This is a genomic window from Salinibacillus aidingensis (assembly GCF_039522525.1).
GTDB classification, from domain to species: Bacteria; Bacillota; Bacilli; order Bacillales; family Alkalibacillaceae; genus Salinibacillus; species Salinibacillus aidingensis.
The window spans coordinates 230,686-330,496 of the sequence record NZ_BAAADO010000001.1 but is presented as its reverse complement, the minus strand read 5'-3'; the positions used below and the strand labels follow the sequence as shown (position 1 = coordinate 330,496).

Genomic DNA, 99,811 nt, shown 5'->3' with positions numbered 1-99,811 from the left:
CCCTCCATGGCCAAAATACGGCCACTCCGGATATTCTGCTTATGCCGTCGGGCCTAAACGGTCGCCTCCGCTTTTCTATGTCCAGCTGCGGCTCCCAGGCCCAAGCGGTCATAAGCAGAATACCCTCCATGGCCAAAATACGGCCACTCCGGATATTCTGCTTATGCCGTCGGGCCTAAACGGTCGCCTCCGCTTTTCTATGTCCAGCTGCGGCTCCCAGGTCTGTGTGGACATAAGCCAAACCCATTCCGTGGCAAAAAAGCAAGCCACTCCATGTCTTCGTCTTATCCCGCCAGACCTAAGCGGTCGCCTTCGCTTTTCTTCCTCCATTGGAAATGTTCTCTTTTATTTCTGTAGATTACACTGTTTAAAACGAGTCTGTTACGGTCAAATTATAGATACAGACATTTTGGTATGGGTTAGAAGCGAGGAGTGTGACAAAGTTGAAAAAGAGAGAAATCATGCGCATCATGATAGGCTTGATCCTCCTTGTTTCGTTCCTGTCTATTCCATTTATATCTCCTGTGAAACAATATATTTCCATCCCTAATGAAATAACATTATTTGAAAATCAGGAAGGTTATGCTTTACCAGCCCTTGCAGGAAGTACACCCTCTCTTAAATCAGAGAACAACGTCACCCAGGCATTTTCAAATCAATTGGTTGCTGAGAAACCAGGTAAGAGCAGTTTGATTTATGAATATGCAGGATTGCCAATGAAAAAAGTCAATGTCGAGGTACTCGAGGATTTAAGAGTGGTACCAGGCGGGCAATCCATTGGTGTTCGTTTACACACGTTAGGCGTACTCGTGGTTGGACATCACTTAATTCAGACTGAACAGGGAAAAGTATCACCAGGAGAAAAGTCAGGGATTAAAGTTGGAGATATTTTATTGGAAATTAACGGGAAGGAACTAAAAAAAGTCGAACAAGTTGCTTCGATTTTGGAAGACGAAGAAGGAAATGAGCTAAAAGTTAAGGTGAAACGAAATGAAAAGACATTTACTACGACACTGAGTCCTCAATATGATCAACAGGATGATAAATATCGCCTGGGATTATATATCAGGGATTCCGCAGCTGGTATCGGTACAATGACCTTTTACCATCCTGAAACAAAACGTTACGGGGCATTAGGTCATGTCATTTCTGATATGGATACAAGAAAACCCATTGAGATTCATGACGGAAAGCTTGTAAAGTCGAATGTAACTTCCATTGATAAAGGTAAAAATGGAATGCCGGGAGAGAAAAATGCAGAGTTTTCTGTAGAAGACGAGAGTATTGGAAATATTACTCGTAATAGCCCGTTTGGTATATTTGGAAAGCTTCATGAAAATGTACAGAATCATGTCATGGATCAACCAATGCCAATTGCCTTATCGAATCAGGTAAAAGAAGGACAGGCACAAATATTAACGGTATTGGAAGGCCAAAAAGTTGAAAAATTTGATGTTGAAATCGTCAGCTCCACTCCCCAGAAGCATCCATCCACAAAAGGAATGATTATAAAAATTACGGATGACAGGCTTTTGGAGGAAACAGGAGGAATCGTTCAGGGAATGAGTGGAAGTCCGATTATTCAGGACGGAAAAATGGTAGGGGCGATTACCCATGTTTTCGTTAACGATTCGACAAGTGGTTATGGAGTTCATATTGAATGGATGCTCCAGGAAGCAGGCGTAGACATTTATAAAAATGATGGCGAACAAAAAGCGAGCTAAAAAGCTCGCTTTTTTTAAGGATGTTATATGGAATAATATGTTAGTAAATAAAGATTATTCGACACGAATAATCGAAATTTGTAGAAATTAAAGGTATGGTAAAGAAAATTAAAGAATAATCAATATAAATACAACTTTTTAAAACTTTTTCGCAAATAAAAAGGGATTTTAAAGGTTGTGTCGAATAAGTTATAGGTGGAAGGGACAATTGAAGTAATTTTTATAGAGGAGGAAGAATTGTGGAGAAGGTTAATGTTTGTTTAGCAGATGACAACAGAGAGCTTGTTCAATTATTAGAGGATTATTTCAGCGACCAGACTGAAATTGATGTGATAGGAACAGCTTTTAACGGTAAAGAATGCCTGGAAGTGATTGAGGATAAGGAGCCGGATGTACTTATATTAGATATTATTATGCCCCATGTTGATGGTTTAGCTGTTCTGACTAAAATGCGGGAGCTTAACAACGAAAAGTTGCCAAAAGTGATTATGCTTACCGCTTTTGGACAGGAAGAGGTAACAAAGAAAGCCGTAGATTTGGGAGCATCTTATTTTATTCTGAAACCTTTCGATCTGGAACATTTGAAGGAGCAGGTTTTACAAGTGGCTGGCCGACCTGCTGTTGTTAAAAATACTCACCAGGCTATGTCACAGACGACACAAACTGTTAATAACAGGGTAGATCTGGATTCCAGCATTACGAATATTATTCATGAAATTGGCGTACCTGCACATATTAAAGGCTATATGTATTTACGTACAGCTATTTCAATGGTCTACCATGATATCGAATTATTAGGCTCCATTACAAAAGTTCTTTATCCTGATATAGCCAAGCAGTTTAATACAACAGCTTCCCGTGTGGAAAGGGCTATTCGTCATGCGATCGAAGTTGCATGGAACCGTGGAAATGTTGATTCCATTTCGAAACTGTTCGGTTACACGGTGAACATGTCCAAAGCAAAGCCTACCAACAGCGAATTTATTGCAATGGTAGCCGATCGCCTGCGCTTAGAGCATAAAGTTTCCTGATTAATAAAACACAATAACTCTTCATATAAAAAACCATCTTCCATGATGGTTTTTTTATGTTTCACGGAATTTTGCCGATTAGTGAATATGAATAAAAAATCAGGAGAGCATCGTTGATTGATAAAAATGGATACACCACAAAAGATATAAAGTGGCAAAAGACCTAACGTTTTATGATAAAATGAAGAAAAAAATGGAAGGGATGAATGGATAATGCATCATGGAGATGAAGTTTTTATAACAAAGTCAGGAAAGTATTATCACTATTTTGATGATGATTGCCCAACCACATCAAGTATTCTTAAAGGAAAGAAACAGGCAAAAAGGGTAAAAGAAGAAGATGCAAAAGCGATGGGACTTACGCTTTGCAAGCATTGTGCAAAGGAATATGCTGAGGATAAGAGGGAGAGGCAGGGCTGTGGAGCAGCTGTTCTATTTTTAGCAGCAATAGGGGGCACTTCTCTGGCTTCATTTCTTCAATGGTTTGTTTAACCAGGGAAGTGTAAGAACAAAATGTCTGCGAAAAATTTATAAACGGATCACACTTACTTAAAGACTTTTCGTATAACCTTTCCTGCAAGTTTTCTGCTCGTGCGTCTCTCCAGTCCTTTGCCGGCCTTACCTTTTCTGACTGAGTCTACAAAGTTCCAGATTCTTATCAACTTGTACACCTTGGATTTAATCCCCATGTTAAAAATCTCCATATTGCGAACCTCATCTTTTATTTTATAAGAATTCACATTAAGTGTACAATGTTCGTCGTGATAAGGGGGGAATCAACCTATACAAATAGGGATAGCATTTATTGGATAAAGATTATTTAATATTCCTAAAGACGTTTATATGGGGTGGTAATTTATGAAGGTTGTTAAAGACAAGGACTTATGCAGCATTAAAATTCCTGTACATCCTTTCTTTCGGAAAATGTCCGTCTACTGTTATTTTGTGGATGGTTTATTAATTGACACAGGACCGAAAATTCAAAAGCGTAAACTATCCCGTTTATATCGGTCATTGGATATTCAGACAGTCGCTCTCACCCATCATCATGATGATCACGCGGGTATGGTATCCTGGCTGGATGAACAACTGTCTCCGAGAATATTTGCCCACGAAAGAACGAATCTGTCCGTGGATACAGAGATCTATACTGGGGAGATTCAAACCCCCAATCACAAATTCATTCCGATATCCACACCTGCTCATACACATGATCATGTCTGTATGCTTGAGCCTGACCGTGGTTGGCTCTTTTCGGGTGATATGTACATTACTCCTTATCCGAAAGTGTTTTTAAAGAATGAATCGGTTTCCTCTTATATATGTTCATTAAAGGAACTAAAGAAGCTTGATTTTACTTCTTTATATGGAGGACATGAAGGTTTGATTCCTAATGGCCGGGAAATGATTGCAGAAAAATTGAATTATCTGGAAAGCACCAGGAAGGAAGTCGTCCGTTTGCATCAGTTAGGTTATAAAGACCGTGAAATAGTAAAAAGGATCTTCCCTCGTAAAGTACGACTGGAGCTTATGACATTCGGTTTATTTTCAAGACTTAATTTTATCAGGTCCTGTTACTCTGATTAATGAAGATTAGACCTGGTGGTTCAGGTCTGATGAGGGTACGCACAATTATTCTGACATACATTATTCGGGTTATTTTGTTTTTAAGAGTTAAAACAACCTATTATTTTCGGAATATTTTAACGGTTATGAAAGCGTTATTATGAATATAGGTTCAGATAAGAATTTTAGGGAGGAATGACTAAATGTCAGAAGTAAAAGGAATATTTGAGGAAATTAACACGGCTTTAAAAGAGGACCCAAGCTATGTAGAAGGAGTCAATGCCGTTTATCAATTTGACCTCGAGGGTGAGGAACCTTATCAACTCGTTTTACGTGGGGATGACAGCTATGCAAAACAGGGAACGGGTGAAGAGGCTGATTGTACTCTGAAAATGAATACGGATGATTTTAAAGCGCTGTCTGAAGGAAATTTAAATGGCACACAGGCCTTTATGAGTGGAAGGCTGAAAATTAAAGGAAATATGGGGCTAGCCTTGAAACTTCAGGATATTCTATCGTCCTATAAAGCAGCATCTAAATAATAAATCTATGCCAGTGAGGCTGTTCTTCCTCACTGGTAAAAAAGGCTCTGAAACTTAAAGGAGGAACAGACGTGATTTCATTTCGTCCTAATGAAGATGAAGAATCATTCGTGGATGTGGCTCGAGGACTTGCTAAGGAAAAAATCCGTCCAGTTGCCAGAGAGATTGAGCATAACGGTAAGGTGAATCAGAAATTAATTCAGGAAATACGGGAACTGGGACTTTTATCGCTTGAATTTACTGAAAATTGGGAAGATTTAGAGTTACCATTGATTTCTCAGGTGCAAATTTGGCAGGCACTGGCATATGGAGATCTGGATACTGTTCAAGGTCTGTCGGACGCAGGAGATGCAGCTTCATTTATCCGTTTAATACCGGATCACCCCGTTCTTCAATCCTTTAAAAAGACAATTGTCGAGGATGGTGCTGCCGTTTCATTTTTAGATCTTGAACATCAATTATTCTCAAATTTAAATGTAAGCAATGAAGGAACAGAGTATCTTCTTAATGGAACGACCGAGCCGGTGCGATCAGCAAAATTTGCTGATTATGTACTGATAGGTGCCAGAGATTCAGGAGGAGAATCTGTTCTTTTATGGTTGGATAAACAGGAATACCCATGGACGGCAGAGGAAGGGGACTATCGGTTAGGTCTGCTTGCCTCCGGGCTTGCTAAAATGACCTTTCAGAATGTTCGTGTTTCTCAAAGCCATGTACTGGCAAAAGGAGAAGAAGCAGAAAAGCTAATAAAAGCGGGACGAACAAGAATTCGGATTTTACAGGCAGCTAAAGAAGTGGGGCTCATGGAGGCGGCTCTCGATTATGCAACAGAATATACAGCGGGCAGAAAAGCATTCGGAAAGGAAATTGCCAAGTTCCAGGGGGTCTCATTCCGAGTAGCTGAAATGGCGATGGAGACTAGAGCTGCCAATCATCTCGTGTGGGAAGCCGCATTAAAAGCAGATGAAGAGGACGAGAGTGCTGACGGCTACAGTTTACGTGCGCTATATCGGGCTCACAGATCCCTTCGTTTTGTGACCGATTCGGCTGTTCAACTGCTGGGAGGACATGGATATGTTCAGGAATATCCGGTGGAAAAATGGATGCGTGATGCCCAGGCACAAGTGGCCCTTTACGGTCGGGAAAAACAAATGCTTACCAAGCGGGGCGAACAATTAATAAAGGGAGTAAAGGAGGCAGCCATGTCGTGATTTCATTTGAACTATCAGAACAGCAAAAACAAATTAAAGAGATGACTCACTGGTTTGCAAAAAATGAAATTCGTCCAATTGCCATGGAGGCGGATAAATTAGGCAAGGTTCCGGATGAGTGGCTGGATAATGTAAACAAAATGGGCATACACCTGAATACCTCTTCATTTGGTGGTGGAGGAAAGTCCGAGAGAAAGGAAAAGAAGGAACGGGAAGGCAATCGTATGGGGGTTCTTGCTACCGAGGAGATGGCCTGGGGAGATCCTGCCATCACGTTATCTTTACCAGGAGCAGGGCTTGGCGGGCCTCCAGTACAAAGCAGCGGGACTCCGGAACAGCAGGAACGCTTCTTATCGATTTTTACAAAGGATAAACCACGCTGGGGGGCCTATGCATTAACAGAGCCTGAGGCAGGTTCGGATGCATCAGGGGTAAAAACAACGGCGAAAAAGGTTGAGGGTGGATATATTCTTAACGGACAAAAAATATTTATTACAAACGGCGGCCGCGCTTCCTGGGTAGTGGTGTTTGCTACAGTAGATCCTTCACTAGGTCGTGCTGGTCAGCGTGCATTTGTCGTTGAAAAAGGCACACCGGGCTATAGCTGTACAAAACTTGTGAAAAAAATGGGTCTGCGCGCTAATGAAACGGCTGAGCTTCTCTTTGAAGATTGCTTTGTCCCAGATGAAAATCTTCTTGGAGGCGAAGAGCTCTATGAAGCCAGTGGCAGCAAACCGTCCGGATTCCAGGTGGCGATGAAAACGTTTGACAGCACACGGCCTATTGTTGCTTCCATGGCAATTGGGATTGCGCGTGCAGCCTATGAATATACTCTTGATTTTGTAAGGCGGGAATATCCAAAAAGCGGAGAGATGTTCCGTATAGCCTCTGACACATTGGCGGAAGCAGAGCAGGATATTGCGGCAGCCCGGCTTCTGACATGGGAAGCTGCCTGGAAAGCGGATCAGGGATTACCGAATGCGAAGGAAGCAGCGATGTGCAAAGCTTATTCGGGACAAATTTCATTGGACGTATGCTCTAAGTGTCTGGAGATCTTAGGCCCAACAGGATTAAATCATCATCTGGTTGAAAAACTTTACCGGGATGTAAAGATTTTCGACATTTTTGAAGGAACAAACCAGATTCAGCATTTAGTTGTCGCCCGCAGACAATATGCACCATATGAAATTCGAGTTTAATTAAAGTAGTTAAGGAGGAATTATGTGTCCTATCAAACCATTGAAATCGAAAAACGGGATAAAGGGGTGACATGGGTAACCATAGACAATCCCCCAGTAAATGCAATAGGTGAGGAGTTAATGCAGGATCTTGATGCAGCGGTGGAAGAGTTAACAAACGATGAGTCGGTTCGAGTGGTCGTCCTTACCTCCCGCCATGAAAAAATCTTTTTGGCTGGAGCAGATCTAAAAGGAATGATTCAAAATAGTGGTGATTTTGCTGAAGAGGAAAATGCGATAAAAAAGCAAAGTGCACGTATGCAGGCTTGCTTTCATCGTTTTGCTTCCATGCCAAAACCCGTGATTGCAGCCATTAATGGTCATGCATTGGGAGGTGGCTGTGAACTGGCCATGGCCTGTGATTTTCGAATGATGGGGAAAGGGAGAATTGGTTTAACAGAGGTTTCTTTGGGAATTATTCCTGGAGCCGGGGGAACTCAGCGAATGGTTCAGCTCCTGGGCCGGGCCAAGGCGACCGAGTTAATTTTTACTGCGAAACAATTAGAAGCAAAGGAAGCCGAGAAGGTTGGCCTTGTTACTCGTGCGGTGGATCCGGAAAAGCTGGAAGATCAAACACAAGCCTTTGCAGAAACACTTGCAGAAGGTGCTATCCATGCAATGGGGCTTGCTAAGCGGGCCATGAACGCTGCAGATGGACCGGTTGAAAAAGGCTTGGAGGTCGAAGCAAAAGCTTTCGCCGATACCTTTTTAACGGAAGAACCAGGGATAGGTCTTGCAGCATTTTTTCAAAAAGAAAAACCACAATTTGTTTAGGAGCCGCAGATGGACACAGAAGCGCAGACGACCGCTTAGGCTCAAAAAATCACATTAAATAGAGAAAGAAGAGGTGGAGGAATCATGTCATCATGGAATGAATTGTTAAAAGGGAAAGTAGCAGTCGTGACAGGAGCTTCACGCGGATTAGGGCGGGCAGATGCCCTTGCTCTCGCAGAAGCAGGAGCTGATGTCGTCATCACAGATATCCTGATTGAAACCGATGAAGAGAACGAGCAGGAGGCTGAGAAATATGGTCCAATTGCACAGGTAATGCAGAGTACTAAGGTCATGTATGCAGATAAAACGGCAAAGGAAATTCAGGAGATGGGTAGAAGATCTTTTGCCATCAAAATGGACGTTACAGATAAAGAACAGGTAAAGGAAGTATTTGAAAAGATTAAAGAAGAATTTGGCCGTATTGACATTTTAGTTAATAATGCGGGTACTTTGGACCATGTTTCCCAGATTGAGGATCAGAATGACGATTTCTGGGAGCGGGATTTAAGGGTGAACTTAACCGGGGCATATAATTGTACGAAGACGGTTTGGCCATATATGAAAGAACAGGGCGGTGGCAAAGTCATTAACATGTCCTCTGTTGCCGGTACTTTAGGAGGCTTTGGTCAGGCCAGCTATTCCGCCACAAAAGGAGGTCTTCTCAGCTTTACAAAATCAATGGCTCTGGAGGGAGCAAGGTTTGGTATTAACGTAAATGCGATCGTTCCGGGAATTATTGGTACAGAGGCTTTCCATATGGCGAATCCAAAAATGAATGAACGGATGATTACCCGTACGGCCTTTAAACGTCCAGGCGAACCGGAAGACATAGCGAATGCCATAACGTTTTTGGCTTCTGATAAAGCCAACTATATTACAGGAGTAGGTCTGAATGTGTCAGGAGGTATTGAGCTGTTTACCTTTTAATACTTTTCAGAAAGGAGGTTTCTGCAATGCGTGAAGCAGTAATTATTGATGCTGTCCGGACAGCAGCGGGCAGAAAAAATGGATCATTATCCCAAACCCATCCGGTTGATTTGCTGACTCCGGTATTAAAAGAATTGGTCAATCGCAATGGTGTGAATGCAGGAGATGTTGAAGATGTGGTTACAGGCTGTGTAACGATGACGGATGAACAGGGAGGGAATATTGGCCGGATGGCGGTGCTTGCTGCTGGTTTTCCGGTAGATGTACCAGCTTTTTCGCTGAACCGAATGTGTGGATCCAGTCAGCAGGCGATTCATAATGCCGCGCAATCCATATTGGCTGGTGATACGGATATAACCATAGCCTGTGGAGTGGAAAATATGTCACGGGTTCCCATGGGCAGTGATATGGGAGCATTCAGCGATGATCTGATTAATCAGTATAATGTGGTCCCTCAAGGTTTTTCTGCTGAAATGATTGCCCAGCAATGGCAGATTCCGAGAGAAGAACTGGATGAATTTTCGCTTCGCAGTCATGAAAAAGCTGCTAAAGCAACAGAGGAAGGAAAATTTGAACGGGAAATACTTTCATTAGAAGTGAAAACAGATAATGGAACGGAAACATTCGCCAGGGATGAGGGGATTCGGACCGATACGTCGATGGAAAAGCTGGCGGAATTAACACCGTCCTTCCAGCCGGATAACGGCGTTGTAACAGCGGGGAATTCCAGCCAGATAAGTGACGGAGCTTCAGGCGTTTTACTGATGTCACGGGAAAAAGCAGAGGAATTAGGCGTGAAGCCGCGAGCCAGGGTTCTTGCACGTGCTGTCGTTGGGGTTGATCCTGTTATAATGCTGACCGGCGTTATACCTGCAACGAAGAAAGTACTTAAGAAAGCCGCCTTAACCATTGATCAGATGGATGTTATTGAGATTAATGAGGCTTTTGCTTCTGTTGTGAAAGCTTGGGAAAGGGAACTTAAACCGGATATGAGCAAAGTCAATCCGCGCGGTGGTGCAATTGCACTCGGTCATCCTTTGGGAGCAAGTGGAGCCCGAATTGCTACAACGTTACTCCACTCACTTGAAGATTCAGGTGGAAAATATGGTCTTCAGGTGATGTGCATTGGGTTTGGTATGGCAACGGCCACCATCATTGAGCGTTTATAATTTATTTTAAATAAATTTCAGGGAGGAATTCAGAATGCCTAAAAATTATGTGAAACCAAGCATGCAGGAGGTTTTTCAGATTATCGATGCCGCAGTCAAAACAGATCCAGAGGTAACGAAAGGAAAAGAAGGTGTGTACCAATTTAATATTAAGGATGAAGACGAGGGGACCTATCAGCTGATTATTGATGAAAATGGTCCGCGAGCAGTAGAAGGTGCAGAGCAGGATCCTCAAGTTACCCTTAGATTAAAAGCTGATCATTTTCGGGAGCTTGTTGCTGGAAACTTAAACCCGACGGCGGCATTTATGGGAGGAAAGTTAAAGATTAAAGGAAATATGGGGCTGGCACTGAAACTGCAAACGGTACTTAATTCGTTTGAATTTTAAAAGAGGGGGCGTTTTTTGTGGCACATGAATCCTTTCAAACGGTTGATGGGGAATTAAATTGGAATTCCCCTATGTACAGACTTTATGAGAAAGCAAAAAAGAATGGGAAATGGAATCCGGCAGATATCGATTTCAGTCAGGACAAAGTCGATTTTGAAAGTATGACAGAGGATGAAAAAATAACATCTATGCCGCTTGTTGCTTCCTTTTCTGCAGGTGAGGAAGCCGTTACACTGGATATCCTCCCTATGGTATATGCCATGGCAAGACAGGGTCGACTGGAGGATACCATGTTTTTAACCACATTTATGTTTGATGAGGCCAAACATACCGAAATGTTTTCCAGATGGCAAAGCTATATTGGTGTAGGTGAGATGGAGCTGTCCGTTTTCCATAGTGACAGCTACAAACGAATTTTCTATGAAGCCCTCCCGGAATCTATGGAACGTCTGAACGTTGATGACTCACCTCAAGCCGTTATTCGTGCAGCAACGGTTTACAATATGGTTGTTGAAGGCATCTTAGCAGAGTCAGGATACCACTCCTTCCGTGAAATCTTCAAAAAAGCAGGATTACTGCCCGGGATTTTACAAGGAATAGATAATCTCAATCAGGATGAGGGACGCCATTTACAATTTGGAATTTATACGATTCAGCGGTTATGTGCCGGCAATGATGAAAATTTAAAAGTGTTTCATGATTTTATGGATGAATTGTGGCCGGATGCATATGGAGTTGTCGAATATCTCACATCGTTATATGATGTTCAAATGGCTCAGGATTGGACCAATTCATCGCTGGATTTTGACTCAGATGCGATGAGAAAGTATGCAAAGCGCCAATTTGACATACGGAAAAAGCAGGTTGATCGCGTGAAGAACTTTAATAATGCACAAGAGCTGGATGAACATCTGGTCAAGGCAGAGCCAGTCTGATGAGATTCATTCAGATTGTGGAAGAGGATTTAGGTTAGGAGAAATTCAGGAGGTTTTCTTATGAAACCAAATAATTTAGTGGAAATGCTGAAGAAAACCATGGAACGGTATGGGGAAAAAGATGCCATCATGTGGAAAGAGGATGGCGAATACCGCAGTATGACATATCATGAGTTTTGGCAGGAGATTCGCGATACCGCTTCAGGGTTAGCCAGGCTTGGGATTAAGGCAAATGATAAAGTCGCTATATTGTCCAATAGCAACCCGGCCTGGGGGATTACAGATTTTGCTGTAGCAAGTTTAGGTGCGATCAGTGTTCCAATCTATCCAACTCTGCCGGCGGAACAAGTGGAATTTATTTTGAATAACGCTGATGTTCGTGTAGCTGTAGTGGAGGACGATGAACAGCTGCAGAAGGTTGTCCATAGTGATTTAATTGAGTACAGCATTATTATTTATCCAAGTCGTGGAGATATCCTGCAGGACCGGGTGCTGTCATTTGCTGATCTTGAGGCCAGTGGACAGCAGCATATGCTCCCGTATTGGGAGGATGAATGGAAGCAAATCGACAGGGATCACCTGGCTACAATCATCCATACTTCCGGTACAACAGGTAAGCCTAAGGGAGTTATGCTTACCCATGGAAATTTTCTGGCGAATATTGAAGCGATTCAATTCTGGCTGATTGAACTTTTACCAGAGGATGTACAATTATCCTATCTCCCATTATCCCACGTCTTTGAACGGATGGCTGGCCACTATATGCAGTTTGCGGTCGGTACAACCGTTGCTTATGCAGAAAATATTGATACCATCCAGGAAAATCTTCAGGAAGTACGTCCAACTGTATTAACAAGTGTTCCCCGTTTGTTTGAAAAGGTTTATACAAAGGTCATCGATGAAATTGAAAGCGGTTCCCCTATTAAGAAAAAGGTGTTTAATTGGGCTGTAGGGGTGGGTTTGGAACGCTATGAACGTTATTTGAAAACTCCAGTTCAGGATATTATCATGCAGGAAGCGATGCCGGATGATTTCATGAAAAAATGGAAGCGGGCCGATCGCCTTGTTTATCAGAAGGTTAAAGAAAAGCTTGGAGGCAGACTGCGAGGTATGGTCTCCGGTGGCGGAACGTTAAATCCGGAAATTGCCAGATTCTTCTGGGCACTGGATTTGCCCATTCTGGAGGGCTACGGATTAACAGAAACAACACCGGTAGTAACAACGAATCCGATGCTAAGAGCAAAAGCGGGTACGGTTGGTAAGGTCCTGCCTAACTTAGAAGTGAAAATTGCAGACGACGGAGAAGTATTGGTTAGAGGCCCCAGTGTTATGAAAGGTTATTATAACAACCCGGAAGCTACAAAAGAGGCTTTTTATGGAGATTGGTTCCGAACCGGTGATATAGGTGAACTGGATGAGGAGGATTATTTAAAAATCATCGACCGTAAAAAACGTATTCTTGTATTATCTACAGGTAAAAACGTTGCACCACAGCCTATGGAGAGCTCAATCAATGAGAGTGCCTATATTGAACAATCCGTTATACTTGGGGACCAGCGGAAATTTATTATTACCCTTATCAATCCGGATTTTGAGACCTTGGAGCCCTGGGCAGAGGAACAGGGAATTCAGGCAAAATCCTTAAAAGAGCTTAGTAAGCATCCAAAGGTACAGGAGCTGATGGAGAAGGAAGTCCGGCGTTTAACATCATCCTTTGCCAATTTTGAACAGCCAAAGAAGGTTGTGGTCATAGGGGATGTATGGTCGGTTGATACGGGAGAGCTTACACCAAAGCTGTCTACCAGGGTTAAAGTAATAGAAAAGAAATATAGTGACATCATTGAGCGAGCCTACCAGGAGGCTGAGGCCAGTCGGAATGAAGCGGTGGCAACGGCTGAAAAATAATTAGGATAATTGTATTCTTTTCAAGTTATATTCGGATTATCCGAAGTAAAGAAGGTCCATTCGATGAATGAATGGACCTTTTATGGCCTCGGAACTATTTGATCATTCCTTCCCGCAGAGCTCTGGCTACGGCTTCTGTTCTGTTTCGGGCATTCATTTTCTGCATTATGGCAGAAACATAATCTCTTACGGTGTATTCACTTAAATTAAGTGTGGTTGCTGCTTCACTGGTCGAAGCACCTTCTGCCATTAATTTTAATACTTCCACCTCTCGAGGGGAGAAGTTAACCCGTTCCCCTTTATACGGTTCGATTTGATCATTGTAAAATTTACTTAACATTTCGCCCGCACTCTGTCCGAATTTTATCAATGCCGAGAACGTGTCTTCATTGATCTTAAAGGTTTTGTCTGGTCCCTGATCCAATATTGCTGCTCCTAACAGCTTACTCGTTGTTGACGTGAAGATGGGTGCTACAACTACGGTTTTTAATTCAAATTGCTTTACATACCGCTCTGGAAAACCTAAGGATGCGTCCTTTATATAAAACGGCTGCAAATAGTTCATATTTTGTCCGAACATCTGAAGGAATTGAAGGTTATCCTGGATAATTGGAAGGTTTTCGATATCCTCATTAATATTCTGGATGGCTTTGTTATCCAGGTGATGCCCATAAAGTCCAAATCCCATTTGCTCATTATAGGAATACGAGAATAAGGCACACCTTTCAAACGGTAAATATTCAACAAACCCTGCTGTAATGTTTTCTACTGCCTCATCAAAGGTTTGTGCACGCATAATGGCCTCATTAAACAAAATGACAGAATCCTTCCATTGATCCATTTGCTGTGATTCTTGAAACGAATTCTGTCCCTTTTTAAAAACCTGTAATGAATAGGTAATAAGCGGGATAATATCGGATGCTTTCTGATCCCGGGTGCATATTAATAGAGTTCCATTTTCATAGGGAATCGGAAGAACATTCTGATTCATTGATTCATCCATCTGCTGAAGCAATAATTCTGATAGTTCATAGATGGAATCTGCTTTTATGTCTAAATGGTCATGGAACCAATCCTTATTTTGATGAAACGATTTTTCCACTGTATACTTCTGGTTTTTAAACGTTACCATTGCTGCCCACTTTATAGGAATCTGCTTAGAAGAGACAATCTGCTGAAGAAAGTGCTCAATGGTAAAGTGTTCCTGGTACGGCTGGGTACGTATCCGCTCGCTAATCTTGGAAAATAAATATTTTACAGCCTGATGATCCTGATAAGTATATTCCTGCCCGGATTGAATCGCTTTATGAATTCCGTTTTCCAGTAATGTTAGGATATACTGATTGGACGAAACAGATTCAATGATTTGCGTATTCTCTCTATTCGTTGAACGTCTGGTCAGGACATCATCATCATTAACTTGAAATAAATAAGTTGAAAGGAAATGGGTAGTATCTTCTACACTCTTGTATGACTTTTTTCCAACCTTTTTCAGGTGCAGTAAAAGTTCTTCCCATTCATCTTTAATTGCAGTTTCATGCTTTTTTACAAGCTGAAGCCCCTTTGAATAAACATGATTCATTTTACTGTTAAAGGTTTTCATCATACCTTCTTCCCTTTCAATAGAAGATTAGAAATATCGGATAAAATATAAATCTTCATTTGCTTGTCTTTAATTAAAATAAACATATAAGACCATATGTGATGAATTTCGACGCGAAAGCAAGAATTCCTTCTTTTGTAATATTGATATGCAAAAATTGTGAATTAAATGAAAATTTGTTAAAATTAAGCTGAATATTGATTGTTAACATTTACCCGAGGTACAAATGTAGGGATGATTGGTGAACAAAAAACATTTTCCTATATTTATAGGAATTGGTAACATCGTATTTTTCCTTTAGTCTGTAGTTAAGTGCAGGGTATAAGGCAGATAAGGTCCTGCATTTTTGAAAGTGCTTACAAAGAGGAAATAAACCTATAATTCTAGGATTTGCAAACGAGTACTTCTGGATTACAATAAAGTAAGCCAACAATTATAGGAATTTTCTGAAAAGTTGGCAGGCTGAGAAGGGGGATCTCCCTTTACATGGATGAGAGGATAAACAGAATTGGTTTCATCATTAAGAAAAAGTTCCTGATTTCACTACTTATTGGATTTATGCTTCTTGGTACATTCATTGGATCTTTTGGTTTTACAAGTACCATGTTTGTTTTACCTATTGGAGGCATTGGGGATTTTTACGTGACCTTTGATAAGCTCGAAGGTAAGGGTTTTTCCATGAGTCCCCGCTTTGGGAGATCAGATGATTCAACAGATGATACATCAGATGATACTTTAATAAGGAGCAGCTTCCAATCGGTTACAATCTATGGTTTGCATTTATATAAGGATTTTAAACTTCCGACAGGGGAATGGATTAGAGTGAACATCCATGCCAACCAGCCAACCGAGATTGAAGGTTTAATTCAGGATGCTCGCTTTATTGAAGCAAATTTGCAATTGGATGGAATGGCAATGAATCAATCCTCTGAGGATACGGATGTACTAACCAACTGGATACAAAATGAACAAACCGTAACGATAACGAATGGGGAAATGGTTACAGATTATTTATTTCAGAATATGGTTACGTTAAATGGTGCAGAATTTTCCATCGAAATGCTTAGCGAGTCTCAAGCAAAAGAGCCATCAGCTTCCTGACCCAGCATATTTAGAAATACAACGAATGTAAAGGCTCAAATTAATAAGGAAATGGGAGGGGTGAAAAACAACTGATTTTTTCTGGGACATACTGGACTGCCTGGACTTAAGTTGGTGTGGTTACAATAATAATTTTCAGAATTTACTGTATTTATAAAATTTAAATGAGGTGAATGGAATGAAAGATTCAAGTGTAAGAGTCGGAAACACGATGAAAAAGAAATTCTTCATTGCCTTTTTGACAGGTTTCCTTTCATTAGGAGGAATTATTGGTGTCTTTGGACTTTCAGGTACAGCTTTTGCTATGCCTCTTGGTGGAATGGGAGAGTTCTTTGTTGAGTTCGATGAATTACATGGGGAGGATTTTGAGTTTATACCAAAAACAGGTGAAACAGGGGATTCGGACTCTGCGCCAATGGTACGAAATAAAATGTCCGTAGCAAATATTACAAACTTACACATTTATAAGGACTTGAAACTGCCTACAGGGAATTGGGTACGTGTTCATATTGAAGCTCCAAGTGCATCAATCAAAGGACTCATTCAGGATGCGAGATTCATCGATGCAAACCTGAGCTTTGAGGAGATGGCAATAAAGGAGCAAAATTCTGATGACATTTCTAAAAACTGGACACAAAATGCAACTAAAGTAACGATTGAAAATGCAAAGATTGCGACGAGTTACTTGTTCCAGTCAATGGTAAGTCTGGATGGAGCTGAAATTTCAATGGAAATGATTGATGGACCTGAAACGATAGAATAATAGCTTCTCATATTGGAAGGAGGATGATGAATGGGAAATAAAGAAAGCAGAGCAGCAAAAAAACTGGAAAAGAAGCAGGCGAAATTGCAAAAGAAATATGAGAGTCTCGAGGGAGGAGGAAAGTTTAAAAAATGGCGAAATGACCGCCCGTTTTGGGGGGCTACACTAACATTGCTGGCAGGATTAATGATTTTATATATTCCACTTCAATTATATGCTATTGCCTTTGTTCCTGGCAGTCTGGTGTTTGTCGGATTCCTGTTTGGTGGTCTGATCCTTATCGTTGGCGGTTGTGCCTACTTTTACCCTAAGCTTTCCACCCTCTTTGGCGTGATGACGATATTCTTATCCGTACTTTCAATTATGGGAGCTTTAGGCGGTTTCATTATTGGTACCATCATTGGCATCGTTGGCGGTGCTTTATGTATAGCGTGGCAGCAGGAAGAAGTCTCGATTGATACACCTTCTGAGAACAAACGTGTGAAAAGACGTCCAAAACATCAAAGACCTGTTGAAAACAACCAGTCCTTACAAGCCTAGATTGGGAAGGAGAATGAAAAAGAAGATGATTAGTGATTAATTTCGAGGAGAATTCACATGAAATACAGGCGAAACGTGAAAAAACTGTTTCATATTAGTCTGATGGTGGTCATTATTTTTGCTATATCCTTTCCGTATTTTAATCCTCAGCCTGCAGCTGCTTCTGAAGACAATCATAGCGGAGGCTTTGTGATTGAATCTGAAAAGGTGGATGGATATCTTGAGCTGATAGGCGCACTTATGGGTAAAGTTAAAATTTTTGAGGCAGAAATTCATGGTCTGACGATGACCAAAGTGCTTAACAATGCCGAGACGCCTATAGTAATAAAGATTGAATCGGAAGGTCCTGTCCATGTTAAAAATCTTGAAACAGAAACGATTGATGGACTTCCGCCTCACTTAGGTGGTTTATGCGTTCCCAGTAAAGTGGGAGGACTTTGTCTGGAAGATGTCTCCATGACCGTACCTTACCAGACCGTTGATGATATTACTCTGCCAAATGCAACGGTTAAGACTTGTTATGGGAACGAATGTGGGAGTATTCCCGAAACCCCTTCTATGACCACAGAAGAGGCTAAGAAAATGCTCGAGGGAATTGAAGAGGAACCTCCGTCATCTCTGGAGGAATTAAATGAGAAACTGCAGGAAAATCTGCAGGAATTTAGTACAATAAAAGATCTGACGGGTGAAGCAGAAAAGCTTTTGGATCAAATTAATCAGGGAAATCAGATTGAGTCCATTAAGCAGATTATACAGTCTGTCGATGGTCTGGATTCTGTTGATGATTTATTGGATCTTGATTTAGATTTAAAGAACAAATTAGAAACACTAAACAGTGAATATACATCCTTTGATAATACGACTTCAAAGTTATTTAATAATATTGAAAAGGCTTCATCCAACTTGGAAGAATTAAAAGAAAGCATTAGTCAGAATAAAGAAGCACTGGCAAAACTGGAAGAACAAGATCCAAATAAAGAAAATGAATTAAAGGAACAATCAAAAGTTTACCAGGAATTACAGCAAAAAATGAGTGAAGCAAATGATGAACAAATTGAGAATGATGAAGAACAGAAGCAGAATAGTGAGCAGAAAAATGAGGGGCAGGACCCATCATCCGAAGAAGCTTCAACAACGGATGAAAAACCTGATATTGAGAATTTAACTGAAGAGTGGAATACCCTTGAAGAAGATATCAAACCAGTTGAAGAACGGTTAGAAAAGGTAACGGCAGCAGTAGAAGAACTGGGATTAAAGGAGACGAAGGAAGAGCTCTCACGGCAAATGGATGATACCATAAAATCGTTGGAGCAATTAATCAAAAAACTTGGTCTTGCCAAGAAAGAAAAAGAGGAAAATTCTAAAGAAGAAGACGGACAGAAAAATGATCAAACAGATAACAATTCAAAGGAAGAAAATACGGATCCACCAGACGAGTCTGAAAAAGGGAATCAGGATTCCGCGCCTTCAGACGGATCAAATAACGACGGAAATGATGAATCCAGTCAAAAAGATGATACAGACAACAACCAGGAAGATTCCAGTAATGAAGATACAAATAACAACGATAACACAGATGGTGGTCAGGAAGATGGATCTAATAACGAAGGTACAAATGACAATTCACAAGAGGATTCCAATAGTGAAGAACCAAATGAAGATAATTCCTCAGACGATTCCGGTAATGAGGAAGAGTCACAGGAAGAGGATAGCGGCGATTTGTTAGACGGTCTGATTGATATTCTCTTTCCGTGGCGGCGGTAAACATATTCAGGAGAAATCGTTCCTTCTTAATGTAAGGAACGGTTTCTTTTTTTGGATAGTTATTCGTTAACGGAGCAAAATAAGAGGAAAAAGAAATTTATCTAAGTGACAAAGGTGGAGCCTATGCAATCAGAAAATCATGTGGAAAGATTTGAGATCGCATTTAACCAGATCCATTCGATATTAAAAGAGCGTTCCAAGGATATGAAAACCGATCGATTTGTAGATTTGTTACAGGAAAATCGTGAAAAATATGGTGTGCTGTATTCGAATTATTATAAACTAAAACAGTATGCAAAATTGAGAAATGCCATTGTACATGAACGGATTGACAAAGACTTTTATATAGCAGAGCCGCATGAGGACGTAGTAGGTGATATTGAAAGGATCAGTGATATACTGCAAAACCCACCTAAAGCGATGGACATAGCATCAAAGCCGGTTGAGTTTTTTAAAGCGGAAACTTCAATTAAAAAGATCCTGGCTGCGATTGAAAAGTATGGATACTCTCAATTCCCTATTTATGAGCAAGGTCATTTTAAAGGATTGTTAACAGAAGGGGGAATTGCGAAATGGGTATCACGAACGATTCAAAATGATTGTGTGAATCTGGATCAGGTAACCGCCAAGGACATTTTACAGGTTGAGAAACGAAGAAATGTTGCCTGTCTAAGCCGGGAGCAAACTGTTTACGATGTTGAGGATGCTTTTCAAATGCATTATGAAAAACGACAAAAGCTTGAGGCTATATTAATTTCAGAAGACGGTAATCAGGATTCCTCTCCTCTCGGTATTATCTCAGCCTGGGACTTAGTTAAGATTGAGCATTCAACCATATCGTTATTATCGAATTCCTAATGATTCGAAAGGGGATGGATCCAAAAATCTATAATAATTTCCCGCAACGGAATAAAACGCATGTACATTCATTATTCGATATATGAAGGTAACAACTATAATTAAAGCCAAATAAGTATGATTTTGGCAGGCATTTGCAAAATTTCGGCAGAATCCTTAATAACTGTTTATAATGTAAAAAAATTCATTAAAATTTACGGGCATACATGTTAGAATATATTAATATATAAATTCAGTAACCTAAAAAAATGTGTAGAGTGGTGAAATGATGAAAGTAGCAAAGTTTGGCGGAAGCTCTGTAGCAGATGCTTCCATGATCCAGAAAGTGGCTCAAATTATTTTGGATGATAAAGATCGGAAATTTATCATCGTATCTGCACCAGGTAAACGCAATGATTCCGATATTAAAGTAACCGATTTATTAGTCGAACTGGGAGAAAAGCACGCAGCAAATGAATCTGTCGATACCATAAAAGCAAAAATTGTGGAACGGTTTCAGACGATGATTCATAACCTGTCCCTGTCCTCTGCAATAGTAGATGATATTAGTGAATCGATTGATCAGGTATTAATGAATCCGTCTATAAAAGATCACCGGCTGGATTCTTTAAAGGCTATGGGAGAGGATTCTTTAGCAAAGATTTTGAGTGCCTATCTACAATCACTTGGAGAGGAAGCTACATATATTAACCCTCGGGATGCCGGCATTATTGTGAGTGATGAGCCTGGAAATGCGCAAGTTTTAGATGAAAGCTATGAGAAGATTTATAGATTAAGAGAACATAAGGGAATTATGATTATTCCGGGATTTTTTGGTTTTACGAAGGACCAGAAACTAATGACATTCCCGCGGGGCGGATCCGATATTACGGGGGCCATTATCGCTGCCGGGGTAAAGGCTGATTTATACGAAAACTTTACCGATGTGGATTCCGTTTACTGTGTAAACCCTAATATTGTGGAAAATCCTAAAGAAATCTCAGAATTAACTTACAAAGAGATGAGAGAGCTTTCCTATGCCGGATTTTCCGTTTTTCAGGATGAGGCTCTAATTCCAGCTTTTAAAGCAAAAATTCCGGTGTGCATTAAGAACACCCATAATCCTGACAAAGAAGGTACAATGATTGTATCTGAACGTACAGAACCGTCATCTGGCACAGTAGTTGGGATAGCGAGTGATCGAGGCTTCCTCAGTCTCTATGTAAGTAAATATTTAATGAACCGGGAGATCGGCTTTGGTAAGAATTTGCTGCAAATCCTGGTTGATGAAGGTATTTCTTTTGAACACGCACCGTCCGGTATTGATGACATGTCCGTTATCATACGAGAAGAGAACTTCCCAAAGGCCAAAGAAGAAAAGGTTATGAAACGTATACAGGAAGAATTAGAAGTTGATATGGTAACCGTTGAGCGGGATTTAGCTATGATTATGCTGGTCGGTGAAGGAATGAATAGTACTTACGGTGTGGCCAGTCAATCCACACAGGCGTTTGCTAATGCTGGTGTAAATATTGAAATGATCAACCAGGGTTCCTCCGAAGTTTCGGTTATGTTTGGAATTAAAGAGGAAAGACTTGAAGAATCCGTCCAGTCTCTTTATCAAGTATTCTTTGAAAAGTAAAGCAAATTTGAAAAGACAAGGCATAGAATTGTCTTGTCTTTTTTGATGGCTGTTTTCTAAAGGATTGTTGTTTTCAATAAAAGATATATGATGTGCAATAAATTCAGATCTTAAGGATGAGTGCTATCTCGTCGCTACGGGAATATACTTCGCTTTCACCCAAGGGCACAAGTGCGATATCTATTCAAACTCCCTAAGGTCGTTTTTCATAGTGTCTTCTTTGCCGTGGGCGGCTGGTGAGCCTCCTCGTGCTATCGCACTGCGGGGTCTCACCTATGCCTTCCTCCCACAGGAGTCTACGCATATTCCCACCGCTAAAACAGCGATTCAATCGTTTCTACATTGGATAATATATAGGTATGACCAGATTTCAATATACTTACAATCAGAAGAACCCATTTAGTGGAGGCAGAACATGTAGACTCCTGGTCGGTTAAACACGTCCTGTGCCAACACCGACACTAGAACGTCCTGTTCGTCGTGGGAACAGGACGTGGAGAAGACCCCCGCAGGAAGCGGTTTTGCTTCCAAGGAGGCTGAGGCCGGGCCCATGGAAAGCGAAGTGTTCTTCCGAAACGTATGCATACACTCATCTTGGATCAGAACAATTAAGCATTATTTAAAGGATTTTATCTGTGGCGCATGATCTATCAAAAATGACAGTTTAAAAAACAACAATCACTTCATATAGTTCTGTTATTGGTGATGTGTATAATCCCCATATTTAAATAGTAATAAACGAACAATCTCATAGAAAACTTAGGAAATTGTATTTATACACACAAAAATCCTTGTATTTTACTTTTTACGCTGGATTTTGTTCCGTTTTCGATCCCGGTGGACCATAAAGCCGCCGATGAAGGCCAAGCCTAATAAAAATATAATCAGTCCGGCAAAAAACTGTATAAACAAATGAAAGAAAATAGGATGGACGATATTAAATAAGGCGTCCCTCATGAGCTTTATTCCTATAACAGCAAAAATCCCAGGTATAAAAAGTGTGAGTAAGGCGATAATTCGCGACATAATTGTACTCCCCTTTTTTATCTCTTCTCCTTAATTATATCAAAGCGAGATTCATTAAAGAAAAAGTTATTAAAATTAATTTTATTTATCACGAAGTAACTGGCCGTAATCCCCCCATTGATGGAAGTTTCACTTTATCTAAAAATGCTCGCTCAACGTTCTTTAACCTTTAGGAACCCATGAATCATATTGCATAGGTTTCTGTTTTACTATATGATAATTATATGCAATTTTTTGCGAAAGCAGGGAGGTGCTTAGGTGAATAATGTACTGATTGTTGGTGCTGGAAAAGGAGGTTCAGCTATTTTGAAAATTCTGGCTGACTCCGATGTGCTAAAAGTGGCAGGTATTGTTGATATTCACCCGGATGCACCAGGATTGAAACTGGCAAAGGATAATCATATTAAGACCGGTAATGATTATCGTGTTTGGCTTCAAAAGGATATTGATATCATTATCGAGGCAACAGGAAATCAGAAGGTCTATGAGGATATTCTAGCCCAAAAGCCGCCTGAAATGGTTGTGGTTCCCGGGGCGGTTGCTTATGTGACATCTAAACTGGTAGATGAAAAAGAAGCGTTGGTAAGTGAGTTGAAAAGTCATACGAAAACCCGTGATTTTATTTTGGATGCGATTCATGACGGGATGATTGTTATGGATCAGCATTACCAGGTAAGTTTTGTTAATAAAAGTGCAGAACGAATTCTTGGATTTAAAAGGGCTGAGATGCTTCACAAGCCGATTGAAGAAATTATTCCCTCTACTCGACTGCCGCATGTGTTTAAAGTAGGGAGAAAAGAGGTCAATCAGAAACTTCAATTACATAATGGAAAAAAGGTTATTACGACAAGGATTCCTATTATTAATTCAGCAAATAAAGCTGAAGGTGCATTTGCCGTTTTCAAAGACATTACTGAGGTTGTTAATCTGGCAGAGGAAATTACAGATTTAAAGGAAATAAAGACGATGCTCGAGGCGATTATTCAGTCCTCAGAAGAAGCCATTACAGTTGTGGATGAAAAGGGTAATGGACTCATGATTAACCCGGCCTATACACGTATTACCGGACTGACGGAAAAGGATGTTATAGGAAAACCGGCTACAGCGGATATTTCAGAAGGCGAGAGTATGCATTTAAAGGTCCTGAAAACACGTAGACCAGTAAGAGGTGTTCATTTAAAAGTAGGGCCTGCAAATAAAGATGTCATTGTGAATGTTGCTCCTATGATTGTTGACGGCAAGCTTAAAGGAAGTGTAGGTGTCATTCATGACGTGTCTGAAATACAATCTCTCACCTCTGAATTAAAACGTGCCAGACAAATTATCCGAAACCTTGAAGCTAAATATACTTTTGATGATATTATCGCAGAATCTACAGAAATGAATATAGCTTTGGAGCAGGCCAAAGTTGGTGCCAAAACACCTGCGACAGTTTTGTTAAGAGGAGAATCAGGCACAGGGAAAGAGCTGTTTGCGCATGCCATTCATAATGAGAGTACACGCAGACATAACAAATTTATTCGTGTGAATTGTGCAGCTATTGCAGAATCATTATTGGAGAGTGAACTATTTGGTTATGAAGCAGGCGCATTCTCTGGAGCGAAGCAAAATGGGAAACGAGGTTTATTTGAAGAAGCACACAATGGCAGCATATTCCTGGATGAAATTGGTGAGTTGTCTCTCAACACACAGGCCAAGCTTTTGCGTGTGTTACAGGAGGGAGAAATTGTTCGGGTAGGGGGTACGAATCCAGTAACGATTGACACAAGGATTATTGCTGCGACAAATGTAAATCTGGAAAAAGCGATTATGCAGGGAGAATTTCGTGAGGATTTGTATTATCGTTTAAACCGATTACCGATTTATATCCCGCCCCTAAGAGAACGCCTGGATGATTTACCGGCACTGATTCATCACCTTATTCAGAAATTAAATCAGGATTATGGACGTCAGGTGAAAGCTATTAGTCAGGAGGCCATTCAGAGTTTAACCAATTATCATTTTCCGGGAAATGTTCGAGAGTTAGAGAATATTATTGGTCGTGCCATGATTTATATGAATCATACAGAAGATGAAATTATAGCAGAACACATTCCCAAATTTACAAGTCAGATAAAGTCTGAATCGACCGAGGAAAAGCTTCCTGCTCCTAACCTTAAGAACATGACTCTTCAGGATGCGCTGAACGAATATGAAAAACAGGTTTTAATTAGGGTGCTGGAAGAAAATCAATATAATAAAACAAAAACTGCAAGGCGATTGGGAATCTCTATTCGAAATCTTTATTACAAGCTGGACAAGCATAATATTGACAAAAGTAACATGCAAAATCATTCATGAATGCAAAAAGTTGCAGACAGTTTTCCACATAAAATGAAGCGTTTTCATAAAAAAGGGTTGGCATGGCTTTTGCATGTATTTATAATGGAGGCTGTTTCGCGATAGATACAGAGGTGAGGAACATGAAATTAACAGCGTTGCATGAAAAATTAACCCGGGATAAAGCAGAAAGAACCATTGCTTTAGCACAAGCAGCAGATCCGGAAGTACTAAAGGCTGTCAAGCATACACTTGAAATGAAGGTTGCTGGATTTAGATTATTTGGCGATATTGGACATATTCGAGCCTATGCTGAAGAGGTTGGTCTGGATTTAAATCAAGACAACATTGAAGTCTTCCATACAGAAAATTTTGGGGAAGCCGCTCAACGTGCAGTTCAGGATGTTCATCACAAAAAAGCAGACGTTTTAATGAAAGGTAACCTTTCGACAAAACAGCTCTTAAAACAGGTATTGAACAAGGAACATGGTTTAAGAACTTCACGTGTATTGAGCCATGTAGCTGTTTTTGAAATACCTGAACAGAATCGATTGATTTATCTGACAGATGCAGCTATGAATCTTACACCTGATTTAAAAACGAAAGCTGAAATCATTCAAAATGCCGTTGATGTTTACCGAAAAGTCGATCAGAACACACCTAAGGTAGCAGCTCTTGCGGCAGTGGAGGTTGTGAACCCTTCTATGCCGGCAACTGTAGATGCAGCTGCCTTATCACAAATGCAAAAAAGAGGGCAAATAAAGGATTGTATCGTGGATGGACCTCTGGCGTTTGATAATGCATTCTCTATGGAATCCGTTCATGAAAAAGGTATTAAGTCTGAGGTTGCAGGTCAGGCAGACATACTGGTGGTACCTGAATTAGAAACAGGGAATGCTTTATATAAGTCATTTATTTATTTTGCAGGAGCAAAGGTTGCATCTGTGATCAGTGGAGCCGCTGCACCAATCGTGCTTACCTCCCGTTCAGATACACATGAAAGTAAGCTCTATTCAATCATACTGGGGCTATTAACAGCCGATCACAACAAATAAGAGGGGGATATCTTTATGGAATTATTTAAGTATATGGAACATGATGAGTATGAACAGGTTCTGTTTTGTCAGGATCAGGCATCAGGTTTGAAAGCAATCATTGCCATCCATGATACATCACTGGGTCCGGCACTTGGGGGAACGAGAATGTGGACCTATGAATCAGAGGAAGATGCTTTGATTGATGCATTAAGACTGTCAAAGGGGATGACCTATAAGAATGCGGCTGCAGGACTGAATCTTGGCGGAGGTAAAACGGTCATTATAGGTGACCCTAAAAAGGATAAAAATGAAGCGATGTTTCGAGCATTCGGTCGTTATATTCAGGGGCTGGGTGGCCGTTATATCACAGCAGAAGACGTAGGGACGACGGTACACGATATGGATACTATATATCAGGAAACCAATTATGTAACAGGAATTTCCCCTGCCTTTGGTTCATCCGGAAATCCTTCTCCGGCAACTGCTTATGGTGTTTATCGGGGAATGAAGGCTGCAGCAAAGGAAGCCTTTGGAACAGACAGTCTTGAAGGAAGAGTTGTCGCCGTACAAGGAGTCGGTAATGTTGCTTATCAGCTCTGCAGGCATCTTCATGAAGAAGGAGCACAGCTGGTCGTTACAGATATTGATAAGAATGCCGTTCAGAGAGCTGTGGATGATTTTGAGGCAAAAGCTGTCGATCCAGATGATATATATGATGTGGACTGTGATATTTATGCTCCATGTGCTTTAGGCGCAACAATTAATGATGAAACCATACCCAGGTTGTCAGCTAAAGTAGTTGCTGGCTCAGCTAACAATCAATTAGCAGAGTCGAGACATGGAGATGTTTTATATGAAAAGGGAATTGTCTATGCACCTGATTATGTAATTAATGCTGGAGGGGTCATCAATGTTGCTGATGAGCTTTATGGATATAATCGGGAAAGGGCAATGAAAAAAATCGAGACCCTTTATGACAACATTACAAAAGTGTTTGAGATTTCCAAACGTGATCATATTCCAGCCAATGTTGCTGCTGACCGTATGGCAGAAGAAAGAATTTCAGGTCTGCACAAATCCAGAAGTACTTTTTTACAGGATGAACACCACGTGATATCCAGGAGATAACGAATGATGTATGTACGCATGTGAAATCATTGGAGGTTATTATGTTGCAGCAAAAGAACTTTCGAATTTTAGTGATCAACCCAGGCTCAACCTCTACAAAGATGGGTGTTTTTGATAATCATCAGTGTATATTTGAAAAAACCATCAGACATTCATCCGATGAAATAAATTCCTTTCCAAACCTGTTTGATCAATATGATTTCAGAAAGCAAATGATCTTAGAGCATCTGGATTATGAAGGGATAAATATTTCCAGGCTGGATGCCGTTTGCGGGCGAGGGGGACTTCTGCGCCCCATCAAAGGAGGAACTTATACTGTTAATAACCAGATGCTCAAGGATTTAAAGGAAGGCTATAATGGAAAGCATGCTTCTAACCTGGGAGGGATTATAGCCCATGAAATAGCTTTAGGCTTAAACATTCCGGCATTTATCGTAGACCCTGTTGTGGTTGATGAATTGGAAGACCTGGCGAGATATTCAGGTGTTCCGGAAATTCCACGTAAAAGTATTTTTCATGCATTGAATCAAAAAGCTGTGGCCCGTAAAGCTGCCGTAGATTTAAATAAGCGGTACGAGGAAACGAATCTTGTTGTCACACATATGGGTGGGGGTATTACAGTAGGTGCCCATAAAAAAGGCCGGGTTGTGGATGTGAATAATGGTCTCCATGGTGATGGACCGTTTTCACCAGAAAGAGCAGGTACAGTACCTGCCGGTGATTTAATTTCCTTAAGCTTCAGCGGGGAGTATTTTATAGACGAAATGATGAAAAAAATTGTTGGTCATGGTGGTCTGATGGGGTACCTGAAAACCAATGATGCCCGGGAAGTGGAAAAGCGAATCAAGCACGGTGATAAGGAAGCGGAAGAAGTTTATGAGGCTATGGCCTATCAGGTAGCTAAGGAAATCGGCAGTGCATCGGTGGTATTAGAAGGTAAAGTAGATGCAATTGTCCTTACAGGCGGACTCGCTTATGATGAATCCTTTGTAGATATGATTAAAAAACGGGTGAAATGGATTGCGGATATTTGGACGTACCCAGGAGAGGATGAACTGCTGGCGTTGGCTGAAGGGACCTTACGCGTTTTAAATGGGGAAGAGGACCCTAAGACTTATCCACAGTCTATATAGATAGAAAGGAGTGAAAGAAAATGGCAGAAGACTATGATTTAGTCATTCTTGGTGGTGGAACAGGGGGATATGTGGCTGCTATAAGGGCCAGTCAACTAGGATTAAAAACCGCTATCGTTGAGAAGGGCAACCTTGGAGGAACGTGTCTTCATAAAGGTTGTATTCCATCCAAGGCCTTATTGCGCAGTGCTGAGGTATTTCGTCAGGCTAAAGAGGCAGCCGAATACGGAATTGAACTAACATCCCCCAAAATAAATTTCGTTAAAGTTCAAGAACGAAAACAAAGAATTGTCGATCAATTACATACAGGTGTCCAGTCGCTGATGAAAAGAGGTAAAATCGATATTTTTGAAGGATTTGGCCGTATATTAGGTCCGAGTATTTTTTCACCAGTCCCTGGAACGATATCCGTTGAAATGAACAATGGCGAGGAAAATGCCATGCTCGTTCCTAAAAATGTACTCATTGCAACGGGATCCAGGCCGAATACACTTCCCGGTTTAGATATTGATGGAAAATTTGTCTTAACTTCAGATGAAGCATTGGAACTTGAGGAGCTTCCGGAATCAATGATTATTGTAGGTGGAGGCGTAATCGGCATCGAATGGGCATCTATGCTTGCCGACTTTGGTGTTGACGTGACGATTCTTGAATATGCAGACCGTATTCTCCCTGCTGAGGATCAGGATATATCTAAAGAAATGACCCGATTACTGAAGAAGAAAGGAATTAAAATTGAAACGGGTGCTAAAGTCCTTCCAGACACGCTAAAGAAGGAGAATGGTGTTCAAATTTCAGCAGAAAAGAAGGGGCAGAGAAAAGACTTTACTGCCAGTAAGCTGCTGGTGTCAGTCGGCCGTTCAGCCAATATCGAGAACATTGGTCTGGAAAATACTGATATTCAAGCTGAGCAGGGAGTTATACAAACGAATTCATACTATCAGACTAAAGAATCCCATATTTATGCCATTGGAGATGTGATTGGCGGCTTGCAGCTGGCCCATGTGGCATCACATGAAGGGAAGCTTGCTGTTGAGCATATGGCAAACGAAGAACCTTATCCATTGAAACAGGAGGAAATACCAACCTGTATTTACTCAAATCCTGAGGCAACCAGTGTTGGTCTGACAGAACAGGAAGCGAAAGATCAAGGGTATGAAGTTAAAATCGGGAAATTTCCTTTTAAAGCCATTGGGAAAGCCCTCGTTCAAGGTGAATCAGATGGTTTTGTAAAAATTGTAGCTGATAGAAACAGTGATGATCTGTTGGGCGTTCATATGATTGGTCCTCATGTGACAGACATGATTACGGAAGGGACGCTTGCCAAAGTGCTGGATGCCACACCATGGGAGTTATCCGAAACGATTCATCCTCATCCATCCTTAACAGAGGGGATGGGAGAAGCAGCTTTAGCCGTTGATGGAAAGCAGATACACGGATAATGATAAGCAGAAGTTATTAAAGGAGGGGTATTGATGACACAAAATCGCCACAAATCATTGGGATTGACAGATGAGCAGGTGCTGGATATCTATAGGCACATGCTTCTGGCCAGAAAAATAGATGAAAGAATGTGGCTGTTAAATCGGGCAGGAAAGATTCCGTTTGTTATCTCCTGTCAGGGACAGGAAGCCGCACAGGTGGGAGCATCCTTTGCATTGGATCGTGATCAGGATTATGTTGCTCCTTATTATCGTGATCTGGGAGTGGTATTGGCTTTTGGAATGACTGCAAAAGAATTAATGCTGTCAGGATTTGCGAAAGCTGAAGACCCTAATTCCGGCGGACGTCAGATGCCAGGTCATTTTGGTCAAAGGAAAAACCGGATTTTAACTGGATCATCGCCGGTAACCACCCAGGTTCCCCATGCTGTAGGAGTTGCTTTAGCAGCCAAGATGGAAAAGAAAGACATTGCTTCCTTTGTAACGTTAGGAGAGGGATCTTCTAACCAGGGCGATTTCCACGAAGGCTTAAATTTTGCTGGTGTCCACAAATTACCTGTGATTACTATGGTCGAAAATAATAAATATGCCATATCCGTCCCATTAGAAAAACAGCTTGGAAGTAAATCTGTCTCCGATCGAGCCCAGGGATACGGTATGCCGGGAGTAACCATAGATGGCAATGATCCATTAGCTGTTTATGAAGCTGTCCGGGATGCCAGACAACGTGCTGTGAATGGAGAGGGACCAACTTTAATTGAAACGGTATCCTACAGGTTTACTGCCCATTCAAGTGATGATGACGACCGGACCTACCGTGAAAAGGAAGAAGTGGAAGAAGCTAAAAAGAAGGATGCTTTAATTACATTTGGCGACTATTTAAAGCAAAATGGCATTTTAACCGATGACATCGAAAACGAGCTTCATTCAGAAATAGATAAAATGGTAAATGAAGCCACGGAATACGCAGAAAACGCACCGTATGCTGATTCGGAAAGCACCCTGCGTTATGTCTATGCAGAGTAAAGGAGGGGGATAACGATGCCTGTAATATCATATATTCAAGCTGTGACTCAAGCGATGCAGGAGGAAATGAGGCGAAACGAGAAGGTTTTTGTTTTAGGTGAGGACGTCGGGAAAAAAGGTGGCGTGTTCAGGGCCACTGACGGTCTCTATGACGAGTTTGGCGAAGAACGGGTGATCGATACACCTCTGGCAGAATCGGCTATTGCCGGAGTGGGGATTGGAGCAGCTATGTATGGCATGAGGCCTGTTGCCGAAATGCAATTTGCAGACTTTATTATGCCTGCTGTCAATCAGATTATATCCGAAGCAGCCAAAATTCGTTATCGTTCAAACAATGACTGGCATTGCCCGATTACTATTCGAGCTCCTTATGGCGGGGGCGTGCACGGTGCTTTATATCATTCCCAGTCAGTGGAATCGGTGTTTGCCAATCAGCCCGGCCTTAAAATCGTCATGCCATCCACCCCGTATGATGCAAAAGGACTACTTAAAGCAGCTATAAGGGATGAAGATCCTGTTTTATTTTTTGAACATAAGCGTGCCTATCGACTATTAAAAGGTGATGTACCTGAGGATGATTATGTATTGCCTATTGGAAAAGCCGATGTTAAACGAGAAGGAACAGATATTACCGTCATTACATATGGCCTCGGTGTTCATTTTGCTCTTCAGGCTTCTGAAAAGCTAGAGGAAGAGGGGATTTCCCCACACATTTTAGATTTGCGGACGGTTTATCCTCTCGATAAAGAAGCGATTATTGAGGCAGCGAGAAAAACGGGAAAAGTGCTGCTGGTCACTGAAGATAATAAAGAAGGCAGTATACTAAGTGAAGTTTCAGCAATCATTTCGGAAAACTGCTTGTTTGATTTAGATGCACCCGTACAACGACTCGCAGGACCAGATGTACCCGCGATGCCTTTTGCGCCTCCAATGGAAAAGTATTTTATGATCAACCCGGAAAAAACCGAAAAAGCCATGCGGGAACTAGCAGAATTTTAGGTAGAAAAGCGGAGGCGACCGGGAGCCGCAGCTGGACAAAGAAAAGCGAAGGCGACCGTTTAGTCTGAAAACAAAAGGAGGGATAAGATGGCAACGGAAAGAATACACATGCCTCAGCTTGGAGAGAGTGTAACTGAGGGAACAATCAGTACCTGGCTTGTGAGTGAAGGTGACCAGGTGAATAAATATGATCCGATAGCTGAGGTTATGACGGATAAAGTGAATGCGGAAGTACCATCATCCTTTACAGGAAAAATAACAGAGCTCGTTGCATCAGAAGGCGATACGATTTCTGTTGGGGACTTAATGTGTTATATAGAGACGGAAGGAAGTTCAGAAGCTACTGAAACGCAAGCGGAAGAAACTACAGCTGCACAAACAGAGGAAGCAGTGGATCATTTTGAGGAAAAGCCGATGAAAAAACGCTATTCACCAGCTGTACTTCGCTTAGCACAGGAGCATGATATTGATTTGAATCATGTTGAAGGGTCTGGTCGTGGAGGACGTATTACACGAAAAGATTTAGAAAAGATCATTCAAACAGGTGATATACCTAAACCAGCCTCTCAGCCAGGCTCGGGAAAATCAGACAGAGATGTCACAGAGCCTGTTAAGGATTCCGAAAAACAGACAGTATCTCCGACGGATTCTGTTACTTCAGGAGATGGAGATATCGAAATTCCTGTAACAGGAGTGCGTAAAGCCATTGCTCAAAACATGGTCCGGTCTAAGCAGGAGATTCCTCATGCATGGATGATGGTTGAGGCTGATGTAACAGACTTAGTAAAGGCAAGAGATGAACTGAAAAATGAGTTTAAACAGAAGGAAGGCTTCAGTCTTACTTACTTTGCCTTTTTTGTAAAAGCTGTTGCACAGGCGCTTAAGGAATATCCGCAATTAAACAGTACCTGGGCTGGAGATAAAATTATTCAGCGAAAGGACATTCATCTATCAATTGCTGTAGCAAAGGATCAGGAATTGTTTGTACCGGTTATTAAAAATGCGGATGAGAAGAGTATTAAAGGCATTGCTAAAGATATCCACAACCTTGCTTCTAAGGCCAGGAGCGGAAAACTGACTCAGGATGATATGCAAGGTGGAACATTTACAGTTAATAATACCGGTTCGTTTGGATCCGTACAGTCCATGGGGGTTATTAACCATCCTCAGGCAGCCATATTACAGGTTGAATCCATTGTTGAGAAGCCTGTGATTATCAATGGAATGTTTGCTGCCAGACATATGGTAAACCTTTGTTTATCCCTTGATCACCGTATTTTAGATGGTCTGGTCTGTGGAAACTTCTTGAAGCGGTTGAAAGAAATTCTGGAAAATATGTCATCGGATAGTACTTCCGTTTATTAACAAATGTTGTCATATAGCCTTCTATAAAACAACAGAAATTAACAAATTTATCTTCAAATGTTTTATCACTCACTGGGAATTCTAAATGGATGAAGGAGGTTGATAGGGATGGCCAATCAACAAAGAAGAAATTGGTTACCAATCCTTGCATCCGTTGGAATTGGTGCTGCTGCTTTTTACAGTATGCGTCAAGGTAATGGCGTGGGTAAAATGGCTCAGAAAATGACTGGAATGGGCGGCCAAAGTCAGAACCAGACACAAAACCATCAGACCAGCCAGTTATCTTAATGATTTAATTAGGGCAGATTCTTACTGAGGAATCTGCCCTTTTGTTTATATGGAATTGTAATTAAAAACAGCTTATTGTAGATAAGGAATCATGATAGGCCACGTCCGGCTCCACCGACTAGCGAGACTTCCTTCACCTCGTCCGATATGTCAACATCGACTCACGCTGTTCGCCGTGTTTCCTTTTCCGCGTGTTAACTGGCTGTAAGACCCCCTGTAAGAAATAAGTGGGGGTCAACAGCCAGTAAACACCCGATTTGTTCAACTAACAATCCGTGGGGGATGAACCCCCACTGATTGAAGTTTCACTTTATCTCCTCCGGCTCAGTCCAGTCTGTACGTCGCTAATAGAAAAGCGGAGGCGACTGTTCAGGTCATGCGGGATAAGACGAAGACATGGAGTGGCATGTTTTTGGCCACGTAATGTCTTTGTCTTATATCCGCCTTGACCTAGGAGCCGCAGCTGGACAAACGGGCGCTTCCGCCTTTGTTATACCTTCTATTTGAAAGTTTTATCCAATGTTGGTATGATATTGGTATACTTAGATCATCTGGAAGGAGATGAATACTTATGGATTTTAACCTATTTATGCAGGACATTGTAGATAAAGCCAGAGAAGAAGTAACTTCTGTGGGGTATGAAGAACTGAAGACTCCTGAAGAAGTTGACGCAGCAATGAAACAGAATGGTACAGCAATGGTTATGGTAAATTCAACATGTGGTTGTGCAGGAGGAGTAGCCCGTCCGGCAGCAGCAAACGCTGTTCATTATGATAAGCGTCCGGAGCACCTGTATACAGTATTTGCGGGACAGGACCGGGAAGCCACATCCAGAGCTCGAGAGTACTTTGAAGGATATGAACCATCTTCTCCATCCTTTGCATTACTTAAAGATGGAAAGATTTTAAAAATGGTCGAGCGTCATGAAATTGAATCTTCAGAGCCTCATGAAGTTGTCAACCAGCTGCAGAACCTGTTTGATGAATATTGTGAAGAAGTATAAAGGTGATGGTTAACAGCCATCCCTTTTTCTTTTGTTGAGGAGTAAACGGCTTATAGATACCAAATAATAGGTAAGAAAAAAATAAACAAAAGGGGTCAACTTTGCAGTGAAAATTGGCTACCGAACATTAAAAACAGCAATTGGTACACCGATTGCTATCTTCATCGCACAATTACTTCAATTGGAAAACTATATCTCTGCGGGTATATTGGTTATTTTATGTATTAAAGTGACGAGAAAACGCTCTGTGCTGGCTTCCTGGCATCGTTATGCAGCCTGTCTGTTAGCCATGGTATTCAGTTTTGCTGTCTTTGAACTACTTATTGGCTATCATCCAATTGCTATTGGAATTTTGCTGTTATTATTTATACCTGCCACAGTCAAATTAAAAATTACTGAAGGTATTGTAACGAGTTCAGTTATTATTTTGCATTTATATGGTTCTAATTCCATTACCTTAGATTTGATCTGGAATGAAGTTGTGTTAATTTCTGTCGGAATAGGAACGGCATTAATCCTGAATTTATATATGCCTTCCCTTGAGGATAATTTAAAGAATATGCAACAAAGAGTGGAAGAGAACTTTAGAATCATTTTAAAAGAAATTGCCAGGTTTTTAGAAACAGGCGATGAGAGCTGGACAGGAAAAGAGTTTAATGAAGCTGCCAATGATCTTGAAAAGGCGAGTGCTTTAGCCTACCAGGATGTTGAAAATCATTTATTACGAAGCCATCATACGTATCATTATTACTTTCGTATGCGTTCTAAGCAATTCGAGGTATTGGAAAGAATGCTCCCGCTGATTAGCCGGATTTCCAGTGTAAATGATCAGGCAAAAGAAATGGCTGGTTTTTTTGATGATTTGGCAGAGGGTATTCACCCTGGGAACACGGCGCATATTTATTTAGATAGATTGAAGAAATTACGTGAAACGTTCAGACATACAGAGCTGCCAAAAACAAGAGAAGAATTCGAAGTTCGTGCCAGTTTATTTACCTTGTTAAACGAAATTGAACAATACCTGATTATTAAAAAACATACAAAACACATTTTAAAATAAACAAAAGCCCTTATCGTTTTTAGTGAAAACGTTAAGGGCTTGTTTTTTTCCGGAGTACTTAGGTTAACCACATTCCTGCACCGGCAAGCAATGAGCTTAAAAGCATGGCAATAACCATTAAATATATAACGACTTTCATACGCTTTTCTCTTTTTGACTTTTTCGGTTTCGTTTGAACAGCTGTATTTTGATTATTCTTTTTCTTCTTCGCTTTTGCCATTCTTTTCGTCCCCCTTACATAATCCTTCTTATATTTTACAGTGAAACGGCAGAAAGGACAAGATGTGACTCTGAAAAATGGTCCTGCTTCAGGTATATAATTATTGAAAGGTGAGTTAATTTTTAGAAAATTAACTTGACAGTCAAAAAATGAATATATAGAATCGAATTAACTAAATTATTTGATTTTTCAGGGAAGTGAGCATGTTGTCATTACGTGAACGAAAAGCCGCAAAGAAAAAGAAAGAGATTATTCAGTCAGCCGTGAGCATCATTGGCGAAAGAGGCTTTCATGCGACAACAATGGAGGAGATTGCTTCAAAGCTGCTGATGACAAAAGGATCTGTATATTACTACTTTAAGGATAAGCAGGACCTTCTTTACCAGAGCCAAAAAATGCTTTTGGAGCAGAGCATACATAATATAGAAACCATCATAGAGGAAAAAAGTGAATTACAGGAAAAATTGCATAAAGTGTTAACGCTTCATGTTGAATATCTGCTGAAAGAGCGCACTGGTTTTGAAATTGGCGCCAAGCCTGAACAGTTGTTTTCCGGTGATCCGTTAAAAGAAATTCTGTCCCTGCGTGATCAATATAGTCGTTATATTGACCAGCTTATTCTGAAAGGTATTGAGGCAGGAGTCTTTCAAAATGTAAATGTAAAAATTGTTCGCAATCTTATTCTGGGGGCATTAAATTCGGTCATTGAGTGGTACTCCTTTGAGGGACAAAAAAGTAAAACAGAAATAGCTGATCTGATTAGTGATTATTTGCTTCGTATCCTGAAAAAGGGTTCTTCACAGCCATAACTATTCAGAAAAATGAAAGAGATTACAGAGAGAGGGGAGAATGCTTATGAGAGAAGCGGTGATTGTAGAAGCAGTAAGAACTCCTGTAGGTAAACGTAACGGACTATTAAGCGGGATTCGGGCAGATGAACTGGCTGCAAAACCGCTTAAGGAAGTGGTGAAAAGGGCTGGGATTTCAGCAGAACTGATAGATGACGTCATCTTAGGCTGTGTATCCCAGGTCGGCGAACAGGCGCTGGATATAGCCAGAATATCCGCGTTAATGGCTGACTATCCCATGGAGGTTCCAGGTACAACCATTGATCGTCAGTGCGGTTCCAGCCAGCAAGCTGTACATTTTGCTGCACAGGCTATTTTAAGTGGAGATATGGATATCGTCGTGGCAGGTGGTGTGGAAAGTATGTCACGGGTTCCTATAGGCTCGAATCGTCTGGATGCTGACTTTAGTGAGGAATTGACTTCTAAGTATGAAATGATCCATCAGGGCTTATCCGCTGACCGAATTGCAGAGAAATGGGAATTTAGCCGTAAGGAGCTCGATGAATTTTCTCTGGAAAGTCATCGAAAGGCCGTACAGGCGAGAAAAGAGGGACGGTTTGATAAGGAGATTATGCCATTAGAAGTAAACCTCCCAGATGGAACTTCTGCAGCTATGAAAGATGATGAAGGACCGAGAGAGAATACAAGTCTGGAGAAGCTGAGTTCTTTAAAGCCATCCTTTAAAGAAGAAGGGAATATTACAGCAGGGAATTCCAGTCAGATAAGTGACGGGGCAAATGCAATTCTTATGATGTCCAGAGAAAAAGCAGAGGAACTGGGATTAAAACCGCGGTTTCGTGTCGTTGCCAGATCCGTAACCGGTTCTGATCCGACCCTTATGTTAACAGGACCTATCCCCGCGACGGAAAAGGTATTGGAAAAAGCCGGGCTATCGATTCATGATATTGATTTATTTGAGGTGAATGAGGCCTTTGCTTCCGTTCCGTTGGCGTGGCTCAAGGAAACCGGAGCAGATCCGGATAAATTAAATGTGAGTGGAGGGGCCATTGCTTTAGGGCATCCATTAGGGGCCAGCGGAGGACGCTTGATGATTACGTTATTGCATGAACTGGAAAGAACAGGCGGTCGATATGGACTGCAGACGATGTGCGAAGGTCATGGAATGGCAAATGCAACCATTATAGAAAGACTGGATGAACAGTAAAGCGAAGACAATCCGGAAGACTTAGCAGGACAAAGAAATGCTTAGGTGTTCACACGGACATAGGAAATAAGAGTAAGGGGGACAGATAGTGCCATTAAAATCGATTCGTGTTCTCGACTTAACACGATTATTACCTGGTCCATACTGTACGATGCTGTTAGCCGACTTTGGCGCTGAAGTCATAAAGGTTGAGGATCCAATGATGGGGGATTATGCCAGAGCTTATGAGCCAAAAATTGATGAGAAAAGCGCCTTTTTTCATTCTCTGAACAGAAATAAAAAAAGCATCTGTTTAAATTTAAAAAGTCCTGAAGAAAAGCAATACTTTCTACGCTTAGTGGAAGAAACCGATATCGTTGTGGAGTCCTTTCGACCCGGTGTGATGGAAAAACTGGGTCTGGATTATCAAACCCTAAGGGATATTAACCCGGGATTAATTTACTGTTCCATTACAGGTTATGGGCAAACAGGTCCTTATAGGGATAAACCAGGTCATGATATTAATTATATAAGCTATGCCGGTTTATTAAATTTGATGGGGGAGCGAGATGGAAAGCCCGTCGTCCCTGCAGCTCAAATCGCGGATATTGGTGGAGGTGCACTGCCTGCAGCAATTGGCATATTACTTGCTTTAATTGAAAGAGGAAAGTCAGGAAGAGGGCAATTTGTTGATATCTCTATGCTAGATGGAGTTCTATCCTGGCTGCAAATACTGCTTCCTGGATACTTAACAAACCATATCGAGCCGGAAAGGGGCAAACAGACGTTAAGTGGTGCCCTTGCCTGCTATGAAGTTTATCAAACAAAGGATGATCGCTGGTTGTGTCAGTCCGGTTCATACCTTTAATGAAGTGATTGCCAGCCCGCAGGTTTCAGCCCGGCAAATGCTTCAGAATATTCCTCAGCAAACGAATTCCGTTCAGCACCCAGGTATACCGATAAAGCTATCTGAAACACCAGGTACAATTCGATCGCAAGCGCCTGAACATGGAGAGCATACAAAGCAAATTTTATGTCAATTCGGTGTGAAAAAGAAATAAACTTATAGAAAGGTGATTGAAATGGTTAATCAGACTGTAAAAGAATTGAGGGGTTCCGTAGATATTCCTGTAATGATTGCCCCTATGTTTTTAATTAATAATCCAAAAATGGTGATTAATGGTTGTGCATCAGGAGTTATTAGTACTTTTCCAGCCTTAAACGCTCGAACTGGTGAAATTTTAGAGGATTGGATGAAGGAAATTACCTCTGAACTTCAACAATTAAAAGAAGAAAACCCTCATCAGAAAATAGGACCTTGGGGAATCAACTTTATTGTACATAGGTCGAATAAACGTTATGTGGAAGATTTAAATTTAATCGAAAAGTATCAGCCGCCAGTCGTGATTACTTCTTTGGGAGATCCGGGACCTGTAGCTGAAATTGTTCATCAATACGGAGGAGTTGTGTTCTCGGATGTGATTAATATTAAGTATGCTGAGAAGGCGATAGAAAAAGGGGCAGATGGTCTTGTTCTTGTTGCCAGTGGTGCAGGCGGGCATGCCGGAACCTTTAATCCGATTTCGTTTGTGCATGAGGTTCGGGAATTTTTTGATGGTCCCATCGCTTTATCAGGCGGAATGACAAAAGGTGAAGATATTCTGGCAACGGAAGTGCTTGGTGCTGATTTTTCCTATATGGGAACCCGTTTTATTCCATCAGTGGAAAGCTCAGCTCAGGATGCTTATAAAGATATGATTGTTGATTCATCCATTGAGGACATTATCTATACAGACGCTTTTAGCGGTGTGAATGCCAATTACCTCGTACCAAGTATTGAAAAGGCAGGTATGGATCCTGCAAATCTTAAGAAAAAAGAAACCATAGATTTCTCGGAATTACGAAATAAGGACGTAAAAGCCTGGAAGGATATCTGGGGTGCAGGTCAAGGAGTGGGTGCCATTAATCGAACCCAGCCTGTTGCGGACATCGTAGAAGAATTAAAAACGGAATATAAAAGTGCTATTGAAAAAGTATCCCGGAAAAAAGAAGAGACCGTGTAATCCGCGTGATTTTGGAGTCCCTATCACCATCTTACTGAAGACAGGGGGGATTTTATGAAAAGACCATTTTTAAAAGAGGAACATGAGATTTTCAGAGAGTCCTTACAGAAGTTTCTGGCAAAAGAAGCCGCTCCTTTCTATCAACAATGGGAACAGGATAAACAGGTTCCGCGATCCTTTTGGAAAAAGGCAGGGGAGCAAGGCTTTTTATGTCCGCAAGTTGACGAAAAGTATGGAGGGTTAAACGCTGATTTCGGTTATTCCGTTGTCATATCTGAGGAATTTGAGAAAATCGGGACGGCTATGACAGGATTTGGCCTTCATAATGATATCGTCATTCCATATATTGAAACATACGGGAATGCGGAACAGAAAAATCGCTGGCTGCCCAAAGCAACAACGGGTGAAATGATTTCCGCAATCGCTATGACTGAACCAGGTGCGGGTTCGGATTTAGCAGCTGTCAAAACAACAGCCATCCGTGATGGTGATGACTACATCATTAATGGGGAAAAAACCTTTATTACAAACGGGCATTCTGCAGATTTAGCCGTAGTGGTATGCAAAACTGATCCTAAAGCATATCCGCCCCATAAAGGGATTAGTCTGATTGTTGTTGAAAGGGGTACGCCAGGTTTTAAACGAGGGAAAAAATTGAACAAAGTCGGTCAGCATGCCAATGATACCAGTGAACTCATTTTTGAAGATGCCCGTGTTCCCGCTGCAAATTTATTAGGTGAAGAAGGAAAAGGGTTCTATTATTTAATGAATCAATTACAGCAGGAACGTTTAATGGTGGCTATACAGACAGTAGCCGGAATTGAAAGAATGCTGGATCTGACGATTGATTATGTCAGAGAGCGGGAAGCCTTTGGCAGAAGGATCAGCAAATTTCAAAACACCCAATTTAAGCTGGCCGAACTGAACACCGAGCTTTCGATTGGAAGAACCTTTGTGGATCGATTAGTGGAAGAGCACATGGCCGGAGAGGAAATTGTTGATGAAGTATCGATGGCAAAATGGTGGACGACAGACCTGGCCCAGAAGGCAGCTGTTGAATGCATGCAGCTTTTTGGGGGCTTTGGGTATATGGAAGAATATGAGATCGCCCGCAGATATCGGGATGTTGCAGTCACTTCGATTTACGCCGGCACCAATGAAATCATGAAAAATATTATTGCGAAAAATATGGGGTTATAACGATATAAGGATGTGAATTTTTAAGGTGCCTCGTTTACATGACGCATTACACTCATGTGAAGAGGCACCTTGGTTTGGTTCAGTTATTTTAAACAAAATGATGCAAGCCCATTTTGACAAATAAAATAGAATAGATTTCCTCTAGTTAATAGGAATTTATGATTTTTTATCGAATTTATTAGGATTAGGACAACGTGAAGGAGGTTCCATGATGAATAAAGATCCTAAACAGGCTCAACAGGAATGGGAAAAAGCGGTTGAAAAGGCTACTCATCGTTTTCCCGAACGAAAAGACTCATTTCAAACCAGTTCTGACATCGAAGTAGAACGATTATACACACCGGAAAATAAAGATGAGAAATATGTAGAAAAATTGGGATTTCCTGGGCAATACCCGTACACAAGAGGGATACAGCCTACCATGTACCGGAGCAGGTTCTGGACCATGCGTCAATACGCCGGCTTTGGTTCTGCAAAGGAAACAAACGAGCGTTTTCGTTATTTGCTGGATCAGGGACAAACCGGCCTTTCTGTGGCATTTGATTTACCTACACAGATTGGTTATGACTCCGACGATCCGATGTCTGAGGGGGAAGTCGGAAAAGTGGGGGTTGCGATTGATACCCTTAAAGATATGGAGGATTTATTAGACAAAATTCCTTTGGATCAGGTCAGTACATCGATGACGATTAATGCACCGGCCTCTGTTTTATTGTGCATGTACATAGCTGTTGGGGAAAAACAGGGGGTTTCTAAGGAAGCATTAACCGGAACGATTCAAAATGACATTTTAAAGGAATATATAGCCAGAGGTACATATATTTTTCCGCCTAAGCCTTCTATGCGTTTGATTACGAATATTTTTGAGTATTGTCAGCAGTATGTGCCTAAGTTTAATACCATCAGCATTTCCGGCTATCATATCCGGGAAGCAGGCTCGACTGCTGTTCAAGAAGTCGCTTTTACACTGGCAAATGGTATGGCCTATGTGGACGCGGCTTTAAACAGTGGACTGGAAGTAGACCAGTTTGCCCCACGTTTAGCTTTCTTTTTCAATGCGCATAACAACTTTTTTGAAGAGGTGGCGAAATTTAGAGTGGCAAGAAGACTATGGGCAAAAATCATGAAGGAACGCTATGGAGCAGAAAACCCGAAAAGCTGGAAGCTCCGTTTTCATACACAGACAGGTGGCTCAACGCTTACAGCTCAGCAGCCGGATAATAACATTGTACGAGTAACTTTACAGGCACTATCAGCTGTGTTAGGCGGAACACAGAGCCTGCACACCAATTCCAGGGATGAAGCCTTGGCTTTACCGACTGAAGAGTCTGCTCGAATTGCGCTTCGTACCCAGCAGATTATTGCTCATGAAAGCGGTGTCGCTGATACTGTTGACCCACTGGCAGGTTCCTATTATGTCGAATCGTTGACAGATCAGATGGAAGAAGAAGTCGAAAAATATTTAGATAAAATTGAAGAGCTTGGTGGCGCTGTACAGGCAGTAGAAGAAGGCTACATGCAACGGGAAATTCATCAGGCTGCCTATGAAACCCAGAAAAACATAGAAAATGAAGAGGAAATTGTTGTTGGTTTGAACGAATTTCAAGTGGACGAAGAGGTTAATCCTGATTTACTTAAAGTGGATGATGAACTGGAGAGCAGTCAAATTCAAAGCCTGCAAAACGTTAAAGAAGAACGCAATCAGGTACACGTAAATCAAGCTTTAAATGACTTGGAAGAAGCAGCCCAAAACACAAATGAAAATCTAATTCCATATATTTTAAATGCCGTCAAAGCCTACGCTTCTGTCGGTGAAATTTGTAATGTTTTAAGACAAGAATTCGGTGAATACGTGGGCTAAACATTGAATAATCATGGATGGAGACAAAAGGGGAGATATACACATGACTAAAAAAATTCGCGCACTGATTGCAAAACCGGGCCTGGATGGACATGACCGGGGAGCACTGATTATTGCGCAGGTTTTACGTGACCATGGGATGGAAGTGATTTATACAGGACTGCGACAGTCACCTGCACAAATTGCACAGGCTGCTGTACAGGAGGATGCAGATGTTGTGGGTCTTTCCTCACTGTCAGGAGCCCACCGGTCGTTGTTTCCTAAAGTAGTCGAGCAATTAAAGGAAAGACAGGCTGAGGATATACCTGTCATTGGCGGTGGTGTTATTCCTGCAGAAGATATTCCTTTTTTAGAAGAAAAAGGGGTTCAAAAGGTATTTACCCCGGGAACACCGACGGAATATATTGCAAATTATATAAAGCAGCTGGTTACGCCGCAAGATATGAAGGGAACGGAGCCTCCTGAGAAGATCTCTCATATCGGAATTGCGGTAAAAAGCCTGGAGAAAACGATGCCCTTTTATGATCAGGTTTTAGGCTTGAAATTGCACGGTGTTGAGAAGGTTCCATCAGAAGGTGTAAAAGTTGCCTTTTTTAAAATCGGGGAAACCTCAATAGAACTATTGGAACCTTTATCGGATGCCTCTCCTATTCATTCATTTATTGAGAAAAAAGGGGAAGGTATTCATCATATAGCTCTTGAGGTAACTGATTTAAGTGAGCGTTTACAGCATTACCGTAATCAAAATATTCCTTTAATCAATGAGGAACCCAAAAAGGGAGCGAATGGAGCAGAGATTGCCTTTCTTCACCCGAAAGCAGCTAATGGCGTATTATACGAACTTTGCAATCACAAGGGGGACTCGTAATGGATATCTTTGATAAAATCAATGAACTCTATGATAAACGGCGATCAGTTGAGCTTGGCGGGGGTGATGAAAAAATTCAGAAACAGCGGGACAAGGGGAAATTGACAGCACGAGAACGGATTGATTACCTACTGGATGAGGGCTCATTTGTCGAGCTTAATCCTTTTATGGAACCACGTACAAGTGATTTCGGCATGAAAGATGCACCTGGTGAAGGCGTCGTAACTGGTTTTGGTAAAATCGACGGGCGTGATGTCTATTTATTTGCCCAGGATTTCACGGTATATGGCGGGGCTCTTGGAGAAATGCACGGGAAAAAGATTGCGGCTGTCATGGATTTAGCCGCTAAAAATGGAACCCCTTTTATAGGTCTGAATGATTCAGGTGGTGCCAGAATTCAGGAAGGCGTCGCATCCTTAGATGGATATGGTCATGTTTTTTACCGAAATTCTATATACTCCGGCGTCATTCCGCAGATTTCTGTCATTATGGGTCCTAGTGCGGGAGGAGCTGTTTATTCCCCGGCCATTACCGATTTTGTCATTATGGTGGAAAAAACCTCAAAAATGTTTATTACGGGACCAAAGGTAATTGAAACTGTAACAGGCGAACAAATCAGCTCCGAGGATTTAGGGGGAGCTAAGGTTCATAATACAAAGAGTGGAAATGCTCATTTAAAGGCTGAAAATGAAGAAGAGGCCCTCGATTGCGTTCGTAAGCTCATGAGTTACTTACCATCTAATTATCAGGAAAAACCTCCAGTTAAAGAAGTAGATGACCAGGAGGAAGATTTACCTGATCTTAATGAAAAAATTCCTTTTGATCCTGTACGTCCATATGATGTACGAACGATTGTAGAAGAAGTAGTGGATCAGGATTCCTTTTTTGAGATTCACCCGGAGTTTGCCAAAAATATTGTAGTAGGATTTGCAAGGGTGAAAGGAAAGCCTGTTGGTTTAGTTTGCAATCAACCTAAATTTATGGCTGGTGGTTTGGATATTGACTCAAGTGACAAAGCTTCAAGATTTATCCGGATGTGTGATGCCTTTAACATCCCTTTGATTACGTTTGAAGATGTCACCGGATTTTTCCCGGGAATTAAGCAGGAGCATGGAGGCATCATTCGACATGGGGCTAAAATTTTGTATGCGTATTCAGAGGCGACTGTACCAAAAATCACGATTATCACACGTAAAGCATATGGAGGGGCATATGTAGCTTTAAATAGTAAATCGATTGGTGCGGATTTAGTGTTTGCATGGCCGAACGCTGAGATTGCTGTTATGGGACCGGATGGCGCGGCTAACATTATTTTTGCCAAAGAAATAAAAGAGAGTGATGACCCTGAGGCGACACGACAGGCAAAAATTGCAGAATACAGGGCGAAATTTGCCAATCCTTATGTTGCAGCCGGGCTTGGTATGGTCGATGATGTCATTGAACCAAGAGAAACAAGACAAGCGCTGATTAAGTCATTGGACATGTTAAAGAATAAAACGGAGGAAAGACCGAAGAAAAAACATGGAAATATGCCATTATAAGTGGTATGAATTGACTTATTCGTTCATTTTATATATTCTTAATCACGCAAAGTAAAGAGTGATAAGGACTAAATTACAAATACTATTTAACAGGAATGGGATTACCTAAGGAGGAAAACAAAATGACAGCAGTCGATCAGGAACGGATTTTGAATGAGTTTTTGGAGCTTGTCCAAATCGACTCTGAGACTAAGCACGAAGAAGAGATTTCCAATATATTAAAAAAGAAATTTTCAGATTTAGGCCTGGAAATCACTGAAGATCAGGCAAAGGAAAAAACAGGTTTTGGTTCAAATAATTTAATATGTACATTAAAAGGTACCAAGCCTGAAGCGGAACCGATTTATTTCACTTCACATATGGATACTGTTGCCCCAGGTAAAGGCGTGAAACCTTCTGTCAAGGATGGGTATATCGTATCTGATGGAACCACTGTCCTGGGAGCGGATGATAAAACAGGGCTTGCAGTGATGTTTGAAGCCATTCGCAATATAAAAGAAAATAACATTGAACATGGAGATATCCAATTTGTCATTACAGTAGGAGAGGAATCGGGATTAGTGGGATCTAAAGCTTTGGATTCTTCACTAGTCAAAGCCAAATATGGGTACGCTCTTGACAGTGATGGTCAGGTAGGGGATGTTGTCATAGCTGCGCCGACCCAGGCGAAGGTTAATGCAGACATTATTGGCAAAAAGGCTCATGCTGGTGTGGCACCTGAAAAGGGAGTTTCGGCTATCACCATTGCTGCAAAGGCTATTGCCAAAATGCCTCTTGGCCGAATTGATGAGGAAACAACTGCTAATATTGGCCGATTTGAAGGCGGCGGGGCTACGAATGTTGTTGCAGACCATGTAGCTATTTCCGCAGAGGCTCGCTCTCTTCAAAAAGAAAAAATGGAAGAACAGGTCGAGAAAATGAAAACGGCTTTTGAAGAAACGGCAGAAAAAATGGGTGGAAAAGCAGAAGTCGAAGTAAAAGTCGCTTACCCGGGATTCAAGCATAAAGAAGACGATCAGATTGTTCAAGTGGTGAAAAGTGCTGCCGAAAAAATTGGTCGTTCAAGTACTCCCCGTAAAAGTGGCGGTGGAAGTGATGCCAATGTTATCTCAGGATATGGGATTCCTACAGTAAACCTTGCTGTTGGTTATGAAGAAATTCATACAACAGATGAACGCATGCCGGTCAGCGAATTGGTCAATGCTGCAGAACTGGTCGCGGCGATTATAGAAGAAGCTGCAAAATAATTGACTGTATAAAAAACAAGTATGTGACATTCTGGTCATGTACTTGTTTTTTGTGGTTTGACCAAATTAAACCTGAAAAAAAATATGTTATAATGAACAAAGAACAAATGTTTTGTAAGCAGGTGTTAGGATGTCAAATCGCTTCCCTACGAAGGGTCGAATTATTTTTCATGTGGATATGAACAGCTTTTATGCCTCAGTTGAAGCGGCTTACAATCCTGATCTTAAGGGAAAGCCTTTAGCGATAGCCGGTAACCCCGAGCATCGAAAAGGGATTATTGTAACCAGCAGTTATGAGGCAAGAGCAAAAGGAGTCAAAACAACAATGCCTTTATGGCAGGCAAAGGAATTATGCCCGGAATTAATTGTAAAAACACCGAACTTTGACCGCTACCGTGAAGCATCACGCAATATGTTTGCTATTTTGGCTGACATCACACCTTATATCCAGCCTGTATCCATTGATGAGGGTTACATGGATATTACGGAATGTGCTGATTTGGGAACACCTTTGGAAATTGCCGAACGGATACAAATGAAAATCAAAGATGAGCTGGATTTGCCCTGCAGTATTGGAATTGCTCCCAATAAGTTTCTCGCTAAAATGGCCTCCGATATGAAAAAGCCAATGGGAATAACCGTTCTCAGAAAACGGGAACTGGAAGAAAAATTATGGCCTTTACCGATTGAAGAGATGTATGGGGTAGGAAAGAAAACCGCTGTAAAGCTGCAAAATTTAAAGATTAATACGATTGGTGACTTGGCTGCCTATGATGTCTATCAGCTGAAAACATTATTAGGGGTCAATGGAGAAAGATTGAAAAATCGGGCCAATGGCTATGACCCAACTCCAGTTGATCCTGATGCAGTCAGTATTTTTAAAAGTATAGGAAATTCACAGACGCTTCCCCATGATACGACTGATGAACGGGAAATTGATCGTCTTTTATATTCCTTGTCTGAAAAAGTCTCTGAACGTATGCAGCGGAAATCTGTGGTTTCAGAAAATATACAGGTGATGATACGTTACCATGACAGGAAGACCATCACCCGCAGTCAACAGCTCCATGATTATGTTGAATTAAAGGATGAAATCTTTAGTATTTCCTCCGAGCTTTTTTATGCCAACTGGAATGGTTCACCTATTCGTTTGTTAGGAGTTACTGCCCAGCAGCTGACCGAGAAGGATGAAATCACAAAGCAGCTCGATTTATTTACCTATGAAAACGAGGCAAAAAATGAAAAGCTGTATCAGGTTGTGGACGATTTATCAGAGAAATATGGAAAAGATGTGTTTAAGAAAACCATGGCTAATGATAACAGGCAGTCTATTTCTACTAGCTTTCAGAAGGATTTTTTAGATGATTTTAAGCATAAGTAGAACCCCATGCTGGTTATAAACCATATACCAATTGGGGTTCTGTTTCGTTATTGATTCGATACTTGTTGTTTAAAGTCTTCTAACTTCTCGGTAACTTCTTCACTTAAGGATTTCATCTTCTCAATATCAGGATTTTCTTTTTGGGCCTCAGCCATTAATGGATATAGGCTTCTCTCGATGTTTGCATAAGCATCAGGATCCAGCTCTTCCACCTGTTTTTCAATCTCATCCCAATTTTTTTCGAGAACTTCTCCTTTTTCATTGATTGTCCTTACCTCATCTGGTGTTTCCTCAATGACTTTCTCTAACTCATCTACAGAAGTGAGCACCGTATCTAAATGAGTGACTAAGTTTCTTTCCTCTTCATTCGCTACCCCAACAGCTTCTGTGTCTTCTGTTTCCATCTGGTGATCACCCGTCTGACTTGGCTGCTCGTTCCCACTTGTGGAAAAGCCGACAAGGATAGCAGCAAGAAGCAGAAGTGTTCCTGTGATGTACAATACTTTATTCATAAATCCACCTCCTATTACCTTTATATCCAGTTTTTCCCCGATACCTATTTTTAAACAAAAAATGACAATTCTTATGTAAGAAGTCACCCTGTTGAATAGGAATATGAAGGTCTTTTTTACCCAATATTTTCTCAATCCTTATTGAAGTAAAGGAAGGTAGGTATTAACGTCTATTTTCTCAATAGTTCAAAAGGATTAATTTATTAAATAATCTTTACAATTTTCGTAATGTTCAAGTATAATACCTTCATTCAGTAAATTTTTATTAGTGATAATTATTAAAATTTACTGACTATTGATCAGTTTTGACAAACAGGGGGTAAAAAGACATGAAGAGAAAAAATTGGCTGCTGTTGCTTTTGCTTGGTCTATTTTTGAGTGTAGTCGCAGCTTGTTCTGACGAAAACACAGAGGAGGCTGGAACTACAGATTCTGAAAGTTCTTCTGATAGTGATGAGGGACAAGTACTTAATTTCACAACAAATGTAGCGATCGCTTCCATGGATCCATCGATTACTACAGATGAGGCCTCATTTAATAACTTATCGGCTACAATGGAAGGTTTGTATCGCTTAGGTGAAGATGGAGAAACCGAACCGGGAATTGCCAAGGAACACAAAGTAAGTAAAGATGGGAAGACCTGGACATTCACATTACGTGAGGATGCGAAATGGTCAAATGGAGATTCTGTAACCGCACATGATTTTGTTTTTTCATGGAGAAGAGCTGTTAATCCGGATACAGGTTCTGAGTATGGCCCGTATATGATGAATGGGGTTATTAAAAATGCAACCGCTGTAAGCAGTGGAGACCTCCCTGTAGAAGATCTTGGTGTTTCTGCAAAAGATGATTATACGCTCGTTGTTGAATTAGAAAATCCAACTCCATACTTTGAATCTTTAACAACATTCGGTACGTTTTTCCCTTTAAATCAATCCTTTGTTGAAGAACAGGGAGAAGATTTTGCATTAAGCGCAGATTCATTACTGTCCAATGGGCCATACAAGATGGCAAACTGGGAAAGCACAAGTACATCATGGGATCTTGTAAAAAATGAAAACTATTGGGATAAAGAAGCCGTTAAAATGGATAAGTTAACCTTTGAAGTCGTAAAGGATCCACAAACAGGTGTAAATTTATATGAACAGGGAAATGTTGACCGAATCGACTTAACTTCATCTCTGGTGGATCAATATCAATCTCATGACGATTATAAGGTGACGCCTGATACCTTTGTTTATTTTATTAAGTTCAATCAAAAAGCGAACGATGTGCTGGCCAATCGCAATATTCGTGCTGCGATGAGCAGAGCATTTAATAAACAGGCTTTGGTTGATGAAATTTTAAATAATGGGTCTATCGTTGCCAATGGCCTTGTTCCTGCTGATTTCACGCCACTTCCTGAAACAGGAGAAGATTTCCGTGCAGCAAATGGAGACCTTGTTACCTACGATGTGGAAAAAGCGAAAGAATTATGGAATCAAGGATTGGATGAACTAGGTAAAGAAGAAATTGAGCTGGAACTCCTGACTGATGATGATGAGACAACAAAATTAATGGTAGAGTACATTGCGAACCAGCTGGAAGAAAATCTGCCTGGACTTACCATTGATTTAAAACGTGTACCGAAAGAACAGCGTCTTGATCTTGATACGAATATGAATTATGAAGTTCAGGTATCCAGATGGGGACCGGATTTCCTTGATCCTTATACGTATATGAATCTATGGACAACAGAGAGTGGAAATAACAACATGGGTTACTCCAACCCTGAATATGACCAGTTGGTAAAAGAAACAGGCACCAAATATGCTCAGGATAATGTTGCCCGTTACGAAAACTTCCTGGAAGCAGAAAAGGTTCTATTTGAAGATGCTGCGATTGCACCTATTTATCAGGCATCAAGAGCACAGCTGGTTTCTCCAAGAGTAGAAGGAGTATACGTAAATCCATTTGGTGCTACGTATGAGTATAAGTATGCAAACGTTGGTTCAGCAGAGTAATCTAAATATATGATTTCAACTGATAAAAGGCTGTATCTCATTATGATGGGATACGGTCTTTTTGCTGTCCAGGAAGGTTTAAAGTAGCAGATTTGTGAATGAAAGAACAAGTATGGAGTATCCCAAATAGACAGCTTGTTTGTTGACTGATAAACTATAAAGAATAGGCAATAATGTTGAGATTGAATGGTATGAATGAGAGGAATGTTAATATGAGCAAAACAGTAGTTTTAGCGGAAAAACCTTCAGTAGGACGGGATATTGCAAGAGTTTTAAATTGTAAGAAAAAAGGAAACGGCTTCTTTGAAGGTACTAAATATATAGTAACCTGGGCACTGGGGCACTTGGTTACACTGGCAGATCCTGCTGTGTACGATGACAAGTATAAGGAGTGGAAAATGGAGGATCTTCCTATGCTTCCAAATCGTCTGAAGCTTGTGGTTATGAAAAAGACAGGAAAACAATTCAGTACAGTGAAACAGCAATTAAATCGTAAGGATGTAAATGATATTGTCATTGCAACGGATGCTGGCAGGGAAGGAGAACTGGTGGCCCGCTGGATTATTGAGAAGGCACGGGTAAAAAAGCCAATCAAACGGTTATGGATCTCATCAGTTACTGATAAAGCCATTCGTGATGGATTCAAAAATTTAAAAAACGGCAGACAATATGAAAATTTATATGCATCCGCTCAGGCCAGGGCAGAAGCAGATTGGTATGTAGGATTAAATGCGACACGTGCGTTAACAACAAAATTTAACGCCCAGCTATCCAGTGGACGTGTTCAGACGCCGACTTTAGCGATGATTGCCAAAAGGGAAGAGGAAATTAAGCAGTTTAAGCCCCGTACTTTCTATGGAATACAGGCTTCTTCACCTAAAGGAATAACATTTACATGGCAGGATCATAAATCTAATAACTCTCGCATTTTTTCAAGAGAGACAGCCGATAAATTGATGGAGAAAGTAGACCATCAGCCTGCCGACATCACAAACGTCGAAACAAAACAGAAGAAAAGCTTTGCTCCACAGCTGTATGATTTAACAGAGCTTCAAAGGGATGCGAACCGTATATTTGGATTTTCTGGTAAGGAAACCTTATCTGCCATGCAAAAGCTTTATGAGCAGCATAAAGTGTTAACTTATCCAAGAACCGATTCCAGGCACCTATCCACAGATATCGTTCCTACCTTAAAAGATCGAATTAAGGCATGCAGTGTGGATGAATATAAAACGATTGTCAATCAGCTTTTACAAAAGAATATTAAACCAAATAAGCACTTTGTGGATGATCGAAAGGTGTCCGATCACCATGCGATTATTCCTACCGAGCAGCGAGTGCATCTGAGTGATTTAAATTCTAACGAACGGAAAATCTATGACCTGGTTGTCAAAAGATTCTTAGCTGTTCTGTCCGATCCATTTGAATATGAACAGCGGACGATAACGGCGAAAATCGGAAATGAAACATTTGTGGCCAAAGGAAAGTCGATAAAAAAATCAGGTTGGAAGAACATTTATCAAAATCAGCAGGATGATCGTGATGAACAGTTCGAACAACACATCCCTGAGCTTAAACAAGGCGATCACATCAAAAACATTACGATTCATCAGACGACTGGTGAAACAAAGCCTCCTGAGCACTTTACAGAAGGAAGTCTGCTTCAGGCTATGGAAAATCCCGTGAAATTTATGGAGCAGAAGGACGAGAAATTAGCAAAGACCATGAATCAAACCGGCGGACTGGGAACAGTAGCCACCCGCGCGGACATTATTGAAAAGCTATTTAACAACTACTATATCGAGAAAAAAGGAAAATACATTACTTTAACAGCTAAAGGAAAGCAGCTATTAGATCTGGTTCCTTCTGATTTACGCTCTCCGGCATTAACCGCTGAGTGGGAACAGAAGCTGTCTGCAATTGAAAAAGGAAAACTTAATAAGCAGGAATTTATTAAAGATATGAAGGACTATGCGGCATCGGTTGTAAAGGAAATAAAAAACAGTGATGCCAAGTATAAGCACCACAATATAACAGGAACCAAGTGTCCTGATTGTGGTAAGCAAATGCTTGAAGTCAATACGAAAAAGGGTAGAATGCTCGTCTGCCAGGATCGTTCATGCGGTCATAAAAAAAATATTGCGAAACAGACCAATGCAAGATGCCCGAACTGTCATAAAAAACTGGAACTTCGTGGTGAAGGAGAAGGACAGATCTTTGTATGTAAATGCGGTCATCGTGAAAAGCTTTCAACGTTTAACGAGAGAAAGAGAAAAGAAAAGCAAAATAAAGCATCGAAAAAAGATGTACAGAAATATATGAAAAAACAGCAAAATGACGAATTTACCAATCCGGCATTAGCGGAAGCTTTAGCAAAACTGAAAAAAGAGTAGATGATAAAACACCTCTAAATTGCAAAGAAGCAATTTAGAGGTGTTTTATGTTTTAAATCTATTCGGCCAGTCTTCGTCTTATCCCGCGCATGACCTGAACAGTCGCCTCCGCTTTTCTGTTAAAAATGCAGGCCGCATTCGGTTTTGTTCAGGCCGGCCCATCTGCCTTCCCTGGAGTCTGCGCCATTTTTAGTTGGGGAGGTGCAATATGTACAGCCAATGCTTGGATAATTCTGATCATGCAGTTCATTGTAGGGGACGCCGTTGGATTTAATATAATCCCAGATTTCATCCCAGGTCCAATGGATAAGGGGACACAATTTAATGGATTGAAATTTATCGTCTTTATTCACAAAATTAGTATTTGCACGTAAAGGAGACTGATCCCTTCGTAATCCAGAGATCCATGCCCTGGTATTGGATAACACATCCTTTAGAGGATCAATTTTCCGAATTTGACAGCATAAATCCGGGTTCTTTTCCCAGAGTCTGTCCCCATGCTTCTCAGCTTGCTCTTCAGGTGTTAATCGAGGTTTTACGAATTCAATCGTCAGCTTTGGATATTTCTTTTTTACTTCATCTATTAATTGATAGGTTTCCTTAAAATGAAAGTCTGTATCTAAAAATACAAGCTTAGCATCAGGCTTTATCTGATAAATCATATCTATAAGAACCATAGATTCCGCACCAAAACTGCAGGAATAAATTAAGTCATCACCAAACATATCATAACCCCAACGAATAACCTCAGTCGCTGTTTTCCCGTTTAAGGAATTATGGAGCTGCTGATAGTCTGAATCTGTAAGTGAATCATAAGATAAATATTTAGACTGTAGCACATTTACACCTCTCATGAAAATAACGGTAGTATCCTTCTATAAAGAATATCTTTTCCTCTAATATTCTGTCAAATGAAGTAATCAGATTACAGGTCATAATCAATAATTAAATATATCATTCATGGTATAATCAGTTATTAGAAGATTAATGTCTGGAGTGATTCGTGATGGGAAAATGGTTTCCAACGTTTTATGATTTTGCCATGAAACCCCTGGAAAAAAGAAGATTTAAGAGGATAAGAAGAAATTTACTTTCCCAAGCAACAGGTAGAGTGTTGGAAATTGGTTTTGGGACCGGCGTAAATTTCCCTTATTATAAAAATGCTGACCGTGTTGATGCCATTGAACCGAACCCCCGCATGATTGAACGGTCACAAAAAAATCTGATGAAATCGAACGCAGCAATAACAACCTTTACATCCAGTGCAGAACAGCTTCCTTTTTCGGATAACAGCTTTGATACAGTTGTGGCAACCCTTGTATTTTGTACGATACCTGATCCTCACCAGGCAATGAAGGAAATCCTGAGGGTAAGTAAACCTGGAGCCGCGCTTCTGTTCTTGGAGCATGTAAAATTAGACCAGCCTGGCCTGGCAAAAGCTCAGGAGGTCCTTACCCCCATTTGGAAAAAGGTATGTGACGGTTGTCATCTGGACCGTGATACGTTAGGCATGATTAAAACGTATGACGTAACAATCAAAAACGTTCAGGAATATTATAAAGGGTTGTTTTTAACCATAACCTGCTTAAACGATAAATAAACAAAAGCACCTGGGTTAGACCAGGTGCTTTTCTTAGTGCATAGGGAAAAAGATTAATTGGATTAGGAAGAGAATGGCAAACAGATAAAGTATCCAGTGAACATTCTTTCCCTGACCCTTAACAAGCTTTAAAAGGGGGTAGGTAATAAACCCGACTGCAATTCCCGTTGCTATGCTGGATGTTAGAGGCATGGTTAAAATGATGGCGAACGTAGGAAATGCTTCTATAAAGTTCTTCCATTCTACTTGTGATAACCCCTGCATCATATAAAAGCCTACAATAATCAGTACAGGTGCAGTAATAGCTGATAGACTGGAAACGGCCTCGACAACAGGAGAGAAAAACATAGCCGCGAAAAATAATAGAGCGACAACCAGTGATGTTAATCCTGTTCGTCCACCAGCACCAACTCCTGAAGCCGATTCAACATAAGCCGTGGAAGGACTCGTACCAAATGTGGAGCCTACGGTTGTCGCAATCGCATCCGCCATAAAGGCAGATTTAGCCTTAGGGAGCTTTCCGTCCTTCATAAGCCCCGCTTGTTCTGTTACCCCAATAAGAGTGCCAGTCGTATCAAACAAGGTGATAAGAAGAAATACAAAAACCGTTGCATAAAGCCCTTGAGTAAAGACACCGGCAATATTTAAATCAAAAAATACCGGGGCAGGGGGCAAGGAAAAGAATCCATTTTGAAATTCCAGATGACCGGTAAAATAGCCGATAACTCCTGTGAAAATCATTCCGAAAAATAAAGCTCCTTTGATATCCAGTGCAATCAAAATTAATGTTACAAACAACCCTGCAATACTAAGGAGAGTGACAGGACTTGTTAAATCACCTAATGCTACAAGATTTGCGGGGTTTGCCACTACGATTCCTGACATTCGTAAACCGAGAAACGCAATAAATAAGCCGATTCCAGCTGTAATTCCGAACTTAAGAGAGGCAGGAATTGCTTCAATGAGCATTTCTCTTACTTTAGTTAAGCTTAATAGAATAAACAAAATACCTGCCAGAAAGACAGTGCCCAATATCGTTTGATAGGTGAGCCCCTGTACCCCGGCAACCGTTGCAAAGTACGCGTTTAACCCCATACCGGGCGCTATTGCGATTGGGAAATTGGCGAATAAAGCCATAATAAGTGTACCGATTCCTGCTGAGATAATCGTAGCCATAAAGACTTGATCAAACGGAATTCCGGCAGCCTGAAGTATACTAGGGTTGACAAAGATAATATAGACCATCGTCAGGAAGGTTGTGAACCCTGCTGTTATTTCGGTTCGTGTATTTGTTCCATTTTTTTCAAGATTAAATTGTAGATTCATAATATCACCAATCTCTTTTCCGTATAATTTAACCAACGATTCCTATAATATTCGTTTTCTATTAAAATTTCAAGGGTCAATTCTTTTGGATTACCAAAAAATCCGGAAAGCCAGTACCATTGGTAGTAGCTTCCCGGATTATCATATACGTATATAAAATTTCAATGAATTTTATTTTTTCTTCATCAAATTACGCAGTATTCGTAAGCCGAGCTTTGATCCCGGATAACGGAAGGCCAGATCAAAGGCTGTTGTCTGCTTCAGGACGCTTTTATGATGAGAAAATGTATCAAAGGATGCTTTGCCATGATAGCTCCCCATCCCGCTCGTGCCTACACCGCCAAACGGAAGATAAGGGTTGGCTAGATGCATCAGAGTGTCATTGATACAACCGCCGCCGTACGTAATGTTTTTAATCATCCACTCTTGATTGGTGGTATTCTCTGAGAAGTAGTACAAAGCAAGGGGTCTTGATGCATTCTTGACCTCTTCCTTCACTTCACGCAACTGATTAAACGTAAAAATAGGGAGGATAGGTCCGAAAATCTCCTCCTGCATAACCGGGTCATCCCATGTTTGATCTTCCAGTAATGTAGGACTGATCATGAGCTTGCTTTCATCTGTATCTCCACCAAACACGACATTCTGTTCATTCAGAAACCCCTTTAGGCGGTTAAAATGTCTATCGTTTACGATTCGGGTGTAATCTTGATTTTCAATAGGATTTTCCCCATACAATTTCTTTACTTCATTTTTAAATCGTTCGAGAAACGCATCCTTAACGTCTTCATGTACATATAAGTAATCTGGTGCGACACATGTCTGGCCTGCATTCGTAAATTTTCCCCAGGCAATTCGTTTTGCTGCAAGGTCAAGCTTTGCATCGCGGTCAACGATACAAGGGCTCTTTCCACCTAACTCCAACGTTACCGGTGTTAAATGCTTACTTGCTTTCTCCATCACAATTTTACCAACGGGTTCACTGCCGGTAAAAAAGATATAATCGAAACGTTCATTAAGAAGCTCTTCACTTACCTCTTTATCTCCTTCGATGACCGTTACAAAATTTGCATCAAATGTCTCTTTAATCATATGACGTATTAAGCTGGAAACGTTAGGAGTAAATTCAGATGGTTTAATGACAGCGCAATTCCCGGCAGCAATAGCCCCAATTAAAGGTGCCAGTGTTAAATGAACGGGATAGTTCCAGGGACCAATAATCAGGGAAACCCCATAAGGTTCTTTATAAATAAAGCTTTTGGAGCCCTTATGAGTGAGAGGAGTTTTCACCTTTTTCGGACGCATCCATTCACCAAAAAATTTCATCGTTTCGGTGAGCTCTGTAAACAGAAAGCCCATTTCTGTAACAAATACTTCATACTCTGATTTATTTAAATCCTGTTTTAAAGCATGGTAAATATCCTTTTCATACCGTTCCAGCATACGCTTCATTTTTTCAAGCTGATGTTTACGAAAGGTATAGGTGAAGGTTTTGCTGCCTTCGTACATTTCCCTTTGCTTTTGGACGATTTCGCTGATGTTCATAGTACCCCTCCTAAACGTTCACCTGGTCAAAGTCATTTACTATTGTCGTGTTCGGAAAAACATTTGCAGCTCCTTCCAATAGCTGAGGGATATCTTCCTCAAGATACCGTGATGAAATATGGGTCAGGAGCAACCTGCCGACTTTAGCTTCTGCTGCGAGCGTGGCTGCCTGTTTCGTTGAAGAATGATAATATTCATAGGCGAGCTGCTCATCTTCTGCTCCAAACGTAGCTTCATGTATAAGGACATCAGCATGTTCGACAAATTCAGCATAAGCTTTTGAATAGCGGGTATCCCCGAATATACAAACGGTTTTTCCTTTTTTTGGTGGCCCTGTAAATTCCTCCCGATGAATCATCCGTCCATCAGGAAGAGTAACTTTAGGGTTTTCTTTAATCTGCTTATACAGAGGTCCCGGTTCAATGCCTGCACTTTTTAATTTATCCGGCTGAAGCTCACCAATCTTATCCTTTTCTTCAATACGGTAACCATAGGATGATACTCCATGATCGAGCCTGCGGACTTTCACCCTGAATTGCTCATCTTCAAAAAGGATGCCTTCTTCATTTATCTCATGAAAATGAATGTTATATTTTAAGTGGGTTTGACTAATGGCCAGAGAGGTTTGAACAAATTCCTTAATTCCCGGTGGTCCGTATAGTTCAACCGTTGATTCACCACCTTGAAAGGAACGGCTCCCCAACAGGCCTGGTAAGCCAAAAATATGATCGCCGTGTAAGTGGGTTATAAAAATTTTTTCGATTTTACCTGGTTTTATATGGGTATGCAAAATTTGATGCTGGGTTGATTCTCCGCAATCAAACAGCCAGACAGAACCCCTTTCCTGGAGGAGCTTCAAAGCAATTGATGACACATTTCGTTGTTTGGAGGGTACGCCGGCACCTGTTCCAAGAAAAAATAATTCCATATAAAAAAACCTCCTCCATAAAGTGAAACTTCCATCAGTGGGGGGGCTCCATCCCCCTCTGATGGTTAGTTGAACTTATCAGGAATTTAAAATAATCAACGCCAGCCACGCTTATATTGTGCAGGTGCTTCGATCGTTTCTCCCAGCTCATCAGCTGCTTGTTTTGGCCAATAGGGATTGCGTAAAAAGGCCCGGGCAAGGAAAACGAGATCAGCACGTTCGTTTTGCAAGATTTCTTCTGCCTGTACTCCACGGGAAATGAGGCCAACTGCACCTGTCGGAATGTCCGCTCCTCTGCGGATCTCTTCTGCATATGTAACCTGATAACCCGGGTAGGAAGGGACCTTTACAGGAATCACCCCGCCGGAGCTGCAGTCAATCAAATCGATGCCCTGCTGCTTCATTTCCTTTGCAAAGTATATAAAATCTTCCTTTTGATTACCATTCTCATCATATTCATTAGCTGAAATTCTCACAAATAATGGAGCCTTCCAAACCTCTTTTACGGCATCAATAATCTCACGCAGGAAACGGTAGCGATTCTCCGTTGATCCCCCGTATTTATCCGTGCGCTTATTAGTTAATGGTGACAAAAACTGATTAATTAAATACCCATGGGCGCCATGAATTTCGATTATATCAAAACCGGCTTTCTTAGCCCGCATAGCTCCATTCCTGAAGGCTTTTACAGCGTCATCAATAGCGGCCTGGTCCATTTCCACAGGTGTTTGATAGTCATCGCTGAATGCCATAGGGGAGGATGAATAAATTTCTGATGGCAGACCTGCTTTACGTCCGGCATGCCCCAGTTGAATCGCAGCTTTTGCTCCATGTCGATGAACCGCTTCCGTAATCTGCAGCAGACCATCAATGTGTTCATCCTCCCAAATGCCTAAGTCATTCAGGGATATGCGGCCTTCAGGTTTAACCGCTGTAGACTCGACCATGATCAAGCCGGCCTGCCCAACTGCACGGCTTTCATAGTGCGTGATATGGAAGGGCTGAACTTTCCCATCCTGAGATACAACAGAGTACATACACATTGGTGACATAACAATGCGGTTCTTTAGTGTTACATCCCCGATGGTGAATGGTGTGAATAACTTGGCAGACATATGATAACCCCCTATATGTAATGGTAAATCTTTATGTTTTGGTTCTGTATATTCTGTTTTTGCCACTTGGATTGAAAGGTAGTGTGCAGGATGGTTTTATTTTACTGAAAAAATAACGAATATGAAAAGGACCTGCTTACCTTCTTCTTTGAAAAGGATGGATTCGTTTGGATGTCCGTTCGTTCGGAAGGCTGGACCGTTGCTTTAAGGCGAAATCTGGAACATCCGTGAACAGGCCTGCACATTTGAATTTATAACACCGGTCCATTTGTGCTGGTCGGTTAACCGTAAACACACGCAAGTCCAGTCCGGTTTTCCGGCACTCTTCTACTAATTGTGAGGAAAGGATTCGATATTTGATATGTAATCCATTACAGCCGATGGACCGGGTAAATTGAGTTAATCGCCGTATTTTACTTGTCGTGAGAAATGCGGTGTTGGCAGCTGGGTCAAGTTTGTACATCCGTTCCATACTTTTCGGATTGAAGCTGGAAAAAACGGTTCTCTCCAGCAGACCATAATCCTTAACCATGTTATATACAATACTCTCCAGATTTTTATAATCAATCACATTGTTTTTTAACTCCAAATTCAGTTTCAAAGATTTTGGAGAAATCCATTGTAAGAATTTTTCTAATGTTACAATAGATGTATTCGTGAAGGATGAAGAAAACCAGGAACCTGCATCCAGCTGAATGATTTCCTGTAATGTGTAATCCTGTACAAATCCAATTCCATTTGTTGTTCTCCTTACATTTTCATCATGGATAAGAACAGGGATATGATCTTTCGTCAATTGTACATCGGTTTCAATACCATCTGCATTCATTTCATATGCAAGTTCAAAAGCTGGCATTGTGTTCTCTGGAGCATATTGGGATGCGCCTCGATGTGCGAATATCCTGGTTTTCATTTTTTTCACCCTTTCCAAAATGTTTCAACAGTGGGGCGTAGGAAACTCTTTTTTGATTGTGGGAGATTTCAAAGGAAAAGTCAATATCATTTTTGAAGGGAGAGCCTGACATGAAGAAATGGCAGACCAAAGAGCAATTAACGGATCTGTTGTGTACACTTGTTGATTATCCAAGTATTACCGGTTCTGATGCTGAAATTGCGGTTGTGCAGTATATTCATCATTTATTATCCGAACGAACGTACTTTCAGGATCATCCTGAGCATTTATCTTTGGATCCCCTGGATGATGGCAGACAGCTATTATCCGCCTTGGTAAAAAAAGATTCAGGTACCCGGGATACCCTGGTATTCATCAGTCACATTGATGTGGTTGATGTGGAGGACTATGGGCCTTACGTAAATCTTGCTTTTCGGCCGAAAGAGTTAACGGCGGAACTTTATAAAAACCTGAATCAGTTACCTAAGGATGCTCAACAGGATATACAAACAGGAAACTGGCTGTTCGGACGGGGAACAATGGATATGAAAGCCGGCTTAACTCTACAACTGTCCATGTTGGAAAAAGCAATGAACGGACAGTTCACCGGTAACCTCCTTTTACTGGCCGTTCCGGACGAAGAGGCTAATTCATCAGGAATGCTTGCCGCTCTTCCTGTTTTAAAAAAATGGAAGGAAGCAGAAGGTCTTCGCTTTAAAGCTGGTTTGAATTGTGAGCCTGTATTTCGCAGGCATCCAGGCGATGAGGGGTATTACATTTATAAGGGTTCCATTGGAAAAGTGCTGCCTGGATTTTATTGCTATGGGAAGGAAACGCATGCAGGTGAACCTTTTAATGGCATTAATGCAAACCTCATGATTAGTTATTTAAATCAGGAACTTGAGCTTCAGGAGGACTTTATTGAAACAGCAGGCGATGAAACCACACCACCGCCTGTTAGTCTGATGAACCGGGACTTAAAGGAAAAATATTCGGTACAGACACCGTTATCTGCCATTTCGATGTATAACGTTTTATTTATGAAGCAAAGCATTCAGGATATGACCAATAAACTTCTTCAAGCAGCTAATCGGGCGAAGGAGCAGATCGAAAAGCATTATGAGCGTAAGGCTTCGGCTTTTTCCAACAGGTCCAGGAACCATTTTCATTCTGATCTGTACGTACGTGTTATGCTTTATGAAGGCTTATATAAAGAAGCAGTTGACAGACATGGGGAGCAGGAAGTATTAAGACGTCAAAACTTGCTCATGAATAATCGGGAGGAAGGTGATCGGGATTTTTCCACTCTCCTTGTGCAGGATTTGGCCTACTTATGTAAAGACCTGGCTCCGATGATGGTTTTGTTCTACAGTCCGCCATTTTATCCGTCTGTTTCTTCAAAGGGTCATCCGCTTATTGAGGATGTACTTGATTTCGTTCAGCAACTTTTCCATGAAAGACACCAAATGGCTGTTGAATCTATTGAATTTTTCCCGGGTCTTTCGGATTTAAGCTTTATCGGGCCAATGACGTCCGAACAAAAAACCAGACAATTAAAAATGAATATGCCTATTGATGAAAAGGGGTATACGTTTGACCACGACGCATTACATGAAATAACCATGCCTGTTTTAAATATAGGGCCTTTCGGGAAGGATCCCCATCAATGGACAGAAAGATTGGAACTCACTTACTCATTTGACGTATTGCCAGACGTATTAACTCATGGGATTGAACGCATTTTTTACCAAACAGGCAATATGAAAAATGACAAATCGGTAAAAGAGGAGTAAAATAAATAAATGAATACTCATTCAGTATAGTTTTTGCTTGGAGGTCAGGACATGATTAAAACAGAAAAAGTGTATCAAATAACCGTCCCAACACCGTTTCCAGTTGGCGATGTGCATATGTATTTATTAAAAGGAGAGACGTTGTCCTTAATTGATGCAGGAGTAAATACTGATGAAGCCTGGGAAGCTTTTCAGGATCAAATCAAACAGACCGGGTATTCGCTCAGGGATATTGAACAAATTATTTTAACCCACCATCATCCGGACCATACTGGGCTGGTCAGTCGTTTTGATCATGTTCAGAATGTTTATGCACACTCCCTTGTGCAAAAATGGCTTACAAAAGATCAGGATTATTTTGAGCGATATTTCCAGTTTTTTGAGGACTCCTATAAGACCTGGGGAGTGCCGGATCGTTTCCAGGCTGTACTTAAAGCCATAAAAAGCAATCAGCATTTAGCCGGTGAAGGACAACTAACCGGTTTTCTGAAGGATCAGGATCCATTGCCTGGTCATGAGGACTGGACTGTTCTGGAGACTCCAGGTCATGCACAAAGTCATTTATCCTTTTATAATCCGGCTACTCATGATCTGATGACCGGGGATCACACGTTATATCATATTTCTTCCAATCCATTACTGGAACCGCCGATAGAAAAGCATCAGCCCCGTCCAAAGCCTATGCTGCAATACCGGGAATCGATGGAAAAAATGCTTACTTATGAAGTGAATCAGGTTTACCCTGGACATGGTCCTATGTTTCAACAGGTAGATACCATAATAAGAGAACGCTTAAAAAGGCAGGAAAAAAGAGCCGAAAAAGTTTATTTCCTGCTAGAGGATGGTCCATTGACACCATTTGAAGTATGTCAGAGACTATTTCCAAAGAAGTTTGAGACCCAGTTCGAATTAACATTATCAGAAACAATGGCTCAATTGGATTACTTAGAATCGATTAACAAAGTAAAAATAGAACAACACGAAAATCAAATGACTTATAGAAAAGCGTAGGCGACTGTTTAGGTCATGCGGGATAAGACGAAGACATGGAGTGGCGCGGGTTTGGCCACGGAATGGCTTTGGCTTATATCCGCCTTGACCTAGGAGCCGTAGCTGGACAAAGAAAAGCGTAGGCGACTGTTTAGGCCCGGGAGCCGCAGATTGACAATGAGAAAGTAAGGGTTGATTGCATGATCAATGGAAAACGAATCGTCATCACAGGAGCATCGAGCGGAATTGGAAGCAGGATAGCGTGGCATGTAGCGGAGAATGGCGGCTTTCCTATTCTTGTAGCTCGTTCCCGTGATAAATTACAGAAAATAACAGAGGAGATCAGGCAGAATAATTCACTTGATGCGGATTATTACGTTTGCGACGTAGGGAACGGGGAGGAATGGCAGGGAACGATGAACCAGATTGTTGAGGACTTTGGACAAATCCATGTCCTCATTAATAATGCTGGCTTTGGTTTATTCCAGCCTGTTTCCGATATGAAATTGACCGAGTTTGAAAATATGTACCGAGTCAATGTGTATGCCCTTATCCAGGCCTCCCAATTTTTTGCTTCCCACATGGCTGAGTTTGGCGAAGGTCACATTATGAACATTGCGTCTCAGGCTGGTAAGATGGCCACGCCCAAAGCAGCGGGTTATGCAGCAACCAAGCATGCGGTCGTAGGCTTTACTCATGGTCTTCGGATGGAAGTGGAAAAGCAGGGAGTCTCGGTGACAGCTGTCAATTTAGGACCGGTAAAAACAAACTTTTTTGAAACAGCTGACCCCGGTGGAGGCTATGCAAAGTCCGTTGCCCGGTATATGCTGGATGCAGATAAAGTAGCTCAGAAAATTGTTCATAAAATATACAGGCCTGTAAGGGAAATCAATCTGCCCTTGTGGATGGAGCTTGGAAGCCGGATTCATAAACTGTTTCCCCACTTAGTAGAAAAAATGTTAAAGGGACAGTTCCGGAAAAAATAAAAAAACTACAAGAAAAGGGAGGAGGATAAAATGTCTCATCATAAGCCCTTTAATGATGCCATCGATCATATGCAGCGTGTAGAAGGGGCTCCAGTTGGCAGGGGAGGGCGCCTGCCAAAACCTATTAATTTCATAGGTTACTTTCTATTTGGCGGAATGTTCATCATGACCGTATTAATCATCTTTCTGCATTTTTTCCAAGGCTGAGGTACAGAACAGATGACAGAAGAATTAAGACAGCTTTTATAGTAGGACTAAAGGCACTAAAGCCGAATGTGTGAAAAAAAGGCTCTGAGCTTTGTTTAAAGCTCAGAGCCTTTTCTGATTTTATAGAATAAGTTCAGTGGATAAATGGGCCTTTCGTTTGGATGCTTAGATTCTGCGTAATTGAATCGTTTTAATGATATGATCATCTTCCTTACGCATAATAATATCTGCCCGGTTCTTGGTCGGTTTTATGTTTTTTTGCAGGTTTACACTGTTAATGTTGTTCCAGATTTCTGTAGCTACTCTGGTCGCTTCCTCATCAGACAGATTGGCATAACGATTGAAATAAGACTTTGGATCCCGAAACGCTGTTGAACGCAGCTTTTTAAACCGGTCAACATACCAGCGTAATAAATCGGCTTCACTGGCATCAACATAAAGGGATAAATCAAAAAAGTCCGAAACGAACACACTGTGCTTGGACGGTTTAGGTGTTTGCAGCACATTAATTCCTTCAACAATGACGATGTCCGGCTGTTCCAGGGTATTGTATTCACCCGGAATGATGTCATAGGTTAAATGTGAATAAATGGGAACCTTCACCTGTTGTGCTCCGGATTTCAGTTTAATTAAACAATCTACCAGTGCTCTTGTGTTATAGCTTTCCGGAAATCCTTTGCGATTCATAAGTCCTCTTTCTTCCAGGACTGCGTTCGGATAAAGATAACCATCCGTCGTAATGATTTCCACTTTTGGATGATTGGGCCATCGGGATAATAGGGCTCTGATAATACGGGCTGTTGTGCTTTTCCCAACCGCCACGCTTCCCGCAATTCCAATAATAAAGGGTACCTTGTTCGTTTGCTTGCCAAAGAACGTATCCGTAATGGAGTGGAGCTGCTGGGACCCGGTTATGTATAAATTAAATAAGCGGGTTAAAGGTAAATAAATATTTGAAACTTCCTCCATGGATAGCTGTTCATTGACGCCCTGCAATTCCTCAATTTCAGATTCCGTTAAGGTCATCGGTGTGTTAAATCGGAGCCTGGCCCACTCCTCTTTCGTAAATGTCATGTAAGGTGAGTAGTTTTCCATAAATATACCTCGTTTATCTATGTCATATTTTTGTCAAATTTTACGATACTTCTAATCTATCATAATACAAACTTTACAATTTCATCAACTACCAAAAATAGCGCTTTCATGGATTTGGAAAAAACTGCACTTGATAAACCGAACATATATTCGCATAATAAACATATAATGATTTACTAAGGAGCGGTTATTTATGGGCAATCCAGTCATTGATTATAGTGCTTTTCCAGAGCGAAAAATTTTATGTATCGATATGAAGAGCTTCTATGCCAGCTGTGCCGCTGTGGCCCGTGGTCTTGATCCAATGACCTGTCATCTTGCGGTTGTTGGAAATGTGGATCGTCCGGGCAGTGTGGTGCTGGCAGCGTCTCCTGCGTTAAAAAAGGATTTTGGAATTCGCACGGGGAATCGTTTGTTTGAAATTCCGGATGACCCGAAGATTGTTGTTGTCCCCGCACAGATGAAGATGTATCTGGAAATCTCTGTGGAAATCACCCGTCTGTTCCACCAGTTTGTACCGAAAGAATCCATTCATACCTATAGTGTTGACGAAAGCTTTCTTGATGTGACCGGGACGGAGAAAATGTGGGGTAGCGCACAGGAATTAGCCGGACGGATTAAACAGGAGCTGCTGGAGACCTTTCAAATTCCGTCAGCTGTAGGAATTGGACCCAACATGTTAATGGCAAAGCTGTGTCTGGATTTAGATGCCAAAAAAACCGGGATTGCTGAATGGACCTATGAGGATATTCCAGAGAGGCTTTGGCCGGTTTCTCCCTTAAGTCAAATGTGGGGAATTGGCTCAAGGCTGGAGCGAAGACTGAATCGAATGGGGATTACAAACGTCCGTCAGCTTGCTCATTATCCACTCGAAAAATTGGAGAAAACATTTGGAGTCATGGGGAATCAGCTGTTCTATCATGCCAATGGAGTGGATCTATCGGAATTAGGAGCACCCATTTTAGATGGACAGATCAGCTTCGGAAAAAGCCAGATTTTACTTCGCGATTATACTGATCCCGAGGAAGTGCGCTATGTCATTTTAGAAATGTGTGAGGAGGTGGCCAAACGTGCCCGGGAAAGTCATAAAATTGGCCGGACAGTAAGCCTTGGAATCGGTTATAGCAAAGATGAAGGGGGAGGAGGCTTTTATCGTTCAAGAACGATGGATGAACCGACGAATATCACTTCAGATATTTTCTCTGTTTGCATGCAGCTCTTTCAGCAATTCTATGAGCAGAAAACGGTCAGAAAAATTTCGATTGCACTTTCGAACATTATGGAGGATGATTACATTCAACTTAGTCTGTTTGATGAAGATCGGGATAAAAAACGGGCGTTAGCCTATACAGTGGATGATATTCGCAATAAATATGGAAGTGCGGCTTTGCTGCGGGCGGTTTCCTATACAAAAGCCGGCACTGCCGTTCATCGAAGCGGACTTGTTGGAGGACATTATGCAGGGGAAAACCATTAGTGGATCGATGATAATAGCTTGCAATTTCAACATAACATCACATTTTTTCTTAATAAAGGGAGTTTTCTATAAATTATAACAATTTCTATTCATCTTAATGAGTAAATTATGTTATGATGCTATACAAATATAAGAAAGGATGAAGCAGATGTCTCTTGAAAGTGTAAAAGCTCATTTCAAACAATGGGATCGTGAACAGGATGTGATGGAATTTGATACCTCGAGTGCAACCGTAGGAGAAGCTGCGGAAACAATAGGTGTTATCCCGGCTCGCATTGCAAAAACACTTTCTTTTCGCGGACAGGAGGAAAAGGCCATTCTCGTAGTTGCTGCAGGAGATGCGAAAATTGATAACAAAAAGTTTCGCAAAACCTTTGGCTATAAAGCACGAATGCTAAGTCCGGATGAGGTGCTGGAACAGACAGGACATGCTATCGGCGGTGTCTGTCCTTTTGGATTAAAACAGGAACTGGATGTTTATCTGGATGTCTCCATGAAACGATTTGATACGATATTCCCGGCGTGTGGAAGTACGAATTCAGCGATTGAACTGTCCACTTCCGAATTATTTGAGTACTCCTTCGCTAAAGAATGGGTGGATGTATGTAAAGGCTGGGAAGGGGCGGTTGAACAAGAAGCTGAACCTGTTCCTCATCGTTCCCAATAAGGCTCATTTAGATTTTGAAATGCTCACCTGTCATCATGGAGGGATAATATTTTGTTACTCGAACAATCATAAGGGCCACACCTTCACCTCTACTGGAAGGGATGGCCCTATAACTGCCCCTTGCCGCTTTATCACTTTAAAGTGGTGAGGGACAGTCCCGAGTTAACGGTGCTTATCATATTGAACAGGTCTTGTTAATTCCTGGAGCTGCTTATACATGTCGTTATTCCAGTTCGTCAATTCTGTATAAGTTAAGTTAGCGTTTAATTGATCAACTGAGCTTGCGCCAAATGTTGCGGTTGCTAACGCTGGATGGTGTAAAATATAAGAAAGGGCAAGGGCGTTTGGCGTAATTTCGTCATTTGCAAGCTCTAGAAACTTCGGTAAAATGTATTTAAGCTCTGCATAACTATAATCCAAATAGCCGTTCTGCGCCTTCTTTTCCACCTGCTCGATCCCTTTTTTCGTCAGCATCCCTTTAGCCATAGGTCCTCTGGCAATCACACTGACCTGGTTCTGATGCAGAAGGTCCAGCATTTCTTCTTCAGGTCGGCGGTCCAATAAACTGTATTGCATCATGACACTAACAATATTGGATTTTTTAATATACTCCCGAATGACGTTTGGACGTATGGAGGAAATTCCGTAATAACGAATGAGTCCTTCCTGCTTAAGCTCTTCAAATGCCTCAATGGTTTCATCAATAGGGTCCTCTATCGTACCCCCATGAAGCTGGTAGAGGTCGATATAATCGGTTTGTAAACGCCGTAAGCTTTCCTTCACTTCTTCCTTTATGTATCCCTTGGAAGGATCCCAGTACCAGCCTTCCTTACCTGGTTCAAAATGGTTACCTACCTTGGTTCCAATAATCACTTCATCACGTTTTCCTTTTACGGCTGCACCGACAATGGATTCATTTGCTCCGAAGTCATATAGATCTGCTGTATCTAAATAATTGATGCCTGAATCGAGGGCACGGTCAATAATCTCTGACGCTTTTTTCTCATCTGTACCCAGGGACATACATCCCAGCGAAATTTCCGATACATATAAATCCGAAGTCCCAATCTGCCGTTTTTCCATCAAATCTCCTCCTTCTTAACCTTATATATCCATTCTAAAAAGTTAAAGCAAGTATGACAAATCTTTTTGATATATACTAAAAATGATACAGTGGAAAAGGAAAACGAACGAGGAGATGGTAAGATGAAAAAATTTGAGGAAAAGACAATCGGCTCCAAAACGATTTTTGAAGGAAAAATCATCGATATTTTTCACGAGGATGTGAAACTGCCCAATGGAAAAACGTCAAAAAGGGAGATTGTAAAACATCCAGGAGCTGTCGCTGTCATTCCCATTACAAAGGAAAATAAATTGGTAATGGTCGAACAGTTTCGCAAGCCTCTCGAACGAAGCCTTGTAGAAATCCCGGCTGGAAAATTGGAAAAGGGTGAGGATCCTGAGAAGTCCGCCATACGCGAGCTGGAAGAGGAAACAGGTTACAGAACGCCTCAATTATCCCATGTGACTTCCTTCTATACTTCACCTGGATTTTCTGATGAACTGATCCATATTTATTTAGCAAGAGAGCTGGAAAAAGTAGAAAACCCTGCATCACCAGATGAGGACGAATTTGTGGAACTAATGGAATGTACTCTGGAGGAAGCGAACAGACTAGTAGAGGAACAAAGAATTTTTGATGCAAAAACCGCTTATGCCATTACTTATCTCAATGCACAAGGGATGGAATGAGGAATGACACTAAAGGATTACTTTGTTGACTTACATGTACATATTGGACGTACGATGTATGGAAGTCCTGTTAAAATTACCGCTTCCAATTCTTTAACACTAACCAATATTTTATATGAAGCATCTGAGCGCAAAGGTTTGGATATGATTGGAATCATCGATGGACATGTCCCGGAAGTTCAGGAAGAATTATTGAAGCTCATGGACCGCGGGGAAGCCAATCCCCTTGAAGGTGGGGGGATCAGATATGGGCAGGCAACACTGATTCTAGGGTCTGAAATTGAAGTTTATGATGAGAATTGCAAAGGCCCCATTCACGTACTGTGCTTTTTTGAAACACTGGAGAAAATGAACCAGTTTACCCAGTGGTATCAGAAGCGGGTTAAAAATTATACGCTCAGTTCACAACGAATTTATGAAAATGCCCATAACCTTCAGAGTAAAGTCAAAGAGCTTGATGGTTTGTTTATACCGGCTCATATCTTCACTCCATTTAAAAGTGTATACGGAAAAGGGGTAAAAGAAAGCATGACAGAAATTCTCAACCCGGAACAGATTGACGCTGTTGAGCTGGGACTAAGCTCTGATACGAGTATGGCTGATCAAATTTCGGAATTGCATACATTTCCCTTTTTAACGAATTCAGATGCCCATTCCTTGAAAAAAATGGCCAGGGAGTACCAGAAAATCAGAATGAAGGCACCTGTGTTTCATGAATTACGACGTGCTTTAGCTTTTGAGGACGAACGAACAATTGAAGCCAATTACGGGATGAATCCTTTGCTTGGAAAATACTATACAACAGTATGTGCAAATTGTTTGCAGCCATCATCTTTTGGTGAACCCTGCCCAAACTGTGGTCACTCTAAAGTCATTAAGGGTGTGTCGGAGCGTATCCGTGAGCTAGCTGATGCAAAAGATACTGCACCGGAACCGAAGAGACCTCCCTATATTCACCAGGTACCTTTAGAATATTTGCCAAAGCTTGGCCCCAAAACACTTGAAAAGATGCTTACAAACGTGGGTACCGAAATGTATATTCTGCATAAAGCCACCGACCGGGAGCTGCTTTCGGTTTGTTCAGAACATATCGTTCACATGATTAAAGAAATGAGAGAGGGAAACCTTTCCCTGCTGGCAGGTGGTGGAGGAAAATATGGAAGGGTAAGGACGGATTAATCTTAAAGAATTCCTCTATTCAATTGGTCTATTTTCAGAAATCATCTCATAGAGTAGAACTAGAAAAGGATTTGATAGAGATTTCAGACTTATTGAATGGAGGATAAGCATGGGGAAAAACAGGAAACGAATACGTAAAAACATTCAGATAAGTGAATATAGCAGTATTTATTTGTTTGTGTTTATCTTACTGTTAATCGGCATTGTGTTTGGTGCGATACTTGTAAATAGTATGAATTTTATTCAAAAGCAGGATCTATTCTTCTACCTCCATCAATTTTTGGAAGATATTCAGGGAGAGCGTCTCCTGCAAACGAAGGATTTATTTCAGTCAAGCTTTTTTTATCATTTTAAATATATACTGCTCATTTTTATTCTAGGGCTATCCATTATTGGCATTCCTGTCATTTGGATTTTTATATTTATGAAGGGAATTGTGATTGGTTTTTCAGTCGGTTTTTTAGTTAATCAGCTGGGCTGGTATGGGCTTTTAATGGCTACAGTATCCATTGCCCCGCAAAACTTGTTTATTATTCCGGCTTATATTATCGGGGGAAGCTTCGGAATGATTTTTTCTCTTCATTTAATAAGAAGACTTTTTTCTGCAAGAATACAAAAAACATCGATACGAAATTTATTCATGCAATATTCCACTGTTCTTCTCATTGTACTGGTCATTGCCTTTATGGGGGCTTTAATTGAAACCTTTATTTCCCCTTACACAATGAGGATGGTCTCTCAATGGGTGTTATGATAGAAGCCAAATGATAATGATTATTCCCTCCAGATTATAATAATTTTAATTTGACACTTTTTACATGTCTGCTTATAATAATAGTGGAGTTACGAGGGAGGGAGAATACATATGGAACATCGTCTTGAAAAAATAAAAAAACAGCTGCATTCCCAGAGCTATAAATTAACACCGCAAAGGGAAGCAACTGTACGTGTATTATTGGAAAATGAAGAGGATCATTTAAGTGCAGAAGACGTTTACCTCCTCGTAAAGGAAAAAGCTCCGGAAATCGGATTGGCTACGGTCTATCGTACGTTGGAACTGTTATTTGAATTGAAAGTTGTCGATAAAATTAATTTTGGTGATGGAGTATCCAGATATGATCTTCGTAAAGAAGGTGCCGAGCATTTTCATCATCATTTAGTCTGCATTGAGTGCGGCTCTGTAGAAGAAATAGAGGACGATTTACTCGACGATGTTGAACGGATTGTAGAAAGTGACTGGGGATTCAAAGTAAAGGATCACCGTTTAACCTTCCACGGAATTTGCCGGGCCTGCCAGTCTAAAGCAGAAGAGAAAGAAAAAGTATCCTCATAAATAGATTCATGCAAACCTGTTTCCTGTTATATGGAAAGAGGTTTTTCGTTTTCCGGGAAATTATAAAATCCAGACTATGTGGTAGTCGGGTTTCATCTATTTACAAATGAACCGTTTTCCGTTACGTTAGAATTGTGTGGAAATCTTAGAAAAATCGTATAAATCCTCTGGATATTGGCATATCTTGTACTAGGTTTCTTTTTACCAGACAGTAACTATAAAAGGAGATTTAGTGATGACAGGATGGTACCAATATTTCAAGGAGTTTTTAAAGGTTTTTCTGGTCTTTGTAATCTGTACTTTTTTCTTTTACTATGGCTTGAAATTGATGCATGAGGAATATGAGGATTTCCATCGCTACGACCAGCCAAAAGGGAATGCGGCTGAGGTTTTTCAGTTAGAGGATTCCCATTGGGTGGATCGGTTATCTATCTTTTTTCGATTAGGAGAATAGAATATGAGACATGAAACAAAGGATTTCTTACACTATTTGCAAGTTGAGCGGGGCCTATCAGAAAATACGCTTCGATCTTATGAAAGAGATTTACATCAATATACGACTTTTTTACAGGAAAAATGCGAGATTACAGACACAAAGGAAATCCAGCGTATTCATGTTTTACAATTTTTAAGCGACTTACATAATAAGGGTCGCACAGCTTCAACGACTGCAAGGATTCTTTCCACAATAAGAGCGTTTCATCAGTTTCTGATAAGGGAAACAGATATGGAGCATGATCCCAGTCTGCACATTGAAACGCCAAAGAAGGAGCGAAAGTTACCTAAAATCCTGTCCAGCAAAGAAGTTGAAGATCTGCTGGATTTACAGGGAAATGATGCATTAACCATTCGAAATCGAGCCATGCTGGAAATGTTATATGCAACCGGACTACGTGTAACAGAGCTATTAACGCTGACGTTAAATGATCTGCATTTAACGATGGGCTTTGTCCGGTGCTATGGGAAAGGATCCAAAGAACGGATTATTCCCCTGGGTTCTCATGCGGAAAAAGCCGTCGAACATTACTTGTATCATTCACGTTCCCTTTTATTAAAGGAAAAGAAAGAAGATGCACTGTTTTTGAATCATCGGGGAAAGGCGATGACCAGACAGGGATTTTGGAAGGTTTTAAAAGCGATTGCGAGAGAGAAGGGAATTCAAAAAGAAATTACTCCCCATACTCTCAGGCACTCCTTTGCAACCCACTTGCTTGAAAATGGCGCTGATTTAAGGGCGGTTCAGGAGATGCTTGGACATGCTGATATTTCAACCACGCAGGTGTATACACATGTAACGAAAGCAAGATTAAAAGATATTTATAAAAACTATCATCCAAGAGCATAGACCTTAATTTTTGTTTTTGGTTGTCTGACATCCTACAACCTTGCCTGAATTATATTCTTACTTGAATTAGGGAATGTCATAATATAGGAGGGATTATTGATGAAAACTTTTAAGCGAACTTTTTTAATTGTCATGGATTCGGTCGGAATCGGGGAAGCACCAGATGCACAACAATTTAATGATAAAGGTGCTGATACTTTAGGACATATTGCTGAGCGAATGAATGGACTGAATATGCCAAACATGGGAAAGCTCGGCTTAAGTAATATTCGCCAAATTCCTGGAATCGAACAAGCAAATCAGCCGGAAGCTCATTATACAATTATGCAGGAAGCTTCTAATGGTAAGGATACGATGACCGGTCACTGGGAGATTATGGGCTTATATATTGATAAGCCTTTTCGAACGTTTCCTGATGGATTCCCACCTGAACTGGTCAAGCAATTAGAGGAGAAAACCGGGCGTAAAGTTATCGGGAATAAACCAGCCTCAGGTACGGAAATCATTAAAGAACTTGGTCAGGAACATATGGAATCAGGAGCACTTATTGTCTATACGTCTGCTGATTCTGTTTTACAAATTGCTGCACATGAAGAAGTGGTTTCCCTTGATGAACTTTATGAAATTTGTGAAATTGCCCGAGAAATAACAAAAGATGAAAAATACATGGTTGGACGTGTTATTGCCCGTCCATTTGTTGGTGAACCAGGAGCATTTGAGCGTACTTCCAACCGTCACGATTATGCCTTAAAACCATTTGGAAGAACTGTTATGAATGACCTGAAGGATGAAGGGTATGATGTGATTGCACTCGGTAAAATTTCAGATATTTATGATGGGGAAGGTGTGACAAAAGCCATTCGCACAAAAGATAATATGGATGGTATGGATAAATTGGTTGAATCTATGGATGAAGATTTCCATGGCTTAAACTTTTTGAATTTAGTGGACTTTGATGCGAAGTATGGTCATCGCCGGGACCCGCAAGGATATGGAGAAGCACTGGAAGCTTATGATAGAAGGCTACCTGAAGTCTTAAATAAATTAAGGGATGATGACTTACTTATCATTACAGCCGATCATGGAAATGATCCTGTGCACCATGGAACGGATCATACCCGGGAAGTTGTTCCTCTTCTCGTCTACCATAATCAAATTGGAGAAGGGAAAGAGCTTTCTGTTCGAAAAACATTTGCTGATATCGGTGCAACCGTTGCCGAAAACTATCAGATTAAAATGCCGGAGCATGGAGAAAGTTTTCTAAAGGATATTGAGTAGGAGGAAAACACTGTGAGTCAAATGAAAGAAGCTGCAGCATTTATAACGAATAAGATTACAGGAAAGCAACCGGATACAGGCCTTATTTTGGGGTCTGGCCTCGGAGTGTTAGCTGATGAAATTGAAGATCCTATCGTTATTAATTATAAAGATATTCCTCATTTTCCACAATCCACAGTTGCAGGACATAAAGGTCAGCTTGTAATAGGAACACTTGAGGGAAAAGAAGTCATAGCCATGCAGGGACGTTTTCATTATTATGAAGGCTATGCCATGGAGCAGGTAACCTTTCCTGTAAGAGTCATGAAGGAATTGGGCGTTGAAAAATTGTTGGTAACCAATGCTGCTGGAGGAATTAATGAATCCTTCCAGCCCGGTGATTTAATGCTTATTCAGGATCATATAAATATGATGGGGGACAATCCGCTGATTGGTCCCAATGCAGATGAAATGGGTCCCCGTTTTCCGGATATGTCTCAGGCCTATGATCACGACCTTATCAAACTTGCAGAAGGCTGTGCCGATAAGCTTCATTTAAATATCCAAAAAGGAGTTTATGTCGGAAATACGGGTCCTTCTTATGAAACAGGTGCCGAAATTCGTATGCTGAGAACCCTTGGGGGAGATGCAGTAGGAATGTCTACAGTCCCGGAGGTTATCGTTGCCAATCATGCAGGACTTAAAGTGCTGGGCATTTCCTGTATTTCGAACATGGCAGCGGGGATTCTGGATCAGCCTTTATCCCATCAGGAAGTGATAGAAACGACGGAAAAAGTAAAACAGGACTTTTTATCCTTTGTAAAAGAAATTGTTCGTTCTTTACCTTAATAAACCCGCAATTTGAAAGGGTGACGGAATATGAGAATGTATGATGTGATTACAAAAAAACGAGATGGGAAAGCCCTGACGAAAGAGGAAATTGATTTTTTTATTGAGGAATATACACAAGGGAATATTCCCGATTATCAGGCCAGCGCTCTGTGTATGGCCATCTTCTTTCAGGACATGACAGAAGAAGAACGGGCGAATCTAACGATGGCGATGGTCAACTCCGGAGATACCATTGACCTGTCATCCATTGAAGGAATAAAAGTGGATAAACATTCTACAGGTGGTGTAGGAGATACAACAACCCTGGTTCTGGCTCCTCTGGTAGCATCTCTAGGTGTTCCGGTAGCCAAAATGAGCGGGCGGGGGTTAGGCCACACCGGTGGTACCATTGATAAATTGGAATCTGTATCAGGATTCCATGTTGAAATGGACAAGGATGAATTCATAGAACTAGTAAATCAGAATAAGGTTTCGGTGATTGGTCAATCAGGGAATCTTACACCTGCGGATAAAAAGCTTTATGGTCTGCGCGATGTAACGGCAACAGTAAATTCCATACCTTTAATAGCCAGCTCTATTATGAGTAAAAAAATTGCGGCTGGTGCCGATGCCATTGTTTTAGATGTGAAAACAGGTGCCGGGGCTTTTATGAAAACAGAAGATGAGTCGGAGGAATTAGCCAAAGCCATGGTATCTATCGGTAATCAGGTTGGACGCAGAACAATGGCGGTTATCAGTGACATGAATCAGCCGCTGGGTCATGCCATTGGAAATGCCTTAGAAGTTCAGGAAGCCATTGATACTCTGAAAGGAGAAGGACCTGATGATCTGACAGAACTATGTCTGACACTGGGCAGTCAGATGGCTGTTTTAGGAAACCAGGCTCAAACTCTGGATGAAGCAAGAAGCAAGCTTGAACAAAATATCCGTAATGGAAATGCTCTTGAAAAATTCCGTACCTTTTTAGAATCTCAGGGTGGAGATGGTCAAGTGGTTGAAAAACCTGAGTTACTGCCCCATGCCAAGTATAAAATTGAACTCCCTGCCCGGGAAAGCGGTTATGTGAGCGGAATGACCGCCGATGAGATTGGCAAAGCTGCGATGCATTTAGGTGCAGGCAGAGCAACGAAGGAATCTGAAATTGATTTAGCTGTAGGCTTAATGCTAAACAAAAAAATCGGTGACTACGCAGAAGCTGGTGAGTCGCTGGTAACCATTCATTCAAACCAGGAAAACATCGAAGAAATTAAAGAAACGCTTTATAAAAATATCCAGATTCAAAAAGACTCCGTAAACAAACCAAAACTCGTACGCAAAATTATTGAATAGTCTTCAAAAAGAAAATCCCGATTCAGTCGGGATTTTCTTTTTTATACTTATAAATTTAATCCATCATGGAAAAAATATGAAAGGAATCATGAAAGAGCTTGTCCATGTTCCAGTTTGAAAATGCAGGTCCTTTACTTGCATCAGAAAAATTCCTATGCAACAGGTATGGAGGGAAACTAATGAGAAAAATGGCAACAATGCTATCGATTTTTTGTTTACTCACATCAACTATGGTTTTACCCGTACAGGCAGAACAATCAGAAAAAACAGAAGTGGATTTGGCAGAAAATTCAAAGTCAGCTATTTTAATGGAAAAGGACACTGGTGAGATTCTGTATAAGAAAAATAGTGAAGAACGTCTCCCACCCGCCAGTATGACAAAGGTCATGACGATGATCCTCATTATGGAGGCCTTGGAAAGTGGGAAAATTAAGCGTGATGAAAAGGTACGGATCAGCGAGAATGCTGCATCTATGGGTGGCTCGCAAATCTTCCTTGAAGAAGGCGAGGAAATGACTGTAGATGACCTTTTAAAAGGGATTGCCGTTGCATCCGGAAATGATGCTTCCGTTGCTTTAGCTGAACGGATTGCCGGTTCGGAAAAAGCCTTTGTTGAACAAATGAATAAAAAGGCGAAGGAGTTAGGATTAGAAAATACAAAGTTTAAAAATACAACGGGACTGCCTGCAGAAGGTCACTACAGTACAGCGCAGGATATGGCTGTCATGGCGAAGGAACTTCTGAAGCATGAACAAATAACGGAATATACAAGCATTTATGATGATTATTTACGTAAAGGAACAGAGGATGAGTTCTGGTTAGTAAACACAAACAAGCTCGTAAAGTTTTATAAAGGAGTAGATGGATTAAAAACGGGGTATACAAGTGAGGCGAAATATTGTCTGACTGCGACCGCAAAAAGGGATGAAATGCGTGTCATTGCTGTAGTCATGGGTGCAGAAACGACCAAAAAGAGAAACAAGGATATTTCAGCTATGCTGGACTATGCATTTCAGCAATATAACACAAAACCGGTTTATGATCGGTTTGAGCAAGTGGATGAGATGAATCTGCTTAAAGCGGACAAGGCTAATGTTAAAGTTGTAACAGGTGATCAGGTTTCCATCTTAATGAAAAAGGGTGAAAAGGCTGAAAACCTTGAGCAGGTCATTGAATATAAAGAGGAGCTGTCGTTACCGCTTAAAAAGGGACAGGAAGTGGGCACCCTTAAATTAATGAATGATGAAGATGTTTTATCCGAGACCCCATTAATTGTGAATCAGGATATTCAGCAGGCCGGGATCTGGACCTTAATGAAGCGCACAATGAGTAATTTTTACAAACCGTTTTAAAATGTAAGTCATTTTGACGAAATTGCACTTCTTTTGTCAGCAAGCAGGAAATCAAAAGGACAAAGAAGAAAGACTCAAGGAGAAGTAAAGCAAGCAAAAAGGAGGCATTCAATCTTGAGTCTTTCTGTGCAATTTGAAAGTAAACATCAAGTATTGCTCGTAAGGTTAACGGGTGAATTAGACCACCATACGTCTGAAGATTTAAAACAGCAATGGCAGTCAGAAATGAAAAAGAGTGATATTCAGCATGTCGTTGTTAACTTAGAAGATCTGAGTTTTATGGATAGTTCAGGTTTGGGCGTTATGCTTGGCAGATATAAAGAGGTTCAGGAATTAGGTGGAGAAATGGTTGTATGTTCAATTTCTCCATCTGTTAAAAGGCTGTTTGAGCTGTCAGGTCTATTTAAAATTGTCCGACTGGAAGAAGATGAAGCTGAAGCGCTCAAAAATCTGGGGGTGGCATCATGAAAAATGAGATGCACCTCGAATTTTCAGCTATTAGTGAAAATGAGTCCTTTGCCAGGGTTACCATTGCATCTTTTATTGCCCAGGTAGATCCAACTATGGACGAGCTTACGGAAATTAAAACCGTTGTCTCTGAGGCGGTCACAAATGCGATTATCCATGGCTATGAAAAGGATGTAGACGGTAAAGTTTATATGGATTGTGTTCTGCATGATCAATTTGTGGAACTCACCATTCGGGATGAAGGAATAGGAATTGACGATTTAGATGAGGCCAAGCAGCCTTTGTATACATCAAAACCGGAACTTGAGCGATCCGGAATGGGTTTTACCATCATGGAGAACTTTATGGATGAAGTTGACATTCAATCTGAAAAAGGTAGAGGCACAACGGTTAAGCTGAGGAAACATTTTCAAAAAAGCGAAAACCTTGTGTGAATAAGGGGATATGTCTATGGATGTGGAACTGAAAACTTCCAATAGCGACAAGCCGTTGTCGGATGAAGAGGTGAAACAGCTAATTCATGAAAGTCAGCAAGGGGATCAGGATGCAAGAGATTTTCTGGTGGAAAAAAATACGCGACTTGTATGGTCAGTTGTACAGCGCTTTCTGAACCGGGGATATGATCCGGATGATTTGTTTCAAATCGGCAGTATAGGTCTGTTAAAGTCTATTGATAAGTTTGATCTTTCTTATGAAGTCAAATTTTCCACTTATGCAGTTCCTATGATTATTGGTGAGATTCAACGTTTCATTCGTGATGATGGAAGTGTCAAAGTTAGCCGCTCATTAAAGGAGACCGGTAACAAAATCAGGAAGAAACGGGATGAATTATCCAAGGAATACGGCCGCTCCCCAACCATACAGGAGTTAGCAGATGAAATGGATATTTCACCGGAAGATATTGTGTTCGCTCAGGAAGCATCAAAATCCCCTCATTCCATACATGAAACGGTTTATGAAAATGATGGAGACCCGATTACACTTTTGGATCAAATGTCCGATGAAGATTCGAAGTGGTTTGATAAAATCGCTCTGAAAGAAGTGATTCGAAATTTAGACGAAAGAGAGCGACTCATCATCTATTTGCGATACTATAAAGATCAAACACAGTCAGAAGTCGCTCATCGACTCGATATATCACAAGTGCAGGTATCAAGGCTTGAAAAGAAAATATTGGATCATATACGTGATCAAATGAAAACGTAAACTAAAAAATGTCAGCTGAAAAGCTGGCATTTTTTGTGGGTAATTATAAAATCTCGTGGAAAATAAATCAGGAGAGGCCACGTCCGGCTCCAGCGTCCAGCGACTAGCGAGACTTCCTTCACCTCCGTCCGATAAGTCAACATCGACTCAACAAAGTCTCGTCGTGTTTCCTTTTCCGCGTGTTAACTGGCTGTAAGACCCCCTGTTAATAAATAAATGGAGGTCAACAGCCAGTAAACACCCGATTTGTTCAACTAACAATCAGTTGGGGGACAACCCCCACTGATTGAAGTTTCACTTTATCTCCTCCGGCTCAGTCCAGTCCGTACGTCGCTAATAGAAAAGCGAAGGCGACCGTTTAGGCCCGACGGCATAAGCAGAATATCCGGAGTGGCCGCTTTTTGGCCATGGAGGCGAGGGGATTCTGCTTATGACCGCTTGGGCCTGGGAGCGCAGCTGGACAGAGAAAAGCGGAGGCGACTGTTCAGGTCATGCGGGATAAGACGAAGACATGGAGTGGCATGGTTTTGGCCACGAAATGGCTTTGGCTTATATCCGCGTTGACCTAGGAGCCGCAGCTGGACAGAGAAAAGCGGAGGCGACTGTTCAGGTCATGCGGGATAAGACGAAGACATGGAGTGGCATGGTTTTGGCCACGAAATGGCTTTGACTTATATCCGCCTTGACCTAGGAGCCGCAGCTGGACAAACGGGCGCTTCCGCCTTTGTTTTTCACCTGCTAACTTTTTGCATGAACAAACCGGCAGTTACACATAATAAACGTAAACTTCTCAACAAGAGAGGAGTGTTGTGCCATGGGGGAACAGGTTTATATACGATTACGTCATAAAATTAAAATACCTAAGGAAAAGAAGCTGCTGCTTAAGGATATAGCCTTTATAACCGCAAATGATCATTGGCGAAAGCTTCTGGAAAATACCTTTATCTATCAGGTGAAAAAGGACGATAAGAACATAGTGGTACTGGACATTTACTCGGTTATTCAACTTCTTGGAAATCAACACCCTAATTTGGAATTTCAATCGATTGGACCTAATCAGACCATTGCCTATATAGATGTTTCGCCAAAAAAGCCTCGTTTGTTCATCGTCGGTTTTATCTGGCTATTGTTATTTATTGGTTCCGGAATGGCTATTATGAACTTTCACTATGATGTGAGCATGCAGGAGGTCCAGCAGCATCTCCATTATTTGTTGACAGGCAAGAGCAATCCTTATCCTCTGTGGCTTCAAATCCCATATTCCATAGGCCTGGGGCTGGGCATGATCCTGTTTTTTAATCATGTCTTTAAGAAACGAATTAACGAAGAACCAAGTCCGTTGGAAGTAGAAATCCATAAATATCAGCAGGAATTGGATAATTACGTGATCCTACATGAAAACGAAATGAGTAAAAACGATGATCATGATTAAGCTGCTGGAAGTGATGATTGGACTTGCTTCCGGGCTAGCGGTAGGAGCGGGATTTGTCGCCTTTTTAACGGTTTTAGGAGTAATTCCCAGGCTGATCCAGCTAAGTAAAACACATGTCTTTACACAATATTATGAAACAAGCGTGATTGCAGGTGCACTATTTGGCACGTTCTTATCCTTCAGTTCTTTTGTTTTCAGCCTCCCCGTATTTATTGAAATGGTGTGGGGGTTATTTCATGGCATTTTTATCGGTATGCTGGCGGCTGCATTAACAGAAGTCCTTAATGTATTTCCTATCCTTGCCAAAAGAGTTGGTATGGATGGGTATATTTTGGGATTTTTAATGGCACTTGTTCTGGGAAAAGTTTTAGGGTCCCTATTCCAGTGGATGATTTTTGTGAAATGAGTTATTGGAGTGGTGATATGAGTAAAAAATTTGATAAGCAAAATTATAAAAATACGGTTAAATCTTATCAACCCAAACCAAATTTATTCCTTAATTGTGTTAAAGCCTTCATTATCGGTGGATTAATTTGTGTCGTTGGTCAAGCCTTAACCGACTTTTATATTGGCGTTTTTGGATACAGTGAAAAGGATGCAGCCAGTCCAACGGCTGCTACGCTGATTCTGATTTCATCTCTTCTGACCGGCTTTGGTGTATATGATAAGTTAGCCCAGTTTGCCGGTGCAGGTTCAGCTGTGCCTATCACTGGATTTGCCAATGCAATAACAAGTGCAGCTTTAGAGCATAAGAGTGAAGGCTTAGTTTTGGGTGTCGGTGGTAATATGTTTAAATTGGCTGGTTCTGTTATTGTTTATGGAACGGTTTCTGCTTATCTGGTTGGGATTATCCGGTACTTAATCATGCAATAAACAGGAGGATTTACATGGGTAAATTAGGGAAGCAGACATGGATATTTGAAAATCAAGTATACATTAATGAAACCGCAACTGTTGCAGGTCCCATGGAAGCACAGGGTCCTCTTAGCGAAACCTTTGATATCACTTTTGATGATTTACATTGTCATGAGGATAACTGGGAGAAGGCAGAACGAAAAATCCTCCAGCAGTCTATACAAACCTGTATTCAAAAGGCCAGATTACAAACAGATCAGATCGACTTAATGTTAAGTGGCGATTTGCTCAACCAAAATGTTACGTCAAATTATGCAGCAAGAACCTTGTCTATACCGATTTTAAATATGTTTGGGGCATGTTCCACCTCAATGGAAACGCTGGCTGTCGCTTCTGCACTAGTGGATGCCGGTTTTGTGAACAATGCGATTGCTGCCACCAGCAGTCACAATGCAACAGCAGAGAGACAATTCCGGTATCCCACAGAGTATGGCGGGCAAAAACCTGCTACAGCTACAACGACAATTACTGGCGGGGGGAGTGCATTAGTTTCTCAAAAGCCATCAACGATAAGAGTAGAAGCGGCCACAATAGGAAAGGTAATGGACTATCAGATGGGTGATCCATTTGATATGGGTTCCGCTATGGTTCCGGCAGCTTATGACACCATTAAAACCCATCTGGCTGATATGGGTCGTTCCCCGGATGACTATGACTTAATTGTCACTGGGGATTTGTCCTCTATTGGAAGTCCAATTCTTAAGGATATGATGAAAGAGGATGGAATTAATATTGATGACGTGCATAACGATTGTGGATTAATGATTTATAACAGTGATCAGCCTGTTTTCGCAGGTGGCAGTGGGACAGCCTGCTCAGCAGTTGTGACCTATGGACATATTGTATCCGAATTGCGAAAGGGCCGTTTGAATCGTGTGCTAATCGCAGCAACAGGCTCCCTTCACAGTCCGACAATGATCCAACAGAAAGAAACGATGCCATCAATAGCACATGGTGTAGTGCTGACGAGAGAGGAGTTGAGCTAATTGGACTATTTATGGGCTTTTCTCGTTGGAGGCGGAATATGCGTGATTGGACAAATTTTACTTGATGTAGCCAAGCTGACACCTGCTCATGTCTTATCTTCATTTGTTGTCACAGGTGCAGTTCTTGATGGGTTCAGTTTATATGATAAGTTAATTAAATTTGCCGGAGCTGGTGCTACCGTTCCTATTACAAGCTTTGGTCACTCCCTGTTACATGGAGCGATGAAACAGGCTGAGGATCATGGATTTATCGGAGTGGCCATTGGAATTTTTCAATTAACTTCAGCAGGTATAGCCTCGGCCATTTTATTCGGATTTCTCGTAGCAGTTTTCTTTAAACCAAAAGGATAATGGAAAGGGTAGATACGGCTTATGTCAAAGTCACAGAAGATTGCTGTATCCGAAAAGCTGACCGAAAATGAAAAGTACATGAAGGATCGTGTAGGTGTCGGAACATCCTTTGATCTCGGTTTCAGACAGATTAAGGTGTTAAAAAAGGATGTTGATATCTACTATCTGACAGGAATGTGCGATACAGCTTATATTATTGAAATCATAAAGAAATTGGTTGAAATCAATGATTTTGAATCTAATTATTCAAAGGTTAATGAAGTCATCCATAATCGACTGGTTCATCAGCAGGTAACAGAAGTCAAAACAATGGATGAAGCAGTTGATGAACTCCTCTCTGGTCTTATCGCTATTTTTGTTGATGGTGAAAAGCATGCGTTTATTGTTGATGTCCGTTCTTATCCGGGACGATCCCCTCAGGAGCCGGATACAGAAAAAGTGGTAAGAGGCTCAAGAGATGGTTATACGGAGAACATTATTGAAAATACGTCTCTTACACGCAGAAGGATTCGGGATGAACGTTTACGTGTGGAAATAACGAAGGTTGGTGAACGCTCCAAAACAGATGTCGTTTTTATGTACTTAAAAGATGTAGCAGATCAGGGGCTTGTGGACTTAATAAAAAATGAAATTGAAAATATAGAAGTTGATGGGATCTCAATGGCGGATAAAACGATTGAGGAATTTTTAGTGCATCAGGGGTTTAATCCATTCCCAATGGTCCGTTACACTGAGCGCCCGGATGTGGCTTCTTCACATTTGTTAGAAGGCCATGTCATTGTAATGGTTGATACGTCACCAAGTATGATTATTACACCTACAACTTATTTTCACCATGTACAGCATGCTGAAGAATTTCGTGAATCACCGGCAGCAGGTTCATTTGTAAGATGGATCCGCTTTTTAGGGATATTAGCGTCGATCTTTTTGCTGCCACTTTGGCTTTCATTCGTTTTAGATCCAACGTTGCTGCCTTCAGGATTGGAGTTTATAGGTCCTAAAGAAGAAGGGAACATCCCTGTTGTTATCCAGCTTATATTAGCTGATATAGGGATTGAGTTTTTACGGATGGCAGCAATTCACACACCAACACCACTGTCCACAGCGATGGGCCTAATTGCGGCTGTTCTAATTGGACAAATTGCTATTGATGTAGGCTTGTTTATGCCCGAGGTAATTCTTTATGTTTCAATTTGTGCAATTGGGGCTTTTGCAACGCCAAGCTATGAACTGGGTGTCGCAAATAAGATGACAAGGCTCTTGCTTATGATCTCTGTAGCTCTGTTTGGAATCAAGGGGTTTGCCATTGGAGGTACGCTTTATATACTGTTCCTTGTCAGCAGAAATTCCCTTAATACTCCTTATATGTGGCCGTTTATTCCATTTGATGCTAAGGGAATGAGCCAGATTCTGTTCAGAGTGTCGGTACCATTAACGAACCGTCGTCCAAGTATCGTACGACCAAAGAATGACCATAGACAACCGTGGAATTAAATATTGAAACAAAAAGAAGGATATGATAAAGTATTTCTATACTTTATCGGTACTATTATCTTGGGAGGCAGTGGCACTGTCTCCTTCTTTTTTAATTTACAGGGGTGAATGTGATGTCTACTAATAAATCTAATCATTTACATTTTGGCGGAATGGATATGCTGGAGCTTGCACAGACATATGGGACACCACTTTATGTTTATGATGTTCATAAAATCAGAGAAAATGCTAAAGCATTTGTGGATACATTTAAGCAACTTGAGGTACCCTTTCAGGTGGCGTATGCCAGTAAGGCTTTTTCCTCTGTTGCGATGCTTCAGGTTGCAAAGCAGGAGGGGTTAAGCCTGGATGTTGTTTCACAAGGTGAACTGTATACAGCTCTGCAGGCAGATTTTCCAGTGGAAAGAATCCATCTGCATGGAAATAATAAAAGTGCAGAAGAACTGGACATGGCGCTTAAACATAAAATCGGATGTATTGTTGTAGATAATTTTTATGAAATCAGTCTATTGGAAAATTTGGTAAATGAATATCAACAGGCCGTCAATGTTCTATTAAGAGTCACACCTGGAATTGAGGCTCATACGCATGATTATATTCTTACAGGACAGGAAGATTCCAAATTCGGCTTTGATTTATCGAATGGGCAGGCTGAACAAGCGCTGTTACAGCTTCTTCCCAATGAAAATATAAATGTGATGGGACTTCACTGTCACATCGGTTCGCAGATTTTTGAAACGACCGGTTTTGTTATGGCTGTCCAAAAACTCTATCAGACTATGAATCATTGGTATCAAACTCATCATTATATCCCTGAAGTTTTAAACTTAGGCGGTGGCTTTGGTATTAAATATACTGAGGAGGATGAGCCGAAACCGCTGGCTCAATATGCAGAAGTGCTGGTCCAGGAAGTGAAAAAACAGGCAGGACATTTTGGGCTTCCTGTTCCGGAAATCTGGATTGAGCCTGGTCGTGCGATTGTTGGTGACGCAGGGATAACCCTCTATTCCGTTGTATCTATTAAGGAAATCCCTGGAGTACGGACCTATGTTTCGGTGAATGGGGGGATGACAGACAACATCCGGCCTGCATTATATAACGCCAAATATCAAGCTGTCGTTGCAAATAAACTCCATGAAGCACCCACAAAGACCGTCTCCGTTGCAGGAAAATGCTGTGAAACAGGTGACATGCTAATCTGGGATGAAAAGGTGCCTGATTCAATAGAGGCAGGTGACATTCTAGCTATATTTTCAACTGGAGCATATGGTTACTCCATGTCAAACAACTATAACCGCTTTCCGAAGCCAGCTGTTGTATTCGTTGAAAATGGACAAAGCCAGCTCGTCGTCAAAAGAGAATCCTACCAATCCCTAACCCAGAACGACCTGTCTTATGAATAGAAAAGCGAAGGCGACCGGTTAGGTCCGACGGCATAAGCAGAAGATCCGGAGTGGCATGCTTTTCCGCCACGTAGGAGCTTATGCTTATGACCGCTTGGACCTGGGAGCCGTAGCTGGACAAAGAAAAGCGAAGGCGACCGGCAATAACAAAGAGATAGGTTCCTGTAGTCATAACAAATTCACTGATGGATGATTTCTTTTGTGATATGATAAGTACGATTGATATAAAAGGAGATGATTTTTTGACGAAACAAGGCTATATTTTAATGGAAAATGGAGATAAAATTGAGTTTGAATTATATCCGGATGAAGCTCCTGGCACCGTTACCAACTTTGAAAAACTGGCTAATGACGGTTTTTATAATGGTCTTACATTCCATCGGGTCATCCCGGGTTTTGTGAGTCAGGGCGGCTGCCCAAGGGGAGATGGAACTGGTAATGCAGGATATACCATCAAATGTGAGACAGAGGGTAATCCTCATAAACATGTTCCTGGCAGCTTATCAATGGCTCATGCTGGTAAGGATACAGGCTCCTGTCAATTTTTTATCGTACATGAAGAGCAGCCTCATTTAAATGGCGTGCATACAGTGTTTGGACAAGTGACTTCCGGTCTTGAAACAGCGAAAGCCATGAAAAATGGAGATGTTATGAAGGAAGTTAAGATCAACGGATAAATCATAAAATGTGGCTGGGATCTGACAAAATTACTGCTAATGAAAAGGATGTTTCCAGATGAGGGGGTATACGCCCCCTTCTCAACCCGGATTTTTCTTTGATGAAAACACTTTGGCCCCAGCTGCATTCTGTTTGTATTTGCCGACGTTAAGGAGATTTCTATGATTAGTTTACTAATCTTTTTCCTTTTAATCGCTCCTCTTACTATTCTTTTTCACGAATTTGGCCATGCAGGTATGGCCTATATTCTTAAGGCGGATCTCGTCCATTTTTTTATTGGGTCAGGCAGGGAAAGAGCAGCCTTAAGAGTGGGGAGGATTCATCTTCATCTGCACACCCTGTTATTTATGGGAGGTCAGTCCCTAAGTGAAAAAGAAAATGACTTCAAAGCCTGGGAAAAGGTGTTAATATCAATAGCCGGCCCCATTATGAATGGAGTTGTGGCCTGGGGCATATCTTTTATGTCCTATGAAAATACGGTCATTCAATTAGCCATTTGGTTTAATTTATGGCTTGCCATCCTAAACTTAATTCCTTTTCGGCATGGGAGGAAAAAATCAGATGGTTATGTTTGTGTTGAGGTTTTTATAAAAAGTTTGAGGACAAGAGATTAAATTAGTGAATGAATACCATTTGCATGAACAATAAAAGGAATTATAATAATAGAGAAATGATATCCTTTTGGAGGATTTACGATAATGCGAAAGAAAAATAGACGATTATTTTTATTGTTAGCAGGATTTGGTCTTATTTGGGGATTTATTTACTGGTATTATATTGTTTAGATAAATACACTATTTTAGAAGGAAAAGGATAAAATTTATAGAACATTATGGTCAAGTGGCTTTGGATGGAAAATAAAGGATTAATATTAGAAAGAATTGGAAAAGATGTATTTATATACAAATTTTATATGCAAACATACAGGTATAGTTCAATCATAGACGTTTTGCGTTTGAAGGGTATAAATCAGAGTGACTTTCGAATAATGAGGGATTATTATGTTAATACGTTACAAAAAAACATTTGAAAAAATAGCCATGGGTTTACTATCATTTATGCCGGAAGAAAAGGATGTTAAGAAACTGCAGCAGACAATTAAGGAATATGAGTCAAATGAAAATTGGCATTTATATCTATGGAAGGAAGAAGACTTGCTGGGAGCTGTTGGAATTCGAATTGAAAATGAAGAAAAGGCAGTTATTCAGCATATCTCTGTAAATCCATCCCACCGTCATCAGGGGATTGGAAAGAAGATGATTGATGCAGTACGCACACAATATGAGAACCGTTATATCGTTTGTGCGGATGATCGTACGGAATCCTTTGTAAAAAAGTGTGAAGATGTGATTCAGAGAGATCAGTCCATCTAGGTTTAAGTGTCGTGCCGCAAAATGTGCTTATGTACAACATAATGATTGGTTAAATCGCTTTTAGAATTAAACGCGCAATTCCATTTGAAACATTTTTGCCTGACCTGTTCAGTAAGGCACCTATCCTGAATGGGTAATGAAAAACTCTGATAGGCTTTCTTCTGCTGCATGTTTGATTCAAGCGTATCAAGGGTTTTCAACATTTCGGATTTGGATAGTCCAAAGTTTTCGATTAACGTATGATGAAGATGAAATTTTTGCTTTGCCTTTTTTATCAGGCGTAAGGCTCCCACATGATTCCCTCTCCGCTGATGGTATAATGAAACTGCCAACTGGATAAAAGCAACCCAAATAGAATTTCGGTCCAAGGGTGTCTCCTTTTTCCACCTTTCCTCCAATATCTCATGACATTCGAAATAGTCCCTGGTTCCTAAAAAGTGAGCCAGATACGTAACATATGCATCATCATACATACCAGCAACTCCTTTAATTATAGTGACGGTAACTAATTAAATAATCCATTTTTTTCAGTTTATCATGAGAAACGGAATAAACATATTCCTGGATATAAAAAAAACCAAGCGCTAAGCCTTGATAAGCTTAGCGCAGGTTTTGGGGATTAATTAATATCCTCCATAACCCCAGCTTGCACCGACAATAATTAACAGAATGAACAATACTACGATTAACGCGAAACCGCCGCCATAACCATATGAACCCATAGTAAATCCTCCTTTTTTAGATTACAATGATAAAAGGAAATATCGATAACTCATTACCTTTTACCATGTTTCTTACGTTAATACCTTATGTACATTTATTTAATGTTGTATAGGCGGATGTAAAGAATTGAATTAATTTTTTCAGGGAAGGAATTCTGATGAAGATGGGCGAAGAATATCTTGTTAAATTAGACACATTTGAAGGACCGCTGGATTTATTATTACACTTGATTAATCGCTACGAAATTGATATATATGATATTCCGGTTGCTCAAATTACAGAACAATATATGAGCTACATCCATACGATGCAACAGCTGGAACTGAATATAGCCAGTGAGTATCTGGTGATGGCTGCAACGTTAATTGAAATCAAGAGTAAGATGCTTATCCCCAACCAGGAACTGGAATTGGAAGAGGATGAGTATGAAGAAGAGGATCCGAGAGAGGACCTTATGAGGCGATTGATTGAATACCGCAAATATAAGGAAGCAGCCCAAAACCTTAAGGACAGAGAATTGGAAACGAATCAGATTTACACACGACCGCCTGTTAATCTGGACGTTTATAAAAATGAAAATAAACCCGTTGAAAATCATGGAGAAGTGACCATTTTTGACATGATTGGTGCATTACAGAAGCTGTTCCAAAGAAAGAAATGGAACGAACCCCTGGAAACAACAGTTGAGAGGCAGGATATTCCGATTCAGGAACGAATGGACCAAATGCTGAATTATATCCAACAGGCAAATCGGAAAATATTCTTTGATGAATTATTTCCCTCACCTGTTCGTTCCCATATTGTTGTATCATTTATTGCATTACTCGAATTAATGAAAAGTAGAATGATTATTTGTGAACAGGAAACAAATTTTTCCGATATTATCATTTATCAGGATGCAGAAGATCAATTAACGGATTAAACGGAGGATCACAATGGAATTACAGAAGTTAAAAGCAGCAACAGAAGGATTATTATTTGCTTCAGGTGAAGAGGGGCTTAGTAAAAAGCAGCTGGCAAAGGTTCTTGAAGTAGACCAGACAGCAGTAGACGTCATTGTGGACGAACTAAAGTATGATTATGAGCATGAACAACGGGGAATTACGATTATGCAATCTGCTGATTTTTTTCATTTAACGACAAAACCGGAGCATGCGCATTATTTTGAAAAGCTCGTTGAAACCCCTTCATCATCCCGCCTCTCCCAGGCTGCTTTGGAAACGCTGGCTATTATTGCCTATAACCAGCCGATTACACGAACGGAAATTGAAGAAATTAGAGGGGTAAACAGTGATGGTCCTGTTCAGACATTGATATCACGTCAACTTATTGAAGAGGCCGGGAGAAAGGAAACGAGTGGACGGCCCGTTTTATTTGTGACGACGACCCAGTTTCTTTCCTTCTTTGGTTTAACCTCATTGGAAGAGTTACCGCCATTACCTGAGGATTTAATAGATGAAAATATGGAAATGGAAGCTGATTTATTCTTTGAAAGATTTAAAGAAGATACAGACTTCTAAAGAGTGGATAATTGTCTGACTTTTCAAATTAAATATGATACGATATAAATAAATACGATATATGGGAGGATGGGGGTTGGAGATAAAAAATTTTACTGGCCGTCAGTTGGAAAAAAGTGTTCCGGCTTCACCCGAGGATGGATTTATTCGTTCGCAGGTTATTTATTACGAGGGCAGTTTTGAACAGGTATTTCAGCTTGTGTACCCTGAATATTTTAATCGGAATTTTTCAACGGTTACACCTTTCGAAAAGGAACCTGTGATTTCATCAGATCCGTACAATTACGATTTTAAAGAAGTGGCAGCGTTAGCCTTACTTTTAACAAATCCGGAATACAAGCAGCAAAGAAGATTGTATGTTCCTGACTGGGATCAGTTTGCCTCTCTGTTTGAGCAGGTTCAATGGGATACTGTCGAAAACGTCATAAAGGAACTGCTGGAATACACCCCTTAAACTTCATAGACCGTGACTAAAGCTTCCTCATAATCGGGGAAGCTTTTTCACATTTGGAAGACCTGGGCATATGATGATGTCGAGGTGATGAAGATGAATGCACAAACCAGACAATATTTATATGCTTTGTTAAATTGGGCAGATGAGGTAGAAGAAAAAGTATTAAATAATCGAAAAAACGTGGATCTATCATTTGTACAGAACAGGATGAAAAACTGGCGGAACAATATACAAACGTATTTAATAAACCATCAGTCTGTGACACAGGAAGATCTGGAACACATTCAGAGGAGTGGTGAGGAAATGGTGGAAGACATCGTAACAGTACGAGGAGAGCAGCCAAATGCGAATCGTGTGCCGATAGGAGAACATAGACTTCCACCTCTTCCTTATGATTATGATGCACTTGAACCGGTAATCTCCGAAGAAATTATGCGGCTCCATCATGATGTCCACCACAAGAGTTATGTAGAAGGTTTAAATAAGGCGGAGCAAATGATCGACAAATGGAGTGAATCCCAAAATAGCCAAATGCTAAGGCATTGGATGAGAGAGCAGTCGTTCAATGGAAGCGGACACTTCCTTCACACCATTTTTTGGAATAACATGTCTCCTGAAGGTGGCGGGAAGCCAACAGGGGAGCTTGCTGCACATCTCAATCAGGTTTTTGGCAGCTTTAAACGGTTTAAACAGCTTCTTACCCATGCAGCAAAGTCTGTACAGGGGACAGGTTGGGCCATGCTTGTGTGGGAGCTGCGTTCTGGTCGCGCTGCAATTCAGACAATCGAAAAACACAATATGTATGCCCTTTGGGACGTTATCCCGCTGCTCGTATTAGACGTGTGGGAGCATGCATATTATTTACAGTACCAAACGGATAAAGGGAAATATGTAGACAACTGGTGGAAGGTTGTAAACTGGCAGGACGTCCAAACCCGTTTTAATCAGGCGAAGCAATTAACCTGGTCTTTAGCATGAATTGGATACTTCAGACTGATCCCTATCAAAAAATGGATAGGGATATTTTAATGACTTTTTATGGCTTCAACTGCAGTAGAATCATGTCTGTGCATTTGACTTTTATGCTCCCTTCTGTTTTTGTCATAAGCCCGTCCTTTCCTTCATATTTTAGTACAAACACCATGAAATGGAGGACTTGTTTTGAAAAACATCAAAAAAATGCTCATTATTATCATAATCCTTCCGTTTCTATATACTGCCTGGTATCCAACGACTGCACATGCTGCACCTGGAGTTTCGGCTGAAAATGCTGTATTAATGGAGTATGAGTCCGGAAGAGTTCTATTTGATAAGAATGCACATCAGAAAAAAAGTATAGCCAGTATTACGAAAATCCTGACAGCGATTGTAGCCATTGAACATGGTGATTTGAATGAAACTGTCACAGTGAGTGAAAATGCGGTGAGAACAGAAGGCTCCTCGATCTATTTAGATGCGGGTGACAAAGTTAAACTGAAGGACCTGGTTTATGGATTAATGCTCAGGTCAGGGAATGACGCTGCCGTAGCAATCGCTGAGCACGTAGGAGGCAGTATACCAGGCTTTGCCCATTTGATGAATCAGAAGGCGCAATGGATTGGGATGACAGACTCTCATTTTGCAAACCCACATGGTCTGGAAGCTGATGGCCATCATTCCACGGCATATGACATGGCATTATTAATGAGGTATGCCATGCAGAATAAGACGTTTTCAAAAATATCAGGTACGAAAAAGTATAAGGGGGAAAATGAACGCTTCCCATGGCACAATAAGAACAAGCTGTTAACAAGGTATCCTTACTGTATTGGCGGAAAAACCGGTTATACAAGGAAAGCGGGAAGAACACTGGTTACCAGTGCCGAAAAAGAAGATATGAAGCTAATCGTAGTGACTTTAAATGATCGGAAAGATTGGGATGATCATACTCATCTGTATGAATGGGGGTTCAATTCCTTTGATTTACAGCTGATTCGTGATATGGGACAGATTGAGCTTTCACTTCCTGGTGGGAGCACCGTGTCAGCCGAAATCGTAAACCCTGTCGTTCTGCCGTTATCCAAAAAAGAGTCCGAAAAGATAGAAAGTAAGACTTATATAAAAGAAGATTTTCGAGTGTCAGATGATGAGGTGATCGGAAAAAGAGTATATACCTTAAATGATCAGGTTTTAGCAGAGAGAAATATTATTAAAGAGCCCGTACTGCCAAAAGAGGAAAGCCTGTTTGATAAAGTAAAAGACTTATTTCATCAGTTAAATGGGGTTTTATAAATGGTTAATTTAATCTGGGTCTTCCTGGCTGTTACAGGAATTATTTATGCGATGTTTAATGGAACAATGGACGAGGTGAATGAGGCAATCTTTGAAAGCGCGGATGAAGCGGTTATGCTTGCCATTGGATTAATAAGTGTACTGGTCTTTTGGCTGGGCATTATGCGAATTGCTGAAAATGCAGGTCTGTTAAGAGGACTGGCCAACTTATTTAAGCCCATTTTTAAACGGATATTCCCGGAAATCCCGCCTGAACATCCAGCTATGGGATATATTTTATCCAATTTTTCCGCAAACCTGTTCGGTCTCGGAAATGCAGCAACTCCCCTGGGAATCAAAGCGATGGAGGAAATGAAAAAGATAAACAACGATTCAACTGAGGCTTCACGGTCAATGGTTACATTTCTGGCCTTAAATACCTCAAGTGTTACTTTAATTCCCACAACTGTCATTGCTATTCGAATGCAATACGACTCTGCCAATCCAACAGAAATTGTAGGGACAACCATTCTTGCTACGGGCATTTCAACCATTGGCGCCCTTTGTGTGGACCGTTTTTTCTATTATCGAAGGGTACGGAGGAATAAGTCATGAGTGTGATAACGACTATTAGTACATGGATTATCCCGTTTATTATATTAATCGTGCTGATTGCAGGGACAATTAGGAAGGTTCCAACCTATGAAACATTTGTGGAAGGGGGTAAAGAAGGGGTGCGCATGGCTATATCCCTTCTTCCTTTTTTGTTAGGAATGATTGTTGCCATATCCATCTTTCGAGCGTCAGGAGCGATGGAGGGTTTTGTTGCATTAATTTCCCCCTTGCTGCAAATACTGGGAATACCCAGCGATATTGTTCCTCTTGCAGCTGTTCGTCCTATATCCGGAACAGCTGCACTGGCTGTTACCACTGATTTAATAAAGGAATTTGGACCTGATTCTTTTATTGGAAAGCTAGCTTCCACTATGCAGGGAAGTACAGATACGACCCTTTATGTTCTAACTGTCTATTTTGGTGCTGTTGGAATAAAAAAGATGGGGGATGCGCTTAAAGTTGGACTCTTAGCTGACCTTATTGGTATAATAGCATCGATTATGATATGTACTTATATCTTTGGATTCTAAAGCGTTAACAATGGTTAACGCTTTCTTACATATCGAATGATTAAACATCAAGGGCAGGTGACATTATGGAATTGGAAAGACTTCAAAAAGCGATTGCTAAAAGTGGATATACATCCAGACGAAAAGCAGAAGCGTTAATTACGGAAGGTAAGGTTAAAGTTAACGGAAAAACAGTAACCGAATTGGGGACAAAAGTAAAGCCTGATGATACAATCGAAGTAAACAATATCCCTCTTGAAAAGGAAGAACCTATCTATCTTCTTCTTTATAAACCCAGAGGTGTCATTTCAAGTGTGAAAGATGACCGGAATCGTAAAGTGGTCACAGACTTACTTCCTGAAATAGAAGAAAGAATTTTTCCAATAGGAAGACTTGACTACGATACTTCAGGGATATTGCTTCTAACGAATGATGGTGATTTTGCCCAACAGCTTATGCACCCGAGATATCAGCTGGATAAAGTTTATATTGCAAAAGTAGAGGGAATTCCTGCACCAGAGGATTTAAAACCACTGAAGTCAGGAATAAACGATAAGGGTGAAAATCTGAAAGCCATTAAACATCGGATTTTGTCCGTAGATCATAAGAAAAACAGAGCCATATTAGAAATCACATTACATGAAGGGAAAAACCGGCAGATCAGGAGGATGATGGAGTCCTTAGGCTACCCGGTTTTAAAACTCAAGAGGGAAAGGTATGGTTTTCTGAACCTGCATGGAATGAACCCGGGGGATTATCGGGAGCTTACTCCTCATGAAATCAAGCAATTAAAAACTTATGCAGAAAAAAATGTTAAATAATTTTCATAATTTGTTACAAAACGGTAATTCACTTCGTCGTATAATGACCCAAAGGGAGTGGTCTGCGTATGTCCAATAAGAAAAAGAAGCGATTTATATTCAGAAGTATTGTGTTAGCCATCTTACTTGGTGCTGTCGTTTTTGCATTGGTTTCCAACTTCATGAAGGACAAAGAGGCGGTAGCAGATGGTGACCAGGCACCTCCTTTTGAGCTTGAGCAGGTAAATGGAGAAGGTGCAATTCATTTGTCGGAGGATTTAAAAGGGAAAGGGGTCATGGTGAATTTCTGGGCCACTTATTGCGACCCTTGTAAAGAGGAAATGCCTTATATGCAAAAACTGTATCCTGAATATAAAGAAAAAGGTGTAGAGATTGTAGCTGTAAGTCTTGATGCAACGAAACTGCGTATCAGAAACTGGATTGACAAGAATCATCTCACATTTCCCATTGTTCATGATAAAAACGGTACAGTAATGGAAGCTTATGGTGTCTTTGATCTCCCGGCATCATTCTTTATTAATCCGGACGGTACAGTTGAAAGACAGGTATTGGGAGCATTAACACTGGACCGGCTTGAAGGGTATTTAAATGAGATTGTACCAGAGAGTGAGAAATAAAAAGGATGAGTACGGATGAATGAAATAAAATGCGAATGCGGGCACGTAAACCCGGAAGGCACTGTTTTATGTGAGGCTTGTGGAAAACCTATTGAACGAAATCAGCACATTGATGGAAATGAAAAAAGTAAGCTTTTAAATATGCGTTATGAAGGAAGTGCAAGAAGATCCAAAACCAGAAACCAGACGGTGGTCGACAAAATCTGGATTTTCTTTTCTTCTGTAAAAGTAGGGGTCTGGTTAATCGTATTAACCCTGATTGCATCCATTATTGGTACGATTCTGCCCCAGGAAATGTACATACCTCAAAATGTTGAAGCAGCTGATCATTACAGAGATGAATACGGATTATTTGGTCAAATTTATTATCAACTGGGATTTCATAACCTGTATTCCTCCTGGTGGTATATACTCTTAATTGCATCCATCGGAGTATCTCTGGTCATTTGCAGTATTGATCGTGTTGTTCCGTTATATCGTGCTTTAAAACGACAAAAACCGAAACGGCACAGTAATTTTATCCGCAGACAGCGTTTATTTGGAAAAACGGAAAACGTAAAGCAGGCGGACATCGATCAGGTTGTCTCCCGTCTGAAAAAGAAACGTTACAGGATATCTGAAGAGAACGGACATATTTTAGCAGAAAAAGGCCGGTTCTCCAGATGGGGACCATATGTGAATCATATTGGGTTAATTATCGTACTGATCGCTGCTATACTACGCTCGATGTCCTTCTTTTATATTGAAGATTATGTTTGGGTAAGAGAAGGAGAAACGAAGCTCATCCCGCAAACAGACGGTCAGTACTTTATAAAAAACAACGACTTTATAATGGATGTATATGATGAAAACGATGAAAGATATGCCGAAGCAATCAAAAAAAATGGAGAAATGATTCCAAGTAATTATGAAACGAAGGCTGAAATTTATAAAGTGAAGGGAGATACCATTCCAGGGCAGGATCCGGAGTTAACAAAAGTTAATGAAGGGGAAATTCGTGTTAATGAACCGTTAACAGTAGAGGACATTTCATTATATCAGGCAAGTTATCAATTGAACGAATTTCAATCTATGTCATTTAAGCTGCATCTCAGTGATGATGAAAACGAATCACCTATTGGGGAATTCACCTTTGATATGAACAACCCTAAAAAAGAGTATGACCTTGGAAATGGATATCGGGTTGTTGTGGACGATTATTTCCCGGAATTTTTCATGGAAGAGGGAGTGCCTGATACCAAATCAAAATATCCTAAGAAACCTGCTTTTATTTTCTTTGTGTATGGTCCTGATATTGAAGATTATGAAGTGAATTTCCTGACCATAGGAGCAAATTTAAATCCTCATAATAATAATCAGTACAAGATTAGTATTACAGGTGTGGATATGAGGGATGTGACAGGATTGACAGTAAAACGGGATCACACCCTTCCATTTTTCGCGGTTGGAGCGATTATATTCATGATTGGCGTTGTCCAGGGCATGTATTGGTACCACCGCAGAGTTTGGATCCATCCGAGGGAAAATGAGGTATGGATAGCGGCACATACCAATAAAAACTGGTATGGCTTGAAAAAAGATATTGAATCGTCCCTGGAAGGAACAGATTTTAACATTCCGGATGATCAGCAGGAATTGAAGTAGCAGTAGCATTTAAGGAGGATCATCATTATGGATTATGTATCGATAAGCAGCAACTTTTTATTTGCATCATTTATCATCTATATGGTGGCTATCGTTTTCTTTGCATTTACCATAAGAGATAAAAATAAGGAGCATAAACAGACCAAGGCAGGAACGGTGGGGATTGTCTTAACCATCATTGGATTTATATCCCAGATTGGCTATTTTATAACCCGGTGGATTGCCAGCCATCACGCTCCAGTCAGCAATATGTTTGAGTACATGACGTTCTTTGGCATGATGCTGGTCTTTGCGTTTATTATTTTGTATTTCATTTACAAGGTTGACTTATTAGGATTGTTTATTTTACCTGTATCCGTAGTTGTCATCGGTTATGCGAGTGTATTCCCGCAGGAGATTTCACCGTTAGTACCGTCCTTGAAATCTCATTGGTTATATATCCATGTGACAACCGTTTCTCTTGGTGAAGGCATTCTGGCTGTAAGCTTTGGTGCAGGATTAATTTATTTAATTCGACAAGTTGACCAGACCGTAAGAAGTAAGAAGACTTTTTGGCTGGAGTTTATTATGTATTCGATTTTGAGTGTGATTGCTTTTGTGGCTGTCTCTACTACTTTCGGTGCAATGGATTACAGCATAGAATTTCAACATTCAGAAACAGAAACAACTGTAGTGTACAGTATGCCGGCGATTGCCGCTCCTAATGACGGGGTAATGCTGACTGAGGATAAAATGTCACCTTTGTTTAAAGCACCTGGCTGGATGAATGGAGCAGAAGCGGGGCGTAAATTGAATTCTCTTATCTGGTCACTGCTTGGCGGTCTGGTATTATACGGCCTGTTAAGACTTATTTTTCGAAAAAGAATTACAGCAGCTCTTCAGCCACGTGTTAAAAAGTCAAATCCTGAGCTGTTGGATGAGATTACTTATCGTGCTGTAACGATAGGCTTTCCAGTCTTCACTTTAGGCGGTCTTATATTCGCGTCCATATGGGCGCAGGAGGCCTGGGACCGTTTCTGGGGATGGGATCCTAAGGAAGTCTGGGCTCTTATTACCTGGTTTTTCTATGCAGCCTTCCTGCATCTGCGGTTATCAAGAGGATGGCATGGGGAGAAATCAGCGTGGCTGGCCGTCATTGGTTTTGCCATTATTATGTTTAACCTGGTTGTTGTAAACCTTGTTATTTCCGGATTGCACTCTTATGCATCTTAAATTCACGGATTTTTAAGCTACGTTAAGGGGGGATATTGAGAATGGAACAGAATGCGAAAATTCTGGTAGTTGATGATGAAGAAAGAATCAGACGGCTATTAAAGATGTACCTGGAAAGAGAAGACTTTCAAATTGAGGAAGCAGAGGATGGAAAAGAAGCTCTTCAAAAAGCGTTGGAAGACGACTACGATTTAATATTACTTGATCTCATGATGCCTGGTATGGATGGTGAAGAGGTTTGTACAGAGCTTCGGGAAAAGAAAAGTACGCCTGTTATTATGCTGACGGCTAAAGGGGAAGAAGCGAACCGTGTTCACGGACTTGAGGTTGGTGCAGATGATTATATCGTAAAACCTTTCAGTCCAAGAGAAGTTGTTTTGCGAGTAAAGGCTTTACTTAGACGTTCCTCAACAACCAATTTTGTGCAGACTCAGACTAAAACCAGTGATGTGCTTGTGTTCCCGCATCTCACAATTCAAAAGGATGCTCATAGGGTTACAGCCGATGATAAAGAAGTCAGTTTAACACCAAAAGAATATGAACTGCTCTTTTTCCTGGCAAGATCACCGGACAAAGTGTTCGCCAGAGAAGATTTATTAAAAGAGGTATGGAATTATGAGTTTTTTGGTGATTTGAGAACAGTTGATACTCATGTCAAAAGGCTAAGAGAGAAATTAAATAAAGTTTCAAAGGATGCTGCAAAAATGATTGTTACTGTCTGGGGTGTCGGGTATAAATTCGAGGTTGAGCAAGAGTAATGTTCTGGAGAAGTGTTGTTGTTAAACTATGGTTTACCATTTTACTTTTTTTCTCTTTTGTGCTCCTTACCCTGACGATTTTTTTGCTGCAGTTCTTTCAAAATTTTCATGAGACGCAGGCAAGAGAAGAGCTGGAACAGGATACAGAAAAAGTTATAAGCATTATAAATGGAAATGATAATCGTAGTCTGATGACCTCAACCATAGAGCAAATTACCGATCCATCCAAACGAGTGGTTTTAGTATTCAGCCGAGGGGACTATTGGATTTCATCAAGTAACGATCAGGAGCTGGAAAGCCTGGATATCAATTGGTTTTATTCAAATGAGGAATTTAAGCAGGTATTGAACCATGAGGATTCAACCTATCAAAAGACAACCTTACCAGAAACAGATCGTGAAATTCTTATCGTAGGACAACCTTTTGAGAACAGGGAAGGTGCAGTATTTGTTTATGAATCACTGGACATTGTAAAAGAAACCACTTCCCAGACAACAACACTTATTTTTGTAGCTGCAGGTATTGCCATTGTTTTAACAACATTTTTTGCGTTCTTTTTATCAACCAGAATTACCGCGCCTCTAATAAAGATGCG

Annotated in this window: 100 protein-coding genes (1 of these 100 cut by a window edge); 86 read left to right on the top strand and 14 right to left on the bottom strand. The window is 40.9% G+C overall.

Going from position 1 to position 99,811, the window contains the following annotated elements:
- Positions 1 to 443 precede the first annotated feature (443 nt).
- The 13 genes from spoIVB to ABD006_RS01705 all read left to right on the top strand — a co-directional run bounded on the left by spoIVB (position 444) and on the right by ABD006_RS01705 (position 13,410).
- Entirely contained in the window at positions 444 to 1,724 is a 1,281-nt protein-coding gene (gene spoIVB / locus ABD006_RS01765; protein ID WP_425542168.1) for a SpoIVB peptidase, read from the top strand.
- 239 nt (positions 1,725 to 1,963) lie between these two features.
- Positions 1,964 to 2,755, top strand: a complete 792-nt coding sequence (spo0A, locus tag ABD006_RS01760) for a sporulation transcription factor Spo0A (protein ID WP_343836870.1) — start codon at positions 1,964 to 1,966, stop codon at positions 2,753 to 2,755.
- A gap of 213 nt (positions 2,756 to 2,968) precedes the next feature.
- On the top strand, positions 2,969 to 3,247 hold the full coding sequence (locus ABD006_RS01755; protein WP_343836867.1) for a hypothetical protein: 279 nt from the start codon (positions 2,969 to 2,971) through the stop codon (positions 3,245 to 3,247).
- 366 nt (positions 3,248 to 3,613) lie between these two features.
- Positions 3,614 to 4,342, top strand: a complete 729-nt coding sequence (locus tag ABD006_RS01750) for an MBL fold metallo-hydrolase (protein WP_343836865.1) — start codon at positions 3,614 to 3,616, stop codon at positions 4,340 to 4,342.
- A 182-nt stretch (positions 4,343 to 4,524) separates the two neighbouring features.
- Positions 4,525 to 4,863: an SCP2 sterol-binding domain-containing protein gene (locus tag ABD006_RS01745; RefSeq protein WP_343836863.1), complete on the top strand. Its 339-nt coding sequence runs from the start codon at positions 4,525 to 4,527 to the stop codon at positions 4,861 to 4,863.
- A 71-nt stretch (positions 4,864 to 4,934) separates the two neighbouring features.
- Positions 4,935 to 6,074 (top strand): acyl-CoA dehydrogenase family protein, encoded by a 1,140-nt coding sequence (locus ABD006_RS01740; RefSeq protein ID WP_343836861.1) that lies wholly within the window; start codon positions 4,935 to 4,937, stop codon positions 6,072 to 6,074.
- Positions 6,071 to 7,273: an acyl-CoA dehydrogenase family protein gene (locus ABD006_RS01735; RefSeq protein ID WP_343836860.1), complete on the top strand. Its 1,203-nt coding sequence runs from the start codon at positions 6,071 to 6,073 to the stop codon at positions 7,271 to 7,273. The genes ABD006_RS01740 and ABD006_RS01735 overlap by 4 nt, the downstream gene beginning before the upstream one ends.
- 24 nt (positions 7,274 to 7,297) lie before the next feature.
- The gene (locus ABD006_RS01730) at positions 7,298 to 8,086 is read left to right on the top strand and encodes an enoyl-CoA hydratase/isomerase family protein (RefSeq protein WP_343836859.1); all 789 of its coding nucleotides are present in this window, start codon (positions 7,298 to 7,300) and stop codon (positions 8,084 to 8,086) included.
- An 84-nt stretch (positions 8,087 to 8,170) separates the two neighbouring features.
- Positions 8,171 to 9,013 (top strand): SDR family NAD(P)-dependent oxidoreductase, encoded by an 843-nt coding sequence (locus ABD006_RS01725; protein WP_343836857.1) that lies wholly within the window; start codon positions 8,171 to 8,173, stop codon positions 9,011 to 9,013.
- A 26-nt stretch (positions 9,014 to 9,039) separates the two neighbouring features.
- On the top strand, positions 9,040 to 10,182 hold the full coding sequence (locus ABD006_RS01720; protein WP_343836855.1) for a thiolase family protein: 1,143 nt from the start codon (positions 9,040 to 9,042) through the stop codon (positions 10,180 to 10,182).
- A gap of 34 nt (positions 10,183 to 10,216) precedes the next feature.
- Positions 10,217 to 10,570 (top strand): SCP2 sterol-binding domain-containing protein, encoded by a 354-nt coding sequence (locus tag ABD006_RS01715; protein WP_343836852.1) that lies wholly within the window; start codon positions 10,217 to 10,219, stop codon positions 10,568 to 10,570.
- 17 nt (positions 10,571 to 10,587) lie between these two features.
- A complete protein-coding gene (locus ABD006_RS01710; RefSeq protein WP_343836851.1) occupies positions 10,588 to 11,505 on the top strand; it encodes a R2-like ligand-binding oxidase in 918 nt (305 codons plus the stop codon).
- 60 nt (positions 11,506 to 11,565) lie between these two features.
- The gene (locus tag ABD006_RS01705) at positions 11,566 to 13,410 is read left to right on the top strand and encodes an AMP-dependent synthetase/ligase (RefSeq protein WP_343836849.1); all 1,845 of its coding nucleotides are present in this window, start codon (positions 11,566 to 11,568) and stop codon (positions 13,408 to 13,410) included.
- 94 nt (positions 13,411 to 13,504) lie between these two features.
- Here the strand turns inward: ABD006_RS01705 and ABD006_RS01700 are convergent, their stop codons facing one another.
- Positions 13,505 to 14,992 (bottom strand): response regulator transcription factor, encoded by a 1,488-nt coding sequence (locus tag ABD006_RS01700; protein WP_343836847.1) that lies wholly within the window; start codon positions 14,990 to 14,992, stop codon positions 13,505 to 13,507.
- A gap of 507 nt (positions 14,993 to 15,499) precedes the next feature.
- Between ABD006_RS01700 and ABD006_RS01695 the strand changes: the two genes are divergently transcribed.
- The 6 genes from ABD006_RS01695 to ABD006_RS01670 all read left to right on the top strand — a co-directional run bounded on the left by ABD006_RS01695 (position 15,500) and on the right by ABD006_RS01670 (position 21,660).
- On the top strand, positions 15,500 to 16,114 hold the full coding sequence (locus tag ABD006_RS01695) for a DUF6230 family protein (protein WP_343836845.1): 615 nt from the start codon (positions 15,500 to 15,502) through the stop codon (positions 16,112 to 16,114).
- 178 nt (positions 16,115 to 16,292) lie between these two features.
- A complete protein-coding gene (locus ABD006_RS01690) occupies positions 16,293 to 16,877 on the top strand; it encodes a DUF6230 family protein (protein WP_343836844.1) in 585 nt (194 codons plus the stop codon).
- Between the two features lie 30 nt (positions 16,878 to 16,907).
- Positions 16,908 to 17,417, top strand: a complete 510-nt coding sequence (locus tag ABD006_RS01685; protein ID WP_343836841.1) for a DUF6114 domain-containing protein — start codon at positions 16,908 to 16,910, stop codon at positions 17,415 to 17,417.
- A gap of 57 nt (positions 17,418 to 17,474) precedes the next feature.
- Positions 17,475 to 19,181 carry a putative sodium/potassium/calcium exchanger gene (locus tag ABD006_RS01680; RefSeq protein WP_343836839.1) on the top strand — a complete coding sequence of 569 codons (1,707 nt, stop codon included), beginning with the start codon at positions 17,475 to 17,477 and terminating at the stop codon, positions 19,179 to 19,181.
- A 123-nt stretch (positions 19,182 to 19,304) separates the two neighbouring features.
- Positions 19,305 to 20,039 (top strand): CBS domain-containing protein, encoded by a 735-nt coding sequence (locus ABD006_RS01675; protein ID WP_343836837.1) that lies wholly within the window; start codon positions 19,305 to 19,307, stop codon positions 20,037 to 20,039.
- Between the two features lie 268 nt (positions 20,040 to 20,307).
- On the top strand, positions 20,308 to 21,660 hold the full coding sequence (locus ABD006_RS01670) for an aspartate kinase (protein ID WP_343836835.1): 1,353 nt from the start codon (positions 20,308 to 20,310) through the stop codon (positions 21,658 to 21,660).
- A gap of 798 nt (positions 21,661 to 22,458) precedes the next feature.
- Here ABD006_RS01670 and ABD006_RS01665 read toward each other — a convergent pair.
- Positions 22,459 to 22,686 (bottom strand): DUF2627 domain-containing protein, encoded by a 228-nt coding sequence (locus ABD006_RS01665; protein WP_343836833.1) that lies wholly within the window; start codon positions 22,684 to 22,686, stop codon positions 22,459 to 22,461.
- Between the two features lie 258 nt (positions 22,687 to 22,944).
- On the opposite strand from ABD006_RS01665, the gene ABD006_RS01660 reads away from it, so the two are divergent.
- The 11 genes from ABD006_RS01660 (at position 22,945) to ABD006_RS01610 (ending at position 35,486) form a co-directional block, all read left to right on the top strand.
- On the top strand, positions 22,945 to 25,026 hold the full coding sequence (locus ABD006_RS01660; RefSeq protein WP_343836831.1) for a sigma 54-interacting transcriptional regulator: 2,082 nt from the start codon (positions 22,945 to 22,947) through the stop codon (positions 25,024 to 25,026).
- 122 nt (positions 25,027 to 25,148) lie between these two features.
- Complete coding sequence (yqiS, locus tag ABD006_RS01655) at positions 25,149 to 26,060, top strand: phosphate butyryltransferase (RefSeq protein WP_343836829.1); 912 nt, start codon at positions 25,149 to 25,151, stop codon at positions 26,058 to 26,060.
- 15 nt (positions 26,061 to 26,075) lie between these two features.
- On the top strand, positions 26,076 to 27,170 hold the full coding sequence (locus tag ABD006_RS01650; protein WP_343836826.1) for a Leu/Phe/Val dehydrogenase: 1,095 nt from the start codon (positions 26,076 to 26,078) through the stop codon (positions 27,168 to 27,170).
- A gap of 41 nt (positions 27,171 to 27,211) precedes the next feature.
- Positions 27,212 to 28,303 (top strand): butyrate kinase, encoded by a 1,092-nt coding sequence (gene buk / locus ABD006_RS01645; RefSeq protein ID WP_343837737.1) that lies wholly within the window; start codon positions 27,212 to 27,214, stop codon positions 28,301 to 28,303.
- 20 nt (positions 28,304 to 28,323) lie between these two features.
- Complete coding sequence (lpdA, locus tag ABD006_RS01640; RefSeq protein ID WP_343836824.1) at positions 28,324 to 29,745, top strand: dihydrolipoyl dehydrogenase; 1,422 nt, start codon at positions 28,324 to 28,326, stop codon at positions 29,743 to 29,745.
- A 33-nt stretch (positions 29,746 to 29,778) separates the two neighbouring features.
- Positions 29,779 to 30,771, top strand: a complete 993-nt coding sequence (locus ABD006_RS01635) for a thiamine pyrophosphate-dependent dehydrogenase E1 component subunit alpha (RefSeq protein ID WP_343836822.1) — start codon at positions 29,779 to 29,781, stop codon at positions 30,769 to 30,771.
- Between the two features lie 15 nt (positions 30,772 to 30,786).
- Positions 30,787 to 31,770, top strand: a complete 984-nt coding sequence (locus ABD006_RS01630; RefSeq protein ID WP_343836820.1) for an alpha-ketoacid dehydrogenase subunit beta — start codon at positions 30,787 to 30,789, stop codon at positions 31,768 to 31,770.
- A gap of 87 nt (positions 31,771 to 31,857) precedes the next feature.
- Positions 31,858 to 33,135 (top strand): dihydrolipoamide acetyltransferase family protein, encoded by a 1,278-nt coding sequence (locus ABD006_RS01625; RefSeq protein ID WP_343836818.1) that lies wholly within the window; start codon positions 31,858 to 31,860, stop codon positions 33,133 to 33,135.
- A gap of 108 nt (positions 33,136 to 33,243) precedes the next feature.
- On the top strand, positions 33,244 to 33,423 hold the full coding sequence (locus tag ABD006_RS01620) for a hypothetical protein (protein ID WP_343836815.1): 180 nt from the start codon (positions 33,244 to 33,246) through the stop codon (positions 33,421 to 33,423).
- Between the two features lie 565 nt (positions 33,424 to 33,988).
- Entirely contained in the window at positions 33,989 to 34,426 is a 438-nt protein-coding gene (locus ABD006_RS01615; RefSeq protein ID WP_343837734.1) for a BrxA/BrxB family bacilliredoxin, read from the top strand.
- Between the two features lie 106 nt (positions 34,427 to 34,532).
- Entirely contained in the window at positions 34,533 to 35,486 is a 954-nt protein-coding gene (locus ABD006_RS01610; protein ID WP_343836813.1) for an aromatic acid exporter family protein, read from the top strand.
- Between the two features lie 58 nt (positions 35,487 to 35,544).
- Here the strand turns inward: ABD006_RS01610 and prli42 are convergent, their stop codons facing one another.
- Positions 35,545 to 35,706, bottom strand: a complete 162-nt coding sequence (prli42, locus tag ABD006_RS01605) for a stressosome-associated protein Prli42 (RefSeq protein ID WP_343836811.1) — start codon at positions 35,704 to 35,706, stop codon at positions 35,545 to 35,547.
- A gap of 206 nt (positions 35,707 to 35,912) precedes the next feature.
- On the opposite strand from prli42, the gene ABD006_RS01600 reads away from it, so the two are divergent.
- The 11 genes from ABD006_RS01600 to ABD006_RS01550 all read left to right on the top strand — a co-directional run bounded on the left by ABD006_RS01600 (position 35,913) and on the right by ABD006_RS01550 (position 47,859).
- On the top strand, positions 35,913 to 36,515 hold the full coding sequence (locus ABD006_RS01600; protein WP_343836809.1) for a TetR/AcrR family transcriptional regulator: 603 nt from the start codon (positions 35,913 to 35,915) through the stop codon (positions 36,513 to 36,515).
- A gap of 46 nt (positions 36,516 to 36,561) precedes the next feature.
- A complete protein-coding gene (locus tag ABD006_RS01595) occupies positions 36,562 to 37,719 on the top strand; it encodes a thiolase family protein (protein WP_343836807.1) in 1,158 nt (385 codons plus the stop codon).
- Between the two features lie 88 nt (positions 37,720 to 37,807).
- A complete protein-coding gene (locus ABD006_RS01590; protein ID WP_343836805.1) occupies positions 37,808 to 38,566 on the top strand; it encodes a CaiB/BaiF CoA transferase family protein in 759 nt (252 codons plus the stop codon).
- The gene (locus ABD006_RS01585; RefSeq protein ID WP_343836803.1) at positions 38,508 to 38,759 is read left to right on the top strand and encodes a CoA transferase; all 252 of its coding nucleotides are present in this window, start codon (positions 38,508 to 38,510) and stop codon (positions 38,757 to 38,759) included. Before ABD006_RS01590 ends, ABD006_RS01585 begins: the two co-directional genes overlap by 59 nt.
- A 21-nt stretch (positions 38,760 to 38,780) precedes the next feature.
- Positions 38,781 to 39,761, top strand: a complete 981-nt coding sequence (locus ABD006_RS01580; RefSeq protein WP_343836800.1) for an NAD(P)H-dependent flavin oxidoreductase — start codon at positions 38,781 to 38,783, stop codon at positions 39,759 to 39,761.
- Positions 39,762 to 39,815: 54 nt separating this feature from the next.
- Positions 39,816 to 40,961, top strand: coding sequence for an acyl-CoA dehydrogenase family protein (locus ABD006_RS01575; protein WP_343836798.1), 1,146 nt, complete (start codon positions 39,816 to 39,818; stop codon positions 40,959 to 40,961).
- A 211-nt stretch (positions 40,962 to 41,172) separates the two neighbouring features.
- Positions 41,173 to 42,822, top strand: a complete 1,650-nt coding sequence (locus ABD006_RS01570) for an acyl-CoA mutase large subunit family protein (RefSeq protein WP_343836796.1) — start codon at positions 41,173 to 41,175, stop codon at positions 42,820 to 42,822.
- A gap of 43 nt (positions 42,823 to 42,865) precedes the next feature.
- Positions 42,866 to 43,690, top strand: a complete 825-nt coding sequence (gene mce, locus ABD006_RS01565; RefSeq protein WP_343836793.1) for a methylmalonyl-CoA epimerase — start codon at positions 42,866 to 42,868, stop codon at positions 43,688 to 43,690.
- A complete protein-coding gene (locus tag ABD006_RS01560) occupies positions 43,690 to 45,231 on the top strand; it encodes an acyl-CoA carboxylase subunit beta (RefSeq protein ID WP_343836790.1) in 1,542 nt (513 codons plus the stop codon). Before mce ends, ABD006_RS01560 begins: the two co-directional genes overlap by 1 nt.
- A gap of 122 nt (positions 45,232 to 45,353) precedes the next feature.
- Positions 45,354 to 46,478 (top strand): M20/M25/M40 family metallo-hydrolase, encoded by a 1,125-nt coding sequence (locus ABD006_RS01555; RefSeq protein WP_343836788.1) that lies wholly within the window; start codon positions 45,354 to 45,356, stop codon positions 46,476 to 46,478.
- A 130-nt stretch (positions 46,479 to 46,608) separates the two neighbouring features.
- Positions 46,609 to 47,859, top strand: a complete 1,251-nt coding sequence (locus ABD006_RS01550; protein ID WP_343836786.1) for a DNA polymerase IV — start codon at positions 46,609 to 46,611, stop codon at positions 47,857 to 47,859.
- A gap of 47 nt (positions 47,860 to 47,906) precedes the next feature.
- Here the strand turns inward: ABD006_RS01550 and ABD006_RS01545 are convergent, their stop codons facing one another.
- Positions 47,907 to 48,371 (bottom strand): coiled-coil domain-containing 22 family protein, encoded by a 465-nt coding sequence (locus ABD006_RS01545; protein ID WP_343836783.1) that lies wholly within the window; start codon positions 48,369 to 48,371, stop codon positions 47,907 to 47,909.
- Positions 48,372 to 48,700: 329 nt separating this feature from the next.
- Here ABD006_RS01545 and ABD006_RS01540 point away from each other — a divergent pair, with 329 nt between their 5' ends.
- Together ABD006_RS01540 and ABD006_RS01535 are read left to right on the top strand one after the other, a co-directional pair.
- Complete coding sequence (locus ABD006_RS01540; RefSeq protein WP_343836781.1) at positions 48,701 to 50,374, top strand: peptide ABC transporter substrate-binding protein; 1,674 nt, start codon at positions 48,701 to 48,703, stop codon at positions 50,372 to 50,374.
- A gap of 212 nt (positions 50,375 to 50,586) precedes the next feature.
- Complete coding sequence (locus tag ABD006_RS01535; protein ID WP_343836779.1) at positions 50,587 to 52,767, top strand: DNA topoisomerase III; 2,181 nt, start codon at positions 50,587 to 50,589, stop codon at positions 52,765 to 52,767.
- A gap of 119 nt (positions 52,768 to 52,886) precedes the next feature.
- On the opposite strand, the gene ABD006_RS01530 is transcribed toward ABD006_RS01535, so the two are convergent.
- A complete protein-coding gene (locus ABD006_RS01530) occupies positions 52,887 to 53,606 on the bottom strand; it encodes a phosphoadenylyl-sulfate reductase (RefSeq protein WP_343836776.1) in 720 nt (239 codons plus the stop codon).
- A gap of 167 nt (positions 53,607 to 53,773) precedes the next feature.
- On the opposite strand from ABD006_RS01530, the gene ABD006_RS01525 reads away from it, so the two are divergent.
- The gene (locus ABD006_RS01525; RefSeq protein WP_343836774.1) at positions 53,774 to 54,367 is read left to right on the top strand and encodes a class I SAM-dependent methyltransferase; all 594 of its coding nucleotides are present in this window, start codon (positions 53,774 to 53,776) and stop codon (positions 54,365 to 54,367) included.
- Between the two features lie 33 nt (positions 54,368 to 54,400).
- Here ABD006_RS01525 and ABD006_RS01520 read toward each other — a convergent pair whose 3' ends face one another.
- From ABD006_RS01520 to ABD006_RS01500, 5 genes are all read right to left on the bottom strand, one after another.
- On the bottom strand, positions 54,401 to 55,693 hold the full coding sequence (locus tag ABD006_RS01520; protein WP_343836771.1) for an NCS2 family permease: 1,293 nt from the start codon (positions 55,691 to 55,693) through the stop codon (positions 54,401 to 54,403).
- A 171-nt stretch (positions 55,694 to 55,864) separates the two neighbouring features.
- Positions 55,865 to 57,238, bottom strand: coding sequence for an aldehyde dehydrogenase (locus ABD006_RS01515; protein ID WP_343836769.1), 1,374 nt, complete (start codon positions 57,236 to 57,238; stop codon positions 55,865 to 55,867).
- A 10-nt stretch (positions 57,239 to 57,248) separates the two neighbouring features.
- Positions 57,249 to 58,166 (bottom strand): ribonuclease Z, encoded by a 918-nt coding sequence (gene rnz / locus ABD006_RS01510; protein ID WP_343836767.1) that lies wholly within the window; start codon positions 58,164 to 58,166, stop codon positions 57,249 to 57,251.
- Positions 58,167 to 58,261: 95 nt separating this feature from the next.
- Positions 58,262 to 59,281: an NADPH dehydrogenase NamA gene (gene namA / locus ABD006_RS01505; RefSeq protein WP_343836765.1), complete on the bottom strand. Its 1,020-nt coding sequence runs from the start codon at positions 59,279 to 59,281 to the stop codon at positions 58,262 to 58,264.
- A 136-nt stretch (positions 59,282 to 59,417) separates the two neighbouring features.
- The gene (locus ABD006_RS01500; RefSeq protein ID WP_343836763.1) at positions 59,418 to 60,194 is read right to left on the bottom strand and encodes a glycerophosphodiester phosphodiesterase; all 777 of its coding nucleotides are present in this window, start codon (positions 60,192 to 60,194) and stop codon (positions 59,418 to 59,420) included.
- A 110-nt stretch (positions 60,195 to 60,304) separates the two neighbouring features.
- On the opposite strand from ABD006_RS01500, the gene ABD006_RS01495 reads away from it, so the two are divergent.
- From ABD006_RS01495 to ABD006_RS01480, 4 genes are all read left to right on the top strand, one after another.
- On the top strand, positions 60,305 to 61,966 hold the full coding sequence (locus ABD006_RS01495) for a M20/M25/M40 family metallo-hydrolase (RefSeq protein ID WP_343836760.1): 1,662 nt from the start codon (positions 60,305 to 60,307) through the stop codon (positions 61,964 to 61,966).
- 51 nt (positions 61,967 to 62,017) lie between these two features.
- A complete protein-coding gene (locus tag ABD006_RS01490) occupies positions 62,018 to 62,977 on the top strand; it encodes an MBL fold metallo-hydrolase (protein WP_343836757.1) in 960 nt (319 codons plus the stop codon).
- A 179-nt stretch (positions 62,978 to 63,156) separates the two neighbouring features.
- Positions 63,157 to 63,942, top strand: a complete 786-nt coding sequence (locus ABD006_RS01485; protein ID WP_343836754.1) for an SDR family NAD(P)-dependent oxidoreductase — start codon at positions 63,157 to 63,159, stop codon at positions 63,940 to 63,942.
- A 30-nt stretch (positions 63,943 to 63,972) separates the two neighbouring features.
- Complete coding sequence (locus ABD006_RS01480; protein ID WP_343836752.1) at positions 63,973 to 64,149, top strand: hypothetical protein; 177 nt, start codon at positions 63,973 to 63,975, stop codon at positions 64,147 to 64,149.
- A 165-nt stretch (positions 64,150 to 64,314) separates the two neighbouring features.
- On the opposite strand, the gene coaA is transcribed toward ABD006_RS01480, so the two are convergent.
- Positions 64,315 to 65,244 carry a type I pantothenate kinase gene (gene coaA, locus ABD006_RS01475; RefSeq protein WP_343836750.1) on the bottom strand — a complete coding sequence of 310 codons (930 nt, stop codon included), beginning with the start codon at positions 65,242 to 65,244 and terminating at the stop codon, positions 64,315 to 64,317.
- Between the two features lie 193 nt (positions 65,245 to 65,437).
- On the opposite strand from coaA, the gene ABD006_RS01470 reads away from it, so the two are divergent.
- Positions 65,438 to 66,721, top strand: coding sequence for a Y-family DNA polymerase (locus ABD006_RS01470; protein ID WP_343836747.1), 1,284 nt, complete (start codon positions 65,438 to 65,440; stop codon positions 66,719 to 66,721).
- A 148-nt stretch (positions 66,722 to 66,869) separates the two neighbouring features.
- A complete protein-coding gene (locus ABD006_RS01465; RefSeq protein WP_343836744.1) occupies positions 66,870 to 67,388 on the top strand; it encodes a YbaK/EbsC family protein in 519 nt (172 codons plus the stop codon).
- A gap of 162 nt (positions 67,389 to 67,550) precedes the next feature.
- On the opposite strand, the gene ABD006_RS01460 is transcribed toward ABD006_RS01465, so the two are convergent.
- Positions 67,551 to 68,471: an aldo/keto reductase gene (locus ABD006_RS01460; protein WP_343836742.1), complete on the bottom strand. Its 921-nt coding sequence runs from the start codon at positions 68,469 to 68,471 to the stop codon at positions 67,551 to 67,553.
- A 123-nt stretch (positions 68,472 to 68,594) separates the two neighbouring features.
- On the opposite strand from ABD006_RS01460, the gene ABD006_RS01455 reads away from it, so the two are divergent.
- From ABD006_RS01455 to ABD006_RS01345, 23 genes are all read left to right on the top strand, one after another.
- Positions 68,595 to 69,140 (top strand): NUDIX domain-containing protein, encoded by a 546-nt coding sequence (locus ABD006_RS01455; protein ID WP_343836739.1) that lies wholly within the window; start codon positions 68,595 to 68,597, stop codon positions 69,138 to 69,140.
- A gap of 3 nt (positions 69,141 to 69,143) precedes the next feature.
- Positions 69,144 to 70,319 carry an endonuclease Q family protein gene (locus ABD006_RS01450; protein WP_343836738.1) on the top strand — a complete coding sequence of 392 codons (1,176 nt, stop codon included), beginning with the start codon at positions 69,144 to 69,146 and terminating at the stop codon, positions 70,317 to 70,319.
- A gap of 109 nt (positions 70,320 to 70,428) precedes the next feature.
- Complete coding sequence (spoIIM, locus tag ABD006_RS01445; protein ID WP_343836735.1) at positions 70,429 to 71,073, top strand: stage II sporulation protein M; 645 nt, start codon at positions 70,429 to 70,431, stop codon at positions 71,071 to 71,073.
- Between the two features lie 111 nt (positions 71,074 to 71,184).
- Positions 71,185 to 71,652: a ferric iron uptake transcriptional regulator gene (fur, locus tag ABD006_RS01440; protein WP_343836733.1), complete on the top strand. Its 468-nt coding sequence runs from the start codon at positions 71,185 to 71,187 to the stop codon at positions 71,650 to 71,652.
- Between the two features lie 235 nt (positions 71,653 to 71,887).
- Positions 71,888 to 72,106 carry a DUF4227 family protein gene (locus tag ABD006_RS01435; protein ID WP_343836732.1) on the top strand — a complete coding sequence of 73 codons (219 nt, stop codon included), beginning with the start codon at positions 71,888 to 71,890 and terminating at the stop codon, positions 72,104 to 72,106.
- A gap of 3 nt (positions 72,107 to 72,109) precedes the next feature.
- Entirely contained in the window at positions 72,110 to 72,997 is an 888-nt protein-coding gene (gene xerD, locus ABD006_RS01430; RefSeq protein WP_343836731.1) for a site-specific tyrosine recombinase XerD, read from the top strand.
- 99 nt (positions 72,998 to 73,096) lie between these two features.
- Positions 73,097 to 74,275, top strand: coding sequence for a phosphopentomutase (deoB, locus tag ABD006_RS01425; protein WP_343836729.1), 1,179 nt, complete (start codon positions 73,097 to 73,099; stop codon positions 74,273 to 74,275).
- A 21-nt stretch (positions 74,276 to 74,296) separates the two neighbouring features.
- On the top strand, positions 74,297 to 75,103 hold the full coding sequence (locus ABD006_RS01420; RefSeq protein WP_343837732.1) for a purine-nucleoside phosphorylase: 807 nt from the start codon (positions 74,297 to 74,299) through the stop codon (positions 75,101 to 75,103).
- Positions 75,104 to 75,133: 30 nt separating this feature from the next.
- On the top strand, positions 75,134 to 76,435 hold the full coding sequence (locus ABD006_RS01415) for a pyrimidine-nucleoside phosphorylase (RefSeq protein ID WP_343836728.1): 1,302 nt from the start codon (positions 75,134 to 75,136) through the stop codon (positions 76,433 to 76,435).
- 179 nt (positions 76,436 to 76,614) lie between these two features.
- Positions 76,615 to 77,787: a D-alanyl-D-alanine carboxypeptidase family protein gene (locus ABD006_RS01410; RefSeq protein ID WP_343836726.1), complete on the top strand. Its 1,173-nt coding sequence runs from the start codon at positions 76,615 to 76,617 to the stop codon at positions 77,785 to 77,787.
- 114 nt (positions 77,788 to 77,901) lie between these two features.
- A complete protein-coding gene (spoIIAA, locus tag ABD006_RS01405) occupies positions 77,902 to 78,255 on the top strand; it encodes an anti-sigma F factor antagonist (protein ID WP_044157902.1) in 354 nt (117 codons plus the stop codon).
- Positions 78,252 to 78,689 carry an anti-sigma F factor gene (spoIIAB, locus tag ABD006_RS01400; protein ID WP_044157900.1) on the top strand — a complete coding sequence of 146 codons (438 nt, stop codon included), beginning with the start codon at positions 78,252 to 78,254 and terminating at the stop codon, positions 78,687 to 78,689. The genes spoIIAA and spoIIAB overlap by 4 nt, the downstream gene beginning before the upstream one ends.
- 16 nt (positions 78,690 to 78,705) lie before the next feature.
- Positions 78,706 to 79,461 (top strand): RNA polymerase sporulation sigma factor SigF, encoded by a 756-nt coding sequence (gene sigF, locus ABD006_RS01395; protein ID WP_343836723.1) that lies wholly within the window; start codon positions 78,706 to 78,708, stop codon positions 79,459 to 79,461.
- An 814-nt stretch (positions 79,462 to 80,275) separates the two neighbouring features.
- Positions 80,276 to 80,893, top strand: a complete 618-nt coding sequence (locus tag ABD006_RS01390) for a stage V sporulation protein AA (RefSeq protein ID WP_343836720.1) — start codon at positions 80,276 to 80,278, stop codon at positions 80,891 to 80,893.
- Positions 80,880 to 81,299, top strand: coding sequence for a stage V sporulation protein AB (locus tag ABD006_RS01385; protein ID WP_343836718.1), 420 nt, complete (start codon positions 80,880 to 80,882; stop codon positions 81,297 to 81,299). The genes ABD006_RS01390 and ABD006_RS01385 overlap by 14 nt, the downstream gene beginning before the upstream one ends.
- A 17-nt stretch (positions 81,300 to 81,316) precedes the next feature.
- Positions 81,317 to 81,766 (top strand): stage V sporulation protein AC, encoded by a 450-nt coding sequence (gene spoVAC, locus ABD006_RS01380; RefSeq protein ID WP_343836715.1) that lies wholly within the window; start codon positions 81,317 to 81,319, stop codon positions 81,764 to 81,766.
- A gap of 14 nt (positions 81,767 to 81,780) precedes the next feature.
- Positions 81,781 to 82,794, top strand: coding sequence for a stage V sporulation protein AD (spoVAD, locus tag ABD006_RS01375; protein WP_343836712.1), 1,014 nt, complete (start codon positions 81,781 to 81,783; stop codon positions 82,792 to 82,794).
- Positions 82,795 to 83,145 carry a stage V sporulation protein AE gene (spoVAE, locus tag ABD006_RS01370; protein WP_343836710.1) on the top strand — a complete coding sequence of 117 codons (351 nt, stop codon included), beginning with the start codon at positions 82,795 to 82,797 and terminating at the stop codon, positions 83,143 to 83,145.
- A gap of 21 nt (positions 83,146 to 83,166) precedes the next feature.
- A complete protein-coding gene (locus ABD006_RS01365) occupies positions 83,167 to 84,639 on the top strand; it encodes a spore germination protein (RefSeq protein ID WP_343836708.1) in 1,473 nt (490 codons plus the stop codon).
- 113 nt (positions 84,640 to 84,752) lie between these two features.
- A complete protein-coding gene (gene lysA / locus ABD006_RS01360) occupies positions 84,753 to 86,042 on the top strand; it encodes a diaminopimelate decarboxylase (RefSeq protein WP_425542167.1) in 1,290 nt (429 codons plus the stop codon).
- 242 nt (positions 86,043 to 86,284) lie between these two features.
- Entirely contained in the window at positions 86,285 to 86,719 is a 435-nt protein-coding gene (locus tag ABD006_RS01355; RefSeq protein WP_343836703.1) for a peptidylprolyl isomerase, read from the top strand.
- A 162-nt stretch (positions 86,720 to 86,881) separates the two neighbouring features.
- Positions 86,882 to 87,334 (top strand): M50 family metallopeptidase, encoded by a 453-nt coding sequence (locus ABD006_RS01350; protein WP_343836701.1) that lies wholly within the window; start codon positions 86,882 to 86,884, stop codon positions 87,332 to 87,334.
- Between the two features lie 387 nt (positions 87,335 to 87,721).
- Positions 87,722 to 88,093, top strand: a complete 372-nt coding sequence (locus tag ABD006_RS01345) for a GNAT family N-acetyltransferase (RefSeq protein WP_343836699.1) — start codon at positions 87,722 to 87,724, stop codon at positions 88,091 to 88,093.
- A gap of 2 nt (positions 88,094 to 88,095) precedes the next feature.
- Here the strand turns inward: ABD006_RS01345 and ABD006_RS01340 are convergent, their stop codons facing one another.
- Positions 88,096 to 88,566 (bottom strand): DUF309 domain-containing protein, encoded by a 471-nt coding sequence (locus tag ABD006_RS01340; protein WP_343836697.1) that lies wholly within the window; start codon positions 88,564 to 88,566, stop codon positions 88,096 to 88,098.
- A gap of 150 nt (positions 88,567 to 88,716) precedes the next feature.
- The gene (locus ABD006_RS01335) at positions 88,717 to 88,815 is read right to left on the bottom strand and encodes a YjcZ family sporulation protein (protein ID WP_162038811.1); all 99 of its coding nucleotides are present in this window, start codon (positions 88,813 to 88,815) and stop codon (positions 88,717 to 88,719) included.
- A gap of 164 nt (positions 88,816 to 88,979) precedes the next feature.
- Here ABD006_RS01335 and ABD006_RS01330 point away from each other — a divergent pair, with 164 nt between their 5' ends.
- The 13 genes from ABD006_RS01330 to ABD006_RS01270 form a co-directional block, all read left to right on the top strand.
- Positions 88,980 to 89,738, top strand: a complete 759-nt coding sequence (locus ABD006_RS01330) for a segregation/condensation protein A (protein WP_343837730.1) — start codon at positions 88,980 to 88,982, stop codon at positions 89,736 to 89,738.
- A 13-nt stretch (positions 89,739 to 89,751) separates the two neighbouring features.
- Positions 89,752 to 90,336 (top strand): SMC-Scp complex subunit ScpB, encoded by a 585-nt coding sequence (gene scpB / locus ABD006_RS01325; RefSeq protein ID WP_044157880.1) that lies wholly within the window; start codon positions 89,752 to 89,754, stop codon positions 90,334 to 90,336.
- A 76-nt stretch (positions 90,337 to 90,412) separates the two neighbouring features.
- A complete protein-coding gene (locus ABD006_RS01320; protein WP_343836691.1) occupies positions 90,413 to 90,790 on the top strand; it encodes a hypothetical protein in 378 nt (125 codons plus the stop codon).
- An 87-nt stretch (positions 90,791 to 90,877) separates the two neighbouring features.
- Positions 90,878 to 91,768: a superoxide dismutase gene (locus ABD006_RS01315; RefSeq protein WP_343836689.1), complete on the top strand. Its 891-nt coding sequence runs from the start codon at positions 90,878 to 90,880 to the stop codon at positions 91,766 to 91,768.
- Positions 91,769 to 91,951: 183 nt separating this feature from the next.
- The gene (locus ABD006_RS01310) at positions 91,952 to 93,061 is read left to right on the top strand and encodes a D-alanyl-D-alanine carboxypeptidase family protein (RefSeq protein ID WP_343836686.1); all 1,110 of its coding nucleotides are present in this window, start codon (positions 91,952 to 91,954) and stop codon (positions 93,059 to 93,061) included.
- Entirely contained in the window at positions 93,062 to 93,655 is a 594-nt protein-coding gene (locus ABD006_RS01305) for a nucleoside recognition domain-containing protein (RefSeq protein ID WP_343836684.1), read from the top strand. It begins immediately after the preceding gene.
- On the top strand, positions 93,652 to 94,185 hold the full coding sequence (locus tag ABD006_RS01300; RefSeq protein ID WP_343836682.1) for a spore maturation protein: 534 nt from the start codon (positions 93,652 to 93,654) through the stop codon (positions 94,183 to 94,185). Before ABD006_RS01305 ends, ABD006_RS01300 begins: the two co-directional genes overlap by 4 nt.
- Before the next feature lie 65 nt (positions 94,186 to 94,250).
- Entirely contained in the window at positions 94,251 to 94,985 is a 735-nt protein-coding gene (locus tag ABD006_RS01295; RefSeq protein ID WP_343836679.1) for a pseudouridine synthase, read from the top strand.
- A gap of 68 nt (positions 94,986 to 95,053) precedes the next feature.
- Positions 95,054 to 95,602, top strand: a complete 549-nt coding sequence (resA, locus tag ABD006_RS01290; protein ID WP_343836677.1) for a thiol-disulfide oxidoreductase ResA — start codon at positions 95,054 to 95,056, stop codon at positions 95,600 to 95,602.
- A gap of 15 nt (positions 95,603 to 95,617) precedes the next feature.
- Positions 95,618 to 97,246, top strand: a complete 1,629-nt coding sequence (gene resB / locus ABD006_RS01285; RefSeq protein WP_343836674.1) for a cytochrome c biogenesis protein ResB — start codon at positions 95,618 to 95,620, stop codon at positions 97,244 to 97,246.
- 27 nt (positions 97,247 to 97,273) lie between these two features.
- Positions 97,274 to 98,458 carry a c-type cytochrome biogenesis protein CcsB gene (gene ccsB / locus ABD006_RS01280; RefSeq protein WP_343836671.1) on the top strand — a complete coding sequence of 395 codons (1,185 nt, stop codon included), beginning with the start codon at positions 97,274 to 97,276 and terminating at the stop codon, positions 98,456 to 98,458.
- A gap of 41 nt (positions 98,459 to 98,499) precedes the next feature.
- Positions 98,500 to 99,216: a response regulator transcription factor gene (locus tag ABD006_RS01275; protein WP_343836669.1), complete on the top strand. Its 717-nt coding sequence runs from the start codon at positions 98,500 to 98,502 to the stop codon at positions 99,214 to 99,216.
- A protein-coding gene (locus ABD006_RS01270; protein WP_343836666.1) for an ATP-binding protein crosses the window boundary here: on the top strand, positions 99,216 to 99,811 show its beginning. It continues 1,165 nt past the right edge of the window; only the first 596 of its 1,761 coding nucleotides appear in the window; its start codon is at positions 99,216 to 99,218; its stop codon lies beyond the right edge, outside the window. The genes ABD006_RS01275 and ABD006_RS01270 overlap by 1 nt, the downstream gene beginning before the upstream one ends.

Coding starts and splice junctions, on each gene's coding strand:
- ABD006_RS01755 (WP_343836867.1), top strand. CDS start 2,969: ATGCATCATGGAGATGAAGTTTTTATAACAAAGTCAGGAAAGTATTAT.
- ABD006_RS01750 (WP_343836865.1), top strand. CDS start 3,614: ATGAAGGTTGTTAAAGACAAGGACTTATGCAGCATTAAAATTCCTGTA.
- ABD006_RS01745 (WP_343836863.1), top strand. CDS start 4,525: ATGTCAGAAGTAAAAGGAATATTTGAGGAAATTAACACGGCTTTAAAA.
- ABD006_RS01725 (WP_343836857.1), top strand. CDS start 8,171: ATGTCATCATGGAATGAATTGTTAAAAGGGAAAGTAGCAGTCGTGACA.
- ABD006_RS01720 (WP_343836855.1), top strand. CDS start 9,040: ATGCGTGAAGCAGTAATTATTGATGCTGTCCGGACAGCAGCGGGCAGA.
- ABD006_RS01715 (WP_343836852.1), top strand. CDS start 10,217: ATGCCTAAAAATTATGTGAAACCAAGCATGCAGGAGGTTTTTCAGATT.
- ABD006_RS01705 (WP_343836849.1), top strand. CDS start 11,566: ATGAAACCAAATAATTTAGTGGAAATGCTGAAGAAAACCATGGAACGG.
- ABD006_RS01700 (WP_343836847.1), bottom strand. CDS start 14,992: ATGAATCATGTTTATTCAAAGGGGCTTCAGCTTGTAAAAAAGCATGAA.
- ABD006_RS01695 (WP_343836845.1), top strand. CDS start 15,500: ATGGATGAGAGGATAAACAGAATTGGTTTCATCATTAAGAAAAAGTTC.
- ABD006_RS01690 (WP_343836844.1), top strand. CDS start 16,293: ATGAAAGATTCAAGTGTAAGAGTCGGAAACACGATGAAAAAGAAATTC.
- ABD006_RS01685 (WP_343836841.1), top strand. CDS start 16,908: ATGGGAAATAAAGAAAGCAGAGCAGCAAAAAAACTGGAAAAGAAGCAG.
- ABD006_RS01680 (WP_343836839.1), top strand. CDS start 17,475: ATGAAATACAGGCGAAACGTGAAAAAACTGTTTCATATTAGTCTGATG.
- ABD006_RS01675 (WP_343836837.1), top strand. CDS start 19,305: ATGCAATCAGAAAATCATGTGGAAAGATTTGAGATCGCATTTAACCAG.
- ABD006_RS01670 (WP_343836835.1), top strand. CDS start 20,308: ATGAAAGTAGCAAAGTTTGGCGGAAGCTCTGTAGCAGATGCTTCCATG.
- ABD006_RS01665 (WP_343836833.1), bottom strand. CDS start 22,686: ATGTCGCGAATTATCGCCTTACTCACACTTTTTATACCTGGGATTTTT.
- yqiS (WP_343836829.1), top strand. CDS start 25,149: ATGAAATTAACAGCGTTGCATGAAAAATTAACCCGGGATAAAGCAGAA.
- ABD006_RS01650 (WP_343836826.1), top strand. CDS start 26,076: ATGGAATTATTTAAGTATATGGAACATGATGAGTATGAACAGGTTCTG.
- buk (WP_343837737.1), top strand. CDS start 27,212: ATGTTGCAGCAAAAGAACTTTCGAATTTTAGTGATCAACCCAGGCTCA.
- lpdA (WP_343836824.1), top strand. CDS start 28,324: ATGGCAGAAGACTATGATTTAGTCATTCTTGGTGGTGGAACAGGGGGA.
- ABD006_RS01635 (WP_343836822.1), top strand. CDS start 29,779: ATGACACAAAATCGCCACAAATCATTGGGATTGACAGATGAGCAGGTG.
- ABD006_RS01630 (WP_343836820.1), top strand. CDS start 30,787: ATGCCTGTAATATCATATATTCAAGCTGTGACTCAAGCGATGCAGGAG.
- ABD006_RS01625 (WP_343836818.1), top strand. CDS start 31,858: ATGGCAACGGAAAGAATACACATGCCTCAGCTTGGAGAGAGTGTAACT.
- ABD006_RS01620 (WP_343836815.1), top strand. CDS start 33,244: ATGGCCAATCAACAAAGAAGAAATTGGTTACCAATCCTTGCATCCGTT.
- prli42 (WP_343836811.1), bottom strand. CDS start 35,706: ATGGCAAAAGCGAAGAAGAAAAAGAATAATCAAAATACAGCTGTTCAA.
- ABD006_RS01595 (WP_343836807.1), top strand. CDS start 36,562: ATGAGAGAAGCGGTGATTGTAGAAGCAGTAAGAACTCCTGTAGGTAAA.
- ABD006_RS01585 (WP_343836803.1), top strand. CDS start 38,508: ATGAAGTTTATCAAACAAAGGATGATCGCTGGTTGTGTCAGTCCGGTT.
- ABD006_RS01580 (WP_343836800.1), top strand. CDS start 38,781: ATGGTTAATCAGACTGTAAAAGAATTGAGGGGTTCCGTAGATATTCCT.
- ABD006_RS01575 (WP_343836798.1), top strand. CDS start 39,816: ATGAAAAGACCATTTTTAAAAGAGGAACATGAGATTTTCAGAGAGTCC.
- ABD006_RS01570 (WP_343836796.1), top strand. CDS start 41,173: ATGAATAAAGATCCTAAACAGGCTCAACAGGAATGGGAAAAAGCGGTT.
- mce (WP_343836793.1), top strand. CDS start 42,866: ATGACTAAAAAAATTCGCGCACTGATTGCAAAACCGGGCCTGGATGGA.
- ABD006_RS01560 (WP_343836790.1), top strand. CDS start 43,690: ATGGATATCTTTGATAAAATCAATGAACTCTATGATAAACGGCGATCA.
- ABD006_RS01555 (WP_343836788.1), top strand. CDS start 45,354: ATGACAGCAGTCGATCAGGAACGGATTTTGAATGAGTTTTTGGAGCTT.
- ABD006_RS01550 (WP_343836786.1), top strand. CDS start 46,609: ATGTCAAATCGCTTCCCTACGAAGGGTCGAATTATTTTTCATGTGGAT.
- ABD006_RS01545 (WP_343836783.1), bottom strand. CDS start 48,371: ATGAATAAAGTATTGTACATCACAGGAACACTTCTGCTTCTTGCTGCT.
- ABD006_RS01540 (WP_343836781.1), top strand. CDS start 48,701: ATGAAGAGAAAAAATTGGCTGCTGTTGCTTTTGCTTGGTCTATTTTTG.
- ABD006_RS01535 (WP_343836779.1), top strand. CDS start 50,587: ATGAGCAAAACAGTAGTTTTAGCGGAAAAACCTTCAGTAGGACGGGAT.
- ABD006_RS01525 (WP_343836774.1), top strand. CDS start 53,774: ATGGGAAAATGGTTTCCAACGTTTTATGATTTTGCCATGAAACCCCTG.
- ABD006_RS01520 (WP_343836771.1), bottom strand. CDS start 55,693: ATGAATCTACAATTTAATCTTGAAAAAAATGGAACAAATACACGAACC.
- ABD006_RS01515 (WP_343836769.1), bottom strand. CDS start 57,238: ATGAACATCAGCGAAATCGTCCAAAAGCAAAGGGAAATGTACGAAGGC.
- rnz (WP_343836767.1), bottom strand. CDS start 58,166: ATGGAATTATTTTTTCTTGGAACAGGTGCCGGCGTACCCTCCAAACAA.
- namA (WP_343836765.1), bottom strand. CDS start 59,281: ATGTCTGCCAAGTTATTCACACCATTCACCATCGGGGATGTAACACTA.
- ABD006_RS01500 (WP_343836763.1), bottom strand. CDS start 60,194: ATGAAAACCAGGATATTCGCACATCGAGGCGCATCCCAATATGCTCCA.
- ABD006_RS01495 (WP_343836760.1), top strand. CDS start 60,305: ATGAAGAAATGGCAGACCAAAGAGCAATTAACGGATCTGTTGTGTACA.
- ABD006_RS01490 (WP_343836757.1), top strand. CDS start 62,018: ATGATTAAAACAGAAAAAGTGTATCAAATAACCGTCCCAACACCGTTT.
- ABD006_RS01485 (WP_343836754.1), top strand. CDS start 63,157: ATGATCAATGGAAAACGAATCGTCATCACAGGAGCATCGAGCGGAATT.
- ABD006_RS01480 (WP_343836752.1), top strand. CDS start 63,973: ATGTCTCATCATAAGCCCTTTAATGATGCCATCGATCATATGCAGCGT.
- coaA (WP_343836750.1), bottom strand. CDS start 65,244: ATGGAAAACTACTCACCTTACATGACATTTACGAAAGAGGAGTGGGCC.
- ABD006_RS01470 (WP_343836747.1), top strand. CDS start 65,438: ATGGGCAATCCAGTCATTGATTATAGTGCTTTTCCAGAGCGAAAAATT.
- ABD006_RS01465 (WP_343836744.1), top strand. CDS start 66,870: ATGTCTCTTGAAAGTGTAAAAGCTCATTTCAAACAATGGGATCGTGAA.
- ABD006_RS01460 (WP_343836742.1), bottom strand. CDS start 68,471: ATGGAAAAACGGCAGATTGGGACTTCGGATTTATATGTATCGGAAATT.
- ABD006_RS01455 (WP_343836739.1), top strand. CDS start 68,595: ATGAAAAAATTTGAGGAAAAGACAATCGGCTCCAAAACGATTTTTGAA.
- ABD006_RS01450 (WP_343836738.1), top strand. CDS start 69,144: ATGACACTAAAGGATTACTTTGTTGACTTACATGTACATATTGGACGT.
- spoIIM (WP_343836735.1), top strand. CDS start 70,429: ATGGGGAAAAACAGGAAACGAATACGTAAAAACATTCAGATAAGTGAA.
- fur (WP_343836733.1), top strand. CDS start 71,185: ATGGAACATCGTCTTGAAAAAATAAAAAAACAGCTGCATTCCCAGAGC.
- ABD006_RS01435 (WP_343836732.1), top strand. CDS start 71,888: ATGACAGGATGGTACCAATATTTCAAGGAGTTTTTAAAGGTTTTTCTG.
- xerD (WP_343836731.1), top strand. CDS start 72,110: ATGAGACATGAAACAAAGGATTTCTTACACTATTTGCAAGTTGAGCGG.
- deoB (WP_343836729.1), top strand. CDS start 73,097: ATGAAAACTTTTAAGCGAACTTTTTTAATTGTCATGGATTCGGTCGGA.
- ABD006_RS01420 (WP_343837732.1), top strand. CDS start 74,297: ATGAAAGAAGCTGCAGCATTTATAACGAATAAGATTACAGGAAAGCAA.
- ABD006_RS01415 (WP_343836728.1), top strand. CDS start 75,134: ATGAGAATGTATGATGTGATTACAAAAAAACGAGATGGGAAAGCCCTG.
- ABD006_RS01410 (WP_343836726.1), top strand. CDS start 76,615: ATGAGAAAAATGGCAACAATGCTATCGATTTTTTGTTTACTCACATCA.
- spoIIAB (WP_044157900.1), top strand. CDS start 78,252: ATGAAAAATGAGATGCACCTCGAATTTTCAGCTATTAGTGAAAATGAG.
- sigF (WP_343836723.1), top strand. CDS start 78,706: ATGGATGTGGAACTGAAAACTTCCAATAGCGACAAGCCGTTGTCGGAT.
- ABD006_RS01390 (WP_343836720.1), top strand. CDS start 80,276: ATGGGGGAACAGGTTTATATACGATTACGTCATAAAATTAAAATACCT.
- ABD006_RS01385 (WP_343836718.1), top strand. CDS start 80,880: ATGATCATGATTAAGCTGCTGGAAGTGATGATTGGACTTGCTTCCGGG.
- spoVAC (WP_343836715.1), top strand. CDS start 81,317: ATGAGTAAAAAATTTGATAAGCAAAATTATAAAAATACGGTTAAATCT.
- spoVAD (WP_343836712.1), top strand. CDS start 81,781: ATGGGTAAATTAGGGAAGCAGACATGGATATTTGAAAATCAAGTATAC.
- ABD006_RS01365 (WP_343836708.1), top strand. CDS start 83,167: ATGTCAAAGTCACAGAAGATTGCTGTATCCGAAAAGCTGACCGAAAAT.
- lysA (WP_425542167.1), top strand. CDS start 84,753: ATGTCTACTAATAAATCTAATCATTTACATTTTGGCGGAATGGATATG.
- ABD006_RS01350 (WP_343836701.1), top strand. CDS start 86,882: ATGATTAGTTTACTAATCTTTTTCCTTTTAATCGCTCCTCTTACTATT.
- ABD006_RS01345 (WP_343836699.1), top strand. CDS start 87,722: ATGTTAATACGTTACAAAAAAACATTTGAAAAAATAGCCATGGGTTTA.
- ABD006_RS01340 (WP_343836697.1), bottom strand. CDS start 88,566: ATGTATGATGATGCATATGTTACGTATCTGGCTCACTTTTTAGGAACC.
- ABD006_RS01335 (WP_162038811.1), bottom strand. CDS start 88,815: ATGGGTTCATATGGTTATGGCGGCGGTTTCGCGTTAATCGTAGTATTG.
- ABD006_RS01330 (WP_343837730.1), top strand. CDS start 88,980: ATGGGCGAAGAATATCTTGTTAAATTAGACACATTTGAAGGACCGCTG.
- scpB (WP_044157880.1), top strand. CDS start 89,752: ATGGAATTACAGAAGTTAAAAGCAGCAACAGAAGGATTATTATTTGCT.
- ABD006_RS01315 (WP_343836689.1), top strand. CDS start 90,878: ATGAAGATGAATGCACAAACCAGACAATATTTATATGCTTTGTTAAAT.
- ABD006_RS01305 (WP_343836684.1), top strand. CDS start 93,062: ATGGTTAATTTAATCTGGGTCTTCCTGGCTGTTACAGGAATTATTTAT.
- ABD006_RS01300 (WP_343836682.1), top strand. CDS start 93,652: ATGAGTGTGATAACGACTATTAGTACATGGATTATCCCGTTTATTATA.
- ABD006_RS01295 (WP_343836679.1), top strand. CDS start 94,251: ATGGAATTGGAAAGACTTCAAAAAGCGATTGCTAAAAGTGGATATACA.
- resA (WP_343836677.1), top strand. CDS start 95,054: ATGTCCAATAAGAAAAAGAAGCGATTTATATTCAGAAGTATTGTGTTA.
- resB (WP_343836674.1), top strand. CDS start 95,618: ATGAATGAAATAAAATGCGAATGCGGGCACGTAAACCCGGAAGGCACT.
- ccsB (WP_343836671.1), top strand. CDS start 97,274: ATGGATTATGTATCGATAAGCAGCAACTTTTTATTTGCATCATTTATC.
- ABD006_RS01275 (WP_343836669.1), top strand. CDS start 98,500: ATGGAACAGAATGCGAAAATTCTGGTAGTTGATGATGAAGAAAGAATC.